Source organism: Nocardioides sp. Leaf307, assembly GCF_001423135.1.
GTDB classification, from domain to species: Bacteria; Actinomycetota; Actinomycetes; order Propionibacteriales; family Nocardioidaceae; genus Nocardioides; species Nocardioides kribbensis.
This window is the reverse complement of record NZ_LMNY01000001.1, coordinates 1550953-1662382: the sequence shown is the minus strand read 5'-3', so window position 1 is coordinate 1662382 and position 111430 is coordinate 1550953. Positions and strand designations below refer to the sequence as shown.

The 111430-nt window shown below is 74.4% G+C and carries 112 protein-coding genes, 3 tRNA genes, 1 other RNA gene and 1 riboswitch (2 of these 117 running past the window's edge); of the genes, 55 read left to right on the top strand and 61 right to left on the bottom strand.

What is annotated here, in order from left to right:
• The 3 genes from panB to ASF50_RS07610 form a co-directional block, all read left to right on the top strand.
• On the top strand, positions 1-541 hold the 3' portion of the coding sequence (panB, locus tag ASF50_RS07620; RefSeq protein ID WP_056903951.1) for a 3-methyl-2-oxobutanoate hydroxymethyltransferase. Its footprint begins 392 nt before the window's first position; 541 of the gene's 933 nt are visible here — the last part of the coding sequence; its start codon lies off the left edge, out of view; the stop codon is at positions 539-541.
• A 357-nt stretch (positions 542-898) separates the two neighbouring features.
• Entirely contained in the window at positions 899-2185 is a 1287-nt protein-coding gene (locus tag ASF50_RS07615) for a PQQ-dependent sugar dehydrogenase (RefSeq protein WP_056903950.1), read from the top strand.
• Positions 2186-2299: 114 nt separating this feature from the next.
• Positions 2300-3613 (top strand): hemolysin family protein, encoded by a 1314-nt coding sequence (locus ASF50_RS07610; RefSeq protein WP_056903949.1) that lies wholly within the window; start codon positions 2300-2302, stop codon positions 3611-3613.
• Between the two features lie 24 nt (positions 3614-3637).
• Here the strand turns inward: ASF50_RS07610 and ASF50_RS07605 are convergent, their stop codons facing one another.
• Complete coding sequence (locus ASF50_RS07605) at positions 3638-3862, bottom strand: hypothetical protein (RefSeq protein WP_156697876.1); 225 nt, start codon at positions 3860-3862, stop codon at positions 3638-3640.
• Between the two features lie 89 nt (positions 3863-3951).
• On the bottom strand, positions 3952-4167 hold the full coding sequence (locus ASF50_RS07600) for a hypothetical protein (RefSeq protein ID WP_056864277.1): 216 nt from the start codon (positions 4165-4167) through the stop codon (positions 3952-3954).
• Positions 4168-4192: 25 nt separating this feature from the next.
• Here ASF50_RS07600 and map point away from each other — a divergent pair, with 25 nt between their 5' ends.
• Positions 4193-5056, top strand: a complete 864-nt coding sequence (gene map / locus ASF50_RS07595) for a type I methionyl aminopeptidase (RefSeq protein WP_235557584.1) — start codon at positions 4193-4195, stop codon at positions 5054-5056.
• Here map and ASF50_RS07590 read toward each other — a convergent pair.
• Positions 4982-5983 (bottom strand): EamA family transporter, encoded by a 1002-nt coding sequence (locus tag ASF50_RS07590; protein ID WP_082502854.1) that lies wholly within the window; start codon positions 5981-5983, stop codon positions 4982-4984. The genes map and ASF50_RS07590 overlap by 75 nt on opposite strands.
• Positions 5984-6092: 109 nt before the next feature.
• Here ASF50_RS07590 and ASF50_RS07585 point away from each other — a divergent pair, with 109 nt between their 5' ends.
• On the top strand, positions 6093-7178 hold the full coding sequence (locus ASF50_RS07585) for a LysR family transcriptional regulator (RefSeq protein WP_056903947.1): 1086 nt from the start codon (positions 6093-6095) through the stop codon (positions 7176-7178).
• Positions 7179-7224: 46 nt separating this feature from the next.
• Here ASF50_RS07585 and ASF50_RS07580 read toward each other — a convergent pair whose 3' ends face one another.
• Positions 7225-7662: a tetratricopeptide repeat protein gene (locus ASF50_RS07580; protein ID WP_082502852.1), complete on the bottom strand. Its 438-nt coding sequence runs from the start codon at positions 7660-7662 to the stop codon at positions 7225-7227.
• A 28-nt stretch (positions 7663-7690) separates the two neighbouring features.
• On the opposite strand from ASF50_RS07580, the gene rnpB reads away from it, so the two are divergent.
• From rnpB to ASF50_RS07565, 4 genes are all read left to right on the top strand, one after another.
• Positions 7691-8089: RNase P RNA component class A (rnpB, locus tag ASF50_RS09290), an RNA gene on the top strand.
• Positions 8090-8156: 67 nt separating this feature from the next.
• Positions 8157-8750: a GNAT family N-acetyltransferase gene (locus ASF50_RS07575; RefSeq protein ID WP_056903946.1), complete on the top strand. Its 594-nt coding sequence runs from the start codon at positions 8157-8159 to the stop codon at positions 8748-8750.
• Between the two features lie 115 nt (positions 8751-8865).
• Positions 8866-10098, top strand: a complete 1233-nt coding sequence (locus ASF50_RS07570; RefSeq protein WP_056903945.1) for a glucose-1-phosphate adenylyltransferase family protein — start codon at positions 8866-8868, stop codon at positions 10096-10098.
• Between the two features lie 69 nt (positions 10099-10167).
• Complete coding sequence (locus ASF50_RS07565; protein ID WP_056864272.1) at positions 10168-10398, top strand: hypothetical protein; 231 nt, start codon at positions 10168-10170, stop codon at positions 10396-10398.
• 198 nt (positions 10399-10596) lie between these two features.
• On the opposite strand, the gene ASF50_RS07560 is transcribed toward ASF50_RS07565, so the two are convergent.
• Positions 10597-12048: an RNB domain-containing ribonuclease gene (locus ASF50_RS07560; protein ID WP_056903944.1), complete on the bottom strand. Its 1452-nt coding sequence runs from the start codon at positions 12046-12048 to the stop codon at positions 10597-10599.
• A gap of 23 nt (positions 12049-12071) precedes the next feature.
• Between ASF50_RS07560 and yaaA the strand changes: the two genes are divergently transcribed.
• Positions 12072-12845 carry a peroxide stress protein YaaA gene (gene yaaA / locus ASF50_RS07555; protein WP_235557583.1) on the top strand — a complete coding sequence of 258 codons (774 nt, stop codon included), beginning with the start codon at positions 12072-12074 and terminating at the stop codon, positions 12843-12845.
• 523 nt (positions 12846-13368) lie between these two features.
• On the opposite strand, the gene ASF50_RS07550 is transcribed toward yaaA, so the two are convergent.
• The 4 genes from ASF50_RS07550 to ASF50_RS07535 all read right to left on the bottom strand — a co-directional run bounded on the left by ASF50_RS07550 (position 13369) and on the right by ASF50_RS07535 (position 18494).
• Positions 13369-14343 (bottom strand): hypothetical protein, encoded by a 975-nt coding sequence (locus ASF50_RS07550; protein ID WP_056903942.1) that lies wholly within the window; start codon positions 14341-14343, stop codon positions 13369-13371.
• Positions 14344-15388: 1045 nt separating this feature from the next.
• Positions 15389-16603, bottom strand: a complete 1215-nt coding sequence (locus ASF50_RS07545) for a bifunctional RNase H/acid phosphatase (RefSeq protein WP_056903941.1) — start codon at positions 16601-16603, stop codon at positions 15389-15391.
• The gene (locus ASF50_RS07540) at positions 16600-17175 is read right to left on the bottom strand and encodes a zinc ribbon domain-containing protein (protein WP_235557582.1); all 576 of its coding nucleotides are present in this window, start codon (positions 17173-17175) and stop codon (positions 16600-16602) included. The genes ASF50_RS07545 and ASF50_RS07540 overlap by 4 nt, the downstream gene beginning before the upstream one ends.
• A 164-nt stretch (positions 17176-17339) precedes the next feature.
• Positions 17340-18494, bottom strand: a complete 1155-nt coding sequence (locus ASF50_RS07535; protein WP_056903940.1) for a Nif3-like dinuclear metal center hexameric protein — start codon at positions 18492-18494, stop codon at positions 17340-17342.
• Between the two features lie 73 nt (positions 18495-18567).
• Between ASF50_RS07535 and ASF50_RS07530 the strand changes: the two genes are divergently transcribed.
• Complete coding sequence (locus tag ASF50_RS07530; RefSeq protein ID WP_056864266.1) at positions 18568-18885, top strand: antibiotic biosynthesis monooxygenase family protein; 318 nt, start codon at positions 18568-18570, stop codon at positions 18883-18885.
• Positions 18886-18901: 16 nt separating this feature from the next.
• On the opposite strand, the gene ASF50_RS07525 is transcribed toward ASF50_RS07530, so the two are convergent.
• Positions 18902-20455 carry an AMP-binding protein gene (locus ASF50_RS07525; protein WP_056903939.1) on the bottom strand — a complete coding sequence of 518 codons (1554 nt, stop codon included), beginning with the start codon at positions 20453-20455 and terminating at the stop codon, positions 18902-18904.
• A gap of 314 nt (positions 20456-20769) precedes the next feature.
• On the opposite strand from ASF50_RS07525, the gene ASF50_RS07520 reads away from it, so the two are divergent.
• The 3 genes from ASF50_RS07520 to ASF50_RS07510 are packed head-to-tail and all read left to right on the top strand — an operon-like array spanning position 20770 to position 23472.
• The gene (locus ASF50_RS07520; RefSeq protein WP_056903938.1) at positions 20770-21189 is read left to right on the top strand and encodes a hypothetical protein; all 420 of its coding nucleotides are present in this window, start codon (positions 20770-20772) and stop codon (positions 21187-21189) included.
• Positions 21176-22810: a sensor histidine kinase gene (locus tag ASF50_RS07515; protein ID WP_200920044.1), complete on the top strand. Its 1635-nt coding sequence runs from the start codon at positions 21176-21178 to the stop codon at positions 22808-22810. Before ASF50_RS07520 ends, ASF50_RS07515 begins: the two co-directional genes overlap by 14 nt.
• Positions 22795-23472 (top strand): response regulator transcription factor, encoded by a 678-nt coding sequence (locus ASF50_RS07510; RefSeq protein ID WP_056864264.1) that lies wholly within the window; start codon positions 22795-22797, stop codon positions 23470-23472. Before ASF50_RS07515 ends, ASF50_RS07510 begins: the two co-directional genes overlap by 16 nt.
• A 119-nt stretch (positions 23473-23591) precedes the next feature.
• On the opposite strand, the gene ASF50_RS07505 is transcribed toward ASF50_RS07510, so the two are convergent.
• From ASF50_RS07505 to ASF50_RS07465, 9 genes are all read right to left on the bottom strand, one after another.
• Positions 23592-24470 (bottom strand): serine/threonine-protein kinase, encoded by an 879-nt coding sequence (locus ASF50_RS07505; protein ID WP_056903937.1) that lies wholly within the window; start codon positions 24468-24470, stop codon positions 23592-23594.
• Positions 24471-24503: 33 nt separating this feature from the next.
• Positions 24504-24896, bottom strand: a complete 393-nt coding sequence (locus ASF50_RS07500) for a hypothetical protein (protein WP_056903936.1) — start codon at positions 24894-24896, stop codon at positions 24504-24506.
• Between the two features lie 170 nt (positions 24897-25066).
• Positions 25067-25996: a lysophospholipid acyltransferase family protein gene (locus ASF50_RS07495; RefSeq protein WP_056864261.1), complete on the bottom strand. Its 930-nt coding sequence runs from the start codon at positions 25994-25996 to the stop codon at positions 25067-25069.
• 23 nt (positions 25997-26019) lie between these two features.
• Entirely contained in the window at positions 26020-27603 is a 1584-nt protein-coding gene (locus tag ASF50_RS07490) for a lactate racemase domain-containing protein (protein ID WP_056864260.1), read from the bottom strand.
• The gene (locus tag ASF50_RS07485) at positions 27603-28829 is read right to left on the bottom strand and encodes a zinc-dependent alcohol dehydrogenase (RefSeq protein ID WP_056904283.1); all 1227 of its coding nucleotides are present in this window, start codon (positions 28827-28829) and stop codon (positions 27603-27605) included. Before ASF50_RS07485 ends, ASF50_RS07490 begins: the two co-directional genes overlap by 1 nt.
• Positions 28829-31156 (bottom strand): HAD-IB family hydrolase, encoded by a 2328-nt coding sequence (locus ASF50_RS07480; protein WP_056903935.1) that lies wholly within the window; start codon positions 31154-31156, stop codon positions 28829-28831. The genes ASF50_RS07485 and ASF50_RS07480 overlap by 1 nt, the downstream gene beginning before the upstream one ends.
• A gap of 193 nt (positions 31157-31349) precedes the next feature.
• Positions 31350-31763 (bottom strand): hypothetical protein, encoded by a 414-nt coding sequence (locus ASF50_RS07475; protein WP_056903934.1) that lies wholly within the window; start codon positions 31761-31763, stop codon positions 31350-31352.
• Entirely contained in the window at positions 31760-33145 is a 1386-nt protein-coding gene (locus ASF50_RS07470) for a DUF4331 domain-containing protein (RefSeq protein WP_056864257.1), read from the bottom strand. Before ASF50_RS07470 ends, ASF50_RS07475 begins: the two co-directional genes overlap by 4 nt.
• A complete protein-coding gene (locus ASF50_RS07465; RefSeq protein WP_056864256.1) occupies positions 33145-33408 on the bottom strand; it encodes a hypothetical protein in 264 nt (87 codons plus the stop codon). Before ASF50_RS07465 ends, ASF50_RS07470 begins: the two co-directional genes overlap by 1 nt.
• 184 nt (positions 33409-33592) lie before the next feature.
• Between ASF50_RS07465 and ASF50_RS07460 the strand changes: the two genes are divergently transcribed.
• Positions 33593-33667, top strand: a tRNA-Val gene (locus tag ASF50_RS07460).
• A 42-nt stretch (positions 33668-33709) separates the two neighbouring features.
• On the opposite strand, the gene ASF50_RS07455 is transcribed toward ASF50_RS07460, so the two are convergent.
• Positions 33710-34345, bottom strand: a complete 636-nt coding sequence (locus tag ASF50_RS07455) for an isochorismatase family protein (protein WP_056903933.1) — start codon at positions 34343-34345, stop codon at positions 33710-33712.
• 101 nt (positions 34346-34446) lie between these two features.
• Here ASF50_RS07455 and ASF50_RS07450 point away from each other — a divergent pair, with 101 nt between their 5' ends.
• On the top strand, positions 34447-35394 hold the full coding sequence (locus ASF50_RS07450; RefSeq protein ID WP_056864254.1) for a GlxA family transcriptional regulator: 948 nt from the start codon (positions 34447-34449) through the stop codon (positions 35392-35394).
• A gap of 34 nt (positions 35395-35428) precedes the next feature.
• On the opposite strand, the gene ASF50_RS07445 is transcribed toward ASF50_RS07450, so the two are convergent.
• From ASF50_RS07445 to ASF50_RS07435, 3 genes are all read right to left on the bottom strand, one after another.
• Positions 35429-35935 (bottom strand): peroxiredoxin, encoded by a 507-nt coding sequence (locus ASF50_RS07445; RefSeq protein ID WP_056903932.1) that lies wholly within the window; start codon positions 35933-35935, stop codon positions 35429-35431.
• A complete protein-coding gene (locus ASF50_RS07440) occupies positions 35932-37548 on the bottom strand; it encodes an AMP-binding protein (protein WP_235557581.1) in 1617 nt (538 codons plus the stop codon). Before ASF50_RS07440 ends, ASF50_RS07445 begins: the two co-directional genes overlap by 4 nt.
• 168 nt (positions 37549-37716) lie before the next feature.
• Entirely contained in the window at positions 37717-38190 is a 474-nt protein-coding gene (locus ASF50_RS07435) for a DUF3052 domain-containing protein (RefSeq protein WP_082500250.1), read from the bottom strand.
• A 209-nt stretch (positions 38191-38399) separates the two neighbouring features.
• Here ASF50_RS07435 and aceE point away from each other — a divergent pair, with 209 nt between their 5' ends.
• Positions 38400-41225 (top strand): pyruvate dehydrogenase (acetyl-transferring), homodimeric type, encoded by a 2826-nt coding sequence (aceE, locus tag ASF50_RS07430; RefSeq protein ID WP_082502850.1) that lies wholly within the window; start codon positions 38400-38402, stop codon positions 41223-41225.
• Positions 41226-41340: 115 nt separating this feature from the next.
• Here the strand turns inward: aceE and ASF50_RS07425 are convergent, their stop codons facing one another.
• On the bottom strand, positions 41341-42285 hold the full coding sequence (locus ASF50_RS07425; RefSeq protein ID WP_056903931.1) for an alpha/beta fold hydrolase: 945 nt from the start codon (positions 42283-42285) through the stop codon (positions 41341-41343).
• A gap of 119 nt (positions 42286-42404) precedes the next feature.
• Between ASF50_RS07425 and ASF50_RS07420 the strand changes: the two genes are divergently transcribed.
• The 7 genes from ASF50_RS07420 to ASF50_RS07390 all read left to right on the top strand — a co-directional run bounded on the left by ASF50_RS07420 (position 42405) and on the right by ASF50_RS07390 (position 49761).
• Positions 42405-43634, top strand: coding sequence for a PucR family transcriptional regulator (locus tag ASF50_RS07420; protein WP_056864251.1), 1230 nt, complete (start codon positions 42405-42407; stop codon positions 43632-43634).
• Between the two features lie 91 nt (positions 43635-43725).
• Complete coding sequence (locus tag ASF50_RS07415) at positions 43726-44910, top strand: acyltransferase domain-containing protein (RefSeq protein ID WP_056903930.1); 1185 nt, start codon at positions 43726-43728, stop codon at positions 44908-44910.
• The gene (locus tag ASF50_RS07410) at positions 44910-45920 is read left to right on the top strand and encodes a beta-ketoacyl-ACP synthase III (protein ID WP_056864249.1); all 1011 of its coding nucleotides are present in this window, start codon (positions 44910-44912) and stop codon (positions 45918-45920) included. The genes ASF50_RS07415 and ASF50_RS07410 overlap by 1 nt, the downstream gene beginning before the upstream one ends.
• Before the next feature lie 123 nt (positions 45921-46043).
• Positions 46044-46289: an acyl carrier protein gene (locus tag ASF50_RS07405; RefSeq protein ID WP_056864248.1), complete on the top strand. Its 246-nt coding sequence runs from the start codon at positions 46044-46046 to the stop codon at positions 46287-46289.
• 124 nt (positions 46290-46413) lie between these two features.
• Positions 46414-47682 (top strand): beta-ketoacyl-ACP synthase II, encoded by a 1269-nt coding sequence (fabF, locus tag ASF50_RS07400; RefSeq protein ID WP_056903929.1) that lies wholly within the window; start codon positions 46414-46416, stop codon positions 47680-47682.
• Positions 47679-49115 (top strand): acyl-CoA carboxylase subunit beta, encoded by a 1437-nt coding sequence (locus ASF50_RS07395; protein WP_056864246.1) that lies wholly within the window; start codon positions 47679-47681, stop codon positions 49113-49115. The genes fabF and ASF50_RS07395 overlap by 4 nt, the downstream gene beginning before the upstream one ends.
• Before the next feature lie 151 nt (positions 49116-49266).
• Positions 49267-49761, top strand: coding sequence for a hypothetical protein (locus tag ASF50_RS07390; RefSeq protein ID WP_056903928.1), 495 nt, complete (start codon positions 49267-49269; stop codon positions 49759-49761).
• Positions 49762-49853: 92 nt separating this feature from the next.
• Here ASF50_RS07390 and ASF50_RS07385 read toward each other — a convergent pair whose 3' ends face one another.
• On the bottom strand, positions 49854-50387 hold the full coding sequence (locus ASF50_RS07385; RefSeq protein WP_056864244.1) for a DUF3145 domain-containing protein: 534 nt from the start codon (positions 50385-50387) through the stop codon (positions 49854-49856).
• A 240-nt stretch (positions 50388-50627) separates the two neighbouring features.
• Between ASF50_RS07385 and ASF50_RS07380 the strand changes: the two genes are divergently transcribed.
• From ASF50_RS07380 to ASF50_RS07360, 5 genes are all read left to right on the top strand, one after another.
• Complete coding sequence (locus ASF50_RS07380) at positions 50628-51167, top strand: hypothetical protein (protein ID WP_056903927.1); 540 nt, start codon at positions 50628-50630, stop codon at positions 51165-51167.
• Positions 51164-52576: a ferric reductase-like transmembrane domain-containing protein gene (locus ASF50_RS19895; RefSeq protein ID WP_056903926.1), complete on the top strand. Its 1413-nt coding sequence runs from the start codon at positions 51164-51166 to the stop codon at positions 52574-52576. Before ASF50_RS07380 ends, ASF50_RS19895 begins: the two co-directional genes overlap by 4 nt.
• A 4-nt stretch (positions 52577-52580) precedes the next feature.
• Positions 52581-53093, top strand: a complete 513-nt coding sequence (locus ASF50_RS07370; RefSeq protein WP_056903925.1) for an FMN-binding protein — start codon at positions 52581-52583, stop codon at positions 53091-53093.
• Positions 53090-53887 carry an FAD:protein FMN transferase gene (locus ASF50_RS07365; RefSeq protein ID WP_228943402.1) on the top strand — a complete coding sequence of 266 codons (798 nt, stop codon included), beginning with the start codon at positions 53090-53092 and terminating at the stop codon, positions 53885-53887. The genes ASF50_RS07370 and ASF50_RS07365 overlap by 4 nt, the downstream gene beginning before the upstream one ends.
• An 85-nt stretch (positions 53888-53972) precedes the next feature.
• A complete protein-coding gene (locus ASF50_RS07360) occupies positions 53973-54944 on the top strand; it encodes an aldo/keto reductase (protein WP_056864240.1) in 972 nt (323 codons plus the stop codon).
• 22 nt (positions 54945-54966) lie between these two features.
• Here the strand turns inward: ASF50_RS07360 and ASF50_RS07355 are convergent, their stop codons facing one another.
• A complete protein-coding gene (locus tag ASF50_RS07355; protein ID WP_056903924.1) occupies positions 54967-56607 on the bottom strand; it encodes an LCP family protein in 1641 nt (546 codons plus the stop codon).
• Positions 56608-56778: 171 nt separating this feature from the next.
• Between ASF50_RS07355 and ASF50_RS07350 the strand changes: the two genes are divergently transcribed.
• On the top strand, positions 56779-57078 hold the full coding sequence (locus tag ASF50_RS07350) for a DUF3072 domain-containing protein (RefSeq protein WP_056903923.1): 300 nt from the start codon (positions 56779-56781) through the stop codon (positions 57076-57078).
• 90 nt (positions 57079-57168) lie between these two features.
• Here the strand turns inward: ASF50_RS07350 and ASF50_RS07345 are convergent.
• The 3 genes from ASF50_RS07345 to ASF50_RS07335 form a co-directional block, all read right to left on the bottom strand.
• Positions 57169-57242 (bottom strand) — tRNA-Ile (locus tag ASF50_RS07345).
• 10 nt (positions 57243-57252) lie between these two features.
• Positions 57253-58365, bottom strand: a complete 1113-nt coding sequence (locus ASF50_RS07340) for a tyrosine-type recombinase/integrase (protein ID WP_056903922.1) — start codon at positions 58363-58365, stop codon at positions 57253-57255.
• An 86-nt stretch (positions 58366-58451) separates the two neighbouring features.
• Positions 58452-58679, bottom strand: a complete 228-nt coding sequence (locus tag ASF50_RS07335) for a hypothetical protein (RefSeq protein ID WP_156718140.1) — start codon at positions 58677-58679, stop codon at positions 58452-58454.
• A gap of 111 nt (positions 58680-58790) precedes the next feature.
• Between ASF50_RS07335 and ASF50_RS07330 the strand changes: the two genes are divergently transcribed.
• The 3 genes from ASF50_RS07330 to ASF50_RS07320 all read left to right on the top strand — a co-directional run bounded on the left by ASF50_RS07330 (position 58791) and on the right by ASF50_RS07320 (position 60048).
• A complete protein-coding gene (locus ASF50_RS07330) occupies positions 58791-59006 on the top strand; it encodes a hypothetical protein (RefSeq protein WP_156718138.1) in 216 nt (71 codons plus the stop codon).
• A gap of 552 nt (positions 59007-59558) precedes the next feature.
• Positions 59559-59729: a hypothetical protein gene (locus tag ASF50_RS18895; protein WP_156718137.1), complete on the top strand. Its 171-nt coding sequence runs from the start codon at positions 59559-59561 to the stop codon at positions 59727-59729.
• Between the two features lie 16 nt (positions 59730-59745).
• Positions 59746-60048 (top strand): hypothetical protein, encoded by a 303-nt coding sequence (locus tag ASF50_RS07320; protein WP_056903918.1) that lies wholly within the window; start codon positions 59746-59748, stop codon positions 60046-60048.
• Between the two features lie 79 nt (positions 60049-60127).
• On the opposite strand, the gene ASF50_RS07315 is transcribed toward ASF50_RS07320, so the two are convergent.
• Positions 60128-61111: a glycosyltransferase family 8 protein gene (locus tag ASF50_RS07315; protein ID WP_056903917.1), complete on the bottom strand. Its 984-nt coding sequence runs from the start codon at positions 61109-61111 to the stop codon at positions 60128-60130.
• An 86-nt stretch (positions 61112-61197) separates the two neighbouring features.
• On the opposite strand from ASF50_RS07315, the gene ASF50_RS20050 reads away from it, so the two are divergent.
• Positions 61198-61722 (top strand): DapH/DapD/GlmU-related protein, encoded by a 525-nt coding sequence (locus ASF50_RS20050; RefSeq protein WP_082502848.1) that lies wholly within the window; start codon positions 61198-61200, stop codon positions 61720-61722.
• Between the two features lie 155 nt (positions 61723-61877).
• Positions 61878-62201, top strand: a complete 324-nt coding sequence (locus ASF50_RS07310; protein ID WP_056903916.1) for a hypothetical protein — start codon at positions 61878-61880, stop codon at positions 62199-62201.
• 92 nt (positions 62202-62293) lie between these two features.
• Here ASF50_RS07310 and ASF50_RS07305 read toward each other — a convergent pair whose 3' ends face one another.
• From ASF50_RS07305 to ASF50_RS07290, 4 genes are all read right to left on the bottom strand, one after another.
• On the bottom strand, positions 62294-64501 hold the full coding sequence (locus tag ASF50_RS07305; RefSeq protein WP_056903915.1) for an alpha-galactosidase: 2208 nt from the start codon (positions 64499-64501) through the stop codon (positions 62294-62296).
• A gap of 100 nt (positions 64502-64601) precedes the next feature.
• Positions 64602-64970, bottom strand: coding sequence for a hypothetical protein (locus ASF50_RS07300; protein ID WP_156697872.1), 369 nt, complete (start codon positions 64968-64970; stop codon positions 64602-64604).
• Between the two features lie 34 nt (positions 64971-65004).
• Complete coding sequence (locus tag ASF50_RS07295; RefSeq protein WP_056903914.1) at positions 65005-66549, bottom strand: sensor histidine kinase; 1545 nt, start codon at positions 66547-66549, stop codon at positions 65005-65007.
• Positions 66546-67229: a response regulator transcription factor gene (locus ASF50_RS07290; protein WP_228943410.1), complete on the bottom strand. Its 684-nt coding sequence runs from the start codon at positions 67227-67229 to the stop codon at positions 66546-66548. Before ASF50_RS07290 ends, ASF50_RS07295 begins: the two co-directional genes overlap by 4 nt.
• Positions 67230-67409: 180 nt before the next feature.
• Here ASF50_RS07290 and ASF50_RS07285 point away from each other — a divergent pair, with 180 nt between their 5' ends.
• Together ASF50_RS07285 and ASF50_RS07280 are read left to right on the top strand one after the other, a co-directional pair.
• Positions 67410-67772, top strand: coding sequence for a hypothetical protein (locus ASF50_RS07285; RefSeq protein ID WP_056903913.1), 363 nt, complete (start codon positions 67410-67412; stop codon positions 67770-67772).
• A 107-nt stretch (positions 67773-67879) separates the two neighbouring features.
• The gene (locus ASF50_RS07280) at positions 67880-68656 is read left to right on the top strand and encodes a hypothetical protein (protein WP_056903912.1); all 777 of its coding nucleotides are present in this window, start codon (positions 67880-67882) and stop codon (positions 68654-68656) included.
• Positions 68657-68743: 87 nt separating this feature from the next.
• On the opposite strand, the gene ASF50_RS07275 is transcribed toward ASF50_RS07280, so the two are convergent.
• From ASF50_RS07275 to ASF50_RS07230, 10 genes are all read right to left on the bottom strand, one after another.
• Positions 68744-68816: transfer RNA gene (locus ASF50_RS07275), tRNA-Asn, on the bottom strand.
• An 87-nt stretch (positions 68817-68903) separates the two neighbouring features.
• Positions 68904-69458: a hypothetical protein gene (locus ASF50_RS07270; protein WP_056903911.1), complete on the bottom strand. Its 555-nt coding sequence runs from the start codon at positions 69456-69458 to the stop codon at positions 68904-68906.
• A complete protein-coding gene (dnaG, locus tag ASF50_RS07265; RefSeq protein ID WP_056903910.1) occupies positions 69455-71359 on the bottom strand; it encodes a DNA primase in 1905 nt (634 codons plus the stop codon). The genes ASF50_RS07270 and dnaG overlap by 4 nt, the downstream gene beginning before the upstream one ends.
• Positions 71360-71379: 20 nt before the next feature.
• A complete protein-coding gene (locus tag ASF50_RS07260) occupies positions 71380-72306 on the bottom strand; it encodes a 2-hydroxyacid dehydrogenase (RefSeq protein WP_056903909.1) in 927 nt (308 codons plus the stop codon).
• A 10-nt stretch (positions 72307-72316) separates the two neighbouring features.
• Positions 72317-73585: a deoxyguanosinetriphosphate triphosphohydrolase gene (locus ASF50_RS07255; RefSeq protein ID WP_235557580.1), complete on the bottom strand. Its 1269-nt coding sequence runs from the start codon at positions 73583-73585 to the stop codon at positions 72317-72319.
• A 20-nt stretch (positions 73586-73605) separates the two neighbouring features.
• Positions 73606-74559, bottom strand: a complete 954-nt coding sequence (locus tag ASF50_RS07250) for a hypothetical protein (protein WP_056903908.1) — start codon at positions 74557-74559, stop codon at positions 73606-73608.
• A gap of 206 nt (positions 74560-74765) precedes the next feature.
• On the bottom strand, positions 74766-75938 hold the full coding sequence (dusB, locus tag ASF50_RS07245) for a tRNA dihydrouridine synthase DusB (protein ID WP_056903907.1): 1173 nt from the start codon (positions 75936-75938) through the stop codon (positions 74766-74768).
• A 37-nt stretch (positions 75939-75975) separates the two neighbouring features.
• Positions 75976-76755, bottom strand: a complete 780-nt coding sequence (locus ASF50_RS07240) for a hypothetical protein (RefSeq protein ID WP_056903906.1) — start codon at positions 76753-76755, stop codon at positions 75976-75978.
• A 25-nt stretch (positions 76756-76780) separates the two neighbouring features.
• Positions 76781-78178 (bottom strand): glycine--tRNA ligase, encoded by a 1398-nt coding sequence (locus tag ASF50_RS07235; protein WP_056864226.1) that lies wholly within the window; start codon positions 78176-78178, stop codon positions 76781-76783.
• Positions 78179-78229: 51 nt separating this feature from the next.
• On the bottom strand, positions 78230-78550 hold the full coding sequence (locus ASF50_RS07230) for an antibiotic biosynthesis monooxygenase family protein (protein WP_056903905.1): 321 nt from the start codon (positions 78548-78550) through the stop codon (positions 78230-78232).
• Positions 78551-78646: 96 nt separating this feature from the next.
• Between ASF50_RS07230 and ASF50_RS07225 the strand changes: the two genes are divergently transcribed.
• Genes ASF50_RS07225 through ASF50_RS07205 form a run of 5 tightly spaced genes read left to right on the top strand, consistent with a single transcriptional unit; the run spans position 78647 to position 82581 of the window.
• Positions 78647-79648, top strand: coding sequence for a metal ABC transporter substrate-binding protein (locus ASF50_RS07225; protein WP_056903904.1), 1002 nt, complete (start codon positions 78647-78649; stop codon positions 79646-79648).
• On the top strand, positions 79645-80529 hold the full coding sequence (locus ASF50_RS07220; protein WP_056904278.1) for a metal ABC transporter ATP-binding protein: 885 nt from the start codon (positions 79645-79647) through the stop codon (positions 80527-80529). The genes ASF50_RS07225 and ASF50_RS07220 overlap by 4 nt, the downstream gene beginning before the upstream one ends.
• Positions 80526-81584, top strand: a complete 1059-nt coding sequence (locus ASF50_RS07215) for a metal ABC transporter permease (RefSeq protein WP_056903903.1) — start codon at positions 80526-80528, stop codon at positions 81582-81584. The genes ASF50_RS07220 and ASF50_RS07215 overlap by 4 nt, the downstream gene beginning before the upstream one ends.
• A gap of 5 nt (positions 81585-81589) precedes the next feature.
• A complete protein-coding gene (locus tag ASF50_RS07210; protein WP_082502846.1) occupies positions 81590-82039 on the top strand; it encodes a Fur family transcriptional regulator in 450 nt (149 codons plus the stop codon).
• Positions 82021-82581, top strand: a complete 561-nt coding sequence (locus tag ASF50_RS07205) for a gluconokinase (protein WP_235557579.1) — start codon at positions 82021-82023, stop codon at positions 82579-82581. The genes ASF50_RS07210 and ASF50_RS07205 overlap by 19 nt, the downstream gene beginning before the upstream one ends.
• A 7-nt stretch (positions 82582-82588) precedes the next feature.
• Here the strand turns inward: ASF50_RS07205 and ASF50_RS07200 are convergent, their stop codons facing one another.
• Genes ASF50_RS07200 through ASF50_RS07190 form a run of 3 tightly spaced genes read right to left on the bottom strand, consistent with a single transcriptional unit; the run spans position 82589 to position 85052 of the window.
• Positions 82589-83374: an isoprenyl transferase gene (locus ASF50_RS07200; RefSeq protein WP_056864222.1), complete on the bottom strand. Its 786-nt coding sequence runs from the start codon at positions 83372-83374 to the stop codon at positions 82589-82591.
• 43 nt (positions 83375-83417) lie between these two features.
• Positions 83418-84146: a DNA repair protein RecO gene (gene recO, locus ASF50_RS07195; protein ID WP_156718134.1), complete on the bottom strand. Its 729-nt coding sequence runs from the start codon at positions 84144-84146 to the stop codon at positions 83418-83420.
• A gap of 36 nt (positions 84147-84182) precedes the next feature.
• Positions 84183-85052, bottom strand: a complete 870-nt coding sequence (locus tag ASF50_RS07190; protein WP_056864221.1) for an alpha/beta fold hydrolase — start codon at positions 85050-85052, stop codon at positions 84183-84185.
• A gap of 48 nt (positions 85053-85100) precedes the next feature.
• Here ASF50_RS07190 and ASF50_RS07185 point away from each other — a divergent pair, with 48 nt between their 5' ends.
• Positions 85101-87950: an ATP-binding protein gene (locus ASF50_RS07185; RefSeq protein WP_162242368.1), complete on the top strand. Its 2850-nt coding sequence runs from the start codon at positions 85101-85103 to the stop codon at positions 87948-87950.
• A 1-nt stretch (position 87951) separates the two neighbouring features.
• On the opposite strand, the gene leuA is transcribed toward ASF50_RS07185, so the two are convergent.
• Positions 87952-89703 (bottom strand): 2-isopropylmalate synthase, encoded by a 1752-nt coding sequence (gene leuA / locus ASF50_RS07180; RefSeq protein ID WP_056903900.1) that lies wholly within the window; start codon positions 89701-89703, stop codon positions 87952-87954.
• Positions 89704-90007: 304 nt separating this feature from the next.
• On the opposite strand from leuA, the gene ASF50_RS19890 reads away from it, so the two are divergent.
• Positions 90008-90637 carry a helix-turn-helix transcriptional regulator gene (locus tag ASF50_RS19890; protein ID WP_162242367.1) on the top strand — a complete coding sequence of 210 codons (630 nt, stop codon included), beginning with the start codon at positions 90008-90010 and terminating at the stop codon, positions 90635-90637.
• Here the strand turns inward: ASF50_RS19890 and ASF50_RS07170 are convergent.
• On the bottom strand, positions 90634-91563 hold the full coding sequence (locus tag ASF50_RS07170) for a LysR family transcriptional regulator (protein WP_156718132.1): 930 nt from the start codon (positions 91561-91563) through the stop codon (positions 90634-90636). The genes ASF50_RS19890 and ASF50_RS07170 overlap by 4 nt on opposite strands.
• A gap of 70 nt (positions 91564-91633) precedes the next feature.
• On the opposite strand from ASF50_RS07170, the gene ASF50_RS07165 reads away from it, so the two are divergent.
• From ASF50_RS07165 to ASF50_RS07155, 3 genes are all read left to right on the top strand, one after another.
• Positions 91634-92125: an NAD(P)H-dependent oxidoreductase gene (locus tag ASF50_RS07165; RefSeq protein WP_056864630.1), complete on the top strand. Its 492-nt coding sequence runs from the start codon at positions 91634-91636 to the stop codon at positions 92123-92125.
• Positions 92126-92225: 100 nt separating this feature from the next.
• Complete coding sequence (locus ASF50_RS07160) at positions 92226-93080, top strand: septum formation family protein (RefSeq protein WP_228942574.1); 855 nt, start codon at positions 92226-92228, stop codon at positions 93078-93080.
• A complete protein-coding gene (locus ASF50_RS07155; protein ID WP_235557578.1) occupies positions 93077-93940 on the top strand; it encodes a septum formation family protein in 864 nt (287 codons plus the stop codon). Before ASF50_RS07160 ends, ASF50_RS07155 begins: the two co-directional genes overlap by 4 nt.
• A gap of 33 nt (positions 93941-93973) precedes the next feature.
• Here the strand turns inward: ASF50_RS07155 and era are convergent, their stop codons facing one another.
• The 4 genes from era to ASF50_RS07135 are packed head-to-tail and all read right to left on the bottom strand — an operon-like array spanning position 93974 to position 98450.
• The gene (era, locus tag ASF50_RS07150; RefSeq protein WP_082500245.1) at positions 93974-94984 is read right to left on the bottom strand and encodes a GTPase Era; all 1011 of its coding nucleotides are present in this window, start codon (positions 94982-94984) and stop codon (positions 93974-93976) included.
• Positions 94977-95780: a siderophore-interacting protein gene (locus ASF50_RS07145; protein WP_056903897.1), complete on the bottom strand. Its 804-nt coding sequence runs from the start codon at positions 95778-95780 to the stop codon at positions 94977-94979. The genes era and ASF50_RS07145 overlap by 8 nt, the downstream gene beginning before the upstream one ends.
• Positions 95781-95793: 13 nt before the next feature.
• Complete coding sequence (locus ASF50_RS07140; protein WP_056864215.1) at positions 95794-97077, bottom strand: class I SAM-dependent methyltransferase; 1284 nt, start codon at positions 97075-97077, stop codon at positions 95794-95796.
• Entirely contained in the window at positions 97074-98450 is a 1377-nt protein-coding gene (locus tag ASF50_RS07135; RefSeq protein WP_056864214.1) for an FAD-binding oxidoreductase, read from the bottom strand. Before ASF50_RS07135 ends, ASF50_RS07140 begins: the two co-directional genes overlap by 4 nt.
• A gap of 68 nt (positions 98451-98518) precedes the next feature.
• Positions 98519-98614: riboswitch (TPP riboswitch) on the top strand.
• Here ASF50_RS07135 and thiE point away from each other — a divergent pair.
• Positions 98605-99321, top strand: coding sequence for a thiamine phosphate synthase (gene thiE, locus ASF50_RS07130; protein ID WP_200920043.1), 717 nt, complete (start codon positions 98605-98607; stop codon positions 99319-99321). (Overlaps the previous riboswitch by 10 nt.)
• Positions 99318-100226: a bifunctional hydroxymethylpyrimidine kinase/phosphomethylpyrimidine kinase gene (gene thiD, locus ASF50_RS07125; RefSeq protein ID WP_200920042.1), complete on the top strand. Its 909-nt coding sequence runs from the start codon at positions 99318-99320 to the stop codon at positions 100224-100226. Before thiE ends, thiD begins: the two co-directional genes overlap by 4 nt.
• Positions 100227-100245: 19 nt before the next feature.
• On the opposite strand, the gene ASF50_RS07120 is transcribed toward thiD, so the two are convergent.
• From ASF50_RS07120 to ASF50_RS07105, 4 genes are read right to left on the bottom strand one after another with little or no spacing between them, the layout of a single operon-like run.
• Positions 100246-100602, bottom strand: coding sequence for a hypothetical protein (locus tag ASF50_RS07120; protein WP_056864213.1), 357 nt, complete (start codon positions 100600-100602; stop codon positions 100246-100248).
• Entirely contained in the window at positions 100595-101902 is a 1308-nt protein-coding gene (locus ASF50_RS07115; RefSeq protein WP_056864212.1) for a hemolysin family protein, read from the bottom strand. Before ASF50_RS07115 ends, ASF50_RS07120 begins: the two co-directional genes overlap by 8 nt.
• A 7-nt stretch (positions 101903-101909) precedes the next feature.
• Positions 101910-102359, bottom strand: a complete 450-nt coding sequence (gene ybeY / locus ASF50_RS07110) for an rRNA maturation RNase YbeY (RefSeq protein WP_056903896.1) — start codon at positions 102357-102359, stop codon at positions 101910-101912.
• A 5-nt stretch (positions 102360-102364) separates the two neighbouring features.
• Complete coding sequence (locus ASF50_RS07105; protein WP_228942585.1) at positions 102365-103324, bottom strand: PhoH family protein; 960 nt, start codon at positions 103322-103324, stop codon at positions 102365-102367.
• A gap of 218 nt (positions 103325-103542) precedes the next feature.
• Between ASF50_RS07105 and ASF50_RS07100 the strand changes: the two genes are divergently transcribed.
• On the top strand, positions 103543-103827 hold the full coding sequence (locus ASF50_RS07100; RefSeq protein ID WP_056903894.1) for a hypothetical protein: 285 nt from the start codon (positions 103543-103545) through the stop codon (positions 103825-103827).
• Positions 103828-103885: 58 nt separating this feature from the next.
• Here ASF50_RS07100 and ASF50_RS07095 read toward each other — a convergent pair whose 3' ends face one another.
• Complete coding sequence (locus ASF50_RS07095; RefSeq protein ID WP_056903893.1) at positions 103886-104236, bottom strand: histidine triad nucleotide-binding protein; 351 nt, start codon at positions 104234-104236, stop codon at positions 103886-103888.
• Positions 104237-104401: 165 nt separating this feature from the next.
• On the opposite strand from ASF50_RS07095, the gene ASF50_RS07090 reads away from it, so the two are divergent.
• Positions 104402-105352, top strand: coding sequence for a Gmad2 immunoglobulin-like domain-containing protein (locus ASF50_RS07090; RefSeq protein ID WP_056903892.1), 951 nt, complete (start codon positions 104402-104404; stop codon positions 105350-105352).
• A gap of 258 nt (positions 105353-105610) precedes the next feature.
• Here ASF50_RS07090 and ASF50_RS07085 read toward each other — a convergent pair whose 3' ends face one another.
• From ASF50_RS07085 to hrcA, 3 genes are all read right to left on the bottom strand, one after another.
• Positions 105611-106351, bottom strand: coding sequence for a 16S rRNA (uracil(1498)-N(3))-methyltransferase (locus ASF50_RS07085; RefSeq protein WP_056903891.1), 741 nt, complete (start codon positions 106349-106351; stop codon positions 105611-105613).
• A gap of 7 nt (positions 106352-106358) precedes the next feature.
• Positions 106359-107540, bottom strand: coding sequence for a molecular chaperone DnaJ (gene dnaJ, locus ASF50_RS07080; RefSeq protein ID WP_056903890.1), 1182 nt, complete (start codon positions 107538-107540; stop codon positions 106359-106361).
• A gap of 157 nt (positions 107541-107697) precedes the next feature.
• Positions 107698-108729 carry a heat-inducible transcriptional repressor HrcA gene (gene hrcA / locus ASF50_RS07075; RefSeq protein ID WP_056903889.1) on the bottom strand — a complete coding sequence of 344 codons (1032 nt, stop codon included), beginning with the start codon at positions 108727-108729 and terminating at the stop codon, positions 107698-107700.
• 275 nt (positions 108730-109004) lie between these two features.
• Between hrcA and ASF50_RS07070 the strand changes: the two genes are divergently transcribed.
• The 4 genes from ASF50_RS07070 to ASF50_RS07055 all read left to right on the top strand — a co-directional run.
• On the top strand, positions 109005-109730 hold the full coding sequence (locus tag ASF50_RS07070) for a hypothetical protein (protein ID WP_056903888.1): 726 nt from the start codon (positions 109005-109007) through the stop codon (positions 109728-109730).
• Positions 109731-110154: 424 nt separating this feature from the next.
• Positions 110155-111015, top strand: a complete 861-nt coding sequence (locus ASF50_RS07065; RefSeq protein ID WP_056903887.1) for an MBL fold metallo-hydrolase — start codon at positions 110155-110157, stop codon at positions 111013-111015.
• 88 nt (positions 111016-111103) lie between these two features.
• Complete coding sequence (locus ASF50_RS07060) at positions 111104-111301, top strand: hypothetical protein (protein ID WP_056903886.1); 198 nt, start codon at positions 111104-111106, stop codon at positions 111299-111301.
• 48 nt (positions 111302-111349) lie between these two features.
• Positions 111350-111430: the 5' portion of a DUF3097 domain-containing protein gene (locus ASF50_RS07055; RefSeq protein ID WP_056903885.1), read on the top strand. The gene runs 765 nt beyond the window's last position; the window shows 81 of its 846 coding nt (coding positions 1-81); it begins with the start codon at positions 111350-111352; its stop codon lies off the right edge, out of view.

The window sequence follows — 111430 nt, the reverse complement described above, 5'->3', positions numbered from 1 at the left end:
GCCCTTCGGCTCCTACCAGGGCTCGCCGCAGCAGGCCTACGACACCGCCGTGCGCTTCATGAAGGAGGGGGGCGCCCACGCCGTGAAGCTCGAGGGCGGAGCCGAGATGGCGCCCCAGATCGAGCTGCTCACCCGCGGCGGCGTGCCGGTGATGGCCCACATCGGCTTCACGCCCCAGAGCGAGCACACCCTCGGCGGCTACCGCGTGCAGGGCCGCGGCGACACCGCCGCCCGGGTGCTGGCCGACGCGCGGGCGGTCGAGGCCGCCGGCGCCTTCGCCGTGGTCATGGAGATGGTGCCCGGCGACGTCGCCGGCGAGGTCAGCCGTGCGTTGGGCATCCCCACGATCGGCATCGGGGCCGGCCCCGAGTGCGACGGCCAGGTGCTGGTGTGGCAGGACGCCCTGGGTCTGCGCACCGGGCGGATGCCGCGCTTCGTCAAGCAGTACGCCGACCTGCACGGCGTCATGCTCGACGCGGCCCGTGCCTACGCCGCCGACGTCAGGGGCGGCACCTTCCCCGGCCCCGAGCACACCTTCTGACGCGACCTCCGGGCAGCACGAGACAGCCCGCGCGCCGCTCCCCCCGGAACGTCGTGCGGGCTGTCCCCGTGTGTCCGACGACGGGGGCGCTGTGGCCCCCCAGCCACGTGGTCCCCCGGGAGCGCGCGACCCTCCGTCGCCTTCTCCGTCGGCAGCCGGTCCGTCCCCCCGGAAGGTCCGGCTGATGGGTAGAACACTACGGACGTCAGGCCCACGGCCGGTCCACGCAGCGGTGACACGACCCCACCGGTTCGGTAACACGACGCCCGGCACCGCAGCGCCCGGCGGGCGCTCCTCCACACGAGATCCACCGATCGGGTGGATGCCTCCGGGCGGGTCGCGCCGTAGCGTGGCGCCATGGCCCCTCTCGGACTCCGCCGCCCCACCCGCCCCGCCGGCGGTCCCGCCCACCGTGGCGGCCGCCTGAGCGCGTGCGCCGCCGCCCTGCTCGCCGCCGCGCTCCTCGCCCCCGCGGCACCGACCGCCCAGGCGGCACAGGCGACGCCCGACGGCCAGGGCCCCACGGACTCCCGCACCGCGGCTCCCGGGAGCACCGCCGACCCTCACCCCGCCCCCGTCACCGCACCCCGGGCCGTGCCGCGGCTGAGGGTGTCGCGGGTGGCCTCCGGTCTCGACCACCCGTGGGACGTGCGCTCCATCGGCGAGGGGCGCCTCCTGGTGACCCAGCGCGACCGCGCCGCGCTCACCGTGGTCGAGGGTGGCGAGACCCGCGACGTCGACTTCCCCTCCGACCAGGTGTGGGTCTCCGGGGAGACCGGCCTCATGGGCCTGGAGGTCGACCCCCGCTTCGCCGACAACGGGCGCTTCTACACCTGCCAGGGCGCCACGACCTCCGGCGGCGGCCACGACGTGCGCGTGGTCGCCTGGACCCTCGACGACGCCGCCACCACCGCGACCCGCGCCAAGGTGCTCCTCAAGGGCCTGCCCGCCTCCTCCGGGCGCCACGGCGGCTGCCGGCTCCTCGTCGCCCGCGACGGCTCGCTGCTCGTCGGCACGGGCGACGCCGCGGTCGGCACCAACCCCCGCGACCTGACCTCGCTGGGCGGCAAGACCCTGCGCCTCGACCGCCGCACGGGCGCCCCCTGGCCCGGCAACCCCTTCCCCGGTGCGAAGGTGCGCAGCAAGCGCTACGTCCACACCTACGGCCACCGCAACGTGCAGGGCCTGGCCCAGCGCGCCGACGGCAGCCTGTGGTCGGTGGAGCAGGGCAGCTTCCGCGACGACGAGGTCAACAAGCTCCGCAACGGCGGCGACTACGGCTGGCACCCCGTCCCCGGCTACAACGAGCAGGTGCCGATGACCGACCGGTCGCTGCCCGGCACCCAGGTCGCCGCCCGGTGGCGCTCGGGCCCCTCGACCGTCGCCACCTGCGGTGCCACCTTCGTGCGCGGGAAGCAGTGGGGCGCCCTGCGGGGCGCCCTCGCCGTGGCGGTGCTCAAGGACACCGAGGTGCTCTTCCTGACCTTCGACGCGCGGGGTGACCTGCGCAAGGTCCGCGCCCCCGCGGCGCTGAAGGAGCACGGCCGCATCCGCCAGGTCACCCAGGCCCCCGGCGGCGCGCTGCTGCTGACCACCGACAACGGCGACGGGAACGACGTCGTGCTGCGGGTCACCCCGGCCTGACCGGACCCGGCCCGACCCCGGCCCGACCCCGGCCCGACCCCGGCCGCATCCGGATCACCCCTTGGGGCGATCAGGCACGCTCGGCACCACCTCGCCCCCGCACCAGGAGACCCGGTGGACCAACAGACCCTGATCAACGCAGCCCTCGTGCTGGCCTTCGTGCTCGTCGGAGGGGTGTTCGCCGGCACGGAGATCGCGCTGGTCTCCCTGCGCGAGAGCCAGGTCAGCGACTTCGAGAAGCGCGGCGGGCGCGCCGGACGCGTCGCCCACGTCGCGCGCCAGCCCAACCGCTTCCTCGCCGCCGTGCAGATCGGCGTGACCGTGGCCGGCTTCTTCTCCGCCGCCTACGGCGCCTCGACGCTCGCGCCCGACTTCGCGCCCTTCCTCGTCAGCGCGGGCCTGCCCGAGGCGGCGGCCGACACCGCCGCCCTGGTCCTGCTGACCCTCGTGGTGGCCTACGTCAGCCTCGTGCTGGGCGAGCTGGTGCCCAAGCGCATCGCGCTGCAGCGCTCCGCCGGCGTCGCCCTGGTCGTCGGGCCGCCGCTCGACCGCTTCGCCAACCTCATGCGCCCGGTGATCTGGCTGCTGTCGAAGTCGACCGACGCCGTGGTGCGCCTGGTCGGCGGCGACCCTCACGCGGCCTCGGAGGAGATGAGCGAGGACGAGCTGCGCTACATGGTCGACCAGCACGAGGGCCTCGGCGAGAGCGAGCGCCAGATCCTCGTCGACGTCTTCGACGCCGGCGACCGCACGCTGGTGGAGGTGATGCGGCCCCGCGCCGACGTGACGGTGCTGCGCGTCGAGGACACCGTGGCCCAGGCCTTCGCCACGATCCGCGACAACCCCTTCTCCCGCTACCCCGTCATCGGGCGCGACGTCGACGACGTGCGCGGCTTCGTGCACGTGCGCGACCTCTTCGGCGCCGACCCCGACGACCCCACCGACACCGTCGAGCAGCACCTGCGCGCGGTGACCCACCTGCCCGGCACCAACCGGGTGCTGCCCACCCTGACCTGGATGCGCAAGCAGCGGGCCCACCTCGCGGTCGTCGTCGACGAGTACGGTGGCACCGACGGCATCGTCACCCTCGAGGACCTGGTCGAGGAGCTGGTCGGCGAGATCGACGACGAGTACGACGACCCCGCGACCCACCAGCGCACCTCCGACGACGGCGAGGTCGACGCCGCGCTGACCATCGAGGAGTTCGCGACCCAGACCGGCGTGGAGCTGGCCGACGGACCCTACGAGACGGCCGCGGGCTACGTGCTGCACCGCCTCGGGCGCATCCCGGACGTCGGCGACGACCTCGCTGTCGGTGGGCACACCCTCGTCGTCACCGGCCGCGAGGGCGCGCGCCTGACCCGGTTGTCGGTGAAGCAGACCGAGCCCGGGCCGGGGGCGGGCACAGCGACCACGGCCGACGCCTGAGCCCGGGGCGGCCCCGTCGGGGGGCTAATCCGCCCAGCCCCACCAGGCCGCCCCCGCGACGACCGTCGCGAAGAGCACCACGAAGCCGACCACCGGCACCCACGGCACCCAGCCGGGGTGCAGGCTCCACCAGGCCGCGGCCACCAGCAGCAGGAGGGCCCAGAAGGCCAGCAGCAGGGCCTGGCCCCACCACGGCGTGACCGGGCCGCTCGCGGCGTACAGGAAGAAGACCGCGGCCATGCCGGCCATGCCGACGAAGGGCCACGGGGAGGCGGCGTCCGCGCGGCGCGGCGGGCGACCGGGTCGGCCCCGCCCCCCGCCCCAGCCGGGGGCCACCGTCAGCGGGGGTCCCCGCCGGCGGCGGGGGCGTCGTCGTTCCAGTCCGGGTCGCCGTCCCAGTCCTCGTTGCGCTGGGCCGCCTTCTCCAGGGCCCGCTCGGCCTCGGCCCGCGTGGCGTAGGGCCCGAGCCGGTCCTTGCTGGGGCTCAGGTCCTCGGTGGTCTCCACCCGGTGGAGCTTGACGTTGAACCAGTACTCGCCGTCGCTGTCAGCCATGGGGGCGAAACTACACTTCACGCCCGTGACCCCTCCCGCAGCCGCCCCCGTGACCCCGGCCGCCGTCAGCCCGCGCCGCCCGGTGCCCGCCCACATCGTGCGCCCCGAGTACGTCGACCGCCCCGCCCCCGCTCCCTTCGAGGGCAGCGAGGTCAAGGACGCCGAGACCATCGAGCGCATGCGCGCGGCCTGCCGCCTGGCCGCGCAGGCCCGCGAGACCGTCGGCGCGGCGGTGCAGCCGGGGGTCACCACCGACGAGCTCGACCGCCTCGGCCACGAGTTCCTGTGCGACCACGGCGCCTACCCCTCCACGCTCGGCTACCGCGGCTTCCCCAAGTCGCTGTGCTCCAGCGTCAACGAGATCGTCTGCCACGGCATCCCCGACAGCCGCGTGGTCGAGGACGGCGACATCGTCAACATCGACATCACCGCCTACCTCGACGGCGTGCACGGCGACACCAACGCCACCTTCCTCGCCGGCGACGTCGACGAGGAGTCGCGGCTGCTGGTCGAGCGCACCCGCGAGGCCCTCGACCGGGCGATCAGGGCGGTCAGGCCCGGCCGACGGCTCAACGTCATCGGCCGGGTGATCGAGACCTACGCCCGTCGCTTCGACTACGGCGTGGTCCGCGAGTTCACCGGCCACGGCATCGGCACCCACTTCCACGCCGGGCTCGTGGTGCCGCACTACGACGACCCGCACTACGACGACGTCATCAACGTGGGCATGACCTTCACCATCGAGCCCATGCTCAACCTCGGCACCCACGAGTGGACGATGTGGGACGACGGCTGGACGGTGGCCACCAAGGACCTACGGCGCTCGGCGCAGTTCGAGCACACCCTCCTCGTCACCGCCGACGGCGCCGAGGTCCTCACCCACCCCTGAGCCCGCCCCCGCCGCCGCACGCGAGCCCCGGCGCCGGCGCCACGCGTGGGGCAGCAGCACACCCCCCACCACGAGCACCCCGCCGAGCACCTCGGCCAGCGCGGGGGTCTCGCCCAGCACCAGCCACGCGGTCGTGATGCCGGTGACCGGCACCAGCATCGAGAAGGGCGCGACCGCGCTGGAGGGGTTGCGCCGCAGCAGCAGCGTCCACAGCCCGCTGCCGACCAGGGTGCCGACCACCACGGTGTAGAGCAGGCCGAGGTTGGCCGCGGCCGCCTCGGGCGCGGCGCCCGGACCCACGGCGGAGCCGAGCGACGCGAGGATCCGGTCCGGCCCCTCGACCAGGAGCGAGAGCGCCAGCATCGGCAGCGGGGGCACGACCGTCATCCACAGCATGAGCGCGAAGGGTGAGGCGCCCGCCGGCCCGGCCTGGGCCTGGGCCTGGCGCGAGGCGATGTTGCCCAGGGCCCAGCCCAGCGCCCCCAGCAGCACCAGCACCGTCGGCAGCAGCGAGACCGTCAGGCCGCGGTAGGCCGCGATCACCAGCAGCCCGGCCATGGCCACCGCGATGCCGACCCAGGTCGCGCGGGAGGGGCGCTCGCCCAGGCACGCCGCCGCGATCAGCACCGTGAAGGGCGCGGAGGCCTGGAGCACCAGCGAGGACAGCCCGACCGGCATGCCGGCGGCCATGCCGGCGTAGAGGAACACGAACTGGAGCACGCCGAAGCCCACGCCGTAGCCGACCAGCCAGCGCGCGGGCACCTGCGGGCGCCGCACCAGCAGCAGCGTGGGCACCGCGATCACGGCGAAGCGCAGCGCGACCAGGAACATCGGCGGGTAGTGCTCCAGGGAGGCGTGGATGGCCAGGAAGTTCACGCCCCAGCAGACCGAGACGAGCACGGCGAGCAGGGCGTCGCGGCGGGTCACCGGCGGTCCACCCGGAGCGGGACGTGCGTGAGGGTCATGCACCCAGCCTGGGGCCACCCACCGTGAAGGTCCATGTCATCATGCTGCAGCGACTGCGTAGTCTTCCTTCATGGACGTCCCGACCGGGCAGACCCCGCCCCCGCGCCACCTCGACGTCCGCCGGCTGGGGCTGCTGCGCGACCTCGAGCGGCTCGGCACCGTCACCGCGGTGGCCCGGCGCGCCCACCTGACCCCCACGGCGGTCTCCCAGCAGCTCAAGACCCTGGAGCGCGAGGCCGGCGCCAGCCTGCTGCGCCGGGTCGGTCGCCGCGTCGAGCTCACCGACGCCGGCCGGGTGCTCTGCGAGGCCGCGGGCGAGGTCGAGCAGGCGCTCGAGCGCGTGCAGGCCCGGTGGGACGACTACCACGGCGAGGTGCGGGGCACCGTGCGGCTCAGCGTCTTCCCCACCGCCGCGCAGGGTCTGCTCCCCCACCTGCTCACCGCCCTCTCCCGCCACCCCGGTCTGGAGCTGGAGGTGGTCGAGGCCGACCTCCACGGCGACGAGTACGCCGCGCGCACCGACCTCGCCGACGTCGTCCTGGCCCACCGTGCGTCGGTCGACGGCGCGTGGTCGGGCGCGGTGTCGCAGGCCCTGTGGCGACGGCGCGGCGTGCGGGTGGTCGACCTGGTCGAGGAGCCGCTCGACGTGGGTGTGCCGCCCGGCCACCCCCTGGCCGGCACCACCCGGCCGGTCCGGGTCGAGGACGTGCGCGCCGAGACCTGGGTCGGGGTGCCGGCCGGCTGGCCCTTCGACCGGGCGCTGCTGGCGTGGTTCGCCGCCGCGGGCGCCCCGGCGCCGCAGGTGACCCACCGCTTCGCCGACCTGCGCACCCAGCAGGCGCTCGTGGGTGCCGGGCACGGCCTCGCCCTGCTCCCGCGCCACGCCGCCCGCCTGGGTGACACGGCCTCGGGAGCCGCCCCGGAGGCGGGTTCGGAGGCCGGCTCGGGGGCGGGCAGGCCGGTGCTGCTGCCCACCGCCGCGCCCGTGCAGACCCGGCGCATCGCCGCGCTCGCCCGCGCCGACCAGGCCGAGCGGGCCGCGGTGCGGGTGGTGCTGGAGGCGCTGCGCGAGGTGGCGCCGCGCTACTGCGGGCACGCCGCTGTCCCGACGGCCCCGACGGCCCCGACGGTCCGCGGCGACCGCGGGGACGGCTGACCCACCCCAGGCCCCGAGGCCAGGTCAGGTCGGGGTCAGGTCGGGGTCAGGTCAGGTCGTCGAAGGACCGCTCGCCGGCCTCGGCGAGGCGCCGCTCGACGCGCAGCACCGCGACCTCGTGCTCGGGGTCGCCCGACATCGCCGCGGCCAGCCGCAGGTGGGGCAGGGCGTCGGCGAGGCGGCTCTGGCGCTCCAGGGCGCGCCCCAGCGCGTGACGCGCCCACAGGTCGTCGGGCTTCTCCTCCACCAGGCCGGCCAGCTCGGCCTCGGCCTTCGTCAGCTGGGCGCGCAGCAGGTACGCCCAGGCGCGCAGGGTCCGCAGCCCCGAGCTGGTCGGGTCGAGGGCGAGCGCGGGCTCGAGCACGGCGAGCGCCTCGGCCGGTGCGCGGCGCACGAGCAGGTCGTGGGCGACACGGTAGGCGGACTCCGCGCCGGTCTGGCCGGGGAACACGAGGGGCGGGGGCACCAGGTCGTCGGAGGACACGCCCCCACGGTACGTTCTCTCCTGCGGACGGGCTGGCCGGGCGACCGCGTCGTCTCCCTCGGGAGGCGCCGAGGAAGGTCCGGGCTCCTCAGGGCGTGGTGGTGGGTAACGCCCACCCGGGGTGACCCGCGGGACAGTGCCACAGAGAACAGACCGCCGCCGAGGGCTCCGGCCCGAGGCGGTAAGGGTGAAACGGTGGTGCAAGAGACCACCAGCGCCCCGGGCGACCGGGGCGGCTAGGCAAACCCCACCTGGAGCAAGGTCAAGAAGTGCGGAGCCGCGAGGCCCCGCACGCGTGCACGTCTGAGGGTGACCCGCCCGAGTGCACGGGTAGACCGCTGGAGGCTGTCGGCAACGGCAGTCGTAGATGGATGGTCGCCGCCGGCGCGAGCCGGCACAGAACCCGGCCTACAGGCCAGCCCGTCCGCACCCCGGGGTCCGCTGCACCGCGCGTGCCCCTTCACCCCGGGACGCCGAGGTCCTAGGGTCGCGAGATGCCCGAGTTCACCTGGCTCCCGGCCCACCGCGCCTCCGCCGAGGACATCGCGGCCGTGTTCGCGGCGGGCGGGGCGAGCAGGTGCCGCTGCCAGGGCCTGAAGGCGCCGGGCTGGATCTGGCGCGACACCACCCAGGAGCAGCGGGAGGCGGCGCTGGTCGCGCAGACCGCCTGCGGCACCGACGGCCCGACCTCCGGCCTCGTCGGCTACGTCGACGGCGAGCCCGCCGGCTGGGTCGCCGTCGAGCCGCGCGAGCACTACCCCCGCATCTGGAGCCGCAAGCAGCCCTGGATGCGTCAGGACCCCGAGCTGTCCGGCGTCTGGTCGGTGACCTGCTTCGTGGTGCGGTCGGGCTGGCGCAGGACCGGTCTCACCTACGAGCTCGCCGCGGCCACCGTCGAGTACGGCGCGCAGGTCGGCGCCCACGTCCTCGAGGGTTACCCGATCGAGCCCGCCCCCGGGCGCACCGTCATCTGGGACGAGGCGTCGGTCGGGCTGCTGCAGGTCTTCCTCGAGGCCGGCTACGAGGTCGTCTCCTCCCCCACGCTGCGGCGCCGCGTCGTGCGGCACCGGCTGTCCACCGGGGCCTGAGCCGAGCCCGCGCCTCGTCCGGGGCCGGAGCCCCGGGTCGGGGCGCGGCGCGCGTGGTGCCCGCACCACCCCGGGGGGCCTCGCGTGCGGGTCGGCGTCCGTGCTTGGGTGACCCATGACCAGACCCCGCGTGCTCGCGATCGTCCAGGCCGGCGGCGCCGGTGGGCGCATGGACGTGCTGACCCGGGAGCGCGCCAAGCCCGCGCTGCCCGTGGCCGGCGTCCTGCAGCTCGTCGACTTCCCGCTCTCCAACCTCACCCACAGCGGCATCAGCGACGTGTGGCTCTCGGTGCAGTTCCAGGGCGGCACGCTCGAGGAGGAGGTCGCCAACGGACGCCCGTGGGACCTCGACCGCACCCGCGGCGGCCTGCGGCTGCTCATGCCCGAGGAGGGCACCGGCAGCCTCGACGAGGAGGGCTTCGCGCGGGGCAACGCCGACGAGCTCTACCGGCTGCGCCACCAGATCACCGGCTTCGGCGCCGACGTCCTGCTCGTGATGAGCGCCGACCACGTCTACACCTACGACTACGCCGAGCTCGTCGCCGCCCACCTCGACCGTGGCGCCGAGTGCACCCTGCTCACCAGCGAGGTCGACCCCTCCGAGGCGGGCGACCACGGGGTCGTCGAGGCCGACGACGACGGCCTCGTCACCGGCTTCGCCTACAAGCCCGACGAGCCCGCGACCTCGGTGGTCTCGACCGAGGTCATCGCCTACGACCCGGTCGTGCTGGTGGAGGTGCTCGAGGAGCTGCACCGCGAGCTCGGCGCCGACAGCCCGGCCGGCGACTCCGGGCTCGACGACTTCGGGGACCACCTGGTGCCGCGGCTGGTCGAGCGGGGCCGCACCCGGGCGCTGGCCCTCGACGGCTACTGGCGCGACCTGGGCGAGCCCCACAAGTACCTGCGCACCCACCACGACCTGCTCCTCGACGACCAGGGGGTGCTGGGTCGCGCCGACTGGCCGATCCTCACCCGCCAGCCACAGCGCTCGCCGGCGCGGCTGCGCGACGGCGCCGACGTCGTCGACAGCCTCGTCTCCCCGGGCTGCCAGGTCGCGGGGTCGGTGCACCGCAGCGTGCTGGGGCCCGGGGTGGTCGTCGAGGAGGGCGCGATCGTCACCGACAGCGTGCTCTTCGCCGACTCCGTGGTCGGTGCCCGCAGCGCCGTGCACGACGCCGTCGTCGACGTGCGCTGCCGCGTGGGCGTCGGCGCCATGGTCGGGGCGCCCCGCGAGACGGCCTCGCGGCCCGACCCCGAGCACGTCGTGCTGCTCGGCCGCGAGTGCACGGTCGGCGAGGGCGTGGTGCTCGAGCCCGGTGCGCGGCTGGAGCCCGGCACCACCGCCTGAGCGCACGGCCCCGACGTACGTCACACTGCTCACCTGCCGCCGACCGGCGGCGCCGACGGAAGGAACCCCATGGCCACCTACGACGCCGACCTGCAGGCCGCGGTCGACTCCACCTCGGTCGCCTACGCGACCGGCCAGACCGAGCTGCTCGACTACCTGCGCGGCGAGCTGGCCCAGCGCGACATCGAGACCTCCGACGAGGACTGGCTGCACCGCATGGTCGAGGGCATCAAGGCCGACCGCGGCTTCATGATCGACAGCGAGCCGTCGGACTACGAGCGCCCGCGCCGCGACACCTGAGCCCCGTCGGGACGCTTCTGACCGGGTCCCCGGCCAGAAATGTCCGATCGGAGGAGTGATCGCCCCCGCGCGCTGGGGAGAGTAGGACCCACGGCCCCCCGGGTGGCTGCGACGCGGCTCGCGTTCCCCCCGGCACGAGACGCGGCAGACCCGGGGGCCGGCCTACCTCGCCCCACGACGCTCCCGCGGCGGCAGCGCTCACTCCACCAGCGCGAACCCGACCCTCCCGGTCGTCACGTCGGCGCTCTCCAGCCTGACCCGTACGTCGGCCCCGAGCGGCAGCTCGCCCGCCGCCGTGACCGTGGCCTCCACGGCGGGGTCGGCCACCACGACGGTGCCCCGGTGACCCTCGTCGTCGACCGAGACGACCACGCCGGCCATCTCCTCGCCTACGCGCCCGGCGAGCACCCCGGCCTCCACCAGGTCGAGCACCGCCCGCTCGTAGCGGCCGGCGAGCTGGCCCGAGCGCTGCAGCGTGCGCGGCAGCTCGTGGAGCTCGGCCAGCACCCACGCGGGCACGTCCTCCCCCGCGCACAGCGCGACGCACACCTCCCCGGCGTACCGGTCGCCCAGGCGGCGCAGCGGCGCCGTGACGTGGGCGTACTCCGAGGCCAGCGCGGCGTGCTGCGGGTCGGCCGGCACCTCGCCGTCGAAGCCGACGTAGCCGCTACCGCGCAGCAGCCGGGTGCAGGCCACGACCATCGCGGCGTGCGCGGGCAGCGACGGGTCGAGGGAGCGGACGAAGTCGGGGTAGAGCTGCTCGGCGGGCCACTCGACGCCCAGCGCGCGGGCGGTGCGGTGCAGCCGCTGCACGTCGCGCGGGTCCGGCGGCGGCAGGGTGCGCAGCAGGCCGACGCGGCCGTACACCATGAGCGCGGCGGCTGCGAAGCCGGTGAGCAGGGAGAGCTGGGCGTTCCACTCCTCCACCGGCAGCTGCCGGCGGAACTCGAGGTGCCAGGTCTCGCCGTCGACGTCGACCTCCTGCTCGGGCAGCGGCAGCGACACCCCGCCGCGCGCGGCCTCGCGCGCCAGGCGGATCGGCCCGAGCTCGGCCAGGACCCGCAGCGAGTCGGCCGCGCTGCCGTCGTCGATCGCGGCCTGGGCCTGCTCGTAGGACAGCTGGGCGGTCGAGCGCACCCGGGCCCGCTCGACCACGACGTCGGTGCGCTCGCCCTCGGCGCTCAGGGTGATCGTCCACAGCAGCGCGGGCCGCACCTGCCCCGGCAGCAGGGAGGCGGCGTCCTCGCTGAGCACCCGCGGGTGCAGCGGCACCTTCGCGTCGGCGGCGTAGAGGGTCTCGCCGCGGCGGTGGGCCTCGACGTCCACGGGGTCGCCGGGGGTCACGAAGGCCGCGACGTCGGCGATCGCGTAGTGCACGACGAAGCCGCCGTCGTCGCTGCGCTCGAGGTGCAGCGCCTGGTCGAGGTCGCGCGCGCCCTCGGGGTCGATGGTCAGCAGCGGCAGGTCGGTGCGGTCGAGGTCGGGCAGCCGGGGCGCAGCGGCCGCGCGCGCGGCAGCCTCCTCGACCTCGGCCGGGAAGGCCTCGGTGACCTCCAGCTCCTCGCGGATGCGGTCGATCCCGGCGCGCAGCCGGGTCGCGGCTACCCCGTCGTCGGAGGAGCGGACCCGGACCACGCGGTTGCTGGGCATGCAGGCACCATAGCGACGTGCTGATGCTGCTGCCCCCCAGCGAGGGCAAGACCGCGCCGCGGCGTGGCAAGCCCCTCGACCTCGGGTCCCTCTCCTCCCCCTCGCTCACCCCCGCCCGCGAGCGCGTCGTCGACGCGCTGGTCGCCCTGTGCGAGGGCGATCCCGAGGCGGCGGCCCGCACCCTCGACGTCGGCTCCACCCAGCTCGACCTCGTCGACCTCGACCGGCGCCTGCGCGAGAGCCCCACGGCGCGCGCCGACCAGGTCTACGCCGGGGTCGTCTACGACGCGCTCGACGCCGCCACCCTCTCCCCCGCCGCCCGGCGCCGCGCCGCCACCCGGCTCGCGGTCGTCTCCAGCGTCTTCGGCCTGGTGCGGCCCGCCGACCGGATCCCCGCCTACCGGCTCTCCGGCGGCACCTCGCTGCCCGGTCTCGGCCCCGTCGCCGGGGTGTGGCGCGAGGCGCTGGGCCCGGCCGTGCTCGACGCCGTCGGCGACGGCCTGCTCGTCGACCTGCGCTCCTCGACGTACGCCGCCTTCTGGCGCCCCTCGCCCGAGGAGGCGCGCCGCGTGGCCACCGTGCGCGTGCTCCACGAGGTCGACGGGGTGCGCAAGGTGGTCAGCCACTTCAACAAGGCCACCAAGGGTCGCCTCGTGCGCGGGCTGCTCGAGGACGGCGCCAACCCCCGCACCCCGGCGCGGCTCGCCGAGGCGCTGCACGACCTCGGCTGGACCGTCGAGGTCGGCGACCCCGGACCCCAGGGCACCCGCCTCGACGTGGTCGTCGCCGCCCTCTGACCGGCCGCGAGCTCACCGGGGCCCCTGCCGCTGCGCCGGGAGACCGTGGGGCCCGCCCGTCGCCCCTGCGTCCAGGGCTCACGGTCACGCGTGCGGTCGGCACCGTCCACGGTGCGGCTCGCACGGCGCTCCGCCGGTGATCGCACGGCGCTCGATCGGATGCCGACGGAGTGCTCGGCAGCGAGCCCGACTGGTCACCCGACGGAGCACTCGGCGCCGAGCCCGACCGGCGAGGGCGCCAGCCGCTCGGCAGCGAGGTCGAGCGGCGAGAGCGCCAGCCGCTCGGCAGCGAGCCCGAGCGGCGAGGGCGCCAGCCGCTCGGCAGCAAGGTCGGCCGGTCACCCGACCGGGACGCACGCCAGCAAGGTCGACCAGTCACCCGACCGGGACGCACGCCAGCAAGGTCGACCAGTCACCCGACCGGGACGCACGGCAGCAAGGTCGACCGGTCACCCGACCGGGGCGCACGGCAGCAAGGTCGACCGGTCACCCGACCGGGGCGCACAGCAGCAAGGTCGACCGGTCACCCGACGGGGCGCACGGCAGCGCGCCCGACCGGCGAGCTCGCCAGCCGCTCGACGAGTCGCTGGCGTCCCGCGGGGGTGAAGCAGGACGCCCGCAGCAGCGCGGTCCACGCGCGCACCGTCGCCGGGTCGTGCTCGCGCCCCAGGGCCAGGTCGACGTCCCGCACCACGGCGCCGGGCCGCGCGACGAGGTCGCCCGAGGTGTAGGCGCGGCGCGACCACCCGGCGCGGGCCAGTCGGCGGTCGCGGCGCAGGTCGTCGGCGTGCTGGGGCGCCTCGCGGTGGTGGGCTCCGTCGTACTCGTGCAGCACCGTCGTCCCGACCAGCCACAGGTCGCCGCGGGCGACCAGGCCGGAGTCGTCGCGCACCTCGTGCTGGCTCGCGACCTCGGCCCCGCACACGTGGTGCAGCACCCGCAGCACGCTCTCCCACGCCGACTCCGCCCCGGCGTCGGACAGCGCGGCGGCGCGACGCAGCGCCGGGAGGCCCCGGCGCCCGGTGAGGTCCGCGAGCCCGTCGAGGCAGGAGGCGTCCTCGCGCAGCGCGGCGTCCACGAGGACCACCAGGTCCAGCAGCGCGAGGTCGCACGCGCACGCCAGGAGCACGTCGAGCGCGGGCGCCACCCTCAGCCCGCGCACGTCCTCGACCCGCGGCCGCGCCAGGCGGATCGTGCGCAGCCCGGGGCGGATCGGACGCACGCCACGCCGGCCCATGCAGACCACCACCGGCAGGCCGGCGGGGAGCGGCGGCAGGGACCAGCCCCGCACCGCGGCGCCGGTGAGATGGGTCAGCCCGCCCGACGGCGGCACCAGCAGCAGCCACGCGGCCAGCTCGTCGTCGTCCCCGGCCGACGCCGGCACGTGCAGGCCGTGCGCCACCTGACGCCACCCGACGCCGCGCCGGCGCCCCCGCACGGCGCCGGCGTCGGGCTCGTGGGGGCCGTCGGGGGCGGGACCGCTCGCGAGGCTGGACATCCCCGGATCCTTCCCACTCCGAGCCCCTCGGTCCCGTCCACGGCGGCACCCTGTGGACAAGCACCCGGACGTGGCGTCGTGCGACGAGCCCACGGCTCTCCGAGCTGTCGTCTGCCGCCACTTCCCGCGGGCCACCGACCTGGAGTGTGCCGCCCTGTCCCCACGGGCCATCAACCCGSTGGCGGCGRCCACCACCAGCCACCCGGCGCCGAGACCCGCAGCGGACCCGGCCGCACCACCGAGACCCGGACGACGTCCGACTCGGCGGCCCCGCCCACTCAGAAGTGGCGGCGAACGACAGGCYCACGSCCCTCCGACCTGCCGTCTGCCGCCACTTCACGCACGCCGCCGATCCGGCAGCAGCGACGACCACCACCAGCCACCCGGCGCCGCSACCCGCAGCAGSACSCGGCCGCACCSCCGACACCCRGACGACATCCGACCCGGCAGCCCCGCCCACTCAGAAGTGGCGGCGAACGACAGGCCCACGACCCTCCGACCTGCCGTCTGCCGCCGCTTCCCGCACGCCGCCAATCCGGCAACAGCGACCACCACCAGCCACCCGGCGCCGAGACCCGCAGCGGACCCGGCCGCACCACCGACACCCGGACGACGGGCGACCCGGCGGACCCGCCCACTCAGAAGTGGCGGCAAACGACAGGCCCACGACCCTCCGACCTGCCGTCTGCCGCCACTTCCCGCACGCCGCCAATCCGGCAACAGCGACCACCACCAGCCACCCGGGGCCAAGACCCGCAGCAGCACGCGGCCCACACCGCCGAGACCCGGACGACATCCGACCCGGCAGCCCCGCCCACTCGGAAGTGGCGGCGAACGACAGTCCCAGGGCCCTCCGACCTGTCGTCTGCCGCCACTTCCCGCACGCTGCTGATCGGGCAACATCAGCGACCACCACGACCCACTCGGGGCCGAGACGCCCCGGCAGGTAGCTCGGCCCGCCGCACCAGCACACCCTCGACAGCCGACCCCGGCGCCCACCGCCCACCAGCCCACCGCCCGCGGCCGCCTGCGGCGTCCGCGCCGGCTACCAGCGACCGGGGTCGAGGCTGGCCTGGTCGCCGGGGGGCAGGGCGTTGTAGAGCCGCATCGAGCCGCGGGGGGCGGAGGGCTCGTCACCGGGGTAGAACGACAGCACCGAGATCGACGCCGGCGAGAGCTCCATGCGGAAGACCGCGCCGAGGGGCGCGTCGACGGCGTGCGCGACCAGCGTCTTGATCGGCGTCACGTGGCTGACCACCACCACGGTGCGCCCGGCGTGCTGCTCCAGCACCCGACCGAGACCGGCGAGCACCCGCTCCTGCACCACGGCGAAGGACTCCCCGCCGGGCGGCGGCACGTCGAGCGAGCCGAGCCAGGCGTCGAGACCGGCCTGGTCGCGCTCGGCGACCTCGGCGAAGGTCAGGCCGTCCCAGGCGCCGAACTCCATCTCCGCGAAGCCGGCCTCGGTCTCGACCGGGAGGCCGAGCCGCTCGGCGACGATCGCGGCCGACTCCCGGGTGCGGCGCACCGGCGAGGCGACGACGGCGTCGACCCGGTCGCCGAGCCCGCTCAGCCAGTCGGCGGCGGCGCGCACCTGGGCGCGGCCCTCCTCGCTCAGCCCGGGGTTGTCGCCGCCGAGACCGCCGGAGAAGCGCTTGGCCGCGGTGTGCGGGGTGACGCCGTGGCGCAGCAGCACCAGGGTCGTCGGCGGGCCGCCGGGGCCCGACCAGCCGCGCGCGGGCGCCGAGCGCTCGACCTCCTCCACCAGCGACTCGTCGTGCTCCTGGGCCGGCGCACCCGCCCCGGCGTACCCCGGAGCCACGGTGACGCCGTCGCGCCGACCGTCGAGCGCCTCGTTGGCGAGCCGGTCGGCGTGGGCGTTCTGCGCCCGCGGCACCCAGGTGTACGTCGTGCCCGCCGGTGCCAGCGTCCTCGCCTCGGCCGCCAAAGGCACCATGTCGGGGTGCTTGATCTTCCAGCGCCCCGACATCTGCTCGACGACCAGCTTGGAGTCCATCCGCGCCTCGACCGTGGCGCCGGGCGCGAGGTCGCGGGCCAGGCGCAGGCCCGCGATCAGCCCGGAGTACTCCGCGACGTTGTTGGTCGCCACCCCCAGGCGCGCGGCGTCCTCGGCGACGACCTCGCCGGTGTCGGCGTCGGTGAGCACGGCGCCGTAGGCCGCCGGCCCGGGGTTGCCCCGCGAGCCGCCGTCGGCCTGCACGACCACCCGGCGGGGCGCCGGCGTGGGAGCAGCGGTCACAGGCCCGACTCGGCGGTGCGCACGAGGATGCGCGAGCACTCCTCGCAGCGCACGACGGTGTCGGCGGGGGTGGAGCGGATGACGGCGATCTCGGCGTTGTCGATGCCGAGCTGGCAGCCGGTGCAGCGACGCTGGTGAAGCCGTGCGGCGCCCACGCCGCCCTTCTGGGTGCGCAGCTTCTCGTAGAGCGCCAGCAGGTCCTCGGGCAGGCCCTCGACCGACGGGCCGCGCTGGGCCTCGACGTCGACGAGCTGGGTGTCGATGACGCCGGCCTTCTCGTCACGCGCCTCGGTGAGCGTGGCCAGGCGCGTGTCGATGGTCTCGACCTGGGCGGTGAGCGAGTCGAGGGTCGCCTGGGCCTGCTCGAGGCGCTCCATGACCTCCAGCTCGTCATCCTCGAGGCTGGCGATGCGTCGCTCGAGGGAGGTGAGCTCGTGGCCCATGCGCTCGAGGTCCTTGGGGTTGGTGATGAGCCCCTGGTCCATCCGGTCGCGGTCGCGGGTGCGGCGGGCCTTGACCTGCTCGACGTCGGCGTCGACCTTGGCCTGCTCGGCCTGCAGGTCGTCGACCACGATCCGTGCGTCGCGGGCCTGGTCGTCGAGCTGCTTGCGCTGCGTGGTGAGGTCGGCGATCTCGGCCAGCTCGGGCAGGTGGGAGCGCAGGTGGCGCAGCTGGTCGGCGCGGGCGTCGAGCTCCTGGAGGTCGAGGAGCTTCAGCTGGGCGGACGGGTCGGCTTTCAGGGGGTGCTCCTGGTGTCGGGGCGCTCCGTGCGGAACGTCCAGGGGTCGGTCGATCGCGTGCTGACGCGGGTCTCCACCGTATCGCCCAGCGCCGCGCGCAGACGCTTCTCCAGCACCGGCAGCCAGGTCCACTCCGCGGCCCAGTGGGCCACGTCGACCAGGGCCGGGCCGTCGTGCTCAAGGAACTCCCCGGCCGGGTGGTGGCGCAGGTCGCTGGTGACGTAGACGTCGGCGTCGCTGCCGCGCACCCGGTCGAGCAGGAAGTCGCCGGCCCCGCCGCACAGCGCGACGCGGCGTACGACGCGGTCGGGGTCGCCGGCGACCCGCACGCCCTGGGCCGTGGCCGGCAGGGCCCGGGCGACCACGTCGGCGAAGTCGCGCAGCGTCGTCTCGGCCACCGTGCCGATCCGGCCGGTGCCGGTGAGACCGACGCCGGCGTCGACGATCTCGGCGACGTCGTAGGCGACCTCCTCGTAGGGGTGCACGGCGAGCATCGCCCCGACCACCTCGGCGCGGCGGCTGCGGGGCATGACGACCTCGATGTTGACCTCGGAGGTCACCTCGAACTGGCCCACGGTGCCGATGGCCGGGCGCGCGCCGGGCAGCGGCCGGAAGCGCCCCTCGCCCACGGAGGAGAACGACGCGTGCTCGTAGGCCCCCACCGACCCGGCGCCGGCCTCCGCCAGCGCGGCGCGCACACGGTCGGCGTCGGCGGCCGGCACGTAGACGGTGAGCTTGTCCAGCGGGGCGGCGGGCGCGGGCAAGACCGGGCGCAGGTCCTCCAGGCCCAGCGCGAGCGCCATCGCCTCCGAGACCCCGCCCGCGGCCTGGTCGGCGTTGGTGTGGGCTGCCAGCAGGGCGCAGCCGCCGCGGGCCAGGGTCATCAGCGTGCGCCCCTTGGGCGTCTCGGTGGTGAAGCCGTGCACGCCCTGGAGGAAGAGCGGGTGGTGCACGACCAGGAGGTCGGCGCCCCAGGCGACGGCGTCCTGCGCCACCTCGAGCGTCGCGTCGACGGCCAGCATCACCCGGGCCACGGGCTGCGCGGTGTCACCGTGCACGAGCCCGACACGGTCCCAGTCGTCGGCCGTGGCCGGCGGGTACCACCCGTGGAGCAGGTCGACGACGTCGCGCAGGGAGAGGGGCGAGGGCATGGGCGGGAGGCTATCCGGCGTACGCCTGGTGACGGGCATCCGACTCCTGTGCGACCGGTCCTAGGCTGGGCGCATGCCCGTCGTGAAGATCAACGCCATCTCCGTGCCGCCGCAGGCCGGTGCCGAGCTCGAGAAGCGCTTCGGGGCGGCCGCCCACCGCATGGACGGCACGCCCGGCTTCCTCGGCTTCCAGCTGCTGCGCCCCGTCGCCGGGGAGTCCCGCTACTTCGTGGTCACCCACTGGGCCGACGACGAGGCCTTCTCCGCCTGGCGCGAGGGCCAGGCCGGCGCCGTGCACGGGGGCGAGGGCGGCGAGCGCCGCGACCCCGTCTCCTCGGGCGCCGACCTGCTGGAGTTCGAGGTCGTCCTGGACGTCGCCGCCTCGTCCTGACCCGCCGGCCGAGCCCTCAGTTGACCTGGCGGTCGCGACCCTCCCAGTACGGCGCGCGCAGCTTGAACTTCTGCAGCTTGCCCGTCGCGGTGCGGGCCAGCTCGTCGCGGAACTCGATCGACGTCGGGGCCTTGTAGCCGGCCGCCTTGTCCTTGCACCACGCGATCAGCTCGGCCTCGGTGGCCTCGCCGCCGGGGGCCAGCACCACCAGCGCCTTGATCGTCTCGCCCCACTTCTCGCTGGGCACGCCGATGACGGCGACCTCGGAGACCGCGGGGTGGGAGAAGAGCACGTCCTCGACCTCGATCGAGGAGACGTTCTCGCCGCCGGTGATGATGACGTCCTTCTTGCGGTCGCTGATGGTGAGGTAGCCGTCCTCGCCGATGACACCGCCGTCACCGGTGTGGAACCAGTCGCCCGCCAGCGCCCTCGCCGACTCCTCGGGCTGCTCCCAGTAGCCCTCGAGCACGACGTTGGAGCGGGCCAGCACCTCCCCGGCCCCCTCCTCGGAGTCGTCGATGCGCAGGGTGACCCCGAGCGCGGGTGCGCCGGCGCGGGTCAGCAGACCGGCGCGCTCCTCCGTGCCGAGGTGGTCCCACTCGGCGCGCGAGCGGTTGACGGTGAGCAGCGGCGAGGTCTCGGTGAGGCCGTAGATCTGGATGAACTCCCAGCCCAGCTCCTCCTCGACCCGGGCGACGGTCTTCGTCGGCGGAGGCGCGCCGGCCATGATGATGCGCACCTTGTCGCGCCCGGGGATCTCGCCCTCCCAGTCCTGGGCGGCCTCCAGCACGGCGGCGGCCACGGCCGGGGCCGCGCACATCACCGTGACGCCGTGCTCCTCGACGCGCCGCAGGATCTCCGCGCCGTCGATCTTGCGGATCACGACCTGCTTGATGCCCAGGCCGGTGGTGGCGAAGGGCATGCCCCAGCCGTTGGCGTGGAACATCGGCAGCGTGTGGAGGTAGACGTCGCGGTCGCTGAGCGTGACGTGCATGGCGAACGTGACGGCGTTGGTCCAGATGTTGCGGTGCGTGATCTGCACGCCCTTGGGTCGCGCGGTCGTGCCCGAGGTGTAGTTGATGCAGGCCGTGGCGTTCTCGTCGTGCTCCCACGCCCGCGGCTCGGCGCCCTCGGGGGCGTAGAGGTCCTCGTCGTCGCCGAGCACGAAGCGGTGCTCCGCGGTCACCTCGCGCAGCGCCTCGTCGAGCTCGGGGTCGACGTAGAGCACCCGCGCCCCGGAGTGCTCGACGATGTACTTCACCTCGTCGGGGCGCAGCCGGAAGTTCACCGGCACCAGCACGCGACCCGATCCGGCGACGCCGAAGAACGACGTGAGCAGCCGCGAGCTGTTGTGGCTCACCACCGCGACCCGGTCGCCCACGCCGATGCCGAGCTCGTCGAGCCTCGCGGCCTGCCGGCGGGCCAGGGCGGCCATCTCGCCGTAGGTGAGGCGGCCCTCGTCCCCCAGCGGGGTCGCGGGCTGCTGCGGCTCGTCGACGGCGCCGACGCGGTCGGCGTACACCCCCTCGGCACGCTCGATGAAGTCGGCAACGCTGAACGGGACGAACATCGGACCTCCTGGCTGGTCGCCCGGCGGCACGCCGGGCGGACGAGTCTCCTGGACCCTCCTGGACGGGGAGTGACGCGGGCCACTCTAGTGAGACGAGGTCGGCTCGCCGTTGGCCCGACGCGCCGAGCGCGACGAGCGGTCGCTCCCCCGCGCCCGGTGGTCGTGCCGGAAGCAGGGCGCCGGACCGGTGGCCGGGGCTGTGGCCGGTGCGGTGGCCGGTGCGGTGGCTGGTGCGGTGGCCGGGGTCGCGAGGATGAGAACCCTCTCATCGCGGTCTCACGCCCGACCCACGATGAGGCAGGATCGTCCTCGTCATGAACATCGTGTGGAAGGTCGTCGTCGCCCTGGCGCTGCTGCTGCCCGTGGGCGGCTACGTCGCGGGCTCCCTGGCCGCCAACTCCAGTGACGGCCCGGCTCCCCGCGACCCGGTCGTGATCTCCCCGGCGGCCTCGCCCGACACCGACCCCGCCCGCGCCGCCGGCGACGACCGCGGCGGCGAGCGGTCCGACGACGAGCGCTCCGACGACCGGTCGGACGACCGCGGCGACGACTCCGACGAGCGCGGGGACGACTCCGGTGGCGTCGACGTGGTCGCGCCGCGGCCCGGCGAGGTCGACGACGACAGCGGCCCCGGCAGCGACGACGGGGACGACGACGGGGACGACGACACCGACGACGACACCGACGACGGCGGGGACGACGGGGACGACGACGGCGGGGATGACGACGACTGACGCGCCCCGCACCGCTCCCGACGCCCGACCACGCCGGTCGGGCGTCTCGGTGCGTGTGCGCATCACCGCCACCGTGGCCCTGCTCGTCGCGCTCGCGCTGACCGGCGCCGGCTTCATCGTCTACGCCATCGAGAGCCAGCGCCTCGACCGGCAGTCGGCCGAGGAGGTCGACCAGGAACTCGACGAGTTCGCCCGTCTCGTCGCCGACGGCCGCGACCCCGAGACCGGTGAGGCCTTCCCCGCGATCCGCCCGCTCATCGACCTCTTCATGGGCCGCAACGTCCCCGACGACGACGAGCTGCTGGTGGGCTGGATCGGTGACGGCCCCAAGGTGAGCTTCCCCGAGGACGACCTGGTCTACGACCCCGGCTTCCGCGCGGCCACCGCTCCCCTGGTCACCGGCGGCGGGTCGACCACCCTCGACACCGCGCAGGGCGAGGTGCTCATCGCCTCCCAGCCGATCACGCTGGCCGGCTCCGACGCGGTGGCCCCCGACGCCAGCGGGCCCTCGACCGGCGCCCTGGTCGTCGTGGTCTACCTCGACGAGGACCGCGCCGAGCTGCTCGACACCATGCGCACCTACGGCATCGTGGCGCTGCTGTCGCTGCTCGCGGTCATCGCCTTCGCCTTCTGGCAGTCGGGCCGGCTGCTGGCGCCGTTGCGCACCCTGCGGCTGACCGCCGAGGAGATCGGCGACACCGACCTGTCGCGGCGCGTGCCCGTGCGCGGCAACGACGACATCACCGCGCTCACCCTCACCGTCAACGGCATGCTCGACCGGCTCGAGGACTCCTTCGCGGGCCAGCGACGCTTCCTCGACGACGCCGGCCACGAGCTCAAGACGCCGCTCACCGTGCTCCGCGGCCACCTCGAGCTCCTCGACGTCGGCTCCCGCGAGGACGTCGAGGAGACCAAGGGCCTGCTGCTCGACGAGGTCGACCGCATGGCGCGCCTGGTCGGGGAGCTGATCCTGCTGGCCAAGAGCGACCGGCCCGACTTCGTCACCACCGGCCCGGTCCAGCTCGGCCGGCTCACCGAGGACCTGCTGTCCAAGGCCAGCGCCCTCGGTGAGCGTGCCTGGCGCCTCGACGCCGCGGCCGAGGTCGAGGTCGACCTCGACGAGCAGCGCGTCACCCAGGCGGTGCTCCAGCTGGCCGACAACGCGGTCAAGCACACCCGCCCGGGCGCGGAGGTCGCGCTGGGCTCGTCGTACGACGGGCGCGAGGTGCGGCTGTGGGTGCGCGACACCGGGCCCGGTGTGCCCGCCGGCGACCGCGAGCTGGTCTTCACCCGCTTCGGGCGCAGCGCCGTGCCCGAGGGCGACGAGGGCTTCGGGCTGGGCCTGTCGATCGTGGCCGCCATCGCGGAGGGCCACGGCGGACGCGTCGAGCTCGACGACGCCGAGCCGCACGGCGCGCGCTTCACCCTCGTCCTGCCCTCGCGCTCCCACGGCGCCCCCGACGTCACCGCGACCCGGACGCTGCCCGCCCTGCGGGCCGTGACCGGGCCCGACGGCACCACCCGCACCACCACCGGCACCGGCACCGGCACCAGCACCAGTACCGACACCGACACCCGGCCCGTGAGGGCCCTCCAGGAGGACTCGTGGCCCGCATCCTGATCGTCGAGGACGAGGCGCGCATCGCGTCGTTCGTGGCGAAGGGTCTCAAGGCCGACGGCCACCAGGCGACGGTCGTGGGCGACGGTCCCGGCGGCCTCGACCACGCCCTGAGCGGCGACTACGAGCTCATGGTGCTCGACATCGGCCTGCCCGGCATGGACGGCTTCGAGGTGCTCGACCAGCTGCGCTCCCAGGGCTCGCGGATGCCGGTCATCGTGCTCACCGCGCGCGACTCGGTGGGCGACACCGTGACCGCGCTGGAGAACGGCGCCGACGACTACATGCCCAAGCCCTTCCGCTTCGCCGAGCTCCAGGCGCGCATCCGGCTGCGCCTGCGCCAGGCCCCTGGCAACGAGGGCGGCGGGGGCCGCTCGGGCGACGTGGTCGAGGCCGGCGGGGTGGCGCTCGACGTGCGCACGCGCCGGGCCACCGTCGACGGACGCCAGGTCGACCTCTCGGCGCGCGAGTTCACCCTCGCCGAGATCTTCATGCTCAACGCCGGCCAGGTGCTCTCGCGCGAGCAGCTGCTCGACCACGTGTGGGGCTTCGACTTCGACCCCGGCTCCAACGTGGTCGACGTCTACGTCGGCTACCTGCGCAAGAAGTTCGGCGCCCCCACGATCGAGACCGTCCGGGGCATGGGCTACCGCTTCGTGCCCTGAGCCGGCCCGGCCCCCGCACGACGAGAACCGCGGCGGGGGCCCGGGGACAGGGCCTCCCGCCGCGGCGCGGTGGAGGGGGGATGCGGAGGATCGTGCGGACAGGGCGGGTACGCCGGGTCTCAGCGCACCTTCCAGCCCGCGAGCCGGGCCCGCGGCTGGGCGGCGAGCACCGGCTCGAGGGCCTCGGCCACCTCGTGGGGCAGCGGACGGTCCTCGGGCCGCTTCTCGAGGCCGGCGTAGACGATCTTGGCCACGTCGGCCGGCACGGCGTCGGGGAGCCGGTAGGGGTCCTGGGACACCTGCGGGTAGCGCACCCGCACGTCGTCGGAGGCCAGGTCCCCGTCGTCGAAGGCGCGGTAGCCGGCCACGGCCTCGAAGAGGGTCGCGGCCAGCCCCCAGACGTCGCTGGCGTGCCCGGGGGTGCCGGTGCGGGGCGGGTCGGCCTGCTCGGGGGCGAGGTAGGCGTCGGTGCCGATCACGTGGTCGAGGGTCTCGGCCGCGGCCAGCGGGCGCGCCACCGAGAGGTCGATCAGGCGCGCGGGTGCGCCCATGATGATGTTGCTCGGCTTCACGTCGAGGTGGGTCCAGCCGAGGTGGCGCAGGTAGTGCAGCGCCGAGGCGACCTCGATGCTGAGCGGCAGGTACTGCTGCGGCTGGAGCGGGCCGTAGCGGCGTACGAGCGAGGACAGGCGGGGCCCGTCGAGGTGCTCGAGCACCAGGTGGGGCCGCTCCCCCTCCAGCTCGTGGCGCAGGCCGCGGACGACGGCGGGGTGGTTGACGACGGCCAGCGCCTCGATCTCACGGCGCAGGCCGCGGATGCTCGAGCGGTCCTCGACCTTGGCCGGCCGGACGATCTTCACCACCACCGGGGCGTAGGTGATCTCGTCGAAGGCCAGGTAGGCCTCGTAGGACGACCCGCCCCCGAGCAGCCGCATCGCGGTCAGCTCGCGGGTGATCGGGTCGCCCTCGCCCAGGCCCCAGGTGCTCGGCTTGCTCATCTCGTCCCCTCCGTCGTCCGCGTGCCCGGACCGTCAGCCGCGGGTGTCGTTGCGCGAGGCGTCGTTGGTCTGGTTGGCCGAGAAGTCGCGGGTGCGGTCGCCGCCGTCGCGCGTGAAGTCCTTGGTCTTGTCGCTGCGCGAGACGTCGCGGTCGCGGCTGGCCTTGGTGAAGTTGCTGTTGGTGCCGTCGTTGGTCGACTTGCTGGCGCCGGTGTTGGTGTTGGTGTTGTCGCCGTTGGTGTCGTCGTCGCGGTTGCCCGTGTCGTCGTCATCGTCGTCGTCGACGCTCATGACGACGTCGGCGGTGTCCTCGTCGCGCTTGGCGAAGGCGTCGTCGGCGTTGGCGATCGGGGCCTGGAAGGCCAGCAGGCCGCCGGTGAGGGCGGAGGCCAGGGTGAGCGAGCCGAGGGTGGCGATCTTCTTCATGGTGCTTCCTCTCGTGGGTCCGCCGGGTGGTCCGGCGGGTGATGAGGAAGACTCTGACGGCCGGGGGTGAGGCCCCCATGAGGCTCGGATGAGGGCACTCTCATCCACGGCGGGCCGCAGGGGTGAGGCGCACCCTCCCGGCGCCGGGTCAGCGCCGGGTCGGCGCCGGGTCAGCGCCGCCAGACGGCCAGGCGCCGCGACGAGGTCGGCTCGGCCGGCGGGGAGTCGGTCTGGGCCCAGACCCGCCGCCAGGTGGCCACCTCGGGGCCCGAGGGGTCGGGGGTCTCGCCGCGGGCGGCGCGCCCCCGGGCCTCCCACCAGGTGGTGGTCTCCTCGTCGAGCAGCGCGGCCACGGCGTCGCGCACCCTTGGCGCGAAGTCGCGCACCGACTCGCCCTCGCGCGCACGCAACGGCTCGCCGAAGCGCACGGTCAGCTGGCGGCGGCCGCGGCCGGGCCACCCCTGGCCGCGCGGCATCGCCGCGAAGGTGCCCCGGTGGGCCACCGGCACGACGGGCACGCCGTGCTCGTGGGCCAGCCAGGCCGCGCCCATCCGGAAGCCCGACATCCAGCCGTCGGTCGACCGGGTGCCTTCGGGGTAGATGACCAGGCTCCAGCCGTCGGCGAGCACCTCGCCGGGCGTCGCGGTGAGCGTGCCGCCGCGCCGGTCGATCGGGAAGGTGTTGAACAGCAGCGAGGAGCCCACCGCGCGCCACCAGGTGTCGAAGAAGTAGTCGGCCGCGGCGGCCACCGCCGTGCGCCGACGCCACGCGTCGGGCAGCGAGAGCAGGATGAGCGGGGTGTCGAGGTGGGAGGCGTGGTTGGCCACGAAGATCACCGGGCCCTCGACCCGCTCGAGCACGTCGAGGCCCTCCACGCGCGTGCGCACCTGGCTGCGGAAGAGCGGCTCCAGCCCGCCGCGCTGCGCCACCTCGCGGGCGGCCACGGCCGAGGGCCGGCGCGACCAGTCGGAGGGGAACACACGCGAGCGCGCCGCGGGCACGTAGGGCTCGGCCGAGCGCGGCACCTGCGCCCGCCTCCCCCAGCGCCAGCCGCGCGCCGTGCGGCGTACGTCGTCGACACCCTCGCTGACGAAACCCATCGCTGCCTCCCTCGCCCCGCTGCTCAGACCCGCACGTCGGCGACGAGGTGGGGCGGGTTGTGGAGGTAGGTGATCGACGGGCTCGAGCCCACCGAGCCCGACACCATCTCGAGGGCGTCGGCCAGCGTCGAGGCGGCGCGGAAGCCCAGCCGCGCGGCGACCCGGCGGTCGCCACCGACCCAGACGACGTCGCCGACGTGGTCCATCGCGTGCGCCGCCCAGTACCACATGTAGAACGGGTGGACGCCGTGGTAGGCGTGCGAGGTGCGGTAGAGGTGGCGGTACCAGTCGTCCTCGGCGAACTGCCGCTCGTACTTCTCCGAGAGCACCACGGGATCGGTCGTCTCGGAGAGCACCTCCTCGTAGAAGTCGACGTAGGAGGGGTGGTGCAGCTGGTTGAAGCCCTCGTCGAGGGGGTGGTAGAGGATGACCGCGCCGCCGCGGCGGACCACCGGGTGGTTGCGGTAGGAGTTGAAGTAGTAGCCCAGACCCATGCACGTGGCGAGCACGGGGTTCATCGAGCTGCCGACGTTGTAGGGGCCCAGGAACGGCACCCCGAGCACGAGCACGTCGGAGGCCCCGTCGACCTCCACCAGCTGCTGGCGGTGCACCCGCTCCAGGGTCTTCTCGTGGACCTCCTCGACCTCGCCGGCGGCGATGCCGGTCAGGCCGTAGGGCGCACGCAGGTCGTGGAAGATCTTGTGCCGCAGCTTCGCGGGGGCGAGCGCCAGGCCGCGGCGGGCCGCGAGCATCGAGGCCTGGTCGCGCAGCGACCACTCCCACTCGCGCTTCATGAGGAAGTCGAAGGGCGCCGGGAAGACCTGGTTGTCGAGCGTGGTCTCGATCTGGAAGACCGCCACGTGCTCCTTGATCACCCGCCCGATGCGCCACGCCGAGTGGTGCATCGCCGACTTCTCGTGGTCCATGAAGGAGCGCGAGTGCACCATCGTGCGCGGGTTGTGGTGGTGGCGCAGCGAGCGGTAGGAGGCCAGGCCGATGCCGACCGACTTGTGCCCTCCGTCCATGGCCACGAGGTTGACGTTGACGTAGACCAGCAGGTCGGACTCCGCGGCCCGCTTGCTGATCTCGATGTCCTCGCCCTCGTCGGTGGTGCCGAGGTGGGTGAGGTTGTCGCGGTCCTCGGCGTCGAAGTTGTAGAGCTTGCCCTGGGGGTGGAAGGAGCGGAAGACGCGCTCGCCGACGATGTGGCGCAGCTCCGCGGTCGTCATCCGGCGGTGCAGGGCGTTGGCGGCGATGATCTCGACGTCGTCGACGCCGGCCTCCGCGGCGAGGGTGAGCACCTGCTCGATCACCCGCTGGCGGATGTCGGGGGCGCGCATCGGGGGCAGCGGCAGCGAGACGTCGTCGAAGGCGAGGGTCAGCCGCATGCCCGGGAAGAGGCGCTCGGGCAGCGGGTCGGAGCCGAGCGGGTGGAGCAGGGCGTCGGTGATCGCGGCCTCGACGTCGCGCACGGCCGGCAGCGACTCGGGCGGGTAGACCACGCGCGTGCCCTGCGGGAAGTCCTCGAGCCGGAAGCCGAGGCCCTCGTGCACGAGGAGCGGAGGCGTGCGGTCGTCGACCTCCAGGACGAATCCGGGACGGGGCACTAGTCGGTTCTCCTCGGGTCGAAGGCCACCTTGACCGTGCCGAGACGGCCGGCGGCGTGGGCGTGGTCGAGAGCTTCTCGCCAGCGGTGGAGCGGGTAGGTCGCGACCGACCCGGCGATGCGGGCGACGGCGTCGTGGGCGGCGAGGTCGGCGGCGAGGTCGAACGCCGCGCGTCCGGCCCGCGCACCGCCCTCGGCCCCGTGCAGGGGCTCGCGGGCGGCTGAGGCGTAGGTGCCGACCAGCTCCAGCTCGCGGAACCACGCCGCCGACAGGTCGGCCGCGGCGGGCATGCCCGAGAGCACGACCCGCCCGCCGGCGCGGGTGGACTGCAGCGCCGTCTCGAGCGAGCCGCGGGAGCCGACCGCGTCGATCGCCACGTCGACGCCGCCGAGCAGGTAGGGCGCGTGCAGCTGCGGGCTGACCTGGAAGGCCCCCGTCGTACGCCGCACCCGGCGCAGCACCTCGCGGGGCGCGACCACGTCGGTGGCTCCCAGCGCCAGGGCCAGCTCGCGCTGGTGGGGGTGCTTGGCCACGACCGTGACGTGCCCGGCGGGCGTGAGCTCGCGCAGGGCGAGCGTGGCGAAGAGCCCGACCGCGCCGGCGCCGCTGACCAGCACCCGGTCGCCGGAGGACACGCCGGCGCGCAGCGCGGTGTGGACCGCGCAGGCCAGCGGCTCGAGCAGCAGTGCCTGGTGGTCGTCGAGGCCCTCGGCCACGGGGTGCAGCTGGCTGCGGTGGGCCACCAGCTGCTGGCCCCAGCCGCCGCCGGTGTCGCGGCAGAAGCCGGTCTGCAGCCCGGGCGCGAGGTGGCCGACGGTGATGCGCGAGCAGCGGTTGGTCGCGCCCACCCGGCAGGCCTCGCACGGCTCGACGCCCCGGGTGGCGCAGGCCAGGACCGGATCGAGCACCACGCGCGTGCCGGCGGGCAGGTCCTCGCAGTCGTCGAGCAGCTCGGCGACGACCTCATGACCGGGCACGAACGGCAGCGAGGACACCGCGGAGAAGTAGAGGCTCGTGCGCCCCGAGAGCGCGCCGAGGTCGGAGCCGCAGATGCCGGAGACGCGGGTGCGGAGCCGGGCCCAGCCGGGGCGGTCCACACGCGGCGCCTCGCGAGTGACCAGTCGCAGCGGGGCGGCGAAGCCCGACAGCAGTCCGGGCACGCGTCCACCGACCGCGCGGCCGGCCACGTGGCGCGGCAGCGAGCGGAACATCTCCAGCGCGAGCATCACCGGCGGCCTCCCGCGGGGTTGAGCGAGCGACCGGCCGAGGCGGGGCTGGCCCAGTCGACGATGCTCCAGCCCTGACGACGCGCGTGGCGGTAGAGCGGGACGTCGGGCCGCACGGCGACGGGGTTGCCGACGGCGGCCAGCAGCGGCAGGTCGGAGTGGGAGTCGGCGTAGGCGTAGGAGGCCGCCAGGTCGACGTCGTGCTGGGCGGCCCACGCCTGCATGAAGGCGGCGCGCGACTCCCCCACCAGCGGGGAGGACGCGAGGTGGCCGGTGCAGCGGCCCTGGTCGTCGACCACGAGGTCGACGGCCTCGACGTGGTCGAAGAGCGGCGCGAGCGGGCGGGTGAGCGGACGCACGGCCCCGGTGATGAGGACCGTGCGGTGACCCGCACGGCGGTGCTCGCGGATCCGGCGCGCCGCCTCGGGCGAGAGCCGGGCCAGCACGTGGTCGGTGAGCAGCTCGTCGGCGACCCGGTCGAGGGCGGCGCGGTCGGCGCCCTCGTAGTCGCGGTAGACCGCGCGCAGGAAGTCCCCGCGCTGGCGTCGCTCGGCGCGCAGCAGGCCGGGCACCCGGCCGAGCACGCGGCCCAGCTCCCCGGCGCGCTCTCCGGCCGAGAGCTCCTGCAGGCGCATCCACAGGTAGGTCTCGACCACGTTGGAGGACAGCAGCGTGCCGTCCATGTCGAAGAACGCCGCGACCCCCGGGGTGCCTGCTCCCTCCGCAGCCGGCACGGGGCGCAGGCCGCCGGCGCGCGCCGGGGTGGTCCGGGCGCGGCGGGCACGGATCTCGTCGAGGCGTCGGATCGGGGCCGTCACCGCGGGGCAGTGGATGTCCTCGACGTAGACCCGCCAGTCGACGGCGGCGGTGTCGAAGGCGAACCGCTCCTGGTCGGCCGCCGACAGGGAGAGCCGCAGCGCGGTGGTGCGCTCGTCGGGGAAGCGCAGGTCGGCCTGGGCGTACTCCTGGTAGAGGTCGAGGTAGCGCCGCAGGAACTCCAGGCGCTGCCTCTGCTGCTCCAGCCGGCGGGCCAGGTCGCGGGTGCGGTCGCTGCGCGGGGCGCGACCCACGACCGACTCCGCGACGCGGTGGGCGCGCTCGCTGGTGGTCAGCAGCCGCTCGACGGCCGAGGCACCGGGGAAGCGCCAGTCGGGCAGCGGGCTCGCGCCCCGCGACCCGGCCTGGAAGGGGTGGGCGTCGAAGTAGGCGCGCACGTGCTCGTAGAGCCGGCGGAAGGTGAGCGGGTTGCGGTGGCCCGAGGAGACGTGGAACCAGGCCGGCTCCCCCGCGGCCGGCGGGTGCGCCAGCACCGCGACCAGGGTCGCCACCACGTGGTCGACGGGCACGATGTCGACGATGGTGTCGGCCGCGGCGGGGAACTCCGGGAGCTCTCCGCGGCCGTAGGCGAGGATCAGCGGCTCGGCCATCTTGAAGCCCTCGATCCAGCCCGGGTGGGGGCTGGCGAGCGCCGACTCGATGATGCTGGGTCGCACCACCGACACCGGGTGGGTGCGGGCGTGCTGCTCCACGACGCGCTCGCCGAGGGCCTTGGTGAAGGTGTAGCAGTCGGTCCAGCCCAGGCTGCGGGCCCGCTCGCTGCCCACGCGGACCAGCTCGTCCTTGACCCACTGCCGCCGCGCCGCCTCGCTGGCCGCGGCCGCCGTGAGCAGCCCCGCGCGCCCGTGCTCGCGCTCGGCGCGCCGCCGCTGGGCCTCGAGCCGGTCGGCGTCGCGCGAGCGCCGCTCGAGCTCCCCGCGCTGGGCCAGCCCCCACGTCAGCTCGGCCTCGAGGTCGACGTCGTGGGCCACCGGCCCCTCGGGCACCGTGCCGCTGCGCCGCCCGGAGACGTAGGCGGTGGAGACGTGGACGTAGTGCACGGCACGGCCGTCGCCGCGCTCCTCGGCCTCGCGGAGCCGGGCGAGCAGGTCGCGCGTGCCGACGACGTTGGTGGTGAAGGCCGCGTCGACCGGCGGGTCGAAGGACACGTCGCCCGCGCAGTGGACGACCGCGTCGAGGTCGTCGGGCAGCGCGGGCACGTCGGAGAGGTCACCGGCCACGACACCGACGCGCGCGGCCAGCAGGGGCTCCACCCCGCCGGCGACCTCGACCGCCGGGGCGAAGACCGGCTTGCCCAGCAGCGTCGCGACCCTCGCGGCCGCGGACGTCGAGCCCTTGGGGCGCACGAGCACGCTGACCCGGACGTCGGGCACCTCGACCAGCAGCAGCCGCAGCAGGGCCTCGCCGACGAAGCCGGTGACCCCCGTCAGCAGGACGTGGCGACCGGCGAGGCGCTCGGCGACGCCCGGCCCGGATCCGGTTGCTGCCACGCTGCGTCCTCCGTCGCCGCTCGCCGTGCTGGTCTGTCGTGGGTGCGGGGCCGATTGTGCCCCGTCCCACCGACACCCGTCGGCGGGGGTCCACACCGTGGGGGCACACGACGACGGCCGCCCCGGGTGGACCGGGACGGCCGTCGTACGTCGTGCACGCGCCCGCACGGGCGCCGTGGTCGCGCAGGAGCGCTCAGGCTCCGGGCCACTCCGCGGTGGCGACGGACCCGCCGGGGACCTCGACGGTCAGGACGATGTCGGTCGTGTCCTTGATGTAGAGGTCGTAGGAGCCCCCGACGAGGTCGGGGTAGACCAGCGAGGGCACCGAGCCCCCGCCGGGCACCGGACGGGCGACGACCGCGACGTGCGGGTGCCTCCCGTGGCCGTGACCGTGACCGTGACCGTGGCCATGACCGTGGTCGTGGTCGTGGTCGTGCGGGTGGTCGGCCGGCTCGTCGAAGTCGGCGCCGACCGGCTTGATCTCCACCTCCACGTCGAGCATCGACGCCGGCATGGTGACCACCAGGGCCCCGACGTCACCCCCGATGTCGAGCAGGACCGAGCCCTGCCCGGCGTGCGGGTTCTCGACCGACGCGGGGGTGGTCACGAGGCCTGCGTGGTGCCGGGCTCGGTCTGATAGCCGCCGCCGGGCAGGCCCAGGAACGGGAACCGGTCGAGCAGCGGCGCGTTGGTGTTGCTGGTGCCGTCGGTGAGGGCACCGGCGGCCGCGTCGGGCTCGTAGGACGGGTCGACCAGCGGGATCGTGGCACCGGCCACGGCCCGCAGCTCGATGGCCACCACGTCGTCGCCGAGGCGACGGCCGTTGGGGAAGCCCGCGGCGTCGCCGGCCACGAGGCCGATCGGGTTCTCGTCGGCCGGAGCCGTCGGGGGCACCGCCACGTTGAGGCGCAGCATGTCGGCCTTGACCGGCCCGGTGTAGTTCTGGAAGCCGGGCACGACACCCTCGGGGATGCCGGTCAGCAGGATCGCGTCGAGGTCGGCGCGCGGCTTGTCGTAGGCCGCCAGGTTGGGGAAGACCCCCGGGTAGAGCGCCGGGAGCAGCCCCTGCAGCTCGGGCTTGGCGACGTACTTGGCGAAGCGCTTGTCGGCGGTGACCGGGCTGGCGTTCCAGTTGTCCTTCTCGGCCATCGGCACGATGACCTCGTTGAACAGCGGGTTGCCCAGGCGCGAGACCTGCTGCCACGGGCCCATGCCGGTGTACTTGCCCTGGTTGGCGTTCCACATCCGCGACTTGCGGCGGCTGGCGGTGGCCCACACGCCGATGACGGACTTGGGGTCCATCACGTCGTCGGGCTTGGAGCCGTCACGGGTCAGCTCGGTGATGTTCACCTGCAGCGCGATGGTGTGCACGTTGTAGGACTGCACCGAGTTGACGCCGTTCATCTCCGGCATAGAGATGACGTGGGCCTCGTTGAAGGGGCGCAGGGCGCCGAGGTCGAAGATGCTGCCCAGGTCGACGTGGAAGGCGTCGGCGCGCTGGCCCGCGAAGACCTTGCGACCGTTGCCGAGGCGGTGGGTGGCCTGGTCGGCGAGGTCGCCGTAGTTGGGCGTGCTGCGCGGACCCACGTTGACCGGGGGCACGGGCAGGTTGCGCCCGATGACCTGCTTGCGACCGCCCTGCACCTTCATCACGGTGTAGAACTGCGGGCGGTTCCAGGCCTCGTCGGAGATGTCGGTGATCTGGCCGGTGTTGTAGAGGAACGTCTTGGGGTTGCGCACCTGGGTCCGGAAGCGGAACTGGTAGGTGATGTCGGGCTCCGACGTGCCCTTGTTGGAGACGTGGATCTCGTACTGCACGTCGTCGGCGAACTCGTAGAAGTTCGGGCCGCCGTTGGGCTGCTGCAGCGGGATGAAGTTCGCGATCAGGATGACCTTGTTCGGGTTCTCCGGGCTCACGAACGCGTAGGTGTCGGTGCCGTCGGCCGCGGGGTCCTTGGCGATCTCCGGTGCTTCGCGGTGCGACGACATCAGTTGCCCCCTGCTGCGTTGAGGATGCGGGTGACGAGGTCGCGGTCGCGGACCTCGATCTCGCGCTCGCCGACGAGGATCGTCAGTCGGTCGGAGCGGTGGTTCTCGACGTAGGCCACGACGGCCTCCTTCGCGGTGCCCGGACGCGGGCGGGCGGCCGCGGCGCTGCCGCCGGTCGCCAGGGTGACGCCGCCGGCCACGGCGGTCGCCGCGGTGCCGGCTCCGGCCGCGGCGATGAACTTCCTTCTGCTGGTGTCGCTCATGCGAAAGCCCCTCCATAGGGATCCAGTCGCCTCGTGTGAGGCAGGCCACTACGGGTTCGGAGCCCTCGCCGTGCCGGATGGGACCGGACCGGCACCAGTTCCGACCGGTCTGGTCCGGAGGGCGGCGACCGGCCGGCGCCGGTCTCGTCTAGTCTGTGCCCGCCTCGGTGCGACCGGGGCGCGGGGGCGTATAGCTCAGCGGTAGAGCAGCTCGCTTACAACGAGCAGGTCGGGGGTTCGATCCCCTCTGCGCCCACCAGCCCCGACCCGGTCAACACCCGGTCACGGCCGGCCCGCGCGCTCAGCCGCCGAAGACCGCCCGGCCCCGCGTGGCCGACGTGCCGAGGTCGCTGACCGGCAGGGCCTCCCCCGCGGCGACGGCCGCGGCCCAGTCACCCGTCGTGGCCACGGCCGCGAGGTTGGAGTGCAGCAGCACCATCAGGGTGGCGTGCAGCTGCTCGGCCGAGACCTCGCCGGCCTCGTTGGCCAGGTGGATGGCGCCCGTGGCGTCGGAGAGGACCTCGGCCGTGAGGCCGAGCTCCTCGGCGCCGACGGCGGTGGCGAGGTCGCAGTTGTTGGTCATGTAGCCGACGATCGTCACGGTGTCGACGTCACGCTCGCCCAGCCAGGCGGCCACGTCGGTGCCGGCGAAGACGCTCGCCTTGTCCTTGGTGGCGCGCAGCCACGACGGGTCGAGCCGGCGCTCGACCTCAGGGTGCAGCGACCAGCTCCGACTGCCCACGGCGAAGACGGGCGCGCCCTCGGGCAGCTCGTGCTGCACGACGACGACCGGCAGGTCGGCGTCCGCGGCCGTGTCGAGGGCTGCGAGCACCTGGGAGAGGGTGCGGTCGCGCTCAGGGGCCTGGATCGCGAGCACTCCCTCGAAGTACTCCTGCTGGACGTCGACGACGACGAGGGCGCGGCGGGGGTGGGTCATGGTCTCTCCTCGGTGCTGCGGGGGCGAAGGCTCCAGCGTCCCCCGAAGGTTGCGCTAGCGTGAGTGGCTCGACGGACCACCTTCGATGAGATCGGGCCAAGATGCGCATCGTCGTCCACGCCTTCGACGGCGTCACCCTCTTCCACCTCGCCACGCCGCTGCTGGTGTTCGGCGAGGTGGGCCGTCAGGGCCTGGCCCCGGGGTGGGACCCCGTGGTGTGGACAGCCGACGGCCGCGCGGTGCGCACGACCGAGGGCCTCCTCGTCGGCGGCGTCCACGGACCCGAGGTCGTCGAGGGCGCCGACCTGCTCGTGCTGCCGTCGTGGCCCACCGACCTGCCTCCGGCCGAGGAGGACCTGGTGCGGGCGGTCCGGGCGGTCACGGCGGGCGGCGGCACGGCCGTCGGCCTGTGCCTGGGGGCGTTCCCGGTCGTGGACAGCGGTGTGCTGGACGGCCGCGGCGCGGTCACGCACTGGGGCGCGGCGGCGCAGCTCGCGCGCCGGCGCCCCAACGTGGCCGTCGAGGCGGCAGCGCTCTACCTCGACCACGGCGACGTGCTGACCTCGGCGGGCACCGCGTCGGCGATCGACGCCTGCCTCCACGTCGTGCGGACCCGCCTCGGCGCGGTCGCCGCGGCCACGGTGGCGCGTCACCTGGTCGTCGCCCCCCACCGCGAGGGCGACCAGGCGCAGTACGTCGAGCGACCGGTGCCGCGCGCGGACGACACCGGGCACGTCGGGCCCACCATGGACTGGGCCCTGGCGCACCTCGACCGCCCCCTGGGCGTCGAGGAGCTGGCCGCGCACGCCCGGATGAGCCGACGCACCTTCACGCGTCGCTTCGCCGAGGCCACCGGCACCACCCCCGCGCGCTGGGTGCTCGCCCGCCGCCTCGAGGAGTCGCGCCGGCTGCTGGAGACCACCACCCTCCCGGTCGCGCGGGTCGCCGCGACGTGCGGCTTCGCCAGCGCGGTGACCTTCCGGCAGAACTTCGCGAGCGCCTACGCGACGACGCCCACGTCGTACCGCAAGCGCTTCGCGGTCACCTGAGCCGGCGGCCCGGGGCCTCCGCCCGCGGGGTGGGTCAGGCCAGGGCCTGCAGCTGGCGCACGTGCTCGTCGAGGTCACGGCCCTCGGGGTTGGCGTTGTGCACCGCCCACCGCACCAGGCCCTCCTTGTCGATGACGTAGGAGGAGCGGCGGGGGCAGCCCTTGCGCTCGTCGAAGACGTCGTAGGCGCGGGTGACCTCGCCGTGGGGCCAGAAGTCGGAGAGCAGCGGGAAGTTCAGCCCGTCGGCGTCAGCGAAGGCCCGCAGCGCGTAGGTCGGGTCGCAGGAGATGGCCAGGACCTCGCTGTCGAAGGTCATGAACTCCGCGAGCCGGTCGCGCACCCCGGCCATCTCGCCGGTGCACACCCCGGAGAAGGCGAAGGGGTAGAAGAGGATCGCCACCGCCTTGGTGCCGCGGTAGGACGACAGCGTGACGTCCTGGCCGAACTGGTCGCGCAGCGAGAAGTCGGGCGCCGGGCCCCCGAGCCGCAGGCCCGGGGCCCCGCCCGCCGACGGGGACGCCGACGTCGCCGTCGCGCTCATGCGTCCCGCTTCGCCAGGTCGCGCTTGAGGACCTTGCCGGTGGAGTTGCGCGGCAGCTCGTCGAGCAGCACGATCTCGCGCGGCACCTTGTAGCGGGCCAGGTTCTGCTTCACCCAGCCCTTGAGGTCGTCCTCGCTGACCGAGGAGTCGTCGACCACCACGAAGGCCTTGAGCCGCTTGCCGAAGTCGTCGTCGTCGACCCCGACGGCCGCCGCCTCGACCACGTGCTCGTGGCGGGCCAGGCAGTCCTCGACCTCCTTGGGGAAGACGTTCTCGCCGCCGGAGACGATCATCTCGTCGTCACGGCCCTCGACGTAGAGCCGGCCGTCCTCGCCGAAGCGCCCCACGTCGCCGGTCGACATCAGCCCGTCGACGACCTCCTTGTGGCCGCCGCCGGTGTAGCCCTCGAAGAGCAGCCCGTTGCCCACGAAGATCCGCCCGGCCTCGCCGGCGGGCAGCTCGCGGCCCTGCTCGTCGAGGATCTTCACGACCGTGGCGTACGGCGGGTGGCCGGCCGACGACGGGGCCGCGCGCAGGTCGCGCGGGCCGGCGATGGAGGCGTAGGCGACCTCCGTGGAGCCGTAGGTGCTGTAGAGGTTGTCGCCGAAGCGGTCCATCCACGTCACCGCCAGGTCACCGGGCAGCGCCGAGCCCGACGAGGCGACGACCTCGAGGCGGGTCAGGTCGTGGCGCTCGAGCACCTCCTCGGGCAGGGCGAGGATGCGCTGCAGCATGACCGGGATGACCACGAAGGAGTCGCACTCCTCGGCCGCGAGCAGCTCGAGGCTGGCCTCGGGGTCGAAGCGGCGGGTGAGCACGAGGGTGGAGCCGAGCAGCATGGCCAGGGCCATGTGGGCGAAGCCCCACGTGTGGAAGAGGGGCGCGGCGACGTGGGTGCGCCAGCCCTGCTTGAGCGGGATGCCCGAGAGCAGCGCGACCGCGGCGTCGACGCCGGCCTCGCTGCGCGGAGCGCCCTTGGGCGTGCCGGTGGTGCCGGAGGTCAGGATGATCGTGCGCCCGTGGCGCTCGGGGGCCGTGAGGTCGCCGCCGTCGTGGGCCGCGACGAGGGACTCCACGGTCGGCTGCCCGGGCTCGGAGCCCTGCTCGGTCCAGGCCAGGACGGTGTGGGCGACGTCGGCCGCCTCGACCATCTCGGCGAACTCCTCGTCGTGCACCAGCACGGTGGGCCGGTCGCGCTCCAGGACGTCCACGAGCTGCGGTCCGGCGAAGGCGGTGTTGAGGTAGATCGCGTCACCGCCGAGCTTGGCGACGGCGATGCTGGCGTCGAGGAAGTAGCGGTGGTTGCGGCACATGATCGCGACGCCGTCGCCCTCGCCCACGCCGAGGTCGGCCAGGGCCCGCGCGAGGGAGTTGGAGCGGCGGTGCAGCTGCTCCCACGTCAGGGAGCCGATCTCGTCGACCAGCCCGGTCGCGTGGGGGTCGCGGATCGCCAGCGAGGCGAAGCCCCCCGCGGGTCCCGGGCCCCACTGCGTGAGCGTCCTGGCCAGCCGGGCCAGCACCACCGGCGAGTAGGGCTTGATCACCCCGGCACGACCGAGGACCTTCACCGACATGCCGGCCGAGGAGACACCGGTCATGATCTTCTGGAGCACGGGGCGTTCCTGTCTGGCCGTCCACAGGCGACCTGGGCATCCGGCCGCGGGAGCCGGTCGGGGCGGTGCCGCCCCGGTGAGCGGACCGTACGACGCGTCGCGCGCCGCCGGTTCACCCACCAGGACGACTCGGTCGTGCGGGGACGCCGGGGGTGGCCGGCGGCCCGCTCAGGCGGGGGTCTTCGGCGCGACGAGCCGCGTCGCGGCCCAGTCCTTGCTCACCGCCGCGGTCGTGGTCTGGGCCAGGCCCGCGATGGGCGCGGCCTCGGCGATGTCGGCGGCGTCGACCGAGCCCGGACGTCCGACCTTCGGCGTGAGCAGCCAGATGGAGCCGCCGCCGACCAGGTCGGTGAGGGAGTCGACGAGCCCGTCGACGAGGTCGCCGTCGTCGGCGCGCCACCACAGCACGACGGCGTCGACCACGTTGCCGTGGTCGCCGTCGACCATGTCGGCGTCGATGGTGTCCTCGATGGAGACCCGGAGGTCGTCGTCGGTGTCGTTGTCCCAGCCGAGCTCCTGGATGACCATGCCCGCGCTGAAGCCGAGCCGTGCCGCCGGAGTGTCGGCAGTGGTGCCGTCGTCGGTCGTGGTCCCGGTCGTGGGGCCTGTCTGGGTGGACCCGCCACCCGCGGTCGAGCTCACTGAGTCCTCCAGTCTGTGGGCTCCGGGGCCGTCGGTCCGGCCACGGATGAGGAGTAGTCCAGCGGAGTGCGGGCCCGCGCGCAAGCCAGTGACCAGGGTGAGGACGTCGGCGGTCCGGTCAACGGACGTCCCGTGACGCTCAGCGAACCCTTTTCCGGCGTACTCGCGGGTAGATTTCGCCGGTCGGGACGGCGTGCCACGATGAGCGAGTGACCGATGACTCATCCACCCCGTCCGGCACCTCCTCGACCGGTCCCGCCACCGCGGGCACCGCACGTGCGGGCTCGGCCCGCGCCGTGATCCACGAGGGCCTGCCCACCCAGCTGCCCGACATCGATCCGGACGAGACCCACGACTGGATCGACTCCTTCGACTCCATGGTCGACGAGCGCGGCCGCGAGCGCGCGCGCTACGTCATGCTCCGGCTGCTGGAGCGCGCCCGGGAGATGAACGTCGGCGTGCCCGCCCTGCGCAGCACCGACTACATCAACACCATCCCGCCGGAGCGCGAGCCCTGGTTCCCCGGCGACGAGGAGGCCGAGCGGCGCATCCGCGCCTTCATCCGGTGGAACGCCGCGGTGATGGTCTCCAGCGCCAACCGCAAGGGCCTGGAGGTCGGCGGCCACATCGCCACCTACCAGTCCTCGGCGAGCCTCTACGAGGTCGGCTTCAACCACTTCTTCCAGGGCAAGGACGCCCCCGGCGGCGGTGACCAGATCTACATCCAGGGCCACGCCTCCCCCGGCATCTACTCGCGTGCCTACCTCGAGGGCCGGCTCAGCGAGCAGCAGCTCTACCGCTTCCGCCAGGAGGTGCAGCACGGCACGGGCCAGGGCCTGCCCTCCTACCCGCACCCGCGCCTCATGCCGGACTTCTGGGAGTTCCCGACGGTCTCGATGGGTCTGACCGGCATCAACTCGATCTACCAGGCCCGCTTCAACCGCTACCTGCAGAACCGCGGCATCAAGGACACCGACAACCAGCACGTGTGGGCCTTCCTCGGCGACGGCGAGATGGCCGAGCCCGAGTCGCTGGGCGCGATCCGCGTCGCGGCCCGCGAGGAGCTCGACAACCTCACCTGGGTCATCAACTGCAACCTCCAGCAGCTCGACGGACCGGTCACCGGCAACGGCAAGATCATCCAGGAGCTCGAGGCCAACTTCCGCGGCGCCGGGTGGAACGTCATCAAGGTCGTCTGGGGCCGCGAGTGGGACCAGCTGCTGGCCCGCGACGTCGACGGCGTCCTGGTCAACAAGATGAACGCCACCCCCGACGGCGACTTCCAGACCTACTCGGTCGAGGACGGCGGCTACGTCCGCGAGAGCTTCTTCGGCGGCGACCCGCGCCTGCGCGCCATGGTCGAGCACATGAGCGACCAGCAGATCCAGAAGCTGCCGCGCGGCGGCCACGACTACCGCAAGGTCTACGCCGCCTTCGACGCCGCCAAGAAGCACGTGGGCCAGCCCACCGTGATCCTGGCCAAGACCATCAAGGGCTGGACGATCGACGCCCTCGAGGGCAAGAACGCCACGCACCAGATGAAGAAGCTGACCCCCGAGGACCTCAAGAAGTTCCGCGACCGGCTCTACCTGCCGATCTCCGACCGCGACCTCGAGCGCTCCTACGAGGAGACCGGCGCCGCGCCGTTCTTCCACCCCGGCGAGAAGTCCCCCGAGATCGACTACATGATGGAGCGCCGCCGCCAGCTCGGCGGCTCGGTGCCGCGTCGCGTGCTGCGGGCCAAGCCCCTCACGCTGCCGGCCGACAAGGTCTACGCCGACCTCAAGAAGGGCTCGGGCAAGAACTCGGTGGCCTCGACCATGGCCGTCGTCCGCCTGCTCAAGGACTGGATGAAGGACCCCGAGATCGGCAAGCGGATCGTGCCGATCGCGCCCGACGAGTACCGCACCTTCGGCATGGACGCGATGTTCCCCAGCGCCAAGGTCTACAACCCCGGCGGTCAGCGCTACGAGTCGGTCGACCGCAAGTTGTTGCTCTCCTACAAGGAGTCGACGCAGGGCCAGATGCTCCACGAGGGCATCTCGGAGGCCGGCGCGATGGCCTCGGCCACCGCAGCGGGCTCGGCCTACTCCACGCACGGCGAGCACATGATCCCGTTCTACATCTTCTACTCGATGTTCGGCTTCCAGCGCACCGGCGACTCGATCTGGGCCATGGCCGACCAGCTCGCCCGGGGCTTCCTCATCGGCGCCACGGCCGGTCGCACCACGCTGACCGGCGAGGGCCTGCAGCACGCCGACGGACACTCGCCGCTGCTCGCCACCACCAACCCGGCGATCAAGCACTACGACCCGGCGTTCGCCTACGAGATCAGCCACATCATGCAGACCGGGCTGGAGCAGATGTACGGCTCCACCGAGGAGCACCCCGACGGCGAGAACGTCATCTACTACCTCACCGTCTACAACGAGCCGGTCCCGCAGCCGGCCGAGCCCGAGGACGTCGACGTCGAGGGCATCCTCAAGGGCATCCACAAGGTGTCCACCGGCGAGGGCGACGGACCCCGCGTGCAGCTGCTCGCCTCCGGCGTCGGCTTCCCGTGGGCCCAGGAGGCCGCGCGGATCCTGCGCGAGGACTGGGGGGTCGTGGCCGACACGTGGTCGGTGACCTCGTGGAACGAGCTGGCCCGCGACGCCGTCGCCTCCGAGCAGTGGAACCTCATGCACCCCGGCGAGCCGCAGCGCACGGCGTACGTCGCCGACAAGCTGGCCGGGTCGCAGGGCCCGTTCCTGGCCGTCTCGGACTTCATGGCCGCGGTGCCGCTGCAGATCGCGCGCTGGGTGCCCGGCGACTACTGCGTGCTCGGCGCCGACGGGTTCGGCTTCGCCGACACCCGGCCCGCCGCGCGCCGCTTCTTCAACATCGACGCCGAGTCGGTGGTGGTGCGCACGCTGCAGGCGCTGGCCGACGCGGGCGAGATCGACCCGGCACAGGTCGAGAAGGCCTTCGCGCAGTACCGCATCGACGACCCGACCGCGGTCGCCGGACGCAAGCAGGAGGGCGGCGACGCCTGAGCGTCACCGCACCAGCACGGCACGCGAGGGGCGTGCGGGCCTCGGCCCGCACGCCCCTCGCGGCGTCGTCGGCACCGCTCCGGCCCGGCACGCGCCGCCGCGGCCCTGCGCGGCCTCAGGCCGTGGCGACGACGTGCACCGGGCTGACCGGCGCGGCGGGGCCGTTGGCGAGCAGCCGCCGCCACCGGGCCCGGCTGTAGACCGCGGGCCGGGTCGTACGCACGAAGTCGTCGAGGATCGCGGCGAACCGCTCGGGGTGGTCCTTGTGGGGGAAGTGCCCCGCCCCCGCGATCACCTCCACGCTGGCCTTGGGCGCCAGCGACGCGGCGTTGTCGGCGTGGCTGACCGGGATCACCCGGTCGTGGCTGCCCCAGACCACGCTCATCGGCATGGCCTCGGTGAGGTAGGCCCGGTCGGCCATCGTGACGAGCTGGCCGCGCCAGTCGACGACCGCGCGCACGACCTGGCGGATCGCGGCCCGGGCACGCGGATCCTTGAAGGAGTCGTAGATGTCGGCGACCTCGGCGAGGTCGCTGGTGCCGGGCAGCGGCGCCGCGGCCAGCGTGCGCATGCCGGCGACGCCCACGTGGCGCACGCCGGGCAGGGTGAGCACGCCCATCAGCTGGTGGAAGCCGGGCGTCGTGATGGCGCGGATCGCCGGCGAGACCTCGGGCCCGAGACCCCCGGAGGCGACCAGCATCATCCGCTCGGTGCGCTCGGGGAACTGGTAGGCGAACTGCATCGCCACGCCGCCGCCGAAGCTGTGGCCGACCACCGTCACCTTGTCGATGCCCAGCACCGTGAGCAGGTCGCGCATGCCGTTGGCGTAGCCACCCACGGAGTAGTCGGCGCGCGGCTTGTCGGAGGCGCCGTGACCCAGCAGGTCGGGCGCCAGCACGGTGTAGCGCTCGGCCAGGGTGTCGATGACCGGGGACCACGTGGTGTGGTCGCAGCCCAGACCGTGCAGCAGCAGGACGACCGGCCCGCTGCCGACCTTGACGAAGGCGCGGCGGTGGCCGTGGATGGTGAGGTGCTGGACCTCGTGGTGCGGTGCCGTCACGCGGGGCCTCCCGGGGCTGCGACGTTGTGCGGGATTCAACCAGACGCCACTCGGCCCACGCAGCACAACCGCCCGGCCCACCGCTGATTTCACCCGCGCGGGGGCACTAGCCTCGGGGCGTGCCCCCTGCCGCCGCGGACCCCTCGGAGCAGCGGCGCCGCGCCGCGGCGCGCCTGCTGCGCGCCACCGGCGCCCTCAGCACCGCCGCCACGGCCCGCATGGACGCTTCCGTCCCGTGGTTCCGCGAGCTCAGCGCCGAGGACCGCTCCTGGGTCGGCCTCATCGTGCAGGCGGGCGTGCGCGGGTTCGTGGAGTGGTACGGCGCCGACGGCGGGACCCCCGGGTCCGGGCCGGCGCTGGCCGGGTCGATCTTCGAGGCCGCGCCCCGCACCCTGGCCGGCGTCATCACCCTGGGCCAGACCGTCGACCTGGTGCGGCTCTCGATCGAGGTCGTCGAGAGCAACGTCGACAGCGTGCTGGAGCCCGAGGAGGCGGTCGACGTGCACGCCGCCCTGCTGCGCTACGCCCGCGAGATCGCCTTCGCGACCGCCGAGGTCTACGCGCGCGCCGCCGAGGTCCGCGGCGCCTGGGACGCCCGCCTCGAGGCGCTGGTCGTCGACTCGGTGCTGCGCGCCGAGGCCGACGAGACCGTGCTGTCCCGCGCCAGCGCCCTCGGGTGGACCGCCCGTGGCCGGGTCGTGGTCGTGCTCGGGTCGGCGCCGGCGCGACGCACCGAGACCGACCTCTTCGACGAGGCGCGCCGACGGGCCCGGGCCGCGGGCACCGACGCCCTGTGCGCCGTGCAGGGCGAGCGGCTCGTCGTCATCCTGGGCGGCGTCGAGGACCCCCGCGCCGCCGCCGACGTGGTCGTCGGGCTCTTCGGCGAGGGACCGGTCGTCGTCGGGCCCGTCGCCGGGAGCCTCGCGGAGGCCCACGTCTCGGCCCGGGCCGCGGTCTCGGCGCTGCGCGCCGCCAGCGGCTGGCCCGAGGCGCCGCGCCCCGTGCTGGCCAACGAGCTGCTGCCCGAGCGGGTGCTGGTGGGCGACGGCCACGCCCGGCGCCACCTCGTGGAGGACGTCTACCTCCGCCTGGTCGGGGCCCGCGGCACGCTGGTGGAGACCCTCGCGGCCTACCTCGCCGCCGGCGGCTCCATCGAGGGCGCCGCGCGGGCGCTCTTCGTCCACGCCAACACCGTGCGCTACCGGCTGCGCCAGGTCGCCGACCTCACGGGCTACGCGCCCGGCGAGCCGCGCGACGCCTTCACCCTCGAGATGGCGCTGGTGCTCGGGCGGCAGTCGGGTCGGCGGACCCCGGCACGACCGGCTTCGGACACCACGACACATCTGTAAACCGGATTTGTCGGGTTCCTACAACTTCGAGCCGCGCACTTGGTGCGCGCCGCAGGTGGGTCCCGGCCCCGGGCCCCGGCAGAGTGGGGGTGTGCTCGTCATCGTCGCTCCCGGTCAGGGAGCCCAGTCGCCCGGTTTCCTCACCCCCTGGCTCGAGGACCCCACCTTCGCCGCCCGCTTCGAGTGGCTCTCCACCGTCGCGGGCCTCGACCTCGTCGACTACGGCACCAACGCCGACGCCGAGACCATCCGCGACACCAAGGTCGCCCAGCCGCTGCTGGTGGCGACCGGTCTGGTCACGGCGCTCGCGCTCTTCCCGCACCCCGGCGACGCCTTCGAGCGCATCGGGGCCGTGGCCGGCCACTCCGTGGGCGAGATCGCCGCCGCGGCGGGCGCCCGCGTCATCACCGCCGAGCAGGCCATGGTGCTGGTGCGCGAGCGCGGCAAGGCCATGGCCGAGGCCTCGGCCGCGACCCCGACCGGCATGACCGCCGTGCTGGGCGGTGACCGCGAGGAGGTGCTGGCCGGCCTGGCCGAGCACGGTCTCACCGCCGCCAACGACAACGGCCCCGGCCAGGTCGTCGCCGCCGGCACCCTGGAGCAGCTGGAGGCCTTCAGGGCCGCTCCCCCGGCCAAGGCCCGCCTCGTGCCGCTCTCGGTCGCCGGCGCCTTCCACACCCACCACATGGAGCCCGCGGTCGGCCACCTCGGCCACCTCGCCCGCGCGGTCTCGACCCACGACCCCCGCACCCGCGTCATCTCCAACCGCGACGGGCAGGTCGTCCACGACGGTCGCGAGGTGCTGCGCCGCCTGGTCGGCCAGATCTCCCACCCGGTGCGCTGGGACCTGTGCCTGGAGACCATGGAGGACCTCGGCGTGACCGGCATCCTCGAGATGCCGCCGGCCGGCACCCTGACCGGCATCGCCAAGCGGGCGCTCAAGGGCGTGGAGACCTTCGCCCTCAAGACCCCCGACCAGCTCGACGACGCGCGCGCCTTCTGCGACAAGCACGGCGAGTCCGCCGGCATGGAGAACAGCCCCACCTGGCGCATGGTCGTCTCCCCCACCAAGGGCACCTTCCACCGCGACGAGGCGGCCGGCGCCACCGACCAGCTGGCCGCGGGCGCGGTGATCGGCGAGGTCGCCAGCTCGCGCGACAAGCTGGTCGTCACCGCCAACCACGGCGGCCAGGTCGTGGAGTGGCTCGTCGAGGACGGCGACCTGGTCTCCCCCGGTCAGCCCCTGCTGCGCCTGCACCCCCACGGCGCCAGCTGATGGCCGCCACCACGGGCCTGCGCACCGCCCAGGGCGCCGCCCACGCCGCCATCAAGAGCGTCGGCGCCTACCGCGCCTCGCGCGTCGTCCCCAACTCCGAGGTCGTCGAGGCCATCGACTCCTCCGACGAGTGGATCCAGCAGCGCTCGGGCATCCGCGAGCGGCGCTGGGCCACCGAGGAGGAGACGGTGCAGGTGATGGCCGTGGGCGCCGCCCGCCAGGCCGTCGAGCGCGCCGGCCTGGAGCCGGGCGACATCGGCTGCGTCATCGTCGCCACCGTCAGCCACCACCTCAGCACGCCGTCGCTGGCCACCGCCGTCGCCCACGAGCTCGGCACCGACCACGCCCCGGCCTTCGACATCTCCGCGGCGTGCGCCGGCTTCTGCCACGGCGTGGCCCTGGCCTCCGACCTCGTGCGCGGCGGCAGCGCCGGGCACGTGCTGGTCATCGGGGTCGAGAAGCTCTCCGAGATCACCGACCCCACCGACCGCGGCACCGCCTTCATCTTCGCCGACGGTGCGGGCGCCGTGGTCGTCGGACCGAGCGAGACCCCGGGCATCGGCCCGGTCGTCTGGGGCTCCGACGGCGAGCAGTACGACCTCATCCGCACCCGCGAGGACTGGCACCAGGCGCTCACCTCCGAGGAGCCCCGCGTGCCGCACCTGGTGATGCAGGGCAATGCCGTCTTCCGCTGGGCCTCCTTCCAGATGGCCAAGACCGGGCTGGAGGCCGTCGAGCGGGCCGGGATCACCGTCGACGACCTCGACTGCTTCGTGCCCCACCAGGCCAACAACCGCATCACCGACACCATGGCGCGGGCCATGAAGCTGCCGGCCGACGTGCGCATCGCCCGCGACATCGTCGACCAGGGCAACACCTCCGCCGCCTCCGTGCCGCTGGCGCTGGACCGCATGGTGGCCGAGGGCGACGCCCGCTCCGGCGACCTCGCGCTGCTCATCGCCTTCGGCGCCGGGCTCTCCTACGCCGCGCAGGTCGTCACCATCCCCTGACCGGCCCCTGAGCGGCCCCGCGCGGGCCGGCAGGAGCCCGACCGCACGCCCCCGACGTACCCGACGCACCACCCGAACCCCCGCGGGGACCTCCCGCGGCCACCACAGAGAAGGAATCACGCGATGCCCACCACCGAAGAGATCCGCGCCGACCTCGCCGAGATCGTCAACGAGGTCGCCGGCGTGGACGCCGACGACGTCCAGCTCGACAAGTCCTTCGTCGACGACCTCGACGTCGACTCGCTCTCGATGGTCGAGGTCGTCGTGGCCGCCGAGGAGAAGTTCGGCGTGTCCATCCCCGACGACGAGGTCAAGAACCTCAAGACCGTCGGCGACGCCGTGGCGTTCATCGAGCGCGCCTCCGCCTGACCGGCAGCACCACCGCAGCACCACGGCGGCCCCGGACCCCGGGGCCGCCCCGCACCACCCGCGTCGGGCGGGCGCAGCAGCACCGCCCGACGCGTCCCTTCCCGCACGTGAGGACACCCTGACGATGACATCCGCGCCATCCGCCCGCACCCGAGTCGTGGTCACCGGGCTCGGCACCACCAGCCCCGTCGGCGGCGACGTCGCCACCACCTGGGACGCGCTCGTCGCCGGCCGCTCCGGCGTCCGGCGCCTGACCGACGAGTGGGCCGCGGACATGCCGGTCAAGATCGCCGGTCGCGTGGCCGTCGAGCCCACCGAGGTGCTCGAGCGGGTCAAGGCCCGGCGTCTCGACCGCTCCTCGCAGTTCGCGATGGTGGCGGCCATGGAGGCGTGGGCCGACGCCGGCCTCCTCGACGCCGAGCTCGACCGCGACCGCCTCGGCGTCGCGATGGCCTCCGGCATCGGCGGTGTCACCACGCTGCTGTCGAACTACGACGTGCTCAAGGAGAAGGGCCCCCGCCGCGTCTCCCCGCTGGCGGTGCCCATGCTCATGCCCAACGCGCCCGCCGCCAACATCAGCCTCTACGTCGGCGCCCGCGCCGCCGTGAACACCCCGGTCTCCGCCTGCGCCTCGGGCAACGAGAGCATCGCGCTGGCCATCGACCAGATCCGCCTCGGCCGTGCCGACGTCGTCGTCGCCGGCGGCACCGAGGCCGCGATCCACCCGCTGCCGATGGCGGCCTTCGCCAACATGATGGCGCTGTCGAAGACCGGCAGCGAGGAGGGCGGCGACCCCACCACCGTCTCCCGTCCCTGGGACACCGGGCGCGACGGCTTCGTGCTCGGCGAGGGCGCCGGCGTGCTGGTGCTGGAGTCGGAGGAGCACGCCCGCGCCCGCGGTGCGCGCATCTACGCCGAGGTGCTCGGTGCCGGCATCACCGCCGACTCCCACGACATCGCCCAGCCCGACCCCGAGGGCCGTGGGGGCACCCGCGCGATCAAGCGGGCCCTCCTCGAGGCCGACATCAGCCCCGCCGACATCGTCCACGTCAACGCCCACGCCACCTCGACCCCGCAGGGCGACATCGCCGAGGGCCTGATGCTGCACGCGGTGATGGGCTCGCACGCCTCGGAGGTCGTCACCACGAGCACCAAGTCGATGACCGGCCACCTGCTCGGCGGCGCCGGCGCGCTGGAGTCGATCGCGACCGTGCTGGCGCTGCACCACCGCCTGGTGCCGCCCACGATCAACCTCGACGACCTCGACCCGCAGGTCGAGCTCGACATCGCCACCACCGCCCGCACCCTGCGCGACGGCGACATCGCGGCGCTCAACAACTCCTTCGGCTTCGGCGGCGCCAACGTCGCCGTCGCGTTCGGGACCTACCGATGAGCGTCCAGGCGGCGCCCGCCAAGCCGGCGAAGCTCCCCCGCGACCAGGACCCCCGCAACCCGGTTCTGCGCCTGACCGCCTTCTTCGACGACGGCTCGATGGAGCTGCTCACCCCCGACGGTGACTCCGGCATGCTCGCCGCCATCGGCAAGGTCGCGGGCTCGCCCGTGGTCGCGTTCTGCTCCGACGCCACCGTCATGGGCGGGGCGATGGGCGACGTGGGCTGCCGCGTGGTCGTCGACGCCTACCACCGCGCGATGACCGACGGCGTGCCGATCGTGGGCCTGTGGCACTCCGGCGGGGCACGCCTGGCCGAGGGCGTGCTCTCCCTGCACGCCGTGGGCCGCATCTTCCACGTGATGACCCAGGCCTCGGGCAAGATCCCGCAGATCTCCGTGGTGCTCGGCCCCGCGGCCGGCGGCGCGGCCTACGGCCCGGCGCTGACCGACGTGGTCATCCTCGGCCCCGAGGGACGCATCTTCGTCACCGGGCCCGACGTCGTGCGCTCGGTGACCGGGGAGGACGTCGACATGCTGCGTCTCGGTGGTCCCGAGCCGCACGGTCGCCGCTCGGGCGTCGTGCACATCCTCACCGACTCCGAGGCCGAGGCCCTCGAGCGCGCCCGCGGCGTGGCCTCGCTGCTCGGCGCCCAGGGCAGCCTGCGCGTCGAGGACGTCGAGGACCGCGACCTCGCGGCCCTGCTCCCGGAGTCGAAGAAGCGCGCCTACGACGTGCACCCGCTGGTCGAGTCGGTGCTCGACGAGGGCACCGCCCAGGAGCTCCACGCCCGGTGGGCGCCCAACATCGTCACCGCCCTGGGCCGCTTCGGCGGGCGCACCGTCGGGGTGGTGGCCAACAACCCGCTGCGCCTCGGTGGCTGCCTCGACTCGCTGTCGGCGGAGAAGGCCAGCCGCTTCGTGCGCATGTGCGACGCCTTCGGGGTGCCTCTCATCGTCCTCGTCGACGTGCCCGGCTACCTGCCCGGTGTCGGACAGGAGTGGGACGGGGTCGTGCGCCGCGGCGCGAAGCTCCTGCACGCCTTCGGCGAGTGCGTCGTGCCCCGGGTCACCCTGGTGACCCGCAAGACCTACGGCGGCGCCTACATCGCCATGAACGCCCGCTCGCTCGGTGCCACCAAGGTGTTCGCCTGGCCCGGGGCCGAGGTCGCGGTCATGGGCGCTGTCGCCGCGGTGCGCATCCTGCACCGGCGCAAGCTCGCCGAGGTGTCGGTGGAGATCCGTCCCCAGGTCGAGGCCGAGCTCGCCGCCGAGCACGAGCGCATCGCCGGTGGTGTCGACAAGGCCGTCGAGATCGGGGTCGTGGACGAGGTCGTCAGCCCCGAGCGCACCCGCAGCATGATCGCGCGCGCCATCGACGAGGCCGTGCAGAGCGTCGGCGTACGCCACGGCGCGCACGGCAACATCCCGCTCTGAGGCTCCTCGCCGGCACCCCGCCGCGCCCCCCGCACACACCAGCACGCCCCCGGGTCGTCCCACGATCCGGGGGCGTGTCGCGTCACCGCCGCGCCCGTGGCACGGTGGGGAGACGACCGTCACACGACGACCACCCGGGAGGTCGACCCCCATGCCCGCCACCACGCTCGCGCTGATCCGACCGTCCACCCGCCGCGCCCGCGCCGCCCGAGGCCCGCGCGCGGCCGCACTGGCCGTCGCGGCGGCCACCGCGCTGGGCGCCGCCGTGCTCGGGCCCGCTGCGCCGGCGCCGGCGCACCCGGGTCACGAGGGCTTCGCCCGCTTCGCCCAGATCGAGCGCGGCGACGGGATCCTGCGCAAGGGCTGCCACGACTACCGCTACCGCTACGAGGTGGAGGTGAAGCCGCGCTTCGACCAGTGGGCGTTGGAGACGTTCCTGGTCGACCGGCGGGGCGAGCGGGTCGCGGCCGGCGCCTTGCTCAAGGGCGCCGACCCCAAGGCCGGGGTGGACTCGATCCGCTTCTGCCGCACCGCGACCGTGCCGGGCCGCTTCACGCTGCGCGGCAAGCTCACGCTGCAGAACGTCGACGAGATCCACGACGGCTCCATCAAGCCGATCCGCTTCCGCCTGCGCCTGCCGAGCTGACCCGACGGCTCGCGCGGCACCGGGCTCGGCGGGACCTCACGGCGTCGGCCCTGCGGGGTGCCGGACCAGCGTCGGCGACCGGCCCGACGGCCTCAGACGACCTGGTGCAGCCAGCGCACCGGCGCGCCGTCGCCCGCGTGGCGGAAGGTCTCGAGCTCGTCGTCCCACGGCTTGCCGAGCAGCTTGTCGATCTCGGTCAGCAGGGTCACCTCGCCCAGCGCGGCCTTGACGACCGCGGCCTTGAGCCGGTCCTCGGGGATCATGATGTCGCCGTGCAGCCCGGTGACGGCGTGGTAGACGCCGAGCTCGGGGGTGTAGGAGAAGCGGGTGCCCTCCGTGGCGCTGGTGGGCTCCTCGGTGACCTCGAAGCGCAGGTGGTTCCAGCCGCGCAGCGCCGAGGCGATGGCGGCAGCACTGCCGGCCGAGGCCGCCCAGGACAGCTCGGCTCGGTAGGTACCCGACTGCGCCGGCTGCGGCGTCCAGTCGAGGCTGACGGCGACACCGAGCACTCCGCCGACGGCCCACTCCACGTGCGGGCACAGCGCCGAGGGCGCTGAGTGCACGTAGAGCACGCCCCTCGTCGAATTACGGGTGGCAGTCTGTGTGGTCACCGTGACCTCCTTCATCTGCGGCGCGAGCTACGCCTTCCCCAGCGGTCTCGTCGTCAGATGTCGGTCGCACGAATGACACTCGTGTAGTTGTGCGGCCCATTGTGCCGCACGCCGGCCCCGGGCACCAGCACGACATCCCGTCGGTGCCTCACAGGTGGCGCACAGGTGGTCCCGGTGGTGCTGCCAGCCGCCCCGGCGAGGGTCCTCGGTGTGAGACGTCGAGCGACGTCGCAGACCCGGCGAGAGGACACCACCATGAGCGACGACCGATCCGGCACCGACCGGCCCACCCCCAGCGGCTCGCGCTGGGAGCCGACCGGTCCCGCGGCGCCCACCGCACCGCTCGCCGCCGCACGCCCGGCCGAGGCCCCCGCTCCGAGCGCCGAGACGGCCACCTCGACGGGCGCCCCGACGGACACCGCTGCCGCCGCGCCGCTGTCGACCCGCCGCCGGTGGCGCGAGCGGCTCCCCCGCCGCCGCGGCGCACGCGTGGCCGCCGCCGGCGCGCTCGCCGCGCTGCTGCTGCTGGGCTCGGCCGCGGGCGGCTTCGCGGTGGGCCGGGCGACCGGGCCCGACGGCGACCGCACCGGAGTGCCGGGCGCGCCGTCGGGCCACGGACCCGGCGACGGCGACGGCGACGACCGCGGCTTCCCCGCTCAGGGTGGCCCCGACGGCGACGGCCCCGCGGGAGGGTTCCCCGCCGCTCCCGACGGCACCGCTCCCGGGGGGACCGCGCCCGACCCCGCCGACCCCGGCGCGACGACCGACGACGACGCGAGCGGGTCGGCCACGTGACCACCCTCGCCGCTCCCCCGGCGCCGCACGGGGCCCCGAGCACGTCCGCGGCGCTCGACACCGGTGCCGCGCGCGTCGACGCAGCGGTCCGGACCTCGGCCGTGGCGGCGCTGTGGCTGAGCCTGCTCGTCGTCACCTACTGGTGGGTCGCCGGCGGAGGGGTGCAGGACCTCGCGGGGTGGCAGACGGGTCTGCTCTCCAGCGGCCGCCTCGCCGGGCTGGTCGGCTCCGACCTGCTGCTCGCGCAGGTGCTGCTCATGGCGCGACTGCCGTGGCTCGAGCACGCCTTCGGCCAGGACCGACTGGCACGGCTGCACCGCGTGGTCGGCTTCGTGTCCTTCGACCTCGTGCTGGCCCACGTCGGTCTGATCGTCTGGGGCTACGCCGCCGGGGACCTGCTCGCCACTCCGGCGACCGCCTGGGACCTTACGGTCGACTACCCGGGCATGCTCCTCGCACTCGCCGGCCTGGTCTGCCTGGTCATCGTCGTGGTGACCAGCGTCCGCGCCGCGCGCTCCCGGCTGCGCCACGAGTCGTGGCACCTGCTGCACCTCTACGCCTACCTCGGGGTCGGGCTCGCGCTGCCCCACCAGCTGTGGACCGGGCAGGAGCTGCTCGCCTCGACCGCGGCCACCGTCTACTGGTGGAGCGCCTGGGCGGCGGCGGCCGGCGCCGTGGTGGTGTGGCGCGTGGCGCTGCCGCTGTGGCGCTCCTGGCGCCTGGACCTCCGGGTCACCTCGGTGGTGGCGGAGGGCGACGCCGCGGTGTCGGTCTACCTCACCGGACGCCTCGACCGGCTGCGGGTCGAGGCCGGGCAGTTCCTGCTGTGGCGCTTCCTGACCGGCCCGGGCTGGTCGCGCGCCCACCCCTACTCGCTCTCGGCCGCCCCCGACGGGCGCAGCCTGCGCCTGACGGTCAAGGCGCTCGGCGACGGCAGCGCCGCCGTCGCCTCGCTGCGCCCGGGCACCCGCGTGCTCGTCGAGGGGCCCTTCGGGCGCCTCACCGCGCGCGCCCGCACCCGCCGGGGCGTGCTCCTGGTGGGGTCGGGCGTCGGCATCACCCCGCTGCGCGCGCTGGCCGAGGGGCTCGACCAGACCCCGGGCGACGTGGTCGTGCTCCACCGCTACGCCCGGGAGCCGCTGCTCGGCGCCGAGCTCGCCGTGCTGGCCCGTGAGCGCGGCCTGCGCCTCGTGGGGCTCCCCGGCCCCCGCCGGGCTCCCGGCTCCTGGCTCGGCGACGGCGTGCCGCCCGTGGACGACACGGCGGCCCTGCTCCGCCTCGTGCCCGACGTCGCCGAGCGCGACGTCTTCGTCTGCGGCCCCGACGGCTGGAGCGACTCCGTCGTCGCCAGCCTGCGCGCCGCGGGCGCGCACCCCGACCACGTCCATCTCGAGACCTTCCAGTGGTGACCCGATGAGACGCATCTCCCTGTGGGCCCTCAGCACGCTGTCGACCGTCGTGTTCCTCCTGGGCTACCGCACCTCGCTGGAGGGCCCCAGCACCACCGCGGCCCTGCCCGCCTACAGCGCCACGACCACGAGCACCGCCGGCGCGACCACGGGCGGGACCACGGGCGGGAGCACCACCGGTGGGTCGACCGGCGCAGGGGCGGGAGGCGGCGACGCCGGCTCGGGCGGCTCTGGTGGGTCGAGCACGGTGACCGGCAGCGTGGTGCAGACCCAATTGGGGCCGGTGCAGGTGCAGCTCACGGTGGACGGCGGCGGCGCGATCACCGGGGTCGACGTGCTGCAGTACCCCTCCGGCAACGGTCACGACCAGGAGATCAACGCCTACGCGCTGCCGGTGCTGGTGCAGGAGACGCTCGACGCCCAGAGCGCCGAGATCGACATGGTCAGCGGCGCCACCGTGACCAGCCAGGGCTACGTCGGCTCACTGCAGGACGCACTCGACCAGGCCGGCCTGTGAGCGCCCCCGCGGCCACCGCACCCGGCCCGACGCGCCGCCACGTCGACCACGTCATGGGCCTGCCGGTCAGCCTCGCGCTGCGGGGGCCACACGCCGCCGACCCCGACGACCCGGCCGCGCTCGAGGCCTGGTCGGCGGTCATGACGAGCCTGCGCGGCAGCGACGCGCTGCTGAGCACCTGGCGCGAGGACTCCTGGGTGTCGCGGCTGGACCGGGGCGAGGTCTCCCTGGCGCAGTGCCCACCGGAGCTGGCCGAGGTCCTCGCCCTCGGGGAGGACGCCACCCGCGACTCCGGCGGCGCCTTCACGCTGCGCCTGCCCGACGCCGTGGGCCGCGTGCGTCTCGACCCGACGGGCGTGGCCAAGGGCTGGGCCCTCGACCGGGCGGCCCGCGCGCTGGAGCCGCTGGTGGGCACCGATTGGTGCCTGTCGGGCGGCGGCGACGTGCTCTGCCGCACCCGGAGCCGGCGTACGCCGCTGTGGCGGGTCGGTGTCGAGGACCCGCGCGACGCGTCGCGGCTGCTCGCCGTGGTGCCGGTCGGCAACGGCGCGGTCGCCACCTCGGGCACGACCCACCGCGGCGCTCACCTGCTCGACGGGCGCACCGGGCGCACGGCCCGCGGGGTGCGGCAGGTGACGGTGGTGGCCCCGACCCTCACCGAGGCCGACGTCGACGCCACCTGCGCCTATGCCCTGGGCCCCGACGCGCTCGCGTGGCTGCGGCAGCGCCCCGGACGCTCGGGGCTCGTGGTCCACGACGACGGCACCACGAGCACGTTCGCCACCCCGCGCTGACCACGCAACACCCGTGTCCCACCCGCGTCCCACCCGCACCGCATCCACACCGGGCCGGCTTGGGGGCCCGTCGCAGGATGGGCCCATGCGCTACACACGACTCGGCAGCAGCGGCCTCGAGGTCTCCGTCGTCACCCTCGGGTGCATGAGCTGGGGCGACCCGTCGCGGGGCGGTCACCCGTGGGTGCTCGACGAGGACGCCGGCCGCGCGATCATCCGCGACGCCCTGGAGGCGGGCGTGACGGTGCTCGACACCGCCAACGTCTACTCCGGCGGCTCCAGCGAGGAGATCACCGGCCGCGCGGTGCGCGACTTCGCCCGACGCGAGGACGTCGTGCTCGCCACCAAGGTCCACGGCCGCATGCGCCCCGGGCCCCACGGCGCCGGCCTCTCGCGCGGTGCGATCCTCCACGAGATCGACGCGTCGCTGCGCCGCCTCGGCACCGACTACGTCGACCTCTACCAGATCCACCGGTGGGACCCCGAGGTGCCGATCGAGGAGACCATGGAGGCGCTCCACGACGTGGTGCGCTCGGGCAAGGCGCGCTACCTCGGCGCCTCCTCGATGTACGCCTGGCAGTTCGCGAAGGCCCAGGAGGTCGCGCGCGCCCACGGCTGGACGCCCTTCGTGTCGATGCAGGACCACTACAACCTCCTCTACCGCGAGGAGGAGCGCGAGATGCTCCCCCTCTGCGCCGACCAGGGGGTCGGGGTCATCCCGTGGAGCCCGCTGGCCCGGGGCCGGCTGACCCGCCCCTGGGACACCGAGACCTCCCGCACCGAGACCGACGAGTTCGGCGGCACGCTCTACCGCGACGAGGACGCCGACATCGTCGCCACGGTGCTCGCCCTGGCCGAGCGACGCGGCGTCGCGCCGGCGCAGGTCGCACTGGCCTGGCTGCTGCACCAGCCGGTGGTCACCTCGCCGATCGTCGGCGTCACCAAGGCCCACCACCTCACCGACGCCGTGGCCGCGGTCGACCTCGAGCTCAGTGACGAGGAGCTCGACGAGCTCGGCTCCGGCTACGTGCCCCACGCGGTCGCCGGGCACCGCTGAGGGCCCGCCGGGCCCGCTCGGCTCAGTACGCCGCGGCCGTGTCGGTGCTGCTGGTCGCGTCGGTGCCGTCGGCCGGCGCGTAGGCGCAGGAGTCCTCGGGGTCCTCGGCCCGGCCGGGGTCCTTCTTGCCCAGCCCGGGGCGCGAGCGCGGCTCGAGGGCCTTGGCCACGACCTGGCGCATGTAGCTGAAGTCGGGGTCGCCGGAGAAGAACCGCTCGGAGGGCCGGAAGACGACCGACTTGACCTTGGCGTCCTTGACCTTGAGGGCGAGGTCGAGCAGCGCCGGCACGATCCGTCGCGGGATGTCGGTGGAGACGATCTCCTGCCCGGTCTCGGCCAGGACCTGGTAGCGCTGCAGCACGGTCATCGGGTCGGCGGCCTCGATGATGGCGTCGACCGCGCAGCGCTGGCGGTCCATGCGCTCGTAGTCGTCGGAGCCGTAGCGCCCCCGGGCGAACCACAGCGCGTGGAAGCCGTCGAGCTCCTGGTCGGGGCCGGGGTCGATGTAGTCGACCGGCGGGATGCCCAGGTCGGTGTTGCCCTGGATGGCGACCGGCTCGTTGACGTTGACGGTGATGCCGCCGATGGCGTCGACGACGTCCTCGAAGCCCTTGAGGTTGACCATCAGGTAGTAGTCGACCGGCACGCCGAGGCTGCCCTCGACGGCCTGCTTGAGGGCGTCGGCACCCTCGTTGTCGCTCGCCCCCAGGATGCCCGGGTGGCGCTCGGGGATCTGGCCGTAGATGGCGTTGAGCATGTAGAAGCCGTCGTCCTCGGGCCCGCTGAAGCCGGTCGGGTAGAGGTCGTGGAGCGGGCTGTCCTCGGGGAACTGCGCGTTCATCAGGTTGCGCGGCAGGCTCACCGTGACCGCGCGGCCGGTGGTGGTGTCCATGCTCAGCAGGATCACGGTGTCGGTGCGCACGCCGGTGCGACCCTCGCCGCCGTCGCCGCCGAGCAGGAGCACGGTCACCCGCTCCCGCGCGCCCCAGGGGTCCTCCTCGGTGACGTCGGTCGGCACGGTGGCGCTCTCGTTGCGGTCGTCGTCGAAGACGGTGCCGATCAGCCCGGCCTGCACCTGGGCGTAGCGCGCCGCCACCGCGAAGGGCGCACCGATCGCGAGGCAGAGCACCAGCACGAACCCGTGGCCGACCGCCGTGTGCCACCGGGGTCGGCTCGGGGGCCTGACCTGGCGGTAGGTCAGGTAGACCACGGCCACCCAGGTCGCGAGGCCGAGCACCAGCACGACCGCGGCGATGGTGAGGCGGGTGGGGTCGACGGCGAAGGCGAGCAGGGCGCGCAGGTCGCGCCCGACGTACCACGCCGCGCCCCCCAGCAGGGCCAGCACCGGCAGCAGCACCAGGGCCCCGAGCAGGCGGCGTCCGGTGTAGAGGAAGCCGGCCCCCGGCACGAGCGCGCCGAGCAGCGTCACCCCGAGCGTGCCGCGCAGGCCCGCGGCGCGACGGCGGCGCCGGTCGGCGCGGGCGCCGCCGCGGCGGCGGGTGGGAGGCGGGGTGGAGGGCGAGGTGGAGGGACGGGCCCGCCGCGTGCGCCGGGCGAGGGCCGGTCGGCTGCTGGCCCGCCGGCGTCCGCGTCGGGGCGCCTGGGGCGAGGGGGACCCGGGGTGGGCGGGCACGGCACCGGGCTCACGTGACACGTCCTCCACGCGGCGCCCCTCCCTCGGTCCGGTCGGCCTGCTCCTGTCGGGTCGGTGCACCGGCACGGCTCGCACCACCCTCGGCGGAAAATAGCACCCCGCCCGATCTCCCCGCCGGGGTCGACGCCCTCACCCGTTCGGGGTCTGGGGTCCGCCGGCGCCCCGACGTAGCGTGGGCCCATGACCTCATCGAACATGTCTTCGAACGACCAGGCTCCCGAGCAGGGCACGGAGCAGACCCCGAGCGGCGTGCCCGACGGCGAGGTCCTGGGTGCCGACAACCCCAGCCCGACCAACGCCGAGAAGGACCCCAACGACTGGGTGACCGGCGACGAGCCCATCACCGGCGCCCAGAAGAGCTACCTCGACACCCTGGCCCGCGAGGCCGGCGAGACGCTTCCCGCCGACCTGACCAAGGCCGAGGCCTCCGAGCACATCGACCGGCTCCAGGCCTCCACCGGGCGCGGCGCCGACAGCTGAGCCCACCGCGCCGCCGAGGCGGCGCAGCGCCTCCGTGTCGCAGCGACGGCAGAGCCCCCGGGACCTCACGGTCCCGGGGGCTCGCTGACGTAGGGCGGGTGGGGCTCGAACCCACGACCCAAGGATTATGAGTCCTCTGCTCTGACCGGCTGAGCTACCGCCCCTAAGCCAATCTCAGGCCGATTCAGCGCCGCCGTGGGGCTTTCGTGGGGCAGCCAGCGCGGCGAGCACAGCAGCGGTCGGAGTCTCGGCCAGATGAGCGTACTTGTCCGTCGTCTGAGTCGAGCGGTGTCCCGTCGCCTTGCCCACCTCGGCCAGAGGCACGCCGGCCTGCAGCAGCCACGAAGCGTAGGTGTGGCGGCAGTCGTGCACCCGGACGTGCCCGATGCCGGCCCGCGCGACCGCCGGCACCCACACCGGGTAGGACCAGTTGCTGTTGCGCAGCGGGTGGCCGGTCTCGCTAGTCAGCAGCAGCGGGGAGCGGCACCGCCCCTGGGTGTGCTCGACACCGCAGGTGCCGACCCGGGCGACCAGGTCGCGGAACCGCTCGACCAGCGACGGCGTGAGCGGCACCTCGCGGACCTGCTTGCCCTTCGGGTGGGCCTTCATCGCGCGGCCGGTCTCGTCGTAGGTCTCCACGACGCGCAGCAAGCCTCGCGCCAGGTCGACGCGGGAGCGGTGCAGACCCGCCAGCTCTCCCCAGCGCAGGCCGGTGTGCACGAGCGTCTCAAGGATGAGTCGGTCGTCCGTGCTGGGCATCGCGCCGTAGAGCGCGTCGTACTCCTCGCGTGTCAGGAACCGCTCCTGGGCCTCGGCCCCCTTGCTGAGCTTCATCCGAGCAGCCGGGTTAGCGTCGATCACCTCGGCGTCCTTAGCGGCCGAGAGTGAGGCCGAGAGCAGGTGCACGCACCGCTTCACTGTCTCGGCGCCCATGCCACCGCGCGCGAGCTCGGCAGCCCACGCGCGGACGTCCTGGCGGGTGATCGCGCCGATCGCGACCTCAGCCCACCGCGGCTTGAGGTGGTTGCGCCGACGAGCTGCATCGTGACGCAGCGTCGAGGGCTCCACTCCCCTGGTCTCCCACCACTCCTCGCACCACTCTCCCCAGGTCCGGCGGTAGGCCTCGGGGTCGCGCGCCATCTTCTTGCGCGCGACCTCTTCCTTCGCTGCTGCGGCGCGCTCGGCGCGCGGTTTGTGCGTGAAGGTGCCTGCCGAGCGGCGCGTGCCGGCGGCGTCGCGGTAGACGCCGCGGTACTTCCCGCTGGGGAGCTTCTCTGCCCAGGCCATAGAAGGCCCCTCACGTCAGTGTCCCACGTGGGGCACGTCTGCCAGGGCTGTCGACAGGTGGGCGCGTTCGTGATCGGTGAGGTTGATCAGGCGTGCCTGCAGCGGGGCATGTCGACTCCCAGCTCGGCGGCGGCCTCGGCGGGGAACGAGGTCCACTGCAGAACCCTCGCCAGCGACTCCAGGTCGATCAGGCGCCGCGAGGCCACGTGGCGCACCGTGCCCTCCTCGCGCGGTTCCATCCACAGCGGCACTGCCCCTTGCTCGTCGTGGATGAGCTCGTGGCACACCACGCTGCGGCGCTCTTCGTAGCTCATCGATCGGCGCAGCGTGATCACCCGCTCGGCGAAGTCGATGCACCCCCGCCGGCCCCGTTCGACCCAGCGAACCTTGAGGTGCGGACGACCGCTCTCTACGCCAGCCGGGACATGAGCGGGAACCTCACCGGCGGGGTCTGGGGCTTTGTCAGTCCCGACGGCATCGGTATCAGCACCCTCGCCCTACACACCGTCCGCGAGCACGACGACGGCACGATCAGCATCCGCCCGGGCGACGGGTCCTCCAACAGCGTCCTGCACAGCGGCGCCCCCGACGGCCAGACCTGGCACGGCTACGTCGAGCACAACGTCTGGACGGCCTGCTGATGGACGCGCCCCGTGAGACCCGCCGCCGGCGCCGCCACGCCCAGGCCGGGATCGTCTTCGCCGCGTGGAACACCCACAACGCCTCCCGCGCCCGCCTGAAGCGCTACGTCCGCTCCCAACTGCGCGCCGGCGCGGCCGCGATCGTCCTCACCGAGGTGTGGTCTCGGCACGCCGAGCTCCGTGACATCGCGAAGCGCTACGGCCTGCGGCTGCTCGCCGAGACCCCGGAGCCCGGCGGGCGCGCCCGGGCCCTGGTCTCCGAGCGCGGCGACACCGTCGTACTCCTGTCCCCCGGCTTCGTCCTCGAGTCGTGGGACGTCATCGCGCTCACCGAGCGGTGGCACGTCGACTCCGCGGGCCGCTGGCACGAGCCGCGCCGCCTACTCATCGTTCGCGGCCACGTGCTCGGTCACCAACGCGTCGAGCTGCTCGCCGTGCACGGCCCCACGAACAACGGGCACAAACTCGTCCGCGGTCGCCGAGTTCAAGGAGGTCGTCGCACGAGTCCTGGCCAACACCGCCGACGACACCCTGTCCGCCGCCGTCGGAGACATGAACATCCGCCTCGACGAGACCCGACCCTGGGCCCAAGCCCGCGAGCTGCACGTGTCCGGCCAGGGCCCCGACCTGGTCATCGCCAACACCGGCACGACCTCAAAGACCGGCCGGCGCCGCGGCTCCGACCACTACGCCGTCACCCACCGCCTCCACCCCGCAGCCTGACCCGAAGGAGACCACCATGACCGTCCTCGACCGCATCTACCGCGAGCCTGCTGCTCTGCTCGCCTTCGCCGCCGCCGTGCTCGCCGTGCTGACCTGGCAGGAGGTTCTCGACGAGAAGGGCGCCGCGATCGCGCTCGGCGTACTCACCGCCGCGATCGGCGCGCTGCGCTACTTCGTCACCCCGGCCGCCGAGGTCGTCATGCAGGAGACCCCCGACGGCGTCCTGCGCGCCGGGCCGGCGGCCGCTGTCACCGCAACCGGGACCGTGCTCGCCGACGTCGCGCTGCAGCCCCTGGACGACCCCGGACACCGTAGGTAGTCTCGATTTCCCTCGGCTCCAGACCGAGCCCGCCACCCCGCCCCCGGTCCCCCGGGTGGTGGGGCGGCCTTCGTCTGTCTCAGAAAGTGAAGTCTGTGTCTGAGACGTATCGGCGGATCAGACGCCTGCGGAATCTAACGGTGTCCCTCTCCCGCTGCGCTAGCCGGCGCGCTTCACGCAAGGACAGGCGGGCACGTTTGCGTAACACGTCAGGAGATGCTCGTGGGATGGCGACTTCGAAGTAATCAGCCAGAGCCGGGTGTCGCCGGACTAGGCCGCGATACGAGTCGGCGAATCGTGCTCCCCACGGGGGCGCCCAGGTGTGCCAGGGCTTCGCTCGACCGGTGAAGTGGATGATCCTGGGCTTGACGAACGTCTGGGCGTAGGCCGTGGCGTAGAAGGTGTGGAAGTTGTAAGCAGGATGGAAGTGCTCGACCTGACCGCGAAAGGCCGCGTTGAGCGCGCTCTGATCATGACGGATGTAGGCCGAGGAGTTGCGGAAGAACAGGTCGAGCGCGCGCGGGGCCATATCAGCCCAGGTGTCGCGGCCGAACGCCATCACGCCGGAGTTGAAGTAATCTGCCTTGGCTACGCCGAGGGTCTCCAAGTACCCCGCAGGCTCCAATCCGTGCTGTCCAGACGGATCCAGCCAGGAACTGCCACGACCGGCAGCCACTTTGCCCTCCGGGACAACCCGCTCGACCAGCGGCCTGATAGGTCCTCGGATCTGCAAGTCGCCGTCGAGGTAGATCAGGCGGCGGTACTGAGCTGGAATTTCGGGCTCTATAGACAAGCGAGCCAGCGCGGCGACGGGAACGTGATTGGCGTGGAACTCTGTATTCGGCGGTGGTTGGAAGTCGCGATTGCGCATCGGGTAAATGCTGAAAGCCGGGTGGGCGACCTCACGCTCGAGTTGCCGAGCCGCGTCTTCGTCCACGTCGAGAGTGAATATCGCAAGGTCGGCGATGTCTCCGATGCCCTGAGCCAGGGCCTGCTCGGCAACCAAGGTGGAGGGGGCGAGGTATCCCCTGTCGGTGACCCACAGCACCAGGGTGTCCTTCATGTCCCTCACTCTCGCAGATACGGCGGCTTCCCTGGAAGACCGCCATCTAACCCGAATCCCTCCTTTCTCCGCGCTGGACACAGGGGATGCAGAGCAACAACAATCTACCAATGAGTTTCAAGAACGAGGTCCTTAGCAACTCGTTGGGCGGATCCCCGGCGATTTCCCTACGACTGCGGCTCTGGCTAGTACGAGCCAGCGGGGTCGAAATTTCCACCGCTCGCCTGTACAGCGGAGTTCGGTTCTACGGTCACCGCAATATTACCCTTGGTAGCGACATCTTCTTGAACCGTGGAGTCGAGATCCACGCTGCGTCACCCGTGCGGCTAGGCGCGCGGGTTCATGTTGGTCCGGGGACAGTCTTCGTGACATCCTCGCACGAACTCTCGAGCGATTCGCACCAACGCGCTGGAGCCTCCACTACGCTCCCCATCGACGTTGGTGACGGCACCTGGCTCGGCGCGAGGGTAACGGTGCTCGGTGGAGTGACAATCGGCCGAGGGGTGGTCGTCGCTGCCGGCGCAGTTGTCACCGGGGATCTTGCGGACGACGGAATCTACGGCGGCGTGCCAGCCAGATTGATCCGAGCGCTCAGCCCTGGTGCACCATGACCCCATGCCCCGCAGCTACGACGACGCCCACGCCGAGGCCGACCGCACGCTCGGCCCCTGCGGCGACCCCGACTGCCCCACCGGCGCCCCACAGCGGACGCCAGCGACGAGCCCGCTACCGACAACGTGATCGACCTCAACACCCGCACCCGGCCATGACTGACCCGATCCCGACGCACGGCTCGACCGCCGGCCTGCGCCAACCACCCGGCCCCGACCCCATGGCACCCCTCGGCCACACCGACGCCACCTTGCACCCCTCAGTCCTACGCCTGCGCGAGCACGGCGACTACCGGGCGATCGAGCCCCGCCACGTCACCATCACCACCGCCGACGGCCCCACCCCCGGACTGCTCGCCGGGTGGCGCAAGCCGCTGCAGCTCCCCTGGGAGGGGCTCGTCACCCTCGCGCTCCTCGTCGAGGGCACCTGGGTCACCGCGCAGCAGTGGGTGCCCGCCTCCCAGATCATGCCCGCCTGACGCCCCGGCGGGACTCGAACGCGCGCGCGCCGATCTCGAGCGAGATCCGCCGCATCCAGTTCGCCCTCGACTGACCCCCCTCCCCGCACCGGCTACCCGACGCGGCGCACCTCGATCAGCACGAGGTGCTCGGGGTCCTGCGCCGGAGCCTGCACCCCGACGGTGTCGAGCACCCGCCCGGTCAGGCGCACGCCGGTCGACCACCACGGCAGCGGCGAGTAGCCGGGACCGTGCACGACGTCGCCGGGCGCCAGCGCCGCCACGTCGTACGTCGACGCCGCGTCGAGACCGGGCAGCGTGACCGGGCCGGGCGGCCACGTGGTCGGCCCGGCGGTCGCGACGACGGCGTAGACCGCGTGGTCGGCCGCGGGCGAGACGATCCCGTGCACGAGCGTGGCGGGGTCGGGGTGGTCGGAGCGCACCGTCGTGCCGGTGGCCAGCAGCGGGCGCAGCCGCCGGTGCAGCGCCACCCACGCCGCGAGCTCCTCGCGCTGCGCCGCGGTGGCCTCGCGCAGGTCCCACTCGATGCCGAGGTGGCCGAAGAGGGCGGTGCCGGCGCGGAAGGACAGGTCGTGGGTGCGTCCGGTGGTGTGGGAGCGCGCAGAGCCGATGTGGGCGCCGAGCAGCTCCGGGGGCACCAGCAGCGAGGTCCAGCGCTGGATGCCCTGGCGCTCGAGGGGGTCGATGCAGTCCGAGGCCCAGACCCGGTCGGTGCGCTCGAGCACCTCGAGGTCGATGCGGCCACCGCCCGAGGAGCACGACTCGATCTCGACGCCGGGGTGCCGGCGGCGCAGCTCGTCGACCAGCGCGTAGAAGGCCAGCGTCTGGCGGTGCACCGACGCCGCGCCCGCGGGGCCGCTGCCGGCGTCGACGAGGTCGCGGTTGTGGTCCCACTTCAGGTAGGCGATGTCGTGCGCGGTGAGCAGGGCGTCGAGGCGCTCCAGGACGTGGGCGAAGGCGTCCGGGTGGGCGAGGTCGAGCACCTGCTGCTGGCGCGAGGCCACCGGCACCCGTCCGCCGGTGCCCAGCACCCACGAGGGGTGGGCGCGGGCGAGGTCGGAGTCGAGGTTGACCATCTCCGGCTCCACCCACAGCCCGAACTCCATGCCCAGCGCGCGCACCCGCCCGATGAGCGGGTCGAGACCGTCGGGCCAGACCGTGGGGTCGACGTACCAGTCGCCGAGGCCGGCGGTGTCGTCGCGGCGGCCGAGGAACCAGCCGTCGTCGAGCACGTAGCGCTCCACCCCGACCTCGGCGGCCAGCTCGGCCAGCTCGGTGAGGACCTCGAGGTCGTGGTCGAAGTAGACCGCCTCCCAGGTGTTGAGGGTGACCGGGCGGGGTCGCCTCGGGTGCTGCGGGCGCGAGCGCAGGTGGGTGTGGATGCGTGCGGTGACCTCGTCGAGGCCGGTGCCGTGGCTGCCGTAGAGCCACGGCGAGGCGTAGGACTCCCCCGGCGCCAGCCGGACCTCGCCGGGCAGCAGCAGCTCGCCGCCACTGACCAGCGTCACCCCGGTCGTGGCCCGCTCCACGCGGCTGCGGTGGTCGCCCGACCACGCGACGTGGGTGGCCCACACCTCGCCACGGCGGAAGCCGAACCCGGGCTCGCCGACGGCGGTGAGCAGGGTGGCGTCGGTGCCGGTGCGTCCGCGGCGGCCCTCGCGCACGTGGGCACCCACGGTAACCGGGCGCCGCTGGGGGCTGCGCTCGCGTGCGTGGCGCCCGGTGAGGTCGAGCAGCTCCCCGGCCCGGGTCGGCACGGGCAGCGCCGGCTCGAGCGCGTCGAGGCGGTAGTCGCCCTCCCCCGTGTTGGTGAGCGTGGCCCGGGTGCGCAGCAGCCCGCTGGCCAGCAGCTCCACCTCGAGCAGCACCTCCAGCCCCGCGACCGCGTCGACGAGCTCGTACGTCGCGCTGCCGCCCAGCGCCGCCGGGTCCGCCGGGTCCACCGGGTCCGGCGCGTCCGCCGCGGTGGTCGACACCCGGCGCACCCGCAGCACGGGCGACCAGTCCGCGCCGTCGGCGCGCGAGCCGCGCAGGCCGGGCGTGCCGGGCCAGCCCGAGGCGTGCTCGGGCAGCAGGCCGACCGGGCGCAGCTCGTCGACGGTGTTGGGGGTCAGCTCGCGGTGCCCGGCACCCACGACCTCCCCGCGCGCAGCCTCGTCGAGCGGACCCAGGTCGGCACCCCAGTGGGCCACCCACGGCCCGCCGTGGTCCACGTCGGGGTGGTGGGCCAGCAGCACGCTGACCCCGGCTGCCCGCAGGTGCAGGGTGGTGGGCGCGCCCACGGCGCGGTCGTCGGTCACGGTCGCCTCCTCGTCGGCGACAGACGCTAGCGGCGACGCCGGGCCGGCGGGCGCGCGGGCCCGGTGCGACGTGCCCGCCCGCGGGACCGGCCCGCGACGCTCAGGCGGCGCGTCGCCCGTCGACGACCAGGGCGACCGTGTTGAGCGCCGCCCAGCCGAGGGTCACGGCCATCACCTTGCCGCGCACCTGGGAGTCGGGGGCCTTGGCGGCGAGGATCGCGCAGTCGCCCAGGTCGCCGACGATGCGCAGCAGCATCGCGGTGCGCACGACCTTGTCGGAGCGCCCGAGCGCACCGGCGGCGCTGATGCCGAGGTCGCGGACGCCGTAGGTGCGGGCCAGCACGTCGTAGCCGCCCCGCTCGGAGCGGCCGGCCTGCATGGCCGAGCCGAGGTGGTCGGGCTTGAGCAGGGCGAAGGCGCCGTAGCCGGCGGTGGCGGTGGACATGAGGCGGCTCAGGGGATAGCTCATGCCTCCGGTCTACCCCGCGCCGGGTCTCCCCGGCTCACCCGCGCGGGGTGGTCGCCGCGCCCACGGGACCGTCCACGGTCGCTCCCGCGGGCAGTGTCAGCCGCATCCGGGCGCCCGCGCCGCCGGCGGGCTCGCGGCAGACGAGCTCGCCGCCGTGGGCGCGGGCCAGACCGCGGGCGATCGAGAGCCCGAGGCCCGAGCCGCCCGCCCGGCGCTCGCGGGCGGGGTCGAGCCGCACCAGCCGGTCGAAGACCCGCTCGCGGTCGGCCGCGGGGATGCCCGGTCCGTCGTCGACGACCTCCACGACCGCCGCGTCCCCGTCGTAGGACGAGCGGAGCTCGACCTGACGCGCGCCGGCCTGCACGGCGTTGTCGACGAGGTTGCCCAGCACCTGCACGACCCGGTCGCGGTCGGCCGCGGCCACCGCCGGGTCGCCCACGACCCGGACCACCGCCGAGTCGGGCCGCGGCGACCTCGCCACCTCCTCGGCCACCGAGCGCAGGTCGACCGGGCCCGTGACCAGGGCCAGACCGCGGTCGATGCGCGCCATCAGCAGCAGGTCGTCGACGAGCCGGCCGGCGCGCTGGGCCTCGCGGATCAGGTCCACCAGCACCTGCTCCCGCTCCTCGCGCGGCGGGTCGGCGCGCAGCACGTGCTCGGCGGCGGCGCGGATGCCGGTCACCGGGGTGCGCAGCTCGTGGGCGGCGTCGGAGACGAAGTCGCGCAGCCGGGCCTCTGAGTCGACCGCTCGGGCCTCGGCGCCCACCACCTCGTCGAGCATCTCGTCGAAGGCCAGCGCCGTGCGGCCGAGGTCGGTGCCGGGCGTGGTCGGGCGCAGCCGGCGCCCGCGGTCACCGCGGGTGATGCTGCGGGCCACGTCGGTGATGCGGCGCAGCGGCCGCAGCGCCCCGCCCACCACCAGCGGCACGACGAGGGCGGTGGCGAGCAGCACCGTCACCGCGGTCACGAGCAGCACCAGCCTGACCTGGGCGACGGTGTCGCGGACGTCGCTGGCGTCGGCGAGCAGCAGCAGCGTGCTGCCGTCGGTGAGGCTGCGCGCGACCGTGAGCAGGTCGCCGCTCTCCTGCACCGCGGGAGTCGCGCCCGGCGGGTCGGGCGGACCCGGGTCGCCCAGCGGGCTGGGCACCGTGGCGGGCCCCCGGGGCCCGCCGTCGGCCGGCCCCTCGCCCGCGCCCGAGCCGCGTCCCGTGCCTCCGGAGCCTCCTGTGACCTCCTCGCCGTCCCCCGGGGCCACGCCGGCCGCCCCGGCCAACGGACCCTCGGCGTAGACCCCGCCGTCGGCGGCCCGCACCACCACCGAGACGCCCTCCCCCTCCAGGCGTCGGGCCAGGTCGCGGTCGTCGACCTGGCCCACGAGGGCGTCGGCCACCCCCGCGCGCTCGACGAGACGCTGGCGCAGCTGGTCGTCGAGCCGCTCGCGCAGCGCCAGCTCGGTGGCCGCGACCAGCACCACCAGCAGCACGGCCACCAGGGCCACCACGACCAGCGTCACCCGCCGCCGCAGCGACGGGGTGCGCAGGCCCGACACCGCGACCGGGCCGTGCGCCGCGCCGCTCACCGGGGCGCCCGCAGCACGTAGCCCAGGCCGCGCTCGGTGTGGATGAGACGCGGTCCGTGGACCTCCAGCTTGCGGCGCAGGGCACTGAGGTGCACCTGCACGAGGTTGTCGGCGTAGTCGTCGTAGCCCCACACCTGGCTGAGGATCTGGGCGTTGGACAGCACCCGGTCGCGGTGGCGGGCCAGGTGGGCCAGCAGCCGCAGCTCGGTCGCGGTGAGCGCGACGTCGTGGCCGCCGCGCGTGACCCGCGCCGCCTCCTCGTCGACGACCAGGTCGTCGATCTCGATCGTGGTGGCCACGGCGCCGGTGCGGCGCAGCACCGCCCGCACCCGGGCGAGCAGCTCCTCCACCACGAAGGGCTTGGCCAGGTAGTCGTCGACGCCGACCTCGAAGCCGCGCAGGCGGTCCTCGACGGCCTCGCGGGCGGTGAGCATCACCACGGCGGCGTCACTGCGCCGTCGCACGACGCGCACCAGCTCGGGGCCGTCGCGCCCCGGGAGCATCCAGTCGAGCACCACGAGGTCGACGCGGTGCGCGGCCAGTTCCTCCTCGAGCGCGCCGCCGTCGGCCAGCGCACGCACGGCGTAGCCCTCCGAGCGCAGCGACCTCGCCAGCGACTCGCGGATGACGTCGTCGTCCTCCACCACGAGCAGGCGGGCGGCGGCGTCACGTATCGGCACCTCGACAGTGTGCCGTCGCCGACCTGAAGACCACCTCAAGAACACCGCGTGCGGTCGCTGTCTTGAGGTGGCCCGCAGGTACGCCGCCCAGAGTCGACCCCGGCGGCCCCCACCAGGGGCCCCGACCGCCCGGCCCACCGGCCCGGCGCGTCCCGGCCGTCCTCGACCCCAGGAGTACCCGTGCCACACCTCTCCGTCCCGGTCCCGTCCTCCCTGGTCCCGACCTCCCTGGGCCTGGTCGACCTGCTGGTCGCCCTCGCCGTCCTGCTCGCCGTGGTCGGCGCCCTGCGCACCGGTCGCGGACTCGTCCCGACGCTGCTGTCCGCCGTCGGCGCGGGGCTCGCCGCCCTCGCCGTCGCGTGGGTCGTCACCTCGGTCCTGAGCACCTGGGGGCCGCCCCGCGTCGCCCAGGCCGTCGACCGCAGCGCGTTCGCCGCGGCCCTGCCCGCGCCCGACCGTGCCCTCGCCGAGCTGCACGAGCTGACCGGCGGTGGGCCCGGCCCCGCGGGCGACCGCGACGACGCACCCGGCCCACGCCCCTGACCGACCGGCCTCCCCTGACCCGTCCCGACCCGTCCCGACCCGTCCCGACCCGTCCCCGATCCCTGCACCGACGGCCGACCACGGCCGCGACACCGAAGGAGCACCCCATGACCCACCCCGACCAGCCCCGCCCGCACGACCCCCGCGACCCCGACCGGCGCGACCGGAGCGCCGCGGACCCGCACGACGACACCCGGCCACTGAGCGTCGGCGCCTGGTCGGCCGCGAGCCACCCCACCGCGCCGCCCCCTGCACCGGGTCGCGAGGAGGTCTCCGCTGCTCGCGCCGCGGACGTCGCCGGCCCGCCGCGGCCCCGCCGCCCCCGTCTCCTCGCCGGACTGGCCGCCGGCGCCGTCGCCGGCCTCGTGCTGGGCCTGGGGGTGCCGGCCCTCGCCGGGGGCTCCGGCTCGGGCGGCGGAGACGGTGACGCCGGCACCGCGAGCGCCACCACACCCGCGGTCACCCCCGGCGCCACCGGCGCCGACGCCGGCACCAGCACCGACGCCCCCGGCACCGGCACGGCGACCCCGCCGCAGGATCCCGGGGCCGGTGCGCCGCCGGCGACCACGCCCCGACCGGGCACGGCCCCGGCGCCCGACACCGCCCCCGCGCCCGGCGCCGTGCCGACCCCCGGAGCTCCGCTCTGCGAGGTCCCGGGCACGTCGGGCCCGTCCACCGAGCCCGGCGCGCCCGACGGGGACCCGCGGCCTGTCCCGACGCCCCGTGGCGGCCAGCACCCGACGCCGCCTGCTCCCCCGGCCCCGCCGGCCCCGCCGCACGACGAGCAGCCCGGCGCCGACGCTCCCGCTCCGCCCACCCGGCCCACCCCGCCGGCCGCCCCCGAGGCCAGCGACCGGATCGACCCGGGTGGCCGGCCCAGCTGACGACAGCAGCAGCGGGGCTCCGCGCTCCGGTCGTCAGGCGACGCAGAAGGCCCCGGCCCGCATCAGCGGGCCGGGGCCTTCTCTCTGCTCCCCCGGTTGGACTCGAACCAACAACCCTCCGATTAACAGTCGAATGCTCTGCCAGTTGAGCTACAGGGGATCGGTGCAGCGCGCACACATTAGCAAGCGTGGTCGGCGAGGTGAAATCGGCCTCCCCCGACCCGGCGGACCGTGCGGAGCGGCCCGCTCAGCCCAGCCCGACGGCGTCGCGCGCCGAGGCCAGCGCCTCGGCCGCCGCGGCCTGCACGACGGGATCGGTGGGGTCCACGCCCTCGTCGTACTGGAAGACCCAGGTGACCTCGGAGCCGCCACCGGGAGCACGACGGGCCACGACCCGCACCCCGCGACGACCGGCGAGGGGCACGTGGCGCTGCAGCAGCACGCTCGCGGTGACCCGCTCGCGCACCAGCTCCAGCAGACGGGCGCCGTCGTCGAGGCGGAAGCGGTGCACGACGCGCGCGCCGGTGCGACCCGCGTCGTCGGCCTCGGTCACGGCCAGCGTGGAGGTCTCGGCGTCCCAGTCGGCCGCGTCCACCCGCTCCCAGCGCAGCCGGGCGGAGCGGGAGCCGTCGACGGAAACGTAGAGCGCGTCGCGGGTGCCACCGACGTCGCGGCCGTCGTCGGTGCGGGCCCAGGCCAGCAGCCGCTCGCCGCGGCCCACCTGGAGGTCGGGCCGGGGACCGTCGGCGCGGGTGCGCCACCACGGGCGGAACGCTCCGCGCAGCGCCCCGGCGAGGCTCACGCGCCCATCACCCGGTCGCGCAGGGCCCGACGGTGCTGCTCGAGGGCGGCCAGCTCGCCGAACATCCGGTTGTAGGCCTCGACGTCCTCCACCGGGTTGGTGCGCTGCAGCCGCGACTTGACCTCGGCGATGCGGCGCATCGTCGTGAGCTCGAGGAGGCGGAAGACGTGGTGGCCGACGTAGGCCGCGTCGGGCTCCTTCTCGGTGAGCAGCGGCTCGACGCCGAGCGCGGAGACCGCCGAGGAGACCTCCGGGTCGCTCGCCGCGTCGCGCAGCCGGGCGGCCCAGGCCGGGTCGCCGGCGCCCGTGGCGGTGCCGCCGGCCTTCTCCACCAGCTCCCACACCGCGCGGTAGGTCGGGTGGGTGAAGTCGTTGGCGCCGATGTCGGCGGTGGTGCGGCCGATCGCCATGGGGTGCTGCACGACGAGCTTGAGCGTCTCGCGCTCCAGGGTGAAGCGGGGGTCGCGCAGGTCGGGCACCTGGCGCCGGGGCGCCGCGGGGGCGCTGTCGGCGGCGGCCGGGGACCGGTCGGCCCGGCGGTCCTGCCCCCGCCCGCCCGCTGCCGGGGCGGGACGGTTGGCGGCGCGGCGCACCTCGGCGCGCGCCTCGTCGGGGTCGACGCCGATCATCTGCGACAGCTCGCGGGCGAAGGCGTCGACCTTCGACTTGTCGCGCACGCTCGAGACCAGCCGGGCACCCTCGCGCAGGGCGTCGATGCGGCCGTCGGCGCGGTCGAGGTCGTACTTGCCGACCACGTTGCTCAGCACGAAGCGGTAGAGCGGCACCCGTCGCGCGACCAGCTCGCGCACGGCGGCGTCGCCGTCGGCGACCCGCAGGTCGCACGGGTCCTTGCCCGAGGGCTCGACCGCGACGTAGGTCTGCGAGACGAAGTTCTGGTCGCCGGAGAAGGCCCGCAGGGCGGCCTTCTGCCCGGCCGCGTCGCCGTCGAAGGTGAAGATAACCTCGCCGCGGAACTCCTCGTGGTCGTCGAGGAAGCGCCGCAGGATCCGCGAGTGGTCCTCGCCGAAGGCGGTGCCGCAGGTCGCCACCGCCGTGCCGACCCCGGCCAGGTGGCAGGCCATGACGTCGGTGTAGCCCTCGACGATCACCGCCTGGGAGGACCGCGCGATCTCGCGACGGGCCAGGTCGATGCCGTAGAGCACCTGGCTCTTCTTGTAGATCGGGGTCTCGGAGGTGTTGAGGTACTTGGCGTCGATGCGGTCGTCGTCGAGGATGCGCCGCGCGCCGAAGCCGATGGTGTCGCCGCTGGCGTCGCGGATCGGCCACATCAGCCGGCCCCGGAAGCGGTCGTAGGCCGACCGGCCCACGGCCACCAGGCCGCCGGTGACCAGCTCCTCCTGGCTGAAGGCCTTGGCGCGCAGGTGCTTGAAGAGGTCGTCGCCCCCCCGCGGCGAGAAGCCGATGCCGAACTGCTCGGCGGCGGCCTGGTCGAAGCCGCGCTCGGCGAGGAACTGACGGGCGACCAGCGCCTCGGGGGTGGCCAGCTGCTCGGCGTAGAACTCCTGCGCCTCGCGGTGGGCCTCCACCAGGCGGGTGCGGGACGGGCCACGAGGACGGTTGTCGCGCTCGTCGCCCTCCTCGCGCCGCAGCTGCACGCCGTACTTGTCGGCCAGCCGCTCGACGGCCTCCCCGAAGCCCAGGCCGTCGATCTTCATCACGAACGTGATGACGTCGCCGCCCTCCTGGCAGCCGAAGCAGTGGAAGAAGTTGCGCGCCGGGGTGACGTGGAAGGAGGGCGACTTCTCGTCGTGGAAGGGGCACAGGCCCTTCTGCGAGCCGCCGCCGGCGTTGCGCAGCGTGACGTACTGCGACACGACGTCGTCGATCCGGGCCTTCTCACGCACCTCGGCGATGCTGTCGTCTCGGATCCGGCCCACCACGGGTCGATCCTACGGCCGGGTCAGTACTCCCCCGACATCACGTTCACCAGCTCCTCGCCGGCGGCGAAGCGCTGCAGCTGCTCGCGCACCAGGCGGTGGGCCCGGGGCCACATCGCGCTGCTCGCCCCACCGACGTGCGGGGTCATCAGCAGGCCCGGGGTCTCCCACAGCGGGCTGTCGGGGGGCACCGGCTCGTCCTCGAAGACGTCGCTGGCCGCGCGCAGCCGCCCCGAGGCCAGCTCGGCGAGCAGCGCGTCGGTGTCGACCACCGCGCCCCGCGCGACGTTGACCAGCAGCGCGCCGTCCTTCATGCGGGCCAGGAGGTCGGCGTCGACCAGGCCGCGGGTCTCCTCGGTCAGCGGCACGACGAGGACCACGACGTCGACGTCGGGCACGAGGTCGGGCAGCTCCTCGAAGCCGTGGACGTGGCCCTCGGGCTCCTCGCGCGCCGCGCGGGCCACCCGCACCACCTCGCACTCGAAGGGCAGGAGGCGGGCCTCGATGGCCCGGCCGATGGCGCCGTGACCCACCAGCAGCACCCGCTTGTCGGCCAGCGACGGGCGCCAGCCGGCCGCCCACTCGCGCCGCTCCTGGGCGCGCACGAAGTCGGGCACTCCGCGCAGCGAGGCCAGCGTGAGGGTCAGCGCGAGCTCGGCGGTCGAGGTGTCGTGGATCCCGCGCCCGTTGCACAGCGTGACCCCGTCGGGCACGCGGCCGCGCACGGCGTCGACCCCGGCGGTGAGCAGCTGCACGACCTCGAGGGAGGACATGCGCTCCATGACCTCCACGATGCCCGAGCCCAGCTGGTAGGGCGGCACGTAGAACCGCACGTCACCGACGCTGTCGGGCACCTCGCGGGTCGGGTCGACCCGCTCGTAGCGCAGCCCGGCCGGGGCCTCGCCCAGCTCGGAGACGTCGAAGGGCAGCCAGACGAGGGGTTCGTTCACGGCACCGACCCTAGCCACGACCCAGGAGCCGGCGGTGCCAGCCCACGGCGCTGGCGTCGGTGAGCGAGGCGACCTGGTCGACGACCACCCGCAGCCGGGCCGCGTCGTCGGGCGCCGCCGCCCAGTCGTCGGCGAAGGCCCGCTCGAGGGCGTCGGGACCGCGGTGGGCCACCAGCGCCACCAGCTCGGCCATCACCTCGCGCTGGCGCGCCATGACGGCCAGCCGGTCCTCAGTCTGCATCACGTAGTGCGCGGCCACGCCCTTGAGCACCGCGATCTCCAGCAGCGTCTGCCCGGGCAGCACCAGGTCGCCGCCGTGCCGCACGAGGGCGCCCGGCCCGGAGGCGAAGGTCGCCGCCTGCACCGCGCCGCAGAAACGGCCGATCAGGTCGCTGGTGAGGTTCTTCAGCGCCGCCAGCGACCTCCGGCTCGCGTCGTACGGCGCGCTGGGCCAGCTCGCCTGCGCGACCAGCCCCGCGAGCACGTCGTCGAGCTCGTCGTCGTCGGCCTCGGGGAGGTACCACTCGCGCACCGTCTGCCACACGGCCGCGGTGTCGAGCGCGGTGAGCTCGATGTGGCCGACCACGATGCCGTCCTCCACGTCGTGCACGCTGTAGGCGACGTCGTCGGCGAGGTCCATCACCTGCGCCTCCACGCAGCGGCGCGGACCGTCGACACCGGCGCGCAGCCAGGCGAAGACCGGCGCGTCGTCGGCGTAGACCCCGAACTTCGGGTCGGCGGCTCCCCCCGGCCCCGCCCCGCGCGCCCAGGGGTACTTGGTGCAGGCGTCGAGCGTGGCCCGGGTGAGGTTGAGCCCCACCGAGCGCCCCTCGGCGTCGGCCGACTTCGCCTCCAGCCGGGTCAGCAGCCGCAGGGTCTGGGCGTTGCCCTCGAAGCCGCCGCAGTCGGCGGCGAGGTCGGCCAGCACCCGCTCGCCGTTGTGGCCGAAGGGCGGGTGGCCCAGGTCGTGGGCCAGCGCCGCGGTCTCGGCGATGTCGGGGTGGCAGCCCAGGGCGCGCGAGAGGTCGCGGGCCACCTGGGCCACCTCGAGGGAGTGGGTGAGCCGGTTGCGCACGAAGTCGTCGGTCTCGGGACCCACCACCTGGGTCTTCGCCGCCAGCCGGCGCGACGCCGCGGCGTGGACCACCCGGGCGCGGTCGCGCTCGAAGGGGGTCCGCTCGGGGGCGTCGACCCGCTTCGGCGGCTCGGCCACGACCCGCTCGCGCGCCGACGCGTCGTAGCGCTCGAGCAGGTCGTCGGAGTCGGGGAGCCGGGGCACCGGCCCGACTCTAGCGGCGCTCAGTAGGTCGTGACGTGGACGTGGTCGTAGTGGTTGGCCGTGACCGAGCCACGGTCCTCCATCGCCCGCCACCCCTCGGAGGCGCGGTCGACCGACCAGATCTGCTGGGAGTAGATGATGTAGTTGACGCCCAGCTCCTGGTAGTTGGCCTGGACGAAGTCGCGCACCTGGTAGCCGAGGTCGCCGGACACCATGATGTCGATCGCGATGCCCTGGGCGTGCTCGCCGTCGCTGCGGAAGGTGCCGTAGGTGGTGATCGTCGGGAAGGCCGCGCACACCGCCTCGTGGATCGCGGCGATGTTCGGGCTGACCCCGCTCGGCACCGACGTGCCGTTGGTGCAGGTGGCGGAGCCGACGCTGCGGGCGGAGGCGACGTCGCTGGCCTCCTCGACCACCGGCTTGTCCTCGGAGAGGTAGCCGGCGGTGACCCAGCGGGCCGACCCCTTGACGACGATCTCGACCCGGTCGCCGAGGGCGCGCCCGGTCACGAGGACCTTCTTCCCCTCGTCGAGCACACCGGTCTGGTCGGCCTGGCCGGTGGGACCGGTCCACAGGTTGAGGGGGGCGGTGCTCCAGCGGGGCTGGTCGGCGCCGGCCACCGCGGCGCGGACGGCGGCGGGCGTCATCATGCGCTCGGCCGCGGTGGGCTTGGAGAGCGTCAGGCCCCGCTCGACGCGGTAGGCCGCCGTGCGGTCGGCGTCGCGGGACAGACCGCGGCCCTCGGCGAAGGCCTGGAGGGCGGCGACGTCGGTGGGCTGGACCGCCTCGGCGAGGTCGGAGGTGCCGGCCTGCTGCAGCGGCGCCGTGCCGGGGTCGGCGGTGGCGACGCCGAGGGCGACGACCGCGGAGGTGGCGAGGAGGGCGACGGGTCCGGCGACGAGGGCGGCGCGGGGACGCGGACGTCGGGTGGTGCTGCGGGCATTGGCGTCCCGCTTGTGGCGATGATCTGCCACAGCGCTGATCCTTTGCTGTTGCTGGCTCCTGCCGGGCGGTCGCCCGGCATGACGACGCCGTCCTGCGGTCGGCAGGGCGGCGGAGTTGTCGAGTGAAGCACAGACGGACAGCAGGCGACCAACCGTCGCGGGTAAAAACTGACGTGTCACCGGTCACGACGTGCCGACCCCGACCGCCTCGACGCGACGCGGGCGGGCCGCCCGGATCAGCCGCCGGAGCCCGCGTCGGCGTCCTCGGCGACCGCGCACCCGGCCCCGTCGGCGTCGTCGAGCCAGCCTTCCGGCAGCACCACCCGGGCCCGCGGCGAGCCCTGACGCCCCCGGGGCGTGCCGAGCTCGGCCACCGGGAACGGCGCGTCGGGGTCGAGCTCGGCGAGCAGGCGGTCGAGCCCCACGAGGGTCTCCACCAGGGCCAGCGCCCGCCGCAGGTCGCCACCGGCCGGGAAGCCCTTGAGGTACCACGACACGTGCTTGCGGAACTCCTTGCAGCCGCGCTCCTCGCCCATGTGCTGGCACAGCAGCTCGGCGTGGCGGCGCATGACGTCGCGCACCTCGCCCAGGCGCGGCAGCGTCGCACGGAAGCCCTCCGCCGGCACGTCGCCGGCGAAGGCCGCGGCCAGGTCGCGGAAGAGCCACGGACGGCCCAGGCAGCCCCGCCCCACGACCACGCCGGCGGCGCCGGTGTGCTCGACCATGCGCAGCGCGTCGCCGGCCTCCCAGATGTCGCCGTTGCCGAGCACCGGCAGGTCGACGTGGGCGACGAGCTCGCCGATGGCGTCCCAGTCGGCCTGCCCCGAGTAGGCCTGCGCCACGGTGCGCCCGTGCAGGGCGATCGCGGCGCAGCCGGACTCCTGCGCGATCCGGCCGGCGTCGAGGTAGGTGAGGTGCTCCTCGTCGATGCCCTTGCGGGTCTTCATCGTCACGGGCACGTCGTACGCCGACGCGGCCCGCACCGCCTCCTCGAGGATCTGCGCGAGCAGGCCCCGCTTCCAGGGCAGGGCACCGCCGCCGCCCTTGCGGGTCACCTTCGGCACGGGGCAGCCGAAGTTAAGGTCGATGTGGGCCACGCCGTAGTCGGCGCAGAGGATCTCGGCGGCCCGCCCGACGTAGACCGGGTCGGTGCCGTAGAGCTGCACCGAGCGCGTGGTCTCCAGCTCGTCGAAGACGAGCATGTCGCGGGTGTGCTGGTCGCCCTCGACCAGGCCGCGGCTGGTGATCATCTCGCAGACGTAGAGCCCGGCGCCCTGCTCGGCGCACAGGCGGCGGTAGGCGGCGTTGGTGATGCCGGCCATGGGCGCGAGCACCACCGGGGTGTCGACCCGCAGCGACCCGAGGGTCAGCCCCGGGTGGGGGCGGGTCGGCTGGGCGGTCGTCGTCACCGGTCCATTGTCCGCCGCGCCCGCCGAGCGCCCCAAATCAGCCGTTGCCGCCGCCCGCGCCGCCGTTGCCGCCCTGGCCGCCGCCCGCGCCGCCGCCGCCCTGGCCCCCGTCGCCCTGGCCGCCGCCGTCGGAGCCCTTGCCGACGGTGGTGACGGGCCCCGACCACGTGATCGGGTTGAAGTCCTCGGTGGGCCGGAAGCTCACCGCCTCCAGCGAGCCGCCGTCGGGCACGAGGTAGACCAGGCAGACCTTCTCCTGGTCGCCGTTGCGGAACTTCTTGGGCAGCGGCGTGCTGGGGCAGGGGGTGAAGGTGCTGACGAACGACGAGGACTCGACGAGCACGTCGGCGTCGTCGACGGCGTAGAGCGGCACCCGGCGTCCGCCGAGGTCGCTGTCGCCCACGTTGGCCACGGTGGCCTGCACGAAGTAGGGCGTGGCCGTGCGGACCTGCTTGGTCAGCTCCCAGCCCTGGAAGGACTTCTCGAACGTCGTCCGCTGGACCTTCTCGACGGTGATGTCGAGGACCCCGACGCTCTTCTGGTCGGGCTCGTAGGCCACGACGGCCTCGTCGCCCAGCGAGAGCGCCGAGCCCTGCCCGGTCAGCTCGACGTCGTCGGGCACGGGCAGGTAGGGCTCGCCCTCGGCCGGGGCCGAGGCACCCGCCGAGGCGCTGGTGCTGGCGGAGGCGGCGCCGGACGCCTCCGAAGGCCCCGCCGCCTCGTCGGTCCCGCTGCACCCGGCGGCGGCCAGGGCGAGCACGGGCAGGACCGCGAGGGCGGCCAGGCGGGGGCGGCGGAGCGGCGGTCGAGCGGTCATCGGGTCATTGTGCACAGCGGGCGGCTCAGCAACCGACGAAACGCTGGGCGAAGTAGGCCGTGATGCCGTCGAGGCTGATGCGCTCCTGCGACATCGAGTCACGCTCGCGCACGGTGACCGCGCCGTCCTCGAGGGTGTCGAAGTCGACGGTCACGCAGTAGGGCGTGCCGATCTCGTCCTGGCGGCGGTAGCGGCGGCCGATGGCGCCGGAGTCGTCGAAGTCGACGTTCCAGTTGCGGCGCAGCTCCGTGGCCAGGTCCTTGGCCTTGGGTGAGAGGTCGGCGTTGCGGCTCAGCGGCAGCACGGCCACCTTGACCGGCGCCAGGCGCGGGTCGAGGCGCAGCACCGTGCGCTTGTCGACGCCGCCCTTGGTGTTGGGGGCCTCGTCCTCGACGTAGGCGTCGACCAGGAAGGTCATCAGGCTGCGCGAGAGCCCGGCCGCGGGCTCGATGACATAGGGCGTGTAGCGCTCGCCGGCGGCCTGGTCGAAGTACGACAGGTCCTGTCCCGAGTGCTTGGCGTGGGTGGAGAGGTCGAAGTCGGTGCGGTTGGCGATGCCCTCGAGCTCGCCCCACTCCGAGCCCGCGAAGCGGAAGCGGTACTCGATGTCGACGGTGCGCTTGGAGTAGTGGCTCAGCTTCTCCTGCGCGTGCTCGTAGTGGCGCAGGTTGTCGGGGTCGATGCCCAGGTCGACGTACCACTGCGTGCGGGCGTCGATCCAGTACTGGTGCCACTCCTCGTCCTCGCCGGGCTTGACGAAGAACTCCATCTCCATCTGCTCGAACTCGCGGGTGCGGAAGATGAAGTTGCCGGGGGTGATCTCGTTGCGGAAGCTCTTGCCGATCTGGGCGATGCCGAAGGGCGGCTTCATGCGCTGGCTGGTCACGACGTTGGCGAAGTTGAGGAAGATGCCCTGGGCGGTCTCGGGGCGCAGGTAGTGCAGGCCCGACTCGTCCTCGATGACGCCGAGGTAGGTCTTGAGCAGCCCGGAGAACTGGCGCGGCTCGGTCCAGGCGCCGCGGGTGCCGCAGTTGGGGCAGGCCAGGGTGGCGATGTCGACCGTGTCGGGGTCGTCGATGCCCTTCTTCTCGGCGTACTGCTCCTGGAGGTGGTCGGCGCGGTAGCGCTTGTGGCACGACTGGCACTCGGTCAGCGGGTCGCTGAAGGTGTCGACGTGCCCGCTGGCCTCCCAGGTCTGGCGGGGCAGGATCACGCTGGAGTCGAGGCCGACCATGTCGTCGCGCATCTGCACCATGGACTTCCACCACTGGCGCTTGATGTTGTCCTTGAGCTCCACGCCCAGCGGGCCGTAGTCCCACGCCGACCGGGTGCCGCCGTAGATCTCCCCGCAGGGGTAGACGAAACCCCTCCGCTTGGCGAGGGAGACGACGTTGTCGACGGTGGACGGGGGCGGCTTGGCCACGGGTGCTCCTGCTCTCACGGACCGGCTGGCTGCCGGTCCTGGACGAAGCGCTCAGCCTAGCGATCGGGTCCGCTCGACATTGAGGTCGGTCCCGGGCTCGACGACCTCGTAGGCGCTCGGCTCGTCGAGGGCGCGGTAGAGCACCGGCACGGCGTGCAGCTTCACGTCGTACGACGACAGCGCCCGGCGGTAGGCGCCGACGTTCTCCCACCGCGTGGTCAGCACCCACAGCCCGGGGTCGTCGACGTTGCGGCCGATCGTCGCGCCGACGTGGCCGGGTCGCGCCGCGAGGGCGTCGCGGGCGGTCTCGAGCGCGACGCGGAACGAGCCCTGCTCCTCGGGGGCGACGCGGAAGCGGTTGACGACGATCACACCCCGACCCTAGGTCAGCCCGGGGCCAGCCCGGGGCCAGCCCGGGGCCGGCCGGCGATTTTGACAATCGTTCTCAGTGGGTCGAGAATCGTTCTCATGACTTCGCGTGCCACCCGAGCCACCCGCCCCGTCCGTCAGCGGCTGCTCTCCCCCGCGGTCGCCGGCGTCGCCGCCCTCGCGCTGAGCTCGTGCGCCGCCTTCTCCGACGACACGGGCACCGCCTCCGACGACGGCGACGTCACGGTCGCCGCAGCCTTCTACCCGCTGCAGTTCGTCGCCCAGCGCGTGGCCGGCGACCGCACCGAGGTCGCCAACCTCACGAAGCCGGGCGGCGAGCCCCACGACCTCGAGCTGAGCGTCGGCCAGACCGCCGAGGTCGCCGGCGCCGACCTGGTCGTCTACGAGGCCGACTTCCAGCCGGCCGTGGACGCCGCCGTCGAGCAGAACGCCGAGGGCGCCACGCTCGACGCCGCCGAGGTGGTCGGTCTCGAGCCCTTCGCCGACGAGCACTCCGAGGAGGAGCACGCGGACGACTCCCACTCCGGGGAGGAGCACGCGGAGGAGGAGCACGACCACGGCGACCTCGACCCCCACTTCTGGCTCGACCCGGCGCGGCTGGCCGAGCTCGGCGACGCCGTCGCCGAGCAGCTCGCCGAGATCGACCCCGACGGCGCGGAGACCTACACCGCCAACGCCGCGACCCTGCGCGAGGACCTCGAGACCCTCGACGGCGAGCTGTCCGAGGGCTTGGCCGACTGCGAGCGCTCGACCATCGTGGTGTCCCACGACGCCTTCGGCTACCTCGGCAAGTACGGCATCGAGGTCGAGCCCATCGCCGGGCTCTCCCCCGACGCCGAGCCCACGCCGGCCGACCTGGCCCGCCTGCAGCAGATCATCGACGAGGACGGCATCACCACGGTCTTCTCCGAGCGTCTGGTCTCGCCCGCCCTCAGCGAGTCGCTGGCCCGCGACAAGAGCATCGAGACCGCGGTGCTCGACCCGGTGGAGGGCCTGAGTGACGAGACCGCCGACGAGGACTACCTTTCCCTGATGCGTGAGAACCTCGCGGCCCTCCGGACCGCCAACGGGTGCCGGTGACCCCCGCCGTCCCGGCCGCACCGACGCCAGCGCCCGAGCCCGGGGCCGACCACACGGTCGGCCCCGGGCTCGAGGCCGTGGTGCGACTCGTCGACGGCGCCGTGGCCATCGCCGGTCGCCCGGTGCTGCGCGGCATCGACCTGACGGTGTCGCGCGGCGACTTCGTGGCGCTCATGGGCGCCAACGGCTCCGGCAAGTCCACCCTCGTGCGGGCGCTGACCGGCCTGCGACCGCTGACCACGGGCAGCCTGGAGCTCTTCGGCCACCCGTTGGAGCACTTCGACGAGTGGCGCCGCGTCGGCTTCGTGCCGCAGCGCACCGGCGCCGCCTCGGGCGTGCCGGCGTCGGTGTGGGAGGTGGTGGCCTCCGGGCGGCTCACCCACCGCCGCCTGCTGCGCCCGCTCGGGCGCGCCGACCGCCGCGCCATCGCCGACGCGCTCGAGGTGGTCGGCCTCGCCGACCGGGCGCGTGACGGCGTCTCGCAGCTCTCCGGCGGCCAGCAGCAGCGCGTGCTCATCGCGCGGGCGCTGGCCGGCGAGCCGGAGCTGTTCTTCCTCGACGAGCCCACGGCCGGGGTCGACCTGCCCAACCAGCACGCCCTCGCCGCGTCGCTGGCGCGGCTGAAGGAGCGCAGCGCCACCGTCGTGCTCGTCGCCCACGAGCTGGGCCCGCTGGCCCCCCTGGTCGACCGGGCGGTGGTGATGCGCGACGGGCGCGTCGTCTACGACGGCACCCCCCTGGCCGACCACGAGGTGCACCAGCCCTGGCTGGGCGAGGCCCACTCCCACCACCACGCCACGCACCGCGACCGCGCCCGTCACGACCACGCGCCCCACGTCGCCTCACCGCTCGGGACCCACCCGGAGGAGCACCACCGATGAGCACCCTCGAGCTGTTCTCACTGCCCTTCATGCAGCGAGCCCTCATCGCCGCGGTCTTCGTCGGGCTCGCCGCCCCGGTCGTCGGCACCTACCTGGTGCAGCGGCGCCTGGCCCTCATGGGCGACGGCCTCGGCCACGTCGCCGTCACCGGTGTCGCCCTCGGCCTGCTCACCGGCACGTCCCCGACCTGGACGGCCGTGGTCGTCGCGGTGCTCGGCGCGGTGCTGATCGAGGTGATCCGCGAGCGCGGCCACACCAACGGCGACGTCGCACTCGCGCTGCTCTTCTACGGCGGCCTCGCGGGCGGGGTGCTGCTGACCGGGCTCGGCGGCCAGAGCGCCTCGCGGCTCCAGACCTTCCTCTTCGGCTCGATCACCACGATCTCCGTGGCCGACGTGGTCACGACGATGGTGCTGGCCGCCGTCGTCGTGCTCCTCGGTGTCGGTCTCTCCCCGCAGCTCTTCGCGGTGGCCCAGGACCAGGAGTTCGCCCGCGTGGCGGGCCTCAACGTCCGGGCCTACAACCTGCTGGTGGCGGTGATGGCCGCGGTGAGCGTCACGGTGGCCATGCGCACGGTCGGCCTGCTGCTCGTCTCGGCGCTCATGGTGGTGCCGGTGGCCACCTCCCAGCAGCTCACCCGCTCCTTCCGCACCACCCTGGTCGCGGCCATGGCCCTAGGCACCGTCGCGTCGCTGGGCGGGCTGGTGATCTCGGCGCTGGTGCCGGCCGGCACCTCGGTCTCCCCCGGGCCGACCATCGTGCTGCTCGCCCTGGCCGGCTTCGTGGCCACCTGGCCGGTGGGGGTGTGGCTGCGCCACCGCGAGCAGCTGCGGGCGCCCTTCCCGGTGGACCCCGACGCCCCCGACGGCGCGGTCGCGCCCCTGTGCCCCGAGGTCGTGCCCGGGCCCGCCGACCACCGCCACGACGAGGAGCACGCCGACCACGACCACGGGCCCGACTGCGGGCACGTCGCCGTGCCCCACGGCGACCACGTCGACTACGTTCACGACGGACACCGCCACGCGCCGCACGGGAGGCACTATGACGAGCACTGAGCCCCATGACGAGCACTGAGCCGCCGACGACGGACCGCGCCGAGCAGCAGACCGCCCAGGAGCCCGCTGCGAGGCCCGCGCTGCGCCCGACCCGCCAGCGTCGTGCCGTGAGCGAGGCGATGGCCTCCTTCGAGGACTTCCGCTCCGCGCAGGAGATCCACGAGCTGCTGCGCAACCGCGGCGAGGCGGTCGGCCTGGCCACCGTCTACCGCACGCTGCAGCGCCTGGCCGACGCCGGCGAGATCGACATGCTGCGCAGCGAGGACGGCGAGGCCATCTACCGCGCCTGCTCGACCACCCACCACCACCACCTGGTGTGCCGCTCCTGCGGACGCACCGTCGAGGTGGAGGGCCCCGCCGTCGAGCGCTGGACCAGCGCGATCGCCGCCGAGCACGGCTACGGCGAGGTCAGCCACACCCTGGAGATCTTCGGCACGTGTCCGGCCTGCCGCTAGACCCCGCGCCCCTCGAGGCGCCGCGCACCCCGCTCCAGGTCGTCGTCATGGGTGTCTCGGCGACGGGGAAGTCGACGGTGGCCCGCGGTCTCGCCGACGAGCTCGGCTGGCCGATGGTGGAGGGCGACGACCTCCACCCCGAGGCCAACATCGCCAAGATGGAGGCCGGTGAGCCCCTGACCGACACCGACCGCGAGCCGTGGCTGGACCGCATCGCCGTGGCCCTGCGCAGCGACGTCGAGGCCGGTCGGCCCGGCGTGGTGACCTGCTCCGCGCTCAAGCGGTCCTACCGCGACCGGCTGCGCGCCGGCGCGCCCGACGTGTTCTTCGTGCACCTCCACACCGACCCGGCGGTGCTGCGGGAGCGGATGGCGCGCCGTGAGCGGCACTTCATGCCCACCTCGCTGCTCGACAGCCAGCTGGAGACCCTGGAGCCGCTCGACGCCGACGAGCAGGGCGCCGTGGTCGACGTCGCCCCGCCGGTCGAGGAGGTCGTGGCCGAGGCCGCCCGTGTGGTGCGGGCGCGGCTGTCGTCGCCGTGAGCCCGCGCTATCCCTCGGTCGGGTTCGGCAGCGCCCCGCCGTACCTGCGGTCGCGCGAGGCGTAGATCTCGATGGCCCGCCACAGGGCGCGGCGGTCGACGTCGGGCCACAGCACGTCGGTGAAGACCATCTCGGCGTAGGCGGCCTGCCAGAGCATGAAGTTGGACAGCCGCTGCTCCCCGGAGGTGCGCCACACCAGGTCGGCGTCGGAGAGCTCGGGCACGTAGAGGTGGCGGGCGAAGGTCTTCTCGGTGATCCGCTCGGGGTCGAGGCGTCCTGCGGCGACCTCACGGGCGATGGAGCGGGCGGTGTCGGCCAGCTCCGCGCGTCCGCCGTAGTTGACGCACATGGTCAGCGTCAGCACGTCGTTGTCGCGGGTCAGCTCCTCGGCGACCTGCAGCTCCTTGACCACCGAGCGCCACAGCCGCGGGGTGCGACCGGCCCACCGCACGCGCACGCCCAGCTCGTGCATCTCGTCGCGCCGGCGGCGGATCACGTCGCGGTTGAAGCCCATCAGGAACTTCACCTCGTCGGGCGAGCGTGACCAGTTCTCGGTGGAGAAGGCGTAGGCCGACACCGCCTTGACGCCCATCTCGATCGCGCCCTCGACCACGTCGAAGAGCGAGGACTCCCCCGCCTCGTGGCCCTTGGTGCGAGGCAGGCCGCGCTCCTTGGCCCAGCGCCCGTTGCCGTCCATGACCACCGCGACGTGGCGGGGCACCAGCTCGCGGGGCACGGCGGGGGGCCGGGCGCCCGAGGGGTGCGGGGTCGGGGGACGGACGTCGCGCTTCACGCAGCAGACCCTAGGACCCGCGGGCCCGGACACCGGTCGCGGCTCACCGCTCGACGTGCTCCATCGAGCGCAGCCCGCGCTCGAGGTGCCAGTGCAGGTACGCCGCGACCAGGCCGCTGGCCTCCTTGCGGGTGCGGGCGTCGGCGGCGGCGACGGCCGGCCAGTCACCGGCCAGCAGCGAGCCGAGCAGCTCGAGCGTGGCCGGCGCGGGGCTGGCCGACCCGGGCACCCGGCAGGTCGCGCAGAGCACCCCGCCCATCGCGTGGTTGAACCAGCGGTGCGGGCCCTCGACGCCGCAGCGGGCGCAGTGGTGGAAGGACGGGGCGTAGCCGGCCACCGACAGCGAGCGCAGGAGGTAGGAGTCGAGCACCTGCCCGGGCCCCCGGTCGCCCGAGACCATCGCCCGCAGCCCGCCCACGAGCAGCAGGAACTGCTGCAGCGAGGGCTCGCGCTCCTCGGTGGCCAGCCGCTCGGCGGTCTCGAGCATGACGGTGCCGGCGGTGTAGCGCTCGTAGTCCAGCCCCACACCCGCGGCGAAGGGGTCGAGGGTCTCGGCCTGGGTGATCGTGTCGAGGTTGCGCCCCTCGGCGAGCTGGAGGTCGACGTGGGTGAAGGGCTCCAGCCGCGAGCCGAACTTGGAGGTGGTGCGCCGCACGCCCTTCGCCACCGCGCGGACCCGGCCGTGGTGGCGGGTCAGCAGGGTGATGATGCGGTCGGCCTCCCCCAGCTTGTGGGTGCGCAGGACGATCGCCTCGTCGCGGTAGCGGGGCACGCCCCCCATTGTGCCCGCCCCGGGGTCGCCCGGCGCTCAGGCGCCCGGACGCGGGCGGGTGCGGCGCGAGGCGCGGGGGCTGCGCCAGCAGGCGGTCGCGAAGTCGGCCGCCGCCCGGTCGAGCCGAGCGGGGGCGACCCGCCACTCCAGGATGCTGCGGGCCCGCACGAAGGTGGCGTGGGGCATCTCCTCGGCCAGCATCGCCGCATCGGCCGCCGGGTGGATCGGGTCGGCGGGGTGGCCCACCACGAGCGCCGGCGCCTGGATGGCGCGCCGCTGGCGGGAGGAGGGCGCCACGCGGCCGAAGAACAGCCCGTGCACCACGGCGGCGACGCTGTCGGCTCGCTGGTCGAGGGTGTCGAGCACGATCCCGACCCAGAAGGGCACCAGGCCGCGCGGCACGGGGCGGGTCAGTCGCCGGACCCCGTTGACGGTGAAGGGCAGGAAGCGGGCGGCGAAGAGCACCGGGGCGAAGGCCAGGATGCCTGCCTCGACGGCGTTGTCGAGCACGGGCATCTCGAGGATCAGGCCGCGCACCCGGTCGGGGGCCTCCACCGCCACCTCGAGCGAGACGTTGGCCCCCAGCGACGTGCCTCCGACGACCGCCTGCGGCGCGCCGAGGTGGTCGAGCAGCGCCACGACCTGCTCGGCGAAGGCGGTCATGGAGTAGGCCAGCGGGTCGGCGGGCCGGTCGGAGCGGCCGTGGCCGAGCAGGTCGACGGTGACGACGTGGAGGCCCTCGGCGGCAAGCGCGCGCGCCAGCGGCTGCTGCATGCGCCGGGGCATGAGCTGGCCGTGGATCAGCACGACCCACGAGTCGCCGCCGCCGTACTCGGTGTACTCGATGCGGTCGCGGCCCGACTCGCCCTCGAGGAAGAACTGACCGATCCGCTCGGAGACCAACATGGCGCGAATGTACTGCGAGCGGCTCCGGCACCGGGAAGAATGCCCGCCATGAGCGAGCACGGCGGTCGACCCCTGACCCTGAGGGCGTCGGTCCTGCTGCTCGTGGCGACCTACGCCGCAGCCGTCGGGGCGGTCGAGCTCGCCCCCGCCGACCGCCCGGTGGCGGCGTGGTGGCCGGCCGCCGGCATCGCGGTCGTGCTGGTCGCCTGCGCACGTCCAGGCCGACTGGCCGTGCCGCTGACGGTGGCCGCGCTCGTGGTGGTGACCGCGGCCGCCAACGTGACCGGGGGCCGTCCACTCGACGTCGCCACCGCCTTCGGCGCCGCCAACGCCGCCGAGGCCCTCGTCGCGGGCCTCGTGCTGCGCCTGGGACGGGGCCGGGCGGGCGGGACCCCCGGGCTCGCGGGGGCCGACGACTTCGTGCGGCTGGTGCTCGCCGCCCTGGCCGGCGGGGCCACGGTGGCGGCGGGTGCCGCCCTCACGGTGGCCACGCTGGTGCCGGGCGGCTCCCCGGGCGAGGCCGCGGTCTCGGTGCTCGCCGCCCACGCCGCCTCGACCCTCGTGATCGCCCCGATCGCGCTCGCGGCGACGACGCGTCGCCGTCCGCGGGGGCGCAGCGAGGAGCTGGCGGTGCACGTGGCGGCGCTGCTGGTCGCCACGCTGGTCGTCTTCTCCCCCGCCCAGTCGCTGCCGCTGGCCTTCGTGCCCTTCGTGCTGCTGGCCTGGGCCGGCCTGCGCTTCGACCTCCGCACGGTCACCGTGGAGCTGGCCGGCTTCGCGGTGCTGACGACCTACGTCACCGACCTCGGGTGGGGGCCGCTCGGCAACGCCGCCGACGCGGCCGCCCTCGGTGGCCTCGCCGCGGCGACGCTCACCCAGGGCTACCTCGTCTGCGCCGTGCTCATCACCCTGCCCCTGGCCATCGTCGTCGCCCAGCGCGCCGACCTCCTCGAGCGGATCCGCTCCGACGGCCTGCTCTTCCGGCGCAACTTCACCGAGTCGCTGCTCGGCCAGGTGCTGCTGCGCGCCGAGGGCGCCGACCTGGTCGTCGTCGACATCAACGACGCCGCCGCGGCCGTGCTCGGCGCGGGCCGCGAGAGCCTGCTCGGTCGTGACCTGGGCGGGCTGCTGGTCACCCCCCAGTCGTTGCCCGACCTCGTCGTGGGGCTGAGCACCGGGCGCATCCGCAGCTGGCAGTCCACCGTGGGGGTGACCGGTCGCGAGGGAGCGCGGGTCGACGTGGCCCTGGGGGTGATCGACCGCGAGCTCGACGGGGGGCTGGTCTACTCCGCCCAGCTGCTCGACGTCTCCCGCGAGCACAGCGCCCGGCGCCAGCTCGAGGCCGCGCAGAAGCTCACCAGCGCCACCCTCGACACCACCGACGCGCTCATCCTGGTCACCGACCTCAGCGGCCGCGTGGTGCGCGTCAACGCGGCCACCACGCGGGCCACCGGCTACGGCGAGAGCGAGCTGCTCGGCCGCCTCGTCGGGGAGACCGGCCTGGCTCCCGACAGCGGCGACCTCGACGCCCTCTTCGTGTGGCCCAACCGCTCCGGCGCCCCGGTGGTGCGCGAGGGCGAGGCCCTGACCCGCAGCGGCGAGCGGCGCCGCATCGTGTGGAGCAGCAACGTCGTGCGCGACGAGCACGGCTTCCCGGCCTTCGGGGTGATGACCGGCATCGACGTCACCACCGAGCGCGCCAGTGCGGGGCTGGTCAGCCACCTCATGCGGGCCCCGATCGGCACCGCACTGCTGGGCCTGAGCCCCGAGGGCTGCATCGAGGTGGTCAACACCGGCGCCGTGCAGCTGCTGGGCCACCAGCCCCACGAGGTGGTCGGTCGCCGCTTCGTGGACCTGCTCGACCGCGAGCAGCTGCTGGCCCGCACCGGCACCACCGACCTGCGGGCCGCCTTCGCCGCCCTGGTGGCGGAGGCCGGTGACGGGGAGACCCGCGCCCGCGAGTGGACCTTCGTCGGGGGCGACGGCAGCCCCCGGGTGATCTCGGTGACCCTGAGCGCGACCGACCCCTCGCTGTCGACCGGCGTCGGCTACCTCTGCGTGGGGCGCGACGTCACGCAGCAGCGCCGCAGCCAGGACATGCTGGCCGCGGCGCTCGACAAGGAGCGCACGGCCGTCGAGCGGCTGCGCGCCCTCGACGAGGCCAAGACCGAGTTCGTCTCCACGGTGTCGCACGAGCTGCGCACCCCCATCACCAGCATCGTCGGCTTCACCGAGATGCTGCAGGACGGCTCCGTCGTCGAGCCGCTGCCCGAGCAGCTGCGCCTCTTCGAGACCATCGCGCGCAACGGCGAGCGCCTCATCGCCCTGTGCAACGACCTGCTCATGCTCAGCGGTCTCGACAGCGACGACGTGACCTGGCGCAGCGAGGAGGTCGACCTGGCCGCCTGCCTGGGCCTGGTCGAGGACTCCGTGCAGCCGCTGCTGGCCGGGCGCGACCTCACGGTCACCTTCGAGACCCCGACGGGCCCGCTGCACGTGCTGGGCGACCGTCCGCAGCTCGAGCGCGTGATGGTCAACCTCGTCAGCAACGCGATGAAGTTCACCGAGGACGGCGGCGTCGTGCGCGCCCGGCTCTCCCAGGAGGGCGACGAGGCGGTGCTCAGCGTCACCGACACCGGTCTCGGGATCCCGCTCGACGAGCAGGAGGACCTCTTCAAGCGCTTCTTCCGCAGCTCCACCGCCCACACCGAGGCGATCCAGGGCACCGGGCTGGGCCTGGCCATCGTGGCCGCGATCGTCGAGGCCCACGGTGGTCGGATCCGGGTCCGCTCGGCCCACCTGGAGGGTGCCACCTTCACGGTGCGGCTGCCGCTCCTGCACAGCGGTGGCCCGAACCGCCCCGTGGGCGACCCGGGCCACCGGCCCGTGCCGGCCTGACTCAGCCGGCGCGGTTGACGGCGCTCACCACGGCCTGCAGGGAGGCCGTGACGATGTTGGCGTCCACGCCGACGCCCCAGTAGATGCGGTCGCGCACCGAGCACTCGACGTACGCCGCGGCCAGCGAGTCGCCACCGGCGGTCAGCGCGTGCTCGGCGTAGTCGAGGATCCGGACGTCCCAGTCCTGCGGGAGCGCGTTGATGGCGTCGCAGAAGGCCGAGAGCGGGCCGTTGCCGGTGCCGTGCAGCGACTGGGCCTGCCCGTCGACGAAGACGTTCACGTCGAGGGCGTCCTTCTCCCCGGCCGCGGAGCTGGTGTGCACCGCGTCGAGGCGCAGCGGGGCCTCCCGGTCGAGGTACTCCGCGCGGAAGACCGCCCAGATCTCGTCGGGCGTGATCTCGCCGCCCTCGGCGTCGGTGCGCTCCTGGACCACGCGGCTGAACTCGATCTGCGCGCGGCGGGGCAGGTCGAGCTTGTGCTCGGCCTTGAGCACGTAGGCCACCCCGCCCTTGCCGGACTGGCTGTTGACCCGGATCACGGCCTCGTAGGTGCGACCGACGTCCTTGGGGTCGATGGGCAGGTAGGGCGCCTCCCAGCGGATCTCCCCGACGGGGCGGCCCTGCTCGGCGGCCTGGCGGTCGAGGTCCTCCAGGCCCTTCTTGATGGCGTCCTGGTGAGACCCGGAGAAAGCGGTGTAGACGAGGTCGCCGGCGTAGGGGTGGCGCGGGTGCACCGGCAGCTGGGTGCAGTACTCCACCGTGCGGCGCACCTCGTCGATGCCGCCGCCGACGGCGAAGTCGATCTGGGGGTCGATGCCCTGGCTGAAGAGGTTCATCCCCAGGGTCACCAGGCACACGTTGCCGGTGCGCTCGCCGTGGCCGAAGAGGCAGCCCTCGACGCGGTCGGCACCGGCCATCAGCGCCAGCTCGGTGGCCGCCACCGCCGTGCCCCGGTCGTTGTGCGGGTGCAGCGAGATGGCGCTCACCTCGCGCCGGGTCAGGCCGCGCGAGAAGTACTCGATCTGGTCGGCGTAGGTGTTGGGCGTCGACATCTCGACGGTCGCCGGCAGGTTGAGGATGATCTCGCGGCCCGGCTCGGGCTGCCACACGTCGGAGACCGCCTCGCACACCGACAGGGCGAAGTCGGTCTCGGACTGGGTGAAGATCTCCGGGGAGTACTGGTAGCCGAACTCCTCGATGGCCCGGCCCAGGTGCTGCTCGGCGTACTTCATCACCAGCTCGGTGCCGCGCACCGCGATGCTGGTGCACTCCTGCGGCGTCACCCCGAACACGACGCGACGGAACAGCGGGGCGGTGGCGTTGTAGAGGTGCACGGTGGCGCGGTCGGCGCCCACCAGCGACTCCACGGTGCGCTCGATGAGGTCCTCCCTGGCCTGGGTCAGCACCGAGATGCGGACGTCGTCGGGGATGCGGTCGCCCTCCACCAGCTGGCGCACGAAGTCGAAGTCGGTCTGGCTCGCCGACGGGAAGCCGACCTCGATCTCCTTGTAGCCCATGCGCACCAGCAGGTCGAACATCTCCAGCTTGCGCGCCGGGGTCATCGGGTCGATCAGCGCCTGGTTGCCGTCGCGCAGGTCGGTCGAGAGCCACCGCGGGGCGTGGGTGATCTTGCGGGTGGGCCAGGTGCGGTCGGGCAGGTCGACGGGCTGGAACGCCTCGTAGCGGTGCACCGGCATGCCGCTGGGGCGCTGGGCGTTGTGGGTGTTGCTCAGGTCGATCCGGGTGCTGCTCATGGTCAGGTCCTCGCTGGGTGGGGCCGTGGGCGGCCGGCGCGCACTGGTGCACTCCGCAGCGAGGGGGTCCGGCTCTGGCTCAGACCTCGCTGCGGCAGCGAAGGAGGAGGAGCAGCTGTCGCGTCATGAGGCGTCCACCATAGCCCAGCCCCGAGCGGGCGAGCGCCGGCACGGGCGTCGTCCCACCCCTCGGGCCGTTCGTCGACCCGGCCGGCGCCCACGGGCGGGTTCACGAAAATTTCACCCCTCCGGGCGAGGCGTCCCCATGTCACTCGTGTCGTGCTCACGATTAGGTTCCCGTTCCGTGACCGCACCACCTCCTGCTCCGCCCCGCGCGCGACCGCCGCTGCGCGTCGGGGTGCTGGCGGAGTCGGAGCTGGTGGCCGCGGGGCTGGTCGGGATGCTCGCGCCCTACCGTCACCGTGTCGTGGTCGACCTCCTGCCCGACAAGGTCCTCGAGGAGCCGAGGGCCCTGGCCGGCGTCGACGTCGTGCTGTGCGACCCCTTCACCCCCGGTCCGGGCCACGAGGCCCGGCTCCTGGCCTGGCTCGCGCACGCCCCCGGGGTCCCGGTGCTCGTCCACACCTGGCAGACCCACGCGTCGGCGGTCGAGCGCGCGCTGGACGCGGGCGCCGACGGCTGGGTCGCCAAGACCGCCCCGGCGGCCGAGCTCGTGGTCGCGGTGGAGGCGGTCCACCGCGGCGAGGCCGTGCCGGCCCAGGCGGGTCCACCGGCCTTCCCGGGCCTGTCGGGCCGCGAGTCGGAGGTGCTCGTCCTCCTGTGCCGGGGGCAGTCCAACAGCGAGATCGCCGAGGCCCTCTTCGTGAGCGTCAACTCGGTGAAGACCTACGTCCGCCAGGTCTACGCCAAGACCGGGGTCAGCCGCCGCACGCAGGCCGTGGCCTGGGCGCACCGCCAGGGCTGGACCGGCTAGCGCCGGGCCTCGCCCGGGCCGGCGGCGATGGCCAGCAGGTCCCTCACCGGCCCCGCCGGCGGTCGCGAGCTGCCCTGCCAGACCGCGGTCAGCACCCGGTGGAGGTCCAGCCCGGTGGTGGCGACCTCGACCACGTCGCCCGCCTCCACGTCGCGGCGCACCGCCCAGCGGCTGAGGAAGGCCGGCGGGCTGCCCGCGCGCACGGCGGCCAGCACCGCGGCGTTGGTGGTCAGCTCCACCTCCGGCGCCGACGCCACGTGCCCCGCCGCGGCCAGGGCGTCCTCCAGCACGCGGCGGGTGCCGGAGCCCGGCTCGCGGGTGGTCAGCGCCCGCGCCGCGACCCCGGCGGCCGGCAGCGGGGTGCGCCGGCTCGCCCACGGGTCGTCGGGCGCCGCCACCAGCACCAGCTCGTCGGTGCCCACCGGCCGCGTGGCCAGCCCGTGGAGGTCGACCGGCCCCTCCACGAAGCCGAGCCCGGCGCTGCCGTCGCGCACCGCGGCGACCACGGTCTCGGAGTTGGTCGCGTGCAGGCTGACCGCCACCGGCGCGGCCGTCCCGGCCGCGCGCTGCTGGCGCAGCCGCACGAGCCAGCGCGGGAGCAGGAACTCCGCGGTGGTCATGCTGGCGTAGACGTGGAGCTCCCGCGCGCCCTCCGAGCGCAGGGTCCGCAGCGCGAGGTCGAGCTCGTCGGCCCGGTCGAGCAGGTCCTGGCTCCACTCCACGAGCAGGCGACCGTGGGCGGTGAGGGTCGAGCCGCTGGTGGAGCGCTGCACCAGCGAGAGCCCGGTCTGCGTCTCGACCGCCCGGAGCCGCTCCGACGCGCTCTGCTGGGAGATCCCCGCCGCGCGTCCGGCCGCGCCGATGCTGCCCAGCCGGGCCACGTCGACGAGCAGCCGCAGCGCCGGCAGGTCGGGGAGGGAGCTCACGGGCAGCACGCTAGTGCCCGCGGCGCTGCCGCACCCCCGCAGCGCGGTGACCGGCCGCTACGGTCGGCCCATGAGCCGGCTCCTCCTCGTGCACCACGCCCCCACCGCCGTCGTCGCGGAGCTGGCCGACCGGGTCGAGGCCGGGGCCCACGACGAGGAGGTCACCGGCGTCGAGGTGGTCGTGCGCGACGCGCTGTCGGCGGGCCCCGAGGACGTGCTCGCCGCCGACGGCCTCGTGCTCGGCACCCCGGCCAACTTCGGCTACATGTCGGGAGCGCTCAAGCACTTCTTCGACTCCGTCTTCCTGGAGGTCGGCGGCTCGCTGTCCGACGACGGCTCCGCCGCCTCCGGCGCGGGCGCCAGCACGCCCTTCGGGCTGTGGGTGCACGGGCGCTACGACACCACCGGCGCGACCCGGTCGGTGCTCACGATCACCGGGGCGCTGCCGTGGCGGCAGGCGGCCGCTGTGCTGGAGGTGGTCGGCGACGTCGACCGACGGGCCCGCGACGCGGCCTACGAGCTCGGCGCCACGCTGGCCGCCCTGGTGTCGCCCGACGCCTGAGCCACTCCCGCCCCTCGCCGGCGCCCCCACCGGTAGCATCCCGGTGTCCGCCCCACCACCCGGCGTCGCGCCGGGCCGAGACCAGCACCGGAGGAGCGCGTTGCCCCACGCACCGCTGCCCCACGCCTCGCTGGTGCCCCGACGGCGCCCGCGCCCCGGGCCCACCGCCGTGCTGGCCACCCTCGCCCTCACCGCGCTGCTGAGCGCCTGCAGCGGGGGCGCCCAGGCCGACCCCGAGGTCGACCCCGCCCAGGTCGACGCCGTCGAGGCGCCCGAGCTGGGCGCGTGCCGCGTGCTCACCCCCGACGACGTCGCGCAGCCCTCCGACGCCACGCGCACCGTCGACTGCTCCGAGCCGCACACCGCCCAGACCTACGCCGTGGGCCCGCTGCCCGATGAGCTCTCCGACGCCGCCTACGACGACCCGCGCCTGGGTGCCTTCGCCTACGACACCTGCTCGGCCCAGCAGATGGCCTTCCTCGGCGCCGACGAGAGCACCGTCATGCGCACCGTGGTGGCGTGGGCGTGGTTCCGCCCCTCCGAGGCCGCCTGGGACGAGGGGGCGCGGTGGTACCGGTGCGACCTGGTCGGCGGCAGCGAGCAGAGCGAGGAGTACGTCGAGCTCCCCGAGACCGCCGAGGGTCTGCTGACCGGACGCGTCGACGACCGGTGGCTGGTCTGCGCCGACGGCGCGACCGTCGCCGGATCGCCGCGGGTGCCGTGCAGCGAGCCCCACACCTGGCGTGCCGTCACCACCATCAAGCTCGGCGAGGCCGGCGACCCCTATCCCGGCGACCGGCTCTCCGAGGTCCGCTCCCGCGACTTCTGCTCGGAGTCGGTGGGGGCGTGGCTGGGCTACCCGCCCACCTACGAGTACGGCTACACCTACTTCCACGAGGCCGAGTGGGACGGCGGCAACCGCCGCTCGGTGTGCTGGGCGAGGACCGACCGGTGACCCGCGCGCGCCACTTGCGCACCCGTCTGGGCGCCCTCGCCCTCGTGCTCCCGCTCCTCGCCGCGTGCAGCGGCGGGTCCGGCGAGCCGCAGCCGTCGTCCTCCTCGACACCGTCGGGCTCCGGGTCGGCCTCGGCGAGCCCCACCCCGACCGCTCCGCCGACGGCCGAGCCGGTGGCGCGGCCCGCGGAGGGCGCCTGCTACCGCCTGTCGTACGCCGCGGCCCTGGCGCCGACCGTCGACGCCCGTCCGGTGGACTGCGGGGGCGACACCGCGCGCACCTTCGCCGTCGGCACCGTCGACGCGCTCGCGGGGGGCCACCTGCTGGCCATCGACTCCGACCGGGTCCAGTCCTCCGTGGCCCGCACCTGCCCCGAGCGCCTGGCGGGCTTCCTCGGCGGCACGCAGGCCGACCGCCGCCTGAGCATGCTGCGCGCGGTGTGGTTCACCCCCACGGTGGAGGAGTCCGACGCCGGGGCCGACTGGTACCGCTGCGACGTCATCGCGCTGGCCGCCGACGAGCGCCTCGCCCCGCTCACCGGGGTCCTGGCGGGCGTGCTGGACACCGAGGCCGGTCGCACCCGCTACGGCGTGTGCGGCACCGCCGAGCCGGGCACCGCGGGGTTCTCCCGCGTCGTCTGCTCGCGCCCGCACTCCTGGCGGGCGATCTCGGTGGTCGACCTCGGCACCGGCGCCTACCCGGGGGTCGACGCGGTGCGCACCCGGGGAGAGACGCCGTGCGAGGACGCCGGGCGCGACGCCGCGGCCGACCCGCTCAGCTTCCGCTGGGGCTACGAGTGGCCCACCGCCGAACAGTGGGCCGACGGGCAGACCTACGGCCTGTGCTGGGTGCCGGACTGACCTGGCCGGCGGACCGGCCCCGCGGCGGCGGGCTCAGAAGCCGAGCCGGCGCAGCTGGCGGGGGTCGCGCTGCCAGTCCTTGGCGATCTTGACGCGCAGGTCGAGGTAGACCGGGGTGCCGAGCAGCGCCTCGATCTGCACGCGGGCGTCGGAGCCGACCTTGCGCAGGCGCGAGCCCTTGTGGCCGATCATGATCCCCTTCTGCGAGTCGCGCTCCACGAAGACCGACGCGTGGATGTCGAGCAGCGGGCGGTCCTCGGGGCGGTCCTCGCGCAGCCCCATCTCCTCGACCACGACGGCGATGGAGTGCGGCAGCTCGTCGCGCACCCCCTCGAGGGCGGCCTCGCGGATCAGCTCGGCCACGATCGCCTCCTCGGGGGCGTCGCTGAGCTCGCCGTCGGGGTAGAGCTGCGGGCCGGTCGGCAGCAGCGCGACGAGCAGGTCCTGGAGCAGCTCGACCTGGTCGCCGGCCTGGGCCGAGACCGGCACGATCTCGGCCCACTCGATGCCGGTCTCGGCGCCGAGCGCGGCGATGTCGAGCAGGTGCTGACCGATCTGCTCAGGCGTGGCGAGGTCGGTCTTGGTGGCGATGGCGACCTTGGTCGTGCGACGCACCTTGGCCATCTCGGCGACGATGAAACGGTCCCCGGGCCCGATCTTCTCGTTGGCGGGGAAGCAGACGGCGACGACGTCGACCTCGGCCAGCGTGGTCTTGACCAGGTCGTTGAGCCGCTCGCCGAGCAGGGTGCGGGGGCGGTGCAGCCCCGGGGTGTCGACCAGCACGAGCTGGGAGTCGGGGCGGTGCACGATGCCACGCACCACCGTGCGGGTGGTCTGGGGCTTGGAGGAGGTGATGACCACCTTCGAGCCCACCAGCGCGTTGGTCAGCGTGGACTTGCCGGCGTTGGGCCGGCCCACGAAGGAGGCGAAGCCGCTGCGGAAGCCGGCGCTCCCGTCGGCGCCGCCGCCCGCGCGGTGGTCGTCGAGGCGCTCGCCGGACGTGCGGCCCGACCTGCTGCCGGGGGTCGTGGGGGTCTCACTCATGTCGCGCCTCGTCGTAGTCGGCCCAGATCTGCTCGTCGGTCTTGCCCGCTGCCTTGCCGGCCCGCCAGATGGGGCCGGGGTCGACAGCGCGCGGCTGACGGGTGGCGCCTCCGCGCCAGTAGCCCATCACGTCGTAGGCCGTGCTGGGCAGCGACCGCTCGCGCATCAGGTGCTTGCGGATCGCCCGCATCTGCGAGGACTCCCCCGCCATCCAGAAGTATCCCTCGTCGGCGGGCCAGTCCAGCTCCTCGACGACCTCGGCCAGCCGGGAGCGGCCCTCGCCGGGCTGCGGCAGCCAGGTCACGTCGAGGCCCTCGGGCAGGTAGCCGGTCGGCACCTCGGGCACCTCGACCCAGATCCGGGTCGGCACCGCGGCCCTCGCGCCGTCGGCCCGGGTGGTCGTCTGGGCGATGCGGGCCATGGCCGGCAGGGCGGTGAGGTCGCCGACCAGCATCAGCCAGGCCGCTCCCGCCGGCATGGCGAAGGAGCCCTTGGGCTCGGTGACCGTGACGGTCTCCCCCACCAGCTCCTCGGCCGGCCGGGCCGCCCACTCGGTGACCAGGCCGACGTCGTGCACGACGACGTCGAGCACGAGCTCGGTGCCGTCCCAGGAGCGCACCGTGTAGTAGCGGCTCTGGAACTGGCCCGGCACCACGAGGCCCACCCACTCGTCGGGCACCCCGGTCGAGACGAACCCGGCCAGACCGGGCCCGCCGAGGACCAGGCGCACGAGGTGGTCGCTGCGCTGCTCGCGACGCAGCACCACGGCGGCGTACTGCTGGGCGCGGGTGCTCACCGGACGAGGTTAGTCACCAGGTGGGCCGCAGCGGCAATCCGTCGGAGCCGTCCTCGCCGGTGCGCACCGCGAGCACCTGGTGCAGCTGGATCTCGTTGCGCTCGAAGCCGAGCCGCGAGCCGGCCATGTAGAGCCCCCACACCCGGGCCGTGCCCTCGCCGACCTCGGCCACGCACTCGTCCCAGTGCTCGACGAGGTTGGCGCACCAGTCGCGCAGGGTCATCGCGTAGTGGCGGCGCAGGTTCTCCTCGTGCACGACCTCCAGCCCCGCGTCCTGGGCGGTGGCGATGATCGTGCCCGACCCGGTGAGCTCGCCGTCGGGGAAGACGTAGCGGTCGATGAACGCCCCGGTCTCGGTGACCGCGTTGTCGTGGCGGGTGATGCAGTGGTTGAGCAGCCGGCCCTCGGGGCGCAGCCGCTCGCGCAGGAAGGAGAAGTACGCCGGGTAGTTGCGCACGCCGACGTGCTCGAGCAGGCCGATCGAGCTGACCGCGTCGAAGTCGGTCTCGAGCACCTCGCGGTAGTCGCTGTGGCGCACCTCGGCGAGGTCGCCCAGGCCGTCGCGGTCGATGGCCTCCTTGGCCCACGACGCCTGCTCGCGCGACAGCGTCACGCCGAGCGCCTTCACGCCGTACTCCCGTGCGGCGTGGCGCACCATGCCTCCCCAGCCGCAGCCCACGTCGAGCAGGCGCTGTCCCGGCTTGAGGTCGAGCTTGCGGCACACGAGGTCGAACTTCTCGGCCTGCGCCTCCTCCAGCGAGGCGTCGGCGTCGGGGTAGACGGCGCAGGTGTAGGCCATCGAGGGGCCCAGCACGTGGCGGTAGAAGGCGTTGGAGACGTCGTAGTGGTGGCTGATGACCTCGGCGTCGCGCGTCAGGGAGTGGCGCAGGCCCTCCACGGCGCGTCGCCAGCGCGGCAGGTGCTCCTGCGGCGGGGGCGGCGGCGGCTTGAGGTGCCCCAGGCCGAGCCCGCGCACGAGGGTCACGAGCTCGCCGGGGGTGGGCTTGCGGAAGCGCAGGTGGTTCTGCAGGAGCCGCATGACGGCGTAGGGGTCGCCGGGGTGCACGCCGTGCACGACCAGGTCGCCGGAGACGTAGGCGCGCGCCATGCCCAGGTCGCCGGGCGCGGTGAGCAGGTACGACAGCCCGCGCGGGGTGCGCAGCTCGAGGCCGAGCTCGGCGTCGGGCGGGCCCGCGACGGAGCCGTCGTAGGCCCGGAACCGCACCGGCATGCCGTCGCGCAGCAGGGTCTCGACCGCCTGGCCGATGGTGAGGGTGGATGTCGTGGGGCCGGTCACTGCCTGCGCACCGCCTTGTCGTAGAGGTGGGTGAGTCTGTCGTCGGGGTCGACGCGGGCCTTGACGGCGGCCAGGTGCGCCCCGTCGTAGAGCCGGTCGAAGGTCTCGCGGTCGTAGAAGGCCTCGGAGTAGAGGGACTTGTGCCCGCCGAGGCGGTGCACCTCGGCCTCGATGGCGCGGTTGGTCGGGCCGTCGTCGGCGTCGTCGCCGACGTGCACGGTGCCCCAGAAGCCGACGTTGACGTAGGTCTCGCCCGGCTCGAGGGGGTAGGTGGGCCAGCGCCCGCCGCCGCTGGTGCCGCGGGAGACCAGCGGGCACAGCCACACCGGGCGCATGCCGACCTCGTCGTCGAACCACGCCAGGAAGTCGGGCAGCCGCTCGACGGGCACCTCGACGTCCTGCACCACCCGCTCGCGGCGCGGTCGGCCCGCGCGGGCGTCGAGGCGGTCGACCAGGCCGAGGCGCTGGTCGAGGCCGACGAGGCGGTGGTAGACGTCGGAGCGACGCCAGCGCCGCGGCCACAGGCGTCGTACGACGGGGCGCTGCACCCCGAAGGCCCCCGAGCACCAGAACCAGTCGGTGTCCCAGCGCCAGAGGTAGTCCTCGGTGGTCAGCACGTCGTGCTCGCGCTGCTGCAGGGAGCGGTAGAAGACCTGCTGGCCGGTGTAGTCCGACGCGGGCCCGCCGGGTCGGTCGGTGAAGGTGGCCAGCGTGAGGTAGAGCTCGTCGGGGGAGAACGCGACCCCGTCGAGGCCGTCGACACGCACCCCGTCGTGCTCCCCCGACCCGACCACGGCCGCGATCCCCGCCGCCAGCTCCTTCGCGTTGGCGAAGCGCACGTGGCGCAGGGCCACGAAGGACGGCACCGCGACCAGCGAGATCCGCAGCCGCGTGGCGTAGCCCAGCGAGCCGTAGGAGTTGGGGAAGGTGTCGAAGAGGTCCTCGCCGGGTCGGGTCGTGACGATCTCGCCGGCGCCGGTGAGCACGTCCATCTCCAGCACCGACTCGTGGGGCAGCCCGTGGCGGAAGCTCGTCGACTCCACGCCCAGCCCGGTGACCGCGCCACCGAGGGTGATGGTGCGCAGCTGCGGCACCACCTCGGGCACGAGCCCGTGGGCCAGCGTGGCCGCCACCAGGTCCTCGTAGGTGCACATGCCCTGCACCTCGGCGGTGCGCCGCCCGGGGTCGACCTCGATCACGCCGGTCAGGCCCGACACGTCGAGGCCCGGCGACGTGGTCGCGGCGCGGGGCCGGAACAGGTTCGAGGTGCGCTTGGCCAGCCGCACGGGGGCGTCGGGCGCCAGCTCCGCGTACGACGTCAACAGGCGGGCGACCGCCTCCTCATGCTGTCTCCAAGCACCGCTCTCAGCCACTCGCCGCACGTTACTCCCGGGTCGTGTCGCCCAGGTGTCGGGTCCGTGTCGCCCCCCGTCGTACGGTGGCGGACGACACGGGGTGCCCGCCGACGCGGGCTGAGAGCAGACCCGTCGAACCTGATCTAGCTCGCACTAGCGAAGGGATGTCGCCGTGGACCAGCCACGCCCGATCCAGCCGGACCCGACCCGGCCCGACCCGATCCGGCCCGACCCCGCCCGGTGGCGCCCCGGCGGCGTCATGCTGGTCGCCGACACCGGTGCCTGCCGGCCGCGGGGCGTGGTGGCCACGGTGGCCGCCGCCCTCGACGGCGGGGTGCGCTGGGTGCAGCTGCGCGCCAAGACCGAGCCGGACGGCGAGGTGCTCGAGCTGCTGGGCGAGGTGGCCGAGCTGTGCCGCGACCGGGCGCGCCTGGTGGTCGACGACCGCGTCGACGTGCTGCTCGCCGCGCGGGCCCGCGGCCTCGCGGTCGACGGCGTGCACGTGGGCCGGCGCGACCTGCCCGTCGACCTCGTACGCCGCCTCGTCGGCCCCGACGCGCTGGTCGGGCTGACCACCCCCACCCCGGCGCTGGCCGCCCGCGCGGGCGACCTGCCGCCCGGCACGGTCGACTACCTCGGGGTCGGCGCCTACCGCGCGAGCACCACCAAGGCCGACCACCCGCCGGTGACCGGCGCGACCGGCCTCGCCGCCGTCGTGGCCGCGGCCGGGCGGCTGCCCTGCGTGGCGATCGGTGGCATCGTCGCGGGCGACCTCGCCGCGGTGCGGGGTGCGGGCGCGGCGGGGGCCGCCGTCGTCGCGGCCGTCTGCGCCGCCCCCGACCCGCGCGTCGCCGCCGCGGCCCTCGTCACCGCCTGGGGCGCCCCGTGAGCCGCCCCGTCACCACCGCGGGGCGCCGGGCACGACCGGACCTGCGCGCCAGGGACCTGCCCCGCGTGCTCAGCATCGCCGGGAGCGACCCCAGCGGCGGCGCCGGCGTGCAGGCCGACCTCAAGAGCATCGCCGCCCACGGCGGCTACGGCATGGCCGCCCTCAGCGCCCTCACCGCGCAGAACACCCACGGGGTGCGCGCCGTGCACGTGCCCCCGCCGTCCTTCCTGCGCGCCCAGCTCGACGCGGTCTCCGACGACATCGTCGTCGACGCGGTCAAGGTGGGCATGCTGGCCCGCGCCGACGTGGTAAGCGAGGTCGCGGCGTGGCTCGGGCGGACGGCGCCGCCGCTGGTGGTGCTCGACCCCGTGATGGTCTCCACCAGCGGCCACCGCCTCCTCGACGCCGACGCCGAGGCCGCGGTGCGCGACCTGTGCGCCGGCGCCGACCTGCTGACGCCCAACCTCGCCGAGCTGGCGGTGCTGGTCGACCGGCCCGCGGCACCCGACTGGTCGGGAGCGCTCGCGCAGGCGGCCGAGCTGTCGGCGCGCACCGGCGCGGTCGTGCTGGCCAAGGGAGGACACCTGGCGCGCAGCGCCTCCGACCGCGGCGGGGAGGCCGGCTGTCCCGACGCCCTCGTGGACGCCGCCGCGGCGCCGGTGGTGCCGGGCGGCCTGCTCGAGCTGCCGGGACGGCGGCTGGCGAGCACCGGCACCCACGGCACGGGCTGCTCGCTGTCGGCGGCGATGGCCACCCTGCTGGCCCGCACCGCCGACTGGGCCGGCTCGGCGCGCACGGCCAAGGCCTGGCTCCGCGGCGCCATCGAGCACGGACCGGAGCTCGAGGTCGGCACGGGCCACGGGCCCGTGCACCACCTGCACGCGTTGTGGGCCGCGGCCCGGTGACCCCGGCCCCCGGCGCGGCTCAGGTGGTGGTGGTGCCCAGCAGGGAGCCGCGGGCGTCGCCGCGGTGGACCACGACCCCGGCCCCGGCCAGGTCGCGCACGGCGGCGAGGTCGGTGTCGGCGACCGCGTCGGCGTCGGTGAGCACGACGACGGCCTCCAGACCCTTCGAGCCCGAGGCCACGGCCATCGCCACGCAGACCCCGACGGCCGACACGGCCAGCGAGGGCAGCGCCACCGTCGCGGCGGCGTAGGTGCGTCCGTCGGAGTCGCGGACCGCCGCGCCCTCCGCGGCCCCGGTGCGGGCCCGGGTGGCGCGCGCCAGGGTCACCAGCTTGCGGTCCTCGGCGGAGGTCTCCTCGGTGCGGGTCTCAGTCATCGTGCTCCTCGTCGTCGTGGGCGGGGTCCTGCGGGGGCACGCGGCTGATCAGCACGGTGCCGATCCGGTTGCGCCGCCCGGTGGTCTGCTCGGCGGTGAAGCGCAGGCCGTGGGCCTCCACCTCGGAGCCGGCGATCGGCACCAGACCGAGGTGCTTGGCCATGAGGCCGCCGACGGAGTCGACGTCCTCCTCCTCGACCCGGTGGCCGAAGAGCTCGTCGAGGTCGTCGACGGGATAGCGGGAGGAGACCCGGAAGACGTCGTCGCCGAGCACCTCCACCTCGACCTCCTCGGCGTCGTACTCGTCGGTGATCTCCCCGACGATCTCCTCGAGGATGTCCTCGATGGTGACGAGCCCGGCGGTGCCGCCGTACTCGTCGACGACCACCGCGACGTGCTGGCGCCGCGCCTGCATCTCGGTGAGGAGCGCGTTGGCCGGCTTCGACTCCGGCACCCAGTGCACCGGGCGCATCACCTCGTCGATGCGCTGGGTGAGCGCGACCTCGGGGGCCTCGAAGTCGCGGCGCACGATGTCCTTGAGGTAGGCCATGCCGACGATGTGGTCGACGTTCTCCTCCACCACGGGCACGCGGGAGTAGCCCGAGCGCAGGAAGAGCGAGAGCGCCTGGCGCAGGTCCTTGTGGCGCTCGAGGAAGACCACGTCGCCGCGGGGCACCATGACCTCGCGCACCGTGGTGTCGCCGAGCTCGAAGACGGAGTGGATCATCTTGCGCTCGCTGGTCTCGATCACCGAGGACGCCTCGGCCAGGTCGACGAGCTCGCGCAGCTCGGTCTCGGTGGAGAAGGGCCCCTCGCGGAAGCCCCGCCCCGGCGTGATGGCGTTGCCGACCGCGATCAGCAGTCGCGGCAGCGGGCCGAGGACACCCGTGATGACGGCCAGCGGGCCGGCCGACAGCAGCGCCACCGTCTCGGCGTGCTGGCGTCCCACCGTGCGCGGGGCCACCCCGACGGCGACGAAGGAGACCACCAGCATCACGAGGATCGCCGTGACGACGCTGCGCCACCACGCACCGTCGTAGGCCTCGTCGATCTGGTCGGCGACCAGCACGATGGCCGAGATCTCGCACAGCAGCCGCAGCAGCAGGGCGGTGTTGAGGTAGCGCGGCGGGTCCTCGAGCAGGACGACGAGCCGGCGCGCGCCGGGGCGCCCCTCGGCGAGCAGCTCCTCGGCCCGGGCGCGGGAGAACGACGCGAGCGCGGCCTCGGCCGCGGAGAAGACGCCGGCGAGGACGACCAGGGCGGCCGCCGTCACCAGCAGCCCGAGATCGCCCGAGGTCACCGCCGGGTCACCGCGAGCGCCAGCCGGCGAGGAGCTCGTCCTGGAGACCGAACATCTCCCGGTGCTCCTCCGGCTCGGCGTGGTCGTAGCCGAGCAGGTGCAGGATGCCGTGGGTCGTCAGCAGCTCCAGCTCAGCCAGCGTGCCGTGCCCGGCTGTCTCGCCCTGCCGCTCCGCGACCACCGGGCACAGCACCAGGTCGCCGAGCACGCCCTCCTCGGGCTCCTCGTCGACCAGCCCCGGACGCAGCTCGTCCATCGGGAAGGCCAGCACGTCGGTGGGGCCCTCCTTCTCCATCCACTGCTCGTTGAGCTGGGCGATGGTGTCCTCGTCGACCGCCTTGATGCACAGCTCCGCGAGGGGGTGCACCCACATGGCGTCCATGACGTAGCGGCTCAGCGCGGCCAGGTGCGCCACGTCGAGACCCCGGCCGGACTCGTCGAGGACCTCGATGCTCATCCCGCTCACCGCCCGGGGTGGCCCGCGCGAGACCGCTCGGAGCGTGCGCTCTCGGTGCGGGCGTCGAACTCGTCGTAGGCCGCGACGATCTTGCCGACCAGCTTGTGGCGCACGACGTCGCTGCTGGTGAGGCGGTTGAAGGAGATGTCGTCGACGCCGTCGAGGATGCCCTCGATGATCCGCAGCCCCGACTTCGTGCCACCCGGCAGGTCGGTCTGGGTGATGTCGCCGGTGACCACGATCTTCGAGCCGAAGCCCAGCCGGGTCAGGAACATCTTCATCTGCTCCGGCGTCGTGTTCTGCGCCTCGTCGAGGATGATGAAGGAGGAGTTGAGGGTGCGACCGCGCATGTAGGCCAGCGGCGCCACCTCGATGGTGCCGGCCGCGAGCAGCTTGGGGATCGACTCGGGGTCCATCATGTCGTGCAGCGCGTCGTAGAGCGGGCGCAGGTAGGGGTCGATCTTCTCGCTCAGCGTGCCCGGCAGGTAGCCCAGGTGCTCGCCGGCCTCGACGGCCGGACGGGTCAGGATGATCCGGGTGACCTCCTTCGACTGCAGCGCCTGCACGGCCTTGGCCATGGCGAGGTAGGTCTTGCCCGTGCCGGCCGGGCCGATGCCGAAGGTGATGGTGTGCTTGTCGATGGAGTCGACGTAGCGCTTCTGGTTCAGCGTCTTGGGCCGGATCGAGCGGCCGCGGTTGCTGAGGATGTTCATGCTCAGCACGTCGGCGGGACGCTCGGTGGTCTCGGCGCGCAGCATGCCGAGCACGCGCTCGACGGTCTCCGCGGTGACGCCCTGGCCGGTGCGGATGATCGTCACCAGCTCGTCGAGAAGGCGCTCGGCCAGCGCGACCTCGCCGGGCTCGCCGAGGAAGGTGATCCGGTTGCCCCGCACGTGGATCTCGGCGTCGAAGGCCCGCTCGATGAGCGCGAGGTGCTCGTCGCCGGCCCCCAGGAGGCTGACCATGTTGATGCTGTTCGGGACGACCACGGTGTGCCGGGTCTGGTGGGCGACGGACGGGCTCTGCGGGGCGTCGAGGTCGCGGGGGGTGCTCTCGGTCATGGATGCCCCGGTCGGGGCGCCTCTCGTGGTCGGCGGTGCGGCCGTTCCATCGTACGGCGCGCCGCCCGACCAGCCCAGCGGGTTCCTCGCTGGGAGCCGCGGGCGCGGCGTACGGTGGGCGCATGGCCGGTCCGGACGCGCACGTCGAGCAGTGGCCCGACGAGGACCCCGACGACCACGACGACGACACCGAGCCGTACTGGTTCCCCGGGCAGCACCTCCCCGGCCACGCCCGGGGCATGGGGCTGACCCACCACACGCAGGAGGGGGCGCTGCTCGACTTCGCGGGCTCGCTCGACCCCAGCAAGCCGCTGCACAAGATCACCGCCTGGGTGATGCTCGTGGTCTTCGGCCTGCCGGTGTTCTTCTACGTGCTGCGCCTCGTGCTCGCCGTCGTGCCCGGCTGACCGAGCCCGTCGCGCCCCGTCGCGACCCCGGGCCACACCGCCGGCCCCGCCGACCGGCTCAGCCGGGCGGCCAGGTCATCGAGCGACCCGCGAGCAGGTGCAGGTGGGTGTGGAAGACCGTCTGGCCCGCGTCGGCGCCGGTGTTGAAGACCAGCCGGTAGTCGTCGTGGCCCTCGGCCGTCGCCACCGCGGCCGCGGTCGTCACCAGCTCGGCCGAGGCCTGCGGGTCGCCCGCGGCCAGCTCGGCGGCGTTGGCGTGGTGCTCGCGCGGCACGACGAGCACGTGGGTCGGCGCCTGGGGGTTGAGGTCGCGGAAGGCCACCGTGCGCTCCGTGACGTGCACCACCTCGGCCGGCACCTCCCCCGCCACGATCTTGCAGAACAGGCAGTCGGCCACGGGGCCCTCCATCGGTGGGGTACGTCGGGCCCCGGCGGGACCGCTCGGTCGTGCCCCCGGCGCAACCCCGGGGGCGCCCCGAGCGTCTCACCTGCGCCGACCCCGCACCAGCACCGACCCGACACGCGAGCCCCCCGCCTCCAGCGCTGGACCGGCTCCCACCCCGAGGATGGACCCATGACCGCTTCCCCCTGGACCCGTCTCGCCACCGTCGGTGGCACCCTCGCCCTCGGCGCCTGCGTGCTCGCGGGCTGCGGCGCCGACGACGACACCGCCGGCGACCCGACGGCCTCCGACAGCGCCACGGCCTCCACGACCCCCTCGCAGTCGCCCAGCGGCAGCGAGGAGCCCACCACCTCCCCCAGCGCCAGCGCCCCGACCGCCAGCGCCTCCAAGGAGCCGAGCCAGGACCCCGGCTCGGAGACGGTGCCGACCTACTTCGTGGCCGACGCCCCGCAGGGCCCGCGGCTCTTCCGCGAGTTCCACCAGGTCTCCGGCGACCCGCTCCAGGCCGCCGCCGACCTCGTCACCACCGGCGAGGCCACCGACCCCGACTACCGCTCGCTCCTGCCCGCCGGCACCTTCTCCTCCGTCTCCTTCGACGGCGACGCCTTCGTGGTCTCCCTGCCCGACGCCTCGTGGGCCGAGCGCGGCGGCCTGTCGGCGCGCGAGGCCCGCCTCGCGGTGCAGCAGGTGGTCTACACGCTGCAGGGGGTGCAGCAGGAGCGGGCGCCGCTGCGCGCGGAGCTCGACGGCGAGCCCTCGACGCTCTTCGGGGTCGACACCTCCGCGGGCGTCAAGCAGGCGCCGCAGCTCTCGGTGCTGGGCCTGGTCAACGTCACGGCGCCCGAGCAGGGCGCGACCCTGTCGGGCACGGTCACGGCCTCGGGCCTGGCCAGCTCCTTCGAGGCGACCGTGCCGTGGGAGGTGCGCGACGCCTCCGGCGAGGTCGTGCTCGACGGGTTCGCCACCGCCGACGGCTTCATGGGCCGGCTCTTCCCGTGGACGACCGAGGTCGACCTGTCCTCGCTGGAGCCCGGCGACTACACCTTCGTCGCGTCGACCGACGACGCCGGCGGCGAGGGCCCCGGCCCCACCGAGGACTCCAAGGACTTCACCGTCGGCTGACCAATCCACCGGCAGCACGACTCCGAAGCACCAGGGCAGACGCTCCGGCCTCGTGGCGTGGGGGCCTTTTCCGGGTCCGGACCGTCTGCGGCGCTCGACCCCGGCCTCACACATCGAGGCCGGGGTCGAGCCGTCTCCGGAGCCCGCGCCGGGACAGAACCGGGGGAAGTCCGCCCAGGGCGGCGGAGACGACGGGGACGGTACCCCGCCGGCGTCGCGAGTACCCAACTTGACGTCGGCCCCGCGAGGTGGTGGGGCTCAGCCCCAGCGCGGCGTGGCCGCCAGCAGTGCCGCGACGGCGGCGAGCCCCGCGGTCGACGTGCGCAGCACCTCGGCGCCCAGGCGCACCGAGCGGGCGCCGGCCGCGACGAGGGCCGCGACCTCCTCCTCGGTCAGGCCGCCCTCGGGGCCGACCACCACGACGAGGCGACCGGAGACCGGCACGCTCAGCGCCGAGAGCGCCTCGGTGGCCTCCTCGTGCAGCACCACGGCCAGGTCGGCCGCCGCGACCAGGGCGCAGACGTCCTGGGTGCGCGCGAGCGGGGCGACCTGCGGGTGCCAAGGGCGGCGCGCCTGCTTGGCGGCCTCGCGGGCCGTGGCCCGCCAGCGCGCCAGCGACCGCTCGGCCCGCTCGCCCTTCCACACCGCGACCGACCGCGCCGCGGCCCAGGGCACCACCCCCGCGACGCCGACCTCGGTCAGCACCTCCACGGCCAGCTCGCCCCGGTCGCCCTTGGGCAGGGCCTGCACCACCGTGACCGACGGCGCGGGCTCGGGGTGGTCGGCCACCTCCTCCACGACGGCCTCCAACGACCGCTTGGCCGTGGCCGTCACGGCGGCCACGACAGTGCGCCCGCGGCCGTCGGTCAGCACCAGACGCTCACCGACACGCATCCGGCGTACGGCGACGGCGTGGTGGGCCTCGTCGCCCTCGAGCGCGACGGGCGCCCCCACCCGGGCGTGGGCGAGGGTCTCGACGAGGTGCACCGACAGCGTCACGGCCGGCTCAGTGCGGGTTGAAGGCGTCGCGCAGGCGGCCGAAGACCGACTTGGTGCCGGGGCGCACCGACCCCGTGGGGGCCTCCTCGCCCCGCAGCGCGGCGAGCTCGCGCAGCAGCTCCTCCTGCCGCGCGTCGAGGCGACCTGGGGTCTCGACGGCGATGGTGACGACGAGGTCGCCCCGGCCGCCCCGCAGCCCGGGCACACCGCGCCCGCGCAGCACCTGCTCGGTGCCCGACTGGGTGCCGGGGCGGACCTCGATCTCGAAGCTGGTCTCCAGCTCGGTGGGCTCCTCGGGATCGGCCACGACGTCGGCCTCCAGGGTCGGCAGCGTGATCGTGGTGCCGAGCGCGGCCGCCGTCATCGGCACCGTGACGGTGCACTGGAGGTCGTTGCCGTGGCGGCGGAAGGTCGGGTGCTCGGCCACGTGGATCTCGACGTAGAGGTCACCGGCGGGGCCGCCGCCGGGCCCGACCTCGCCCTGCTCGGTCAGCTGCACGCGGGTGCCGGTGTCGACGCCCGCAGGGATCTTGACCGTCAGCGAGCGACGCGAGCGCACCCGGCCGTCGCCGGAGCACTCCCGGCACGGGTCGGGGATGATCGTGCCGAAGCCGCGGCAGGCCGCGCACGGGCGCAGCGTGCGGATCTCGCCGAGGAACGACCGCTGCACCTGGGCGACCTCGCCCTGGCCCCGGCAGGTCTCGCAGGGCACCGGGTGGCTGCCCGGTGCGGCGCCGTCGCCGTGGCAGGTCGAGCACAGCACGGCGGTGTCGACCTTGATCTCGCGGGTGACGCCGAAGGCGGCGTCGGCGAGGTCGACCTCGAGGCGGATCAGCGCGTCCTGCCCCCGACGAACGCGCGGGCGCGGACCACGGCCCTGGCCACCGCCCTGACCGCCGCCTCCGAAGAACGCGTCCATGATGTCGGTGAAGGAAAACCCGGCACCCTGCCCGAAGCCGGCCTGCCCGCCCCCACCGAAGGGGTCTGCGCCGCGGTCGTAGGCGGAGCGCTTCTGGGGGTCGGAGAGCACCTCGTAGGCCATCGAGACCTGCTTGAACTTCTCCTGCGACTCGGGGTCGGGGTTGACGTCGGGGTGCAGCTGGCGCGCCAGTCGGCGGTAGGCCTTCTTGATCGCGTCGCCGTCCGCGTCGCGGGCGACCCCGAGGAGGTCGTACAGGTCCTGGCTCACTGATGGTCCTTCGTCGTCGTCCGGGTGGTGCGTGCTGGTCGTGCGTCTTGCGTCGTGCTCTGGCGTGCTGGTCTGGCGTGCTGGTCTGGTGGGGCGCGGGCGCTCGGGGGCGCCCGGGTGCGGGGCGGGCCGGCGGGCCCGGCCGGTGAGGGCCTGCTCAGGCCTCGTCGAGGATGCGGGAGACGTAGCGGGCGACCGCGCGCACCGCAGCCATCGTGCCCGGGTAGTCCATGCGGGTGGGACCCACGATGCCGAGCGTGGCCAGCGACTCCTCGCGGGGGCCGTAGCCGGTGGAGACGACGCTGGTCGAGGACAGCTCCTCGTAGGGGCCCTCGGCGCCGATGCGCACCGTGACGAGCCCGCCGGTGCCCGACTCCCCCAGCAGCTTGAGCAGCACGACGTGCTCCTCGAGGGCCTCGAGCAGCGGGCGCACGGCGGAGTCGAAGCTGTCGCCGTACCTCGCGAGGTTCGCTGCGCCGCCGACGGCGACGCGGGCGTCGTTGCGGTGGTCGCTCATCGAGTCCACGAGCACCTCGACCACCTGCACGGTGGCTGCGCTCGGGCCCCGGCCGTCGGGCTCACCGGCCTCGCCAAGGGCGCGCAGGGCCACGAGGGCCTCGGCGATGGTGGCGCCGGTGACGGTGCGCAGCACCAGCGAGCGCAGCTCGGCCAGCTCCTCGTCGGCGAGCTCCCCCTCGAGCTCGACCACGCGCTGCTCGACGCGCCCGGTGCTGAGGATCAGCACGACGAGCAGCCGGTGGGCGCCCAGGGAGACCAGCTCGACGTGGCGCACGGTGGAGCGCGACAGCGTGGGGTACTGCACCACGGCCACCTGACGGGTCAGCTGGGAGAGCAGCCGCACGCTGCGCTGCACCACGTCGTCGAGGTCGACGGCGCCGTCGAGGAAGGTGGAGATGGCCCGGCGCTCGGCGGTGCTCATGGGCTTGACCGTGGTGAGCCGGTCGACGAAGAGCCGGTAGCCCTTGTCGGTCGGCACGCGACCGGCGCTGGTGTGGGGCTGGGTGATGTAGCCCTCGTCCTCCAGCACGGCCATGTCGTTGCGCACGGTGGCCGAGGAGACGCCCAGCCCGTGCCGCTCGACGAGCGCCTTGGAGCCGACCGGCTCGTCGGTGGCGACGTAGTCCTCCACGATGGCTCGCAGCACGGCGAGCCTGCGGTCCTCCTGCATCCCGCCTCCTCCCGCCGGCCCGGTCCGGGGCCTCTGGCACCCGGCCGCGCTCGATTGGCACTCGATTCCGTGGAGTGCCAACTCTACAAGGTCGGGTCCCTCACGGCAGCCCGGGCGTGGACCGCGTCGGGCCGCCGGGCGTCCGCGCTCCGGCGCGTATGGCGGACCCGACTCGGAGAGCCCCTCCCCCCGACGACCCGGGTAGGTTAGGCTCACCTAACTACGACCACCCGTCACGGCGTCCGCCCCAGGACCGCCCGCCGATCGGAGGCAGCATGACCGCCGAGAGCTCGACCCGTCCCCTCCACGACCCCTACCTGGTCGCGGCCGAGGCGCGCGCGGTCCTGTCGTGCGCCACCGACGCCGGGCTGGTCGTCGAGGGCGCCCCCGACGTGCTGCGCGACGACACCCTGGGCATGGCCGAGCGCGACGGCGTGCCGACCTTCACCTGCTCCCCCGCCGGCGACCTCGCCCTGGCCGCCGCCCGTGGCGCCGGGGCCGTGCTCACCGTCGACAGCGCCCTCGCCGGCCCCGCCGGGGCGCGCCCTCCCTCGGTGACGGTCTCGGGCCGCCTCTCCCTGGCCGGCCTGGAGGCCTGCCCCTGCTGCGAGGACGAGCGGCAGGTCGTGCGCCTGGTGCCCGAGCAGGTCGCCCTCCAGCTCACAAGCCCCGACGGCGTCGGCACCTCGCTGGCCGTGCCGGTCGAGGAGTACGCCGCACCCGCCCACGCGCTCAACCGCGGCTACCTGCAGCGCTGCGTGGAGCACGCGGGCCGCTGCCACCCCGAGGAGCTGCGCGCCTCGGTCGCCCTGGCCGCCGGCGTGCCCGTCGAGCGCCTCATCGCCGCCGAGCTGGCCGACCTCACCGCCGGCGGGGTCGACGTGCGCTGGATCGACGACGCCGGCGCCCACGTCACCCGCCTGGTCTTCCCCCGCGCCGCGCGCACGCCCGCGGAGCTGGCCGCGATGCTGCGGCGCGAGCTCGGCGCCGGCATCTGCTGACCGCGCCGACCCTCGCGCGGTCGGGGTCCCCCGGTCGGAGCGGACCGCCGGGGTCCTGAGCCGCCGAACCAGCGCAAGTGCGTGGTGGCCACGCCTCGGGGCTCGCCGGTCTGCGCGGTCTGCGCGGCCCGCGACCACCCCGGCGGCCCCAGCCTGCTGAACCAGCGCAATTGCGCAGCGCGCACGCCCCGACGCCCACCGGTTTGCGTGATCCGCGACTACCCCGACGGCCACACCCTGCTGAACCAGCGCAATTGCGCAGCGCGCACCCCTCGACGCCCACCGGTTTGCGTGATCCGCGACCACCCCGACGGCCCCAGCCTGCTCAACCAGCGCAATTGCGCGGCGCGCTCCGCTCCCCGCTCCCCGCACCCCGCACCCCGCGTCCCGCACCCCGCGTCCCGCGCCCGGCTAGGTTGAGCCGATGGACTTCGAGGAGATCGCCGACCGCGTCTGGGTCTCACGGCGCGCGTGGTGCGACGTCAACGTCACGGTGGTCCGCGGTGAGCGCGGCCTGGTGGTGGTCGACACGCACGGGTCGCTGGCCTCGGGTCGCGCGCTGGTCGACGACGTCCGTGCGCTCGGCCGCGGCGAGGTGGTGGCGGTCGTGACCACCCACGACCACTACGACCACGCCTTCGGCGCCGGGGCGTTCCTCGAGGCCTGGGGGCCCCTGCCCGTGCACGCCCACGAGACGGCCGCCGCGCTGCTCACCGAGGCCGCCCGGCGCGGCACGGGCGACTACCGGGGCGAGCACGCCGAGGAGGTCCACGCGACCGAGGTGGTCGTGCCCGACCACGTGTTCTCCTCCGCCGCGGTGCTGGACCTGGGCAATCGCGCCCTCGAGCTGGTCCACCCCGGCCGCGGTCACACCGCGGGCGACCTCGTGGTGCGGGTGCCCGACGTCGACGTGCTGCTGGCCGGCGACCTCGTCGAGGAGGCGCCGCCCGCCGGTGCCGGGGACGGCGCGGTGCCGGCGTACGGCGCCGACTCGTTCCCGCTGGAGTGGCCCTGGAGCCTCGACGTCGTGCTGTCGCTGACCACCGGTCGCTCGGTGGTCGTGCCCGGCCACGGGTCGCCGGTCGACCGCGACTTCGTCGAGGTCCAGCGCAACGAGATCGGCCTGGTGGCCACCGAGATCCGCGACCTGGTGGCCCGCGGCGTGCCCGAGGCCGAGGCCCTGGCCACGGGGGCGTGGCCCTACCCGGCCGCGACCCTCACCGACGCGGTCGCCCGTGGCTACTCCCAGCTGCCGCGCACCCCGCGCCGGCTCCCCCTCGTCTGACCCGCCCCCCGGCCCCGCCGCGGCACCACGCCGTCACCACCCCGCCGGGCGGTCGACCGGCCGCCCGCCGGAGCACTAGCGTCGCCCCATGAGCGAGACCCCCGACGAGCCCACGACCGGCATCTCCGACGACCAGCTGCCCGAGGACCTCGTGCCCGGCGACGACAACCCCCTCGCGGAGGGCCTGCCCGCCGGCGAGGACGCCGGCGACCTCCTCCACGACGGCAAGCCGGCTGCGGAGTCCGACGGCGACGACGACGGTGAGGAACCCGACACCCGGCACTGACCGGCGCGCCGGGCCGGCTCGCACCGACGGGCGTCCTAGCCTGCTGCGATGAGTGATCGGTACGGCGGCGACGTGCTCTCCGGCGACTGGCGCGCCCCGAAGCGGGGCCGCGCGGTCGAGGCGCCCGCG

Bases quoted from the DNA above. Each gene is read 5' to 3' on its own strand.
- ASF50_RS07615 (WP_056903950.1), top strand. From the start codon at position 899: ATGGCCCCTCTCGGACTCCGCCGCCCCACCCGCCCCGCCGGCGGTCCC.
- ASF50_RS07605 (WP_156697876.1), bottom strand. From the start codon at position 3,862: ATGGCCGGCATGGCCGCGGTCTTCTTCCTGTACGCCGCGAGCGGCCCG.
- ASF50_RS07600 (WP_056864277.1), bottom strand. From the start codon at position 4,167: ATGGCTGACAGCGACGGCGAGTACTGGTTCAACGTCAAGCTCCACCGG.
- ASF50_RS07585 (WP_056903947.1), top strand. From the start codon at position 6,093: ATGGACGTCCCGACCGGGCAGACCCCGCCCCCGCGCCACCTCGACGTC.
- ASF50_RS07575 (WP_056903946.1), top strand. From the start codon at position 8,157: ATGCCCGAGTTCACCTGGCTCCCGGCCCACCGCGCCTCCGCCGAGGAC.
- ASF50_RS07570 (WP_056903945.1), top strand. From the start codon at position 8,866: ATGACCAGACCCCGCGTGCTCGCGATCGTCCAGGCCGGCGGCGCCGGT.
- ASF50_RS07565 (WP_056864272.1), top strand. From the start codon at position 10,168: ATGGCCACCTACGACGCCGACCTGCAGGCCGCGGTCGACTCCACCTCG.
- ASF50_RS07560 (WP_056903944.1), bottom strand. From the start codon at position 12,048: ATGCCCAGCAACCGCGTGGTCCGGGTCCGCTCCTCCGACGACGGGGTA.
- yaaA (WP_235557583.1), top strand. From the start codon at position 12,072: ATGCTGCTGCCCCCCAGCGAGGGCAAGACCGCGCCGCGGCGTGGCAAG.
- ASF50_RS07550 (WP_056903942.1), bottom strand. From the start codon at position 14,343: ATGTCCAGCCTCGCGAGCGGTCCCGCCCCCGACGGCCCCCACGAGCCC.
- ASF50_RS07535 (WP_056903940.1), bottom strand. From the start codon at position 18,494: ATGCCCTCGCCCCTCTCCCTGCGCGACGTCGTCGACCTGCTCCACGGG.
- ASF50_RS07530 (WP_056864266.1), top strand. From the start codon at position 18,568: ATGCCCGTCGTGAAGATCAACGCCATCTCCGTGCCGCCGCAGGCCGGT.
- ASF50_RS07525 (WP_056903939.1), bottom strand. From the start codon at position 20,455: ATGTTCGTCCCGTTCAGCGTTGCCGACTTCATCGAGCGTGCCGAGGGG.
- ASF50_RS07520 (WP_056903938.1), top strand. From the start codon at position 20,770: ATGAACATCGTGTGGAAGGTCGTCGTCGCCCTGGCGCTGCTGCTGCCC.
- ASF50_RS07515 (WP_200920044.1), top strand. From the start codon at position 21,176: ATGACGACGACTGACGCGCCCCGCACCGCTCCCGACGCCCGACCACGC.
- ASF50_RS07505 (WP_056903937.1), bottom strand. From the start codon at position 24,470: ATGAGCAAGCCGAGCACCTGGGGCCTGGGCGAGGGCGACCCGATCACC.
- ASF50_RS07500 (WP_056903936.1), bottom strand. From the start codon at position 24,896: ATGAAGAAGATCGCCACCCTCGGCTCGCTCACCCTGGCCTCCGCCCTC.
- ASF50_RS07495 (WP_056864261.1), bottom strand. From the start codon at position 25,996: ATGGGTTTCGTCAGCGAGGGTGTCGACGACGTACGCCGCACGGCGCGC.
- ASF50_RS07485 (WP_056904283.1), bottom strand. From the start codon at position 28,829: ATGCTCGCGCTGGAGATGTTCCGCTCGCTGCCGCGCCACGTGGCCGGC.
- ASF50_RS07470 (WP_056864257.1), bottom strand. From the start codon at position 33,145: ATGTCGTCGCACCGCGAAGCACCGGAGATCGCCAAGGACCCCGCGGCC.
- ASF50_RS07465 (WP_056864256.1), bottom strand. From the start codon at position 33,408: ATGAGCGACACCAGCAGAAGGAAGTTCATCGCCGCGGCCGGAGCCGGC.
- ASF50_RS07455 (WP_056903933.1), bottom strand. From the start codon at position 34,345: ATGACCCACCCCCGCCGCGCCCTCGTCGTCGTCGACGTCCAGCAGGAG.
- ASF50_RS07450 (WP_056864254.1), top strand. From the start codon at position 34,447: ATGCGCATCGTCGTCCACGCCTTCGACGGCGTCACCCTCTTCCACCTC.
- ASF50_RS07445 (WP_056903932.1), bottom strand. From the start codon at position 35,935: ATGAGCGCGACGGCGACGTCGGCGTCCCCGTCGGCGGGCGGGGCCCCG.
- ASF50_RS07410 (WP_056864249.1), top strand. From the start codon at position 44,910: ATGGCCGCCACCACGGGCCTGCGCACCGCCCAGGGCGCCGCCCACGCC.
- ASF50_RS07405 (WP_056864248.1), top strand. From the start codon at position 46,044: ATGCCCACCACCGAAGAGATCCGCGCCGACCTCGCCGAGATCGTCAAC.
- fabF (WP_056903929.1), top strand. From the start codon at position 46,414: ATGACATCCGCGCCATCCGCCCGCACCCGAGTCGTGGTCACCGGGCTC.
- ASF50_RS07395 (WP_056864246.1), top strand. From the start codon at position 47,679: ATGAGCGTCCAGGCGGCGCCCGCCAAGCCGGCGAAGCTCCCCCGCGAC.
- ASF50_RS07390 (WP_056903928.1), top strand. From the start codon at position 49,267: ATGCCCGCCACCACGCTCGCGCTGATCCGACCGTCCACCCGCCGCGCC.
- ASF50_RS07385 (WP_056864244.1), bottom strand. From the start codon at position 50,387: ATGAAGGAGGTCACGGTGACCACACAGACTGCCACCCGTAATTCGACG.
- ASF50_RS07380 (WP_056903927.1), top strand. From the start codon at position 50,628: ATGAGCGACGACCGATCCGGCACCGACCGGCCCACCCCCAGCGGCTCG.
- ASF50_RS07370 (WP_056903925.1), top strand. From the start codon at position 52,581: ATGAGACGCATCTCCCTGTGGGCCCTCAGCACGCTGTCGACCGTCGTG.
- ASF50_RS07360 (WP_056864240.1), top strand. From the start codon at position 53,973: ATGCGCTACACACGACTCGGCAGCAGCGGCCTCGAGGTCTCCGTCGTC.
- ASF50_RS07350 (WP_056903923.1), top strand. From the start codon at position 56,779: ATGACCTCATCGAACATGTCTTCGAACGACCAGGCTCCCGAGCAGGGC.
- ASF50_RS07340 (WP_056903922.1), bottom strand. From the start codon at position 58,365: ATGGCCTGGGCAGAGAAGCTCCCCAGCGGGAAGTACCGCGGCGTCTAC.
- ASF50_RS07335 (WP_156718140.1), bottom strand. From the start codon at position 58,679: ATGAGCTACGAAGAGCGCCGCAGCGTGGTGTGCCACGAGCTCATCCAC.
- ASF50_RS07330 (WP_156718138.1), top strand. From the start codon at position 58,791: ATGAGCGGGAACCTCACCGGCGGGGTCTGGGGCTTTGTCAGTCCCGAC.
- ASF50_RS18895 (WP_156718137.1), top strand. From the start codon at position 59,559: ATGAACATCCGCCTCGACGAGACCCGACCCTGGGCCCAAGCCCGCGAG.
- ASF50_RS07320 (WP_056903918.1), top strand. From the start codon at position 59,746: ATGACCGTCCTCGACCGCATCTACCGCGAGCCTGCTGCTCTGCTCGCC.
- ASF50_RS07315 (WP_056903917.1), bottom strand. From the start codon at position 61,111: ATGAAGGACACCCTGGTGCTGTGGGTCACCGACAGGGGATACCTCGCC.
- ASF50_RS20050 (WP_082502848.1), top strand. From the start codon at position 61,198: ATGCAGAGCAACAACAATCTACCAATGAGTTTCAAGAACGAGGTCCTT.
- ASF50_RS07310 (WP_056903916.1), top strand. From the start codon at position 61,878: ATGACTGACCCGATCCCGACGCACGGCTCGACCGCCGGCCTGCGCCAA.
- ASF50_RS07300 (WP_156697872.1), bottom strand. From the start codon at position 64,970: ATGAGCTATCCCCTGAGCCGCCTCATGTCCACCGCCACCGCCGGCTAC.
- ASF50_RS07280 (WP_056903912.1), top strand. From the start codon at position 67,880: ATGACCCACCCCGACCAGCCCCGCCCGCACGACCCCCGCGACCCCGAC.
- ASF50_RS07240 (WP_056903906.1), bottom strand. From the start codon at position 76,755: ATGACCGCTCGACCGCCGCTCCGCCGCCCCCGCCTGGCCGCCCTCGCG.
- ASF50_RS07225 (WP_056903904.1), top strand. From the start codon at position 78,647: ATGACTTCGCGTGCCACCCGAGCCACCCGCCCCGTCCGTCAGCGGCTG.
- ASF50_RS07215 (WP_056903903.1), top strand. From the start codon at position 80,526: ATGAGCACCCTCGAGCTGTTCTCACTGCCCTTCATGCAGCGAGCCCTC.
- ASF50_RS07210 (WP_082502846.1), top strand. From the start codon at position 81,590: ATGACGAGCACTGAGCCGCCGACGACGGACCGCGCCGAGCAGCAGACC.
- ASF50_RS07190 (WP_056864221.1), bottom strand. From the start codon at position 85,052: ATGTTGGTCTCCGAGCGGATCGGTCAGTTCTTCCTCGAGGGCGAGTCG.
- ASF50_RS07185 (WP_162242368.1), top strand. From the start codon at position 85,101: ATGAGCGAGCACGGCGGTCGACCCCTGACCCTGAGGGCGTCGGTCCTG.
- leuA (WP_056903900.1), bottom strand. From the start codon at position 89,703: ATGAGCAGCACCCGGATCGACCTGAGCAACACCCACAACGCCCAGCGC.
- ASF50_RS07165 (WP_056864630.1), top strand. From the start codon at position 91,634: ATGAGCCGGCTCCTCCTCGTGCACCACGCCCCCACCGCCGTCGTCGCG.
- era (WP_082500245.1), bottom strand. From the start codon at position 94,984: ATGAGTGAGACCCCCACGACCCCCGGCAGCAGGTCGGGCCGCACGTCC.
- ASF50_RS07120 (WP_056864213.1), bottom strand. From the start codon at position 100,602: ATGACTGAGACCCGCACCGAGGAGACCTCCGCCGAGGACCGCAAGCTG.
- ybeY (WP_056903896.1), bottom strand. From the start codon at position 102,359: ATGAGCATCGAGGTCCTCGACGAGTCCGGCCGGGGTCTCGACGTGGCG.
- ASF50_RS07105 (WP_228942585.1), bottom strand. From the start codon at position 103,324: ATGGTCAGCCTCCTGGGGGCCGGCGACGAGCACCTCGCGCTCATCGAG.
- ASF50_RS07100 (WP_056903894.1), top strand. From the start codon at position 103,543: ATGGCCGGTCCGGACGCGCACGTCGAGCAGTGGCCCGACGAGGACCCC.
- ASF50_RS07095 (WP_056903893.1), bottom strand. From the start codon at position 104,236: ATGGAGGGCCCCGTGGCCGACTGCCTGTTCTGCAAGATCGTGGCGGGG.
- ASF50_RS07090 (WP_056903892.1), top strand. From the start codon at position 104,402: ATGACCGCTTCCCCCTGGACCCGTCTCGCCACCGTCGGTGGCACCCTC.
- hrcA (WP_056903889.1), bottom strand. From the start codon at position 108,729: ATGCAGGAGGACCGCAGGCTCGCCGTGCTGCGAGCCATCGTGGAGGAC.
- ASF50_RS07070 (WP_056903888.1), top strand. From the start codon at position 109,005: ATGACCGCCGAGAGCTCGACCCGTCCCCTCCACGACCCCTACCTGGTC.
- ASF50_RS07065 (WP_056903887.1), top strand. From the start codon at position 110,155: ATGGACTTCGAGGAGATCGCCGACCGCGTCTGGGTCTCACGGCGCGCG.
- ASF50_RS07060 (WP_056903886.1), top strand. From the start codon at position 111,104: ATGAGCGAGACCCCCGACGAGCCCACGACCGGCATCTCCGACGACCAG.